General features: G+C 39.2%; 90 protein-coding genes, 1 other RNA gene and 6 pseudogenes (2 of these 97 running past the window's edge). 46 read left to right on the top strand and 51 right to left on the bottom strand.

Annotated elements, in window-relative coordinates:
* Together J678_RS11770 and nfuA are read right to left on the bottom strand one after the other, a co-directional pair.
* Positions 1-1435 carry the 5' portion of a TonB-dependent siderophore receptor gene (locus J678_RS11770; protein ID WP_017393355.1) on the bottom strand. The gene continues 830 nt to the left of window position 1, outside the view, so 1435 of the gene's 2265 nt are visible here — the first part of the coding sequence; the start codon lies at positions 1433-1435; its stop codon lies off the left edge, out of view.
* 169 nt (positions 1436-1604) lie between these two features.
* Complete coding sequence (gene nfuA / locus J678_RS11765; protein WP_002054458.1) at positions 1605-2243, bottom strand: Fe-S biogenesis protein NfuA; 639 nt, start codon at positions 2241-2243, stop codon at positions 1605-1607.
* Positions 2244-2401: 158 nt separating this feature from the next.
* On the opposite strand from nfuA, the gene J678_RS11760 reads away from it, so the two are divergent.
* The 5 genes from J678_RS11760 (at position 2402) to J678_RS11740 (ending at position 8241) form a co-directional block, all read left to right on the top strand.
* Positions 2402-3019, top strand: coding sequence for a rhomboid family intramembrane serine protease (locus J678_RS11760; RefSeq protein WP_004710083.1), 618 nt, complete (start codon positions 2402-2404; stop codon positions 3017-3019).
* Between the two features lie 168 nt (positions 3020-3187).
* The gene (locus J678_RS11755; protein ID WP_017393354.1) at positions 3188-4864 is read left to right on the top strand and encodes an arylsulfatase; all 1677 of its coding nucleotides are present in this window, start codon (positions 3188-3190) and stop codon (positions 4862-4864) included.
* On the top strand, positions 4861-5868 hold the full coding sequence (locus tag J678_RS11750; RefSeq protein ID WP_017393353.1) for a formylglycine-generating enzyme family protein: 1008 nt from the start codon (positions 4861-4863) through the stop codon (positions 5866-5868). Before J678_RS11755 ends, J678_RS11750 begins: the two co-directional genes overlap by 4 nt.
* Before the next feature lie 119 nt (positions 5869-5987).
* Positions 5988-6152 (top strand): hypothetical protein, encoded by a 165-nt coding sequence (locus tag J678_RS23025; protein ID WP_032027319.1) that lies wholly within the window; start codon positions 5988-5990, stop codon positions 6150-6152.
* Positions 6153-6693: 541 nt separating this feature from the next.
* A complete protein-coding gene (locus J678_RS11740; RefSeq protein ID WP_017393351.1) occupies positions 6694-8241 on the top strand; it encodes a hypothetical protein in 1548 nt (515 codons plus the stop codon).
* A gap of 43 nt (positions 8242-8284) precedes the next feature.
* Here J678_RS11740 and J678_RS11735 read toward each other — a convergent pair.
* Together J678_RS11735 and J678_RS11730 are read right to left on the bottom strand one after the other, a co-directional pair.
* Positions 8285-8782: pseudogene (locus tag J678_RS11735) on the bottom strand (D-serine ammonia-lyase); the annotation flags it as partial.
* An 83-nt stretch (positions 8783-8865) separates the two neighbouring features.
* A complete protein-coding gene (locus J678_RS11730) occupies positions 8866-10497 on the bottom strand; it encodes an inorganic phosphate transporter (RefSeq protein WP_031955824.1) in 1632 nt (543 codons plus the stop codon).
* Between the two features lie 463 nt (positions 10498-10960).
* Here J678_RS11730 and metH point away from each other — a divergent pair, with 463 nt between their 5' ends.
* Complete coding sequence (metH, locus tag J678_RS11720; RefSeq protein ID WP_017393348.1) at positions 10961-14647, top strand: methionine synthase; 3687 nt, start codon at positions 10961-10963, stop codon at positions 14645-14647.
* A 52-nt stretch (positions 14648-14699) separates the two neighbouring features.
* Here metH and J678_RS11715 read toward each other — a convergent pair whose 3' ends face one another.
* Positions 14700-15971 carry a hypothetical protein gene (locus tag J678_RS11715; RefSeq protein WP_017393347.1) on the bottom strand — a complete coding sequence of 424 codons (1272 nt, stop codon included), beginning with the start codon at positions 15969-15971 and terminating at the stop codon, positions 14700-14702.
* Positions 15972-16130: 159 nt separating this feature from the next.
* Here J678_RS11715 and J678_RS11710 point away from each other — a divergent pair.
* Positions 16131-16337 (top strand): annotated as a pseudogene (locus J678_RS11710) (LysR substrate-binding domain-containing protein); the annotation flags it as partial.
* 12 nt (positions 16338-16349) lie between these two features.
* Here J678_RS11710 and J678_RS11705 read toward each other — a convergent pair.
* On the bottom strand, positions 16350-16796 hold the full coding sequence (locus J678_RS11705) for a hypothetical protein (RefSeq protein WP_017393346.1): 447 nt from the start codon (positions 16794-16796) through the stop codon (positions 16350-16352).
* Positions 16797-16967: 171 nt separating this feature from the next.
* On the opposite strand from J678_RS11705, the gene J678_RS11700 reads away from it, so the two are divergent.
* Positions 16968-18113 (top strand): aldose epimerase family protein, encoded by a 1146-nt coding sequence (locus J678_RS11700; protein WP_017393345.1) that lies wholly within the window; start codon positions 16968-16970, stop codon positions 18111-18113.
* 67 nt (positions 18114-18180) lie between these two features.
* Here the strand turns inward: J678_RS11700 and J678_RS11695 are convergent, their stop codons facing one another.
* Positions 18181-19401: an MFS transporter gene (locus J678_RS11695; RefSeq protein ID WP_016804076.1), complete on the bottom strand. Its 1221-nt coding sequence runs from the start codon at positions 19399-19401 to the stop codon at positions 18181-18183.
* Between the two features lie 106 nt (positions 19402-19507).
* On the opposite strand from J678_RS11695, the gene J678_RS11690 reads away from it, so the two are divergent.
* The gene (locus J678_RS11690; protein WP_017393344.1) at positions 19508-20296 is read left to right on the top strand and encodes an AraC family transcriptional regulator; all 789 of its coding nucleotides are present in this window, start codon (positions 19508-19510) and stop codon (positions 20294-20296) included.
* Here the strand turns inward: J678_RS11690 and J678_RS11685 are convergent.
* Positions 20263-21585 (bottom strand): glutaminase, encoded by a 1323-nt coding sequence (locus tag J678_RS11685; protein WP_017393343.1) that lies wholly within the window; start codon positions 21583-21585, stop codon positions 20263-20265. The two genes, J678_RS11690 and J678_RS11685, sit on opposite strands and share 34 nt — an antisense overlap.
* Before the next feature lie 178 nt (positions 21586-21763).
* Positions 21764-22246 (bottom strand): peptide deformylase, encoded by a 483-nt coding sequence (gene def, locus J678_RS11680; protein WP_004710118.1) that lies wholly within the window; start codon positions 22244-22246, stop codon positions 21764-21766.
* 234 nt (positions 22247-22480) lie between these two features.
* Here def and J678_RS11675 point away from each other — a divergent pair, with 234 nt between their 5' ends.
* Complete coding sequence (locus J678_RS11675) at positions 22481-23779, top strand: MFS transporter (RefSeq protein WP_017393342.1); 1299 nt, start codon at positions 22481-22483, stop codon at positions 23777-23779.
* 61 nt (positions 23780-23840) lie between these two features.
* Here J678_RS11675 and J678_RS11670 read toward each other — a convergent pair whose 3' ends face one another.
* The 5 genes and pseudogenes from J678_RS11670 to J678_RS11650 form a co-directional block, all read right to left on the bottom strand.
* A complete protein-coding gene (locus tag J678_RS11670; protein ID WP_004710123.1) occupies positions 23841-25037 on the bottom strand; it encodes a hypothetical protein in 1197 nt (398 codons plus the stop codon).
* A gap of 155 nt (positions 25038-25192) precedes the next feature.
* Complete coding sequence (locus J678_RS11665; protein ID WP_017393341.1) at positions 25193-26833, bottom strand: thiamine pyrophosphate-binding protein; 1641 nt, start codon at positions 26831-26833, stop codon at positions 25193-25195.
* A 38-nt stretch (positions 26834-26871) separates the two neighbouring features.
* Positions 26872-28338 carry an aldehyde dehydrogenase gene (locus J678_RS11660; RefSeq protein WP_017393340.1) on the bottom strand — a complete coding sequence of 489 codons (1467 nt, stop codon included), beginning with the start codon at positions 28336-28338 and terminating at the stop codon, positions 26872-26874.
* Between the two features lie 13 nt (positions 28339-28351).
* Positions 28352-29143 carry an aspartate dehydrogenase gene (locus tag J678_RS11655; protein WP_000735778.1) on the bottom strand — a complete coding sequence of 264 codons (792 nt, stop codon included), beginning with the start codon at positions 29141-29143 and terminating at the stop codon, positions 28352-28354.
* Between the two features lie 15 nt (positions 29144-29158).
* Positions 29159-29566, bottom strand: a pseudogene (locus J678_RS11650) (SDR family oxidoreductase); the annotation flags it as partial.
* Between J678_RS11650 and J678_RS0104155 the strand changes: the two are divergent.
* Positions 29560-29757, top strand: a pseudogene (locus tag J678_RS0104155) (IclR family transcriptional regulator domain-containing protein); the annotation flags it as partial. The pseudogenes J678_RS11650 and J678_RS0104155 sit on opposite strands and share 7 nt — an antisense overlap.
* 46 nt (positions 29758-29803) lie before the next feature.
* On the opposite strand, the gene J678_RS11645 reads toward J678_RS0104155, so the two are convergent.
* The 4 genes from J678_RS11645 to pnuC are packed head-to-tail and all read right to left on the bottom strand — an operon-like array spanning position 29804 to position 31851.
* Entirely contained in the window at positions 29804-30103 is a 300-nt protein-coding gene (locus J678_RS11645; RefSeq protein WP_017393337.1) for a hypothetical protein, read from the bottom strand.
* A gap of 22 nt (positions 30104-30125) precedes the next feature.
* Positions 30126-30593: a hypothetical protein gene (locus J678_RS11640; protein WP_017393336.1), complete on the bottom strand. Its 468-nt coding sequence runs from the start codon at positions 30591-30593 to the stop codon at positions 30126-30128.
* 21 nt (positions 30594-30614) lie between these two features.
* Positions 30615-31214 carry a hypothetical protein gene (locus J678_RS11635; protein WP_017393335.1) on the bottom strand — a complete coding sequence of 200 codons (600 nt, stop codon included), beginning with the start codon at positions 31212-31214 and terminating at the stop codon, positions 30615-30617.
* 46 nt (positions 31215-31260) lie between these two features.
* The gene (gene pnuC, locus J678_RS11630; protein WP_017393334.1) at positions 31261-31851 is read right to left on the bottom strand and encodes a nicotinamide riboside transporter PnuC; all 591 of its coding nucleotides are present in this window, start codon (positions 31849-31851) and stop codon (positions 31261-31263) included.
* Between the two features lie 247 nt (positions 31852-32098).
* Between pnuC and J678_RS11625 the strand changes: the two genes are divergently transcribed.
* Complete coding sequence (locus J678_RS11625; RefSeq protein WP_017393333.1) at positions 32099-32887, top strand: crotonase/enoyl-CoA hydratase family protein; 789 nt, start codon at positions 32099-32101, stop codon at positions 32885-32887.
* Positions 32888-32995: 108 nt separating this feature from the next.
* Here the strand turns inward: J678_RS11625 and pgaD are convergent, their stop codons facing one another.
* The 5 genes from pgaD to J678_RS11600 all read right to left on the bottom strand — a co-directional run bounded on the left by pgaD (position 32996) and on the right by J678_RS11600 (position 37961).
* Positions 32996-33415 carry a poly-beta-1,6-N-acetyl-D-glucosamine biosynthesis protein PgaD gene (gene pgaD / locus J678_RS11620; protein ID WP_002054480.1) on the bottom strand — a complete coding sequence of 140 codons (420 nt, stop codon included), beginning with the start codon at positions 33413-33415 and terminating at the stop codon, positions 32996-32998.
* 86 nt (positions 33416-33501) lie between these two features.
* The gene (gene pgaC / locus J678_RS11615; protein ID WP_004888283.1) at positions 33502-34758 is read right to left on the bottom strand and encodes a poly-beta-1,6-N-acetyl-D-glucosamine synthase; all 1257 of its coding nucleotides are present in this window, start codon (positions 34756-34758) and stop codon (positions 33502-33504) included.
* 13 nt (positions 34759-34771) lie between these two features.
* Positions 34772-36766, bottom strand: a complete 1995-nt coding sequence (pgaB, locus tag J678_RS11610; RefSeq protein ID WP_017393332.1) for a poly-beta-1,6-N-acetyl-D-glucosamine N-deacetylase PgaB — start codon at positions 36764-36766, stop codon at positions 34772-34774.
* Between the two features lie 235 nt (positions 36767-37001).
* Positions 37002-37343, bottom strand: a complete 342-nt coding sequence (locus J678_RS11605; protein ID WP_004703189.1) for an FKBP-type peptidyl-prolyl cis-trans isomerase — start codon at positions 37341-37343, stop codon at positions 37002-37004.
* Between the two features lie 87 nt (positions 37344-37430).
* Positions 37431-37961 (bottom strand): YaeQ family protein, encoded by a 531-nt coding sequence (locus tag J678_RS11600; protein WP_017393331.1) that lies wholly within the window; start codon positions 37959-37961, stop codon positions 37431-37433.
* 190 nt (positions 37962-38151) lie between these two features.
* Between J678_RS11600 and dctA the strand changes: the two genes are divergently transcribed.
* Positions 38152-39414, top strand: a complete 1263-nt coding sequence (gene dctA, locus J678_RS11595; protein ID WP_017393330.1) for a C4-dicarboxylate transporter DctA — start codon at positions 38152-38154, stop codon at positions 39412-39414.
* Between the two features lie 42 nt (positions 39415-39456).
* Here the strand turns inward: dctA and J678_RS11590 are convergent, their stop codons facing one another.
* Positions 39457-40455, bottom strand: a complete 999-nt coding sequence (locus J678_RS11590) for a CobW family GTP-binding protein (RefSeq protein ID WP_017393329.1) — start codon at positions 40453-40455, stop codon at positions 39457-39459.
* Between the two features lie 502 nt (positions 40456-40957).
* Between J678_RS11590 and J678_RS11585 the strand changes: the two genes are divergently transcribed.
* Positions 40958-41155, top strand: coding sequence for a hypothetical protein (locus J678_RS11585; RefSeq protein WP_002054416.1), 198 nt, complete (start codon positions 40958-40960; stop codon positions 41153-41155).
* A gap of 131 nt (positions 41156-41286) precedes the next feature.
* On the opposite strand, the gene J678_RS11580 is transcribed toward J678_RS11585, so the two are convergent.
* From J678_RS11580 to J678_RS11565, 4 genes are all read right to left on the bottom strand, one after another.
* On the bottom strand, positions 41287-41802 hold the full coding sequence (locus J678_RS11580) for an acyl-CoA thioesterase (protein WP_002054353.1): 516 nt from the start codon (positions 41800-41802) through the stop codon (positions 41287-41289).
* Positions 41803-42063: 261 nt separating this feature from the next.
* On the bottom strand, positions 42064-42678 hold the full coding sequence (locus J678_RS11575; protein ID WP_002054351.1) for a MarC family protein: 615 nt from the start codon (positions 42676-42678) through the stop codon (positions 42064-42066).
* Positions 42679-42689: 11 nt separating this feature from the next.
* Positions 42690-44756 (bottom strand): choline transporter, encoded by a 2067-nt coding sequence (locus tag J678_RS11570; protein ID WP_002054451.1) that lies wholly within the window; start codon positions 44754-44756, stop codon positions 42690-42692.
* 117 nt (positions 44757-44873) lie between these two features.
* Positions 44874-46496 carry a BCCT family transporter gene (locus J678_RS11565; protein ID WP_031955821.1) on the bottom strand — a complete coding sequence of 541 codons (1623 nt, stop codon included), beginning with the start codon at positions 46494-46496 and terminating at the stop codon, positions 44874-44876.
* Between the two features lie 264 nt (positions 46497-46760).
* On the opposite strand from J678_RS11565, the gene betI reads away from it, so the two are divergent.
* From betI to J678_RS11535, 7 genes are all read left to right on the top strand, one after another.
* Complete coding sequence (betI, locus tag J678_RS11560) at positions 46761-47384, top strand: transcriptional regulator BetI (protein WP_000166965.1); 624 nt, start codon at positions 46761-46763, stop codon at positions 47382-47384.
* Positions 47377-48849 carry a betaine-aldehyde dehydrogenase gene (gene betB / locus J678_RS11555; RefSeq protein WP_017393327.1) on the top strand — a complete coding sequence of 491 codons (1473 nt, stop codon included), beginning with the start codon at positions 47377-47379 and terminating at the stop codon, positions 48847-48849. Before betI ends, betB begins: the two co-directional genes overlap by 8 nt.
* A gap of 95 nt (positions 48850-48944) precedes the next feature.
* Entirely contained in the window at positions 48945-50603 is a 1659-nt protein-coding gene (betA, locus tag J678_RS11550; protein WP_017393326.1) for a choline dehydrogenase, read from the top strand.
* Positions 50604-51113: 510 nt separating this feature from the next.
* On the top strand, positions 51114-52754 hold the full coding sequence (mqo, locus tag J678_RS11545) for a malate dehydrogenase (quinone) (protein WP_017393325.1): 1641 nt from the start codon (positions 51114-51116) through the stop codon (positions 52752-52754).
* A 91-nt stretch (positions 52755-52845) separates the two neighbouring features.
* Positions 52846-53316, top strand: a complete 471-nt coding sequence (locus tag J678_RS0104150) for a hypothetical protein (protein WP_031944640.1) — start codon at positions 52846-52848, stop codon at positions 53314-53316.
* Positions 53317-53532: 216 nt separating this feature from the next.
* Positions 53533-54411, top strand: coding sequence for a homocysteine S-methyltransferase family protein (locus J678_RS11540; protein ID WP_017393323.1), 879 nt, complete (start codon positions 53533-53535; stop codon positions 54409-54411).
* Positions 54412-54416: 5 nt separating this feature from the next.
* On the top strand, positions 54417-55751 hold the full coding sequence (locus tag J678_RS11535; RefSeq protein ID WP_017393322.1) for a basic amino acid/polyamine antiporter: 1335 nt from the start codon (positions 54417-54419) through the stop codon (positions 55749-55751).
* 54 nt (positions 55752-55805) lie between these two features.
* Here J678_RS11535 and J678_RS11530 read toward each other — a convergent pair.
* From J678_RS11530 to J678_RS11520, 3 genes and pseudogenes are all read right to left on the bottom strand, one after another.
* Positions 55806-57721: pseudogene (locus J678_RS11530) on the bottom strand (esterase/lipase family protein).
* Between the two features lie 148 nt (positions 57722-57869).
* Entirely contained in the window at positions 57870-58577 is a 708-nt protein-coding gene (locus J678_RS11525; protein ID WP_017393321.1) for a YoaK family protein, read from the bottom strand.
* A gap of 203 nt (positions 58578-58780) precedes the next feature.
* A complete protein-coding gene (locus tag J678_RS11520) occupies positions 58781-59671 on the bottom strand; it encodes a LysR family transcriptional regulator (RefSeq protein ID WP_017393320.1) in 891 nt (296 codons plus the stop codon).
* A 187-nt stretch (positions 59672-59858) separates the two neighbouring features.
* Between J678_RS11520 and J678_RS11515 the strand changes: the two genes are divergently transcribed.
* The 4 genes from J678_RS11515 (at position 59859) to J678_RS11500 (ending at position 64718) form a co-directional block, all read left to right on the top strand.
* Positions 59859-60803 carry a dihydrodipicolinate synthase family protein gene (locus tag J678_RS11515; RefSeq protein WP_017393319.1) on the top strand — a complete coding sequence of 315 codons (945 nt, stop codon included), beginning with the start codon at positions 59859-59861 and terminating at the stop codon, positions 60801-60803.
* 172 nt (positions 60804-60975) lie between these two features.
* Positions 60976-62361 (top strand): MFS transporter, encoded by a 1386-nt coding sequence (locus J678_RS11510; RefSeq protein ID WP_000182795.1) that lies wholly within the window; start codon positions 60976-60978, stop codon positions 62359-62361.
* Positions 62362-62439: 78 nt separating this feature from the next.
* Positions 62440-63786: an OprD family outer membrane porin gene (locus J678_RS11505; protein ID WP_017393318.1), complete on the top strand. Its 1347-nt coding sequence runs from the start codon at positions 62440-62442 to the stop codon at positions 63784-63786.
* A 647-nt stretch (positions 63787-64433) separates the two neighbouring features.
* Positions 64434-64718, top strand: a complete 285-nt coding sequence (locus tag J678_RS11500; protein ID WP_000675273.1) for a hypothetical protein — start codon at positions 64434-64436, stop codon at positions 64716-64718.
* A 129-nt stretch (positions 64719-64847) separates the two neighbouring features.
* Here the strand turns inward: J678_RS11500 and J678_RS11495 are convergent, their stop codons facing one another.
* Entirely contained in the window at positions 64848-65798 is a 951-nt protein-coding gene (locus tag J678_RS11495) for a hypothetical protein (protein ID WP_017393317.1), read from the bottom strand.
* Positions 65799-66332: 534 nt separating this feature from the next.
* On the opposite strand from J678_RS11495, the gene J678_RS11490 reads away from it, so the two are divergent.
* Genes J678_RS11490 through J678_RS11480 form a run of 4 tightly spaced genes read left to right on the top strand, consistent with a single transcriptional unit; the run spans position 66333 to position 73947 of the window.
* Positions 66333-68873 carry an N-6 DNA methylase gene (locus tag J678_RS11490; RefSeq protein WP_228132396.1) on the top strand — a complete coding sequence of 847 codons (2541 nt, stop codon included), beginning with the start codon at positions 66333-66335 and terminating at the stop codon, positions 68871-68873.
* Complete coding sequence (locus J678_RS0104140) at positions 68870-70138, top strand: restriction endonuclease subunit S (protein ID WP_017393315.1); 1269 nt, start codon at positions 68870-68872, stop codon at positions 70136-70138. Before J678_RS11490 ends, J678_RS0104140 begins: the two co-directional genes overlap by 4 nt.
* A gap of 36 nt (positions 70139-70174) precedes the next feature.
* Positions 70175-73255 (top strand): type I restriction endonuclease subunit R, encoded by a 3081-nt coding sequence (locus J678_RS11485; protein ID WP_017393314.1) that lies wholly within the window; start codon positions 70175-70177, stop codon positions 73253-73255.
* Positions 73252-73947 carry a M48 family metallopeptidase gene (locus J678_RS11480; protein ID WP_004743507.1) on the top strand — a complete coding sequence of 232 codons (696 nt, stop codon included), beginning with the start codon at positions 73252-73254 and terminating at the stop codon, positions 73945-73947. The genes J678_RS11485 and J678_RS11480 overlap by 4 nt, the downstream gene beginning before the upstream one ends.
* A gap of 26 nt (positions 73948-73973) precedes the next feature.
* On the opposite strand, the gene J678_RS11475 is transcribed toward J678_RS11480, so the two are convergent.
* From J678_RS11475 to J678_RS11470, 3 genes and pseudogenes are all read right to left on the bottom strand, one after another.
* The gene (locus tag J678_RS11475) at positions 73974-74981 is read right to left on the bottom strand and encodes an HNH endonuclease domain-containing protein (protein WP_017393313.1); all 1008 of its coding nucleotides are present in this window, start codon (positions 74979-74981) and stop codon (positions 73974-73976) included.
* Positions 74974-75493 (bottom strand): annotated as a pseudogene (locus J678_RS0104135) (class I SAM-dependent methyltransferase). The gene J678_RS11475 and the pseudogene J678_RS0104135 overlap by 8 nt, the downstream one beginning before the upstream one ends.
* A 275-nt stretch (positions 75494-75768) precedes the next feature.
* The gene (locus J678_RS11470) at positions 75769-76491 is read right to left on the bottom strand and encodes a toll/interleukin-1 receptor domain-containing protein (RefSeq protein WP_017393312.1); all 723 of its coding nucleotides are present in this window, start codon (positions 76489-76491) and stop codon (positions 75769-75771) included.
* A 1851-nt stretch (positions 76492-78342) separates the two neighbouring features.
* On the opposite strand from J678_RS11470, the gene J678_RS11465 reads away from it, so the two are divergent.
* The 9 genes from J678_RS11465 (at position 78343) to J678_RS11430 (ending at position 89239) form a co-directional block, all read left to right on the top strand.
* Positions 78343-79347, top strand: coding sequence for a hypothetical protein (locus J678_RS11465; RefSeq protein WP_017393310.1), 1005 nt, complete (start codon positions 78343-78345; stop codon positions 79345-79347).
* Between the two features lie 252 nt (positions 79348-79599).
* Positions 79600-81168 (top strand): type I restriction-modification system subunit M, encoded by a 1569-nt coding sequence (locus tag J678_RS11460; RefSeq protein ID WP_032027315.1) that lies wholly within the window; start codon positions 79600-79602, stop codon positions 81166-81168.
* Positions 81168-82346 (top strand): restriction endonuclease subunit S, encoded by a 1179-nt coding sequence (locus J678_RS11455; protein WP_017393308.1) that lies wholly within the window; start codon positions 81168-81170, stop codon positions 82344-82346. Before J678_RS11460 ends, J678_RS11455 begins: the two co-directional genes overlap by 1 nt.
* Before the next feature lie 8 nt (positions 82347-82354).
* The gene (locus tag J678_RS11450) at positions 82355-83017 is read left to right on the top strand and encodes a hypothetical protein (protein ID WP_017393307.1); all 663 of its coding nucleotides are present in this window, start codon (positions 82355-82357) and stop codon (positions 83015-83017) included.
* A gap of 57 nt (positions 83018-83074) precedes the next feature.
* The gene (locus J678_RS11445; protein ID WP_032027313.1) at positions 83075-85954 is read left to right on the top strand and encodes a type I restriction endonuclease subunit R; all 2880 of its coding nucleotides are present in this window, start codon (positions 83075-83077) and stop codon (positions 85952-85954) included.
* Positions 85955-86034: 80 nt separating this feature from the next.
* Positions 86035-86547: a hypothetical protein gene (locus J678_RS0104130; RefSeq protein ID WP_017393305.1), complete on the top strand. Its 513-nt coding sequence runs from the start codon at positions 86035-86037 to the stop codon at positions 86545-86547.
* An 80-nt stretch (positions 86548-86627) separates the two neighbouring features.
* Positions 86628-87551, top strand: coding sequence for a hypothetical protein (locus J678_RS11440; RefSeq protein ID WP_017393304.1), 924 nt, complete (start codon positions 86628-86630; stop codon positions 87549-87551).
* 127 nt (positions 87552-87678) lie between these two features.
* Complete coding sequence (locus J678_RS11435; protein WP_002047799.1) at positions 87679-87873, top strand: helix-turn-helix transcriptional regulator; 195 nt, start codon at positions 87679-87681, stop codon at positions 87871-87873.
* A 1-nt stretch (position 87874) separates the two neighbouring features.
* A complete protein-coding gene (locus J678_RS11430) occupies positions 87875-89239 on the top strand; it encodes a DUF3987 domain-containing protein (RefSeq protein ID WP_002047760.1) in 1365 nt (454 codons plus the stop codon).
* Positions 89240-89431: 192 nt separating this feature from the next.
* On the opposite strand, the gene J678_RS11425 is transcribed toward J678_RS11430, so the two are convergent.
* From J678_RS11425 to J678_RS11405, 6 genes are all read right to left on the bottom strand, one after another.
* Positions 89432-90784, bottom strand: coding sequence for a tyrosine-type recombinase/integrase (locus J678_RS11425; RefSeq protein ID WP_032027312.1), 1353 nt, complete (start codon positions 90782-90784; stop codon positions 89432-89434).
* Positions 90785-90965: 181 nt separating this feature from the next.
* Positions 90966-91325, bottom strand: a transfer-messenger RNA (tmRNA) gene (ssrA, locus tag J678_RS22810).
* Between the two features lie 166 nt (positions 91326-91491).
* A complete protein-coding gene (ggt, locus tag J678_RS11420) occupies positions 91492-93477 on the bottom strand; it encodes a gamma-glutamyltransferase (RefSeq protein ID WP_017393303.1) in 1986 nt (661 codons plus the stop codon).
* A gap of 304 nt (positions 93478-93781) precedes the next feature.
* Complete coding sequence (locus J678_RS11415) at positions 93782-95305, bottom strand: DHA2 family efflux MFS transporter permease subunit (RefSeq protein WP_000857095.1); 1524 nt, start codon at positions 95303-95305, stop codon at positions 93782-93784.
* Between the two features lie 6 nt (positions 95306-95311).
* On the bottom strand, positions 95312-96463 hold the full coding sequence (locus J678_RS11410) for an EmrA/EmrK family multidrug efflux transporter periplasmic adaptor subunit (RefSeq protein ID WP_000128703.1): 1152 nt from the start codon (positions 96461-96463) through the stop codon (positions 95312-95314).
* A 267-nt stretch (positions 96464-96730) separates the two neighbouring features.
* The gene (locus J678_RS11405) at positions 96731-97228 is read right to left on the bottom strand and encodes a thioesterase family protein (RefSeq protein ID WP_004703260.1); all 498 of its coding nucleotides are present in this window, start codon (positions 97226-97228) and stop codon (positions 96731-96733) included.
* A 142-nt stretch (positions 97229-97370) separates the two neighbouring features.
* Here J678_RS11405 and hemB point away from each other — a divergent pair, with 142 nt between their 5' ends.
* Complete coding sequence (hemB, locus tag J678_RS11400) at positions 97371-98384, top strand: porphobilinogen synthase (RefSeq protein ID WP_004748084.1); 1014 nt, start codon at positions 97371-97373, stop codon at positions 98382-98384.
* A 25-nt stretch (positions 98385-98409) separates the two neighbouring features.
* Complete coding sequence (locus J678_RS11395) at positions 98410-99525, top strand: NAD(P)/FAD-dependent oxidoreductase (RefSeq protein WP_017393302.1); 1116 nt, start codon at positions 98410-98412, stop codon at positions 99523-99525.
* Here the strand turns inward: J678_RS11395 and J678_RS11390 are convergent.
* Both J678_RS11390 and J678_RS11385 read right to left on the bottom strand, forming a co-directional pair.
* Positions 99517-100422 carry a TIGR01777 family oxidoreductase gene (locus J678_RS11390; RefSeq protein ID WP_017393301.1) on the bottom strand — a complete coding sequence of 302 codons (906 nt, stop codon included), beginning with the start codon at positions 100420-100422 and terminating at the stop codon, positions 99517-99519. The genes J678_RS11395 and J678_RS11390 overlap by 9 nt on opposite strands.
* Before the next feature lie 83 nt (positions 100423-100505).
* Complete coding sequence (locus tag J678_RS11385; protein ID WP_017393300.1) at positions 100506-100958, bottom strand: ABZJ_00895 family protein; 453 nt, start codon at positions 100956-100958, stop codon at positions 100506-100508.
* Between the two features lie 378 nt (positions 100959-101336).
* Here J678_RS11385 and J678_RS11380 point away from each other — a divergent pair, with 378 nt between their 5' ends.
* The gene (locus J678_RS11380) at positions 101337-101714 is read left to right on the top strand and encodes a VOC family protein (protein ID WP_001091952.1); all 378 of its coding nucleotides are present in this window, start codon (positions 101337-101339) and stop codon (positions 101712-101714) included.
* Positions 101715-101788: 74 nt separating this feature from the next.
* Here the strand turns inward: J678_RS11380 and J678_RS11375 are convergent, their stop codons facing one another.
* Complete coding sequence (locus tag J678_RS11375; protein WP_017393299.1) at positions 101789-102262, bottom strand: OsmC family protein; 474 nt, start codon at positions 102260-102262, stop codon at positions 101789-101791.
* 164 nt (positions 102263-102426) lie between these two features.
* Between J678_RS11375 and J678_RS11370 the strand changes: the two genes are divergently transcribed.
* Both J678_RS11370 and J678_RS11365 read left to right on the top strand, forming a co-directional pair.
* A complete protein-coding gene (locus J678_RS11370; protein ID WP_031944638.1) occupies positions 102427-103695 on the top strand; it encodes an exonuclease SbcCD subunit D in 1269 nt (422 codons plus the stop codon).
* Between the two features lie 9 nt (positions 103696-103704).
* Complete coding sequence (locus tag J678_RS11365; RefSeq protein WP_017393297.1) at positions 103705-107301, top strand: AAA family ATPase; 3597 nt, start codon at positions 103705-103707, stop codon at positions 107299-107301.
* A gap of 120 nt (positions 107302-107421) precedes the next feature.
* On the opposite strand, the gene J678_RS11360 is transcribed toward J678_RS11365, so the two are convergent.
* Together J678_RS11360 and J678_RS11355 are read right to left on the bottom strand one after the other, a co-directional pair.
* The gene (locus J678_RS11360; RefSeq protein WP_017393296.1) at positions 107422-108264 is read right to left on the bottom strand and encodes an undecaprenyl-diphosphate phosphatase; all 843 of its coding nucleotides are present in this window, start codon (positions 108262-108264) and stop codon (positions 107422-107424) included.
* 107 nt (positions 108265-108371) lie between these two features.
* The gene (locus J678_RS11355) at positions 108372-109064 is read right to left on the bottom strand and encodes a YggS family pyridoxal phosphate-dependent enzyme (protein ID WP_017393295.1); all 693 of its coding nucleotides are present in this window, start codon (positions 109062-109064) and stop codon (positions 108372-108374) included.
* 126 nt (positions 109065-109190) lie between these two features.
* Here J678_RS11355 and J678_RS11350 point away from each other — a divergent pair, with 126 nt between their 5' ends.
* Both J678_RS11350 and J678_RS11345 read left to right on the top strand, forming a co-directional pair.
* A complete protein-coding gene (locus J678_RS11350; protein ID WP_006581387.1) occupies positions 109191-110228 on the top strand; it encodes a type IV pilus twitching motility protein PilT in 1038 nt (345 codons plus the stop codon).
* Positions 110229-110255: 27 nt separating this feature from the next.
* Entirely contained in the window at positions 110256-111374 is a 1119-nt protein-coding gene (locus tag J678_RS11345; protein ID WP_002052019.1) for a PilT/PilU family type 4a pilus ATPase, read from the top strand.
* Between the two features lie 69 nt (positions 111375-111443).
* Here J678_RS11345 and fur read toward each other — a convergent pair whose 3' ends face one another.
* Positions 111444-111881, bottom strand: coding sequence for a ferric iron uptake transcriptional regulator (fur, locus tag J678_RS11340; protein WP_002052029.1), 438 nt, complete (start codon positions 111879-111881; stop codon positions 111444-111446).
* A gap of 111 nt (positions 111882-111992) precedes the next feature.
* Here fur and J678_RS11335 point away from each other — a divergent pair, with 111 nt between their 5' ends.
* A complete protein-coding gene (locus J678_RS11335) occupies positions 111993-112391 on the top strand; it encodes an outer membrane protein assembly factor BamE (protein ID WP_001170994.1) in 399 nt (132 codons plus the stop codon).
* A gap of 55 nt (positions 112392-112446) precedes the next feature.
* Here J678_RS11335 and J678_RS11330 read toward each other — a convergent pair whose 3' ends face one another.
* The 4 genes from J678_RS11330 to J678_RS11315 all read right to left on the bottom strand — a co-directional run.
* Positions 112447-112770: an RnfH family protein gene (locus tag J678_RS11330; protein WP_017393294.1), complete on the bottom strand. Its 324-nt coding sequence runs from the start codon at positions 112768-112770 to the stop codon at positions 112447-112449.
* Entirely contained in the window at positions 112770-113837 is a 1068-nt protein-coding gene (locus tag J678_RS11325; RefSeq protein WP_004710227.1) for a hypothetical protein, read from the bottom strand. Before J678_RS11325 ends, J678_RS11330 begins: the two co-directional genes overlap by 1 nt.
* Positions 113838-113989: 152 nt before the next feature.
* Entirely contained in the window at positions 113990-114445 is a 456-nt protein-coding gene (locus J678_RS11320) for a bacteriohemerythrin (RefSeq protein WP_000782976.1), read from the bottom strand.
* Between the two features lie 252 nt (positions 114446-114697).
* On the bottom strand, positions 114698-115343 hold the 3' portion of the coding sequence (locus tag J678_RS11315) for a class II glutamine amidotransferase (protein WP_009505210.1). It continues 203 nt past the right edge of the window; the window shows 646 of its 849 coding nt (coding positions 204-849); the start codon falls outside the window, past its right edge; its stop codon occupies positions 114698-114700.

Here is a 115343-nt window from a genome sequence, read left to right as displayed (position 1 = left end):
AATCGTTAAGTCTTTGGGTAATATTTAAGCTTGGGCTCCAGTTAGAACCAGATTTACTATGGTCATCAAAACGTAAGCCTAATACAACATCTGTGCTGTCTGTAACTTTCAGGTTATCTTCAATATATGCAGAAGCAATACGTGATTCCATTTTACTACGATCACCTTTCGCCAATTGATCGCCATAACCTGAACCACTGCTGTCTTTACCTTGATTTGTCGAGATATTATCTTTAAATCTGTCTTCAACCCATTCCGTACCTACAGTTAATACTTGGGGTACATAGTATTCGAAAGGAATATTAGCCTCACCGTTAAAGCGAAGAGTTTCTAAACGTGAGGTGGCTTTATCATCAAGGTTATTAATTTTTCCTTCTACACTCCCCGCTAAACCTTCAGGTAGACGTTTGTTATACGTTTTATCATATTGAGCAACGAGTTTACTCTTACCCCAAGACCAATCGCCCTCGTGCGTTACCGCATAGCTATCACGATACATGGTATTGGTTTCTTTACCGATGAGCTGCGAAAGAATCGCATCTGCTTCTGCGTTTGCATTTAACTGAGAGTCGCCAGAATAAATATTACCTTGTTTGCTAGAAGAAACATCGAACAAGACAGTTTGTTGGTCTGTTGCCTGCCAAGCTAAACGGCCTGAAATATCTTTATTTTTAACACCTTCACGGCCAGCTGCTGTACTACCAATAGATTTATTAATATCAACATCGTCAGCTTCCGTTTTATTGTAATTACCATATAAACGATAAGACAAAACGTCTTTAATTAATGGCCCACTTACATTAAAACCAACACGATTTGATGAACCTTCTTTGGAGTCTTCAGGCTGTGAAGTATAGAACTCTACTGAACCATGAGTTTCATTAGTTACTTTTTTAGTAATGATGTTAACTACACCACCAGCAGCACCTGAGCCATAACGAGCTGCTGCTGGTCCACGTAAAACTTCGATCGACTCGATTGCTTCTGCTGGTACCCAGTTTGAGTCGCCTCGTGTATCACGCTCTCCTTTCCAGCCATAACGGACTGAGTTACGAGAGTTAATTGGTTTACCGTCCACTAAAATAAGTGTGTTTTCAGGCCCCATTCCACGAATATCAATTTGTCTATTATTACCACGCTGCCCTGTTGCGCTATTGCCTGTCAGGTTGACACCTGGCATACGACGTACATAGTCAGAAATATCATTACGAACTGGTAGTTTTTCTAAATCTTCTTTGGTAATAACCGATACACCAAGCGATTGCTTCACTTGCTCTTCCGCTGTTACGAAAATTGTTTCCAATTTCACAGGTTCAGCAGGCTTTTCTAATGTTTGTTCAGCTTGTTCTTGCTCATTTTGTGCGGCAAAAGCCATAGACATCATACTTGCCAGTACTGAAACAGAAAGCACTGACTGGATAATACGCTTCGACATAAGTATTCCCAATATATTGATTTATTAAACATCTCTCATTTTCTGTTTCGCATTGTAACAAAGATAAATAAAATTACAAATGATATTGATAATAATTATCATTATTTATATTGAGTAATAAAAAAACCTCATTTCGAGGCTTTTTTATTTCACTTTTCAAATAATTTAATTATTTGAAATAAGCACCTTCTGCTTGCGTATGGTCTGTTTGGTCAACCACACGTTGTAGTTCAGGAATGTGTTCTCTTAACGTTGTTTCTACACCTTGTTTCAAGGTTACATCAATTGCAGAACAACCTTGGCAACCACCACCGAACTTCAATACAGCAGTTAAGCCATGTTCAGGATCATCTTGCACTTCAACTAAGCTACAGTTACCGCCGTGTCCTGCAAGACCTGGATTAATTTCCGCTTGAAGTACATAAGTAATACGCTCTTCAATTGATGCATCTGGCCCTACACGCGGCACTTTAGAGTTTGGTGCACGGAAAGTTAGCTGACCACCGAAACGATCTTTGTTGTAGTCAATAACAGCGTCTAAAAGATATGGAATAGACGGCGCATCAATGTATGCAGGGAAATCAGGATAGTCCTGTTTATAGTCCGTTGGCACCACTTCTTCTGGTGCACTATATGCCATACAGCACTCTGCACGTGGTGTACCAGGATGTTCAACAAAAATTCGAACGCCAATTCCCGGAGTATTTTGCTTCGCCAATAATTCGTGCAAATACTCTTGTGCAGATGGTGTAATCAAAAGGTTCGGAATTTCTTCTGCAACAGCAGTGTTGGTGTTCTCAGTCGACATAACAATATTCCTCAAGCTGATGCCTTTATATTAACCGAAGATGAGGTGGATTTAAAAAAAATCAACTAAATTTGTCGGATTTATACACAACGGGGTTTCAAGTTGTATTTTTAATGGCATTATTGACCTCAGTATCGATCATTTTTTAAATATTTCTTATGTTGCATTTGCCGTTTAACCATACCATTACCCTTATTATTATTACGGTCATTATCTCTTTACTTGCTTTTAGCAATCAAAACGTTATGAACCGCCTAATCTTTTGGCCGCCTGCGATGCAACGTGGACAATTTGATCGCTTCATCACACATGGCTTTATTCACGCAGATGGTACTCATTTACTCTTTAATATGATTACCCTGTTTTTCTTTGGCAGCATCATTGAAAGTTTTTATCGCCAATATTTCTACGACATGGGCTTTGTCTTGTTCTATTTGGGCGGGTTAATTTTTGCGATTTTACCAAGCTATCTACAACATAAAAATGATGCAAACTGGGCAAGTCTTGGAGCTTCAGGGGCAGTATCTGCTGTTCTATTTGCCTATATCCTGTTTCAGCCATGGAAACTGATTTTTGTATTTTTTATTCCAGTACCCGCTATTATTTTTGCAGTTCTTTATGTTGCTTATAGTATTTGGGCAGGTAAACGTGGCAATACGCATATTAATCATAGTGCCCATTTATGGGGTGCAGCTTACGGCGTAATTGTAACAATTTTGATTGAACCGCGAGTGATTCCACATTTCTTAGATCAACTTACCCGCTTACCGTTTTAAACTTAATATTTTTGAAAAGCCCGATATGGGCTTTTCTTTTTTTCTCATTTATTTATCACGATAAATTCTCAGATATTTTTCTGATTTTCTTTGATCAATTCCTTGTTTTGATTGCAAAAACCATCTGATTAAACTCAAGCCAATTCTTTTAATAATTCAGATGATACAATGAAGTACAAAGCTCTTTTATCTAGTCTTTCCATTGCATTATTTAGCTTATCTTTAGCTGGCTGTAACGATAATGATTCACAAGAAACCACAGTAAGTACTCCAAAGCAGCCCAATATTTTATTTATTATGGCCGATGACTTAGGCTATTCAGATTTAGGAGCATTTGGTGGTGAAATACATACGCCTAATATTGATAGTTTGGCGCAAGAAGGTCGACTTTTAACGGATTATCATACTGCACCCACTTGTTCCCCTACTCGCTCGCAACTTATTTCAGGAACTGATCATCACCTAGCAGGCATAGGTGCTATGGCAGAGCTTACACCAGACCATTTAAAAGGCCAGCCAGGTTACGAAGGCTATTTAAATGAACGCTCTTTATCAATTGCGCAGGTGCTCAAAGACAATGGTTATCGGACATATATTAGTGGTAAATGGCATTTGGGGCTAACTCCTGAAACCAATGCTCATGCCAAAGGTTTTGACCATTCATTTACCTTATTACAAGGTTTAGACCATCACTTTAAACAAGCTCCAAGCGCGTTTAAACGAAATTCAACCTATACCGAAGATGGGCAAATTATTCCAATTTCAGCATTACCTGATGACTTTTTCTCGACCAATTATTTTACCGATAAATTGCTGAGCTATTTAGAATCAGGTAAAAATAGCGGTAAGCCATTCTTTGCTTATGCTGCCTATACAGCACCTCACTGGCCTATACAGGCTCCAGCAGAATACCGTGAAAAATATCGTGGCGTTTACGATGTCGGTTATGACGCCATTAGAAAAGCACGTATAGCACGCCAAAAACAGCTTGGAATTATTCCAGCAAATTTTGAAGCAGCAGAACCAATCGCCACTCAAAATGCACCACAAAAATATGGAAAATGGGATGAGTTAACAGCTGAGCAGAAAGCACTTGAAGCCCGTAAAATGGAAATCTACGCAGGTATGGTAGAAAATCTTGATGCAAATGTAGGCCGAATTATCCAATACCTAAAACAAAATAATCTTTATGAAAATACTTTAATTTTCTTTGTTTCTGACAATGGTGCAGAAGGTTTCATTCGTGGTGGATATGGCAGTGAATCTGGTTTTGATAACTCTGTAGCAAACGTAGGCACCCCTACTTCTTATCACTATATTGGACCACGTTGGGCTGAAGTCAGCGCGGCACCTTTTCATTTATGGAAAGATACAGCTGGCGAAGGTGCAACTACAGCTCCTGCTATTGTGAAATTACCAAATCAGAAAAAAGCTGAAGAAACCAATCATAGCTTCGCATCTGTACTCGATGTTTTTCCAACATTATTAGATTATGCCCATATTCCGGTACCTCAAGGACAATATAAAGGCCGAACCATTAATACACCAAGTGGTTACTCTTGGAAGTCTGTACTTGAAAATAAATCACAAACTATCCGTCCAGCTAATTTCAGCTTTGCCGATGAATTACACGGTAGTAAATATGCTAAACAAGGTGAATGGAAAATTGCACTTCAAGGACGCCCTGAATTAGGATCAGGTTCTTGGGAACTCTATAACATTGCTACTGATCGTGGTGAAAATCATAATGTTGCGCAGCTTTACCCTGCAAAAGTACAAGAGTTGCTCTCGGTTTATCAAAAATACACCGAACAAAATGGCGTACAGGAATATAACGCCAAATGAAATTGAAACTGGTTCTAAGCACTACAATCAGCCTGTTATTCATCACAGGCTGTAGTAAGTCTGAACATAGCTCTGACACAAAAACAGTTTTACCAAAGCAAGCCACCTCATCGGCTGCTTTGGGTTCTATCGAACAGTGTAAAAGCTATACAGGGCTTCCTACAAACTGGCTTAAAAATAAAACCGCAGGTATGGTATTCATACCAGATGGACAATTTAATTTTGGTTCTGAAAAAGCTTATCCAGATGAACTTAACTTTGGGAAAAAACAACGGGAAGTTAAAGGTTTCTGGATTGATCAAACTGAAGTCACTGTTGCTCAATTCGCCAGTTTTGTGAAGGCAACTGGTTATATTACCGATGCTGAAAAACAAAAACAGGCTGCTGTTTTTACTCCAGATCCACGTCATCCCCAACAATGGTGGCAACTCAAATCAGGATATACATGGAAAACTCCAAATGGCAAAAATGGAGCTCTCCCTCCCCCTCGCGAACCTGTAAGGTACGTGACGAAAAATGATGCTGAACATTATGCAGTTTGGCTAGGACGTGATTTACCAACAGAATTAGAATGGGAATACGCCGCTAAAGCAAACTCAAAAACTGACACACCTTTACACCAAGCACCTACCGATGAACATCAGCATCCACAAGCAAATTACTGGCAAGGTACATTCCCTTTTGAAAATTTGAATCACGACCATTTTACTGGTGTTGCTCCTGTCGGCTGTTTTAAATCCAACGGCTTTAAGCTATTCGATATGATTGGAAATGTTTGGGAATGGACCTCCTCTCCCTATCAAGGTGCACATGATCAACATATGGGTAATTATTCTGATTTAAGACAAAAAGAAATGAGCAGCACTCAATATGTGATTAAAGGAGGCTCATTTTTGTGTGCTGAAAATTACTGTTCACGTTACCGTAATAGTAGTCGCTACCCACAAGATTTTGATTTAGCCGCTACTCATGTAGGTTTTCGTACAATTTTACGTACGCCTTAATCGCTAAAAAACTAGTTTAGAGTGTTGATATTTCTTAACCAAAAATAGACCGAAAAACAATCTAATAATTTCTATAGTAAATAGTAAAAAGGAGAATGATAAAAAGAGAGAACAATATGATGAAAAAATTTCTAGTTTGTGCAGCAGCAATTTTCACACTATCACTATCGGCTTTTGCAGTTTTTACCCCTGCTGGCAGTGTAGTAGTTGATCCGGATTCGCCTTATCACAATCATCCAGGAGATTTTTGTCCACCAGGTCAGGCCAAGAAAGGTCGTTGTTAAAAGTTTAGATAGACTATAAGCAAATTAATCTGACTGTTTAGAAAGATGATTTACAGCTTATGTATAGGGCTTCACCCAAAATTAGATGGGGCGAAACTAGAAAATTATGGTGTAAAAAAATCACCATATCCCCAAGATTTTTAAAAGACAATCTTACGTTGTCTTCCATCTAGTTTCACCCCAATTCTTTCTTATTCCGTTTGACTTTTCTTATCGTTTAATAAAAAAGTCTAGTTTTTTACTCATCATCGTATCTTTTTTATTGATACATTTTGAACATTTTATCTTCAGCTTAGATCTGATGAATTCGCTCTATACAAAATAATCATTTATGTAACGTAAGTCTATAAAAATGTTCTAGAAATGTGAAAAAAAATGAAGTTAAAATGAGATCAAATTATCATAAAAATTCACTCAAACCACCTTCATCACAAAAATAATTTAATTTTCATTTTGTCAGTTATTGCCACTCGTTTCTTTTAATTGGCATAGATAATGTATACACCTGTATATTAATACTACCGTCCAAGTGAGATATTTTATGTCCAGCCAGAGTCTAGACGAAGGTCTACAATTTCCGATACATGCTTCAACAAAAAAACAAAGTACTTCTCGCACAGGCCAAGAGATTTTGTCAGAAGCTTTATCTATTGTAGATAATAAAACTGCTCAACAGATTTTGACTGAAAAAAACTGGCGGAAAAACTATCCAAGATACTTTAAATCACTTGTTCAACATGGGCTTTCTAATAACAATAACCCGATTACTATCGCCAAACAGGGTTTACATAAGGCTCATCATCTTTTTGACTATTTCCGCGATGGTAAACACTATCTTTTAAAAGATGCTTTGCACATCCCTACCACTAAGCCTTTAAATACAGTTAGATTTAAAGGTGAAAGTGAAGCTGCACCAGAATGGTATGTTCCATATAAAGGCCAAAAACTTAGCGGGCAAAGCTTACTTGATCAAATTCAAAAATGGGAAAATGCAGGTATTATTGAACCAAGCCATGCCAAGGCTTTACGTGAAGCTGCCGCTCATCCAGAATGGTTTGATTTATCTGATCGAACCATGGTTCTGTTTGGTGCGGCTTCAGAAGCTGGCCCTTTACCTTGGTTAGCAAAGTGGAAAGCGAATATTGTTGCAATTGATTTACCGAACCCACGAGTTTGGGGGAAAATTTTAAATACAATTCAGCAAGGAAACGCAACGCTGATTGCACCTACAATTGAATCAGTTGACTCAACAGCAAAAGCTTCTGAATTAAGAGATAAATTAGGTGCCAATTTACTGACTCAACTACCAGAAATTGCACAGTGGTTAGTTCAATTTCCTCAAAAATTAGATTTAGCTGCTATTGCTTATTTAGATGGGGAAAAGCATGTCCGTGTCTCAATGGCCATGGACAGTATTATGCAATATGTGAGTGAACATAAACCTGATACAAGCTTAATGTTTATGTGTACTCCAACCGATGTTTACGCAGTACCTAAAGAAGTTGCAAAGGCAGCTCAAGAGAAATTTAAATCTCGTTCACAACTACAAAAAATGGCTGCAAAAGGTATCTCTACACTATCGCTCAAACGTTTTTTCCAAGCACCTTATCAAGACTTGATTACCAGCGAAAATGGCAAAACTTATGGTATTGCAGACTGCTTGGTAGTTGAACAAGGGCCAAACTACGCATTAGCTAAACGTATTCAACAATGGCGAGCAACACTTGCCCGTCATCAAGGCCAACGCGTGAGTATTAATATTGCTCCATCTACGACAACTCATTCGGTCACAAAAAATCCACTCCTTAAGGCCGCTTTTAACGGTGCGGAACTTTTTGATGTAGAAGCGTTTAGTCCAGAAACCACGAATGCCATTATGGCGGCACTCTGGATCCATGACTTAAGAAATGAATCTTCTGTCGCAAATCCTGAAACTGTGCTTGACCATCCTCTAGAGTTGATGATGGAAGGTGCCAACCATGGCGGTCTATGGCGTGTGGCTTATTTAGCCCGTACAGCCCTTCCTTTTGCTGCAATCTATGGTTTTGCGGCCGAAAAGCTTCCATTTAAGAAATTTTCTAAAAAATAATGAAGTTAAAAGCCCAATTTTAGAATTGGGCTTTTTTATACAATTATTTGTTTTGACTATGCGTTAAATACTTTTGCATTTCGTCAGGTGGAACCATACCTCCACCAGTCGCCCATACCACATGTGTCGCATGCTGTAACTTTACAGCTGACAATTCATGCAAGGCCAAATAATCAGGAGTAGTTTGCACATAATATGGCCCCATCATGCCTGCCGCTGCCGAGGGCTCAACTTGAATATTCTCAGTTTGATTTAAAAGCGCAATCAGCTCATATAAACATTCATCATGAATGGTGTAGTAACCGTCAATTAACTGCTGCATAGCACGGCCGACAAAACCAGAAGCACGGCCAACAGCCAATCCATCTGCAGCAGTAATGTTATCTAAACCAATATCGTTTACTGAAATCTGATCATGCAGCCCTGTATAAACACCTAGTAACATACATGGAGAGTGAGTCGGTTCTGCAAATATACAATGTACATGCTCACCAAAAGCGAGTTTTAGCCCAAAACTCACTCCACCAGGGCCACCACCGAGTTTATTTGAAAAAAGCGATCTTTTTTAATATGACAATAAAAAAGCCACTAATAATAGTGGCTTTTTAGATTTAAACAGACAACTTAAATGAACTTTAAGAACAACCAATATAAACCACCTGACAAACAGATGGTCGCAGGTAAAGTAAATATCCAAGCTGATAAAATTGTCTTAATGGTATTAAAGTTTACACCTGATTTATTTGCAACCATGGTACCCGCAACAGCACTGTTTAAAACATGAGTAGTTGAAACTGGCATACCTAAACCATCTGCTGCTGCAATAGTACTCATTGCAATAAGCTCAGCAGACATACCTTGACCATAAGTCATATGGTTCTTACCAATACGCTCACCTACAGTCACCACAATACGTTTCCAACCAACCATAGTGCCAAGACCAAGCGCTAATGCAACCGCAACTTTCACCCAGTTTGGAATGTACTGTAAGAATGAATCCAAGCTACCGCGATAATCTTTCACAAGCTTTTTCTGTGAATCATCCATTTTTGGTAAAGCATCTGCTTTGTCCAAACGTTTAAACGTGGTTGTGCTTAAATACATATCATTACGAATTTCACTAATCGCAGCTTCAGGAATATCTTTTAAGTCGCTATAGCTAGAAACACGAGCACCTAAATGATCAGTCATACTTGCCAATGCAGGTACAACTTCGGGAGTCTGTTGCTTGGTTTGAATATATTTAGTTAAAACTTCACGCGCTTTTTCATCAGTCAATTCTTGCTGATTATGGTTTAACAAAACAGCAGTTTGAGAAGAAAGCTGGTGGAATGATTGAACCTGTTGTGTATCTAGGTTTTTATTGATTGAATAAGCTAACGGTACTAAACCAACCAAAATGAGCATGATGAGACCCATACCTTTTTGGCCGTCATTTGAACCGTGTGCAAAACTTACACCTGTACAGGTAAAGATTAAAATTGCACGAATGATTGCTGGTGGTGGCTTATTACCTTCAGGTGGCTGGAATAATTCTAATTGGCGTTTGAAAATAGTTTTAACCAACAAGAATAAGATTGCTGCAAAAGCAAAACCAATTAAAGGTGAAAATAATAATGCCTTACCTACTTTAATCACCTGATCCATATCTACACCACTGGTCGTTACGCCAGTCGATGCACTCAATAGATGGTTCATAATACCCACACCCAAGATTGAACCAATCAAGGTGTGAGAGCTAGAAGCTGGGATTCCTAAGAACCAAGTACCAAGGTTCCAAAGAATTGCAGCGATTAACAATGCAAAAACCATTGCAAAGCCAGCACCGCTACCCATGTTCATGATAAGTTCAACAGGAAGCAATGCAATAATGCCATAAGCAACAGCACCACTTGCGACCATTACCCCAAGAAAATTACAAAAACCAGCCCACATGACTGCAACTGGTGCAGGCAATGCATTTGTATAAATGACCGTTGCAACTGCATTAGCAGTATCGTGGAAACCGTTTACAAATTCAAAGCCCAATGCAATGAAAAGTGCAGTAGATAAAAGAATAACCGAATAAAGGCTCAAAGGTGGAACATGCGCTAAATCAGCACTAACCTGAAACCCAATATAAATAAGTGTTGCAACAATAATCGTCAGAAACACCGGCATAAAAAATTTCGGTGTTGGGACGTGTACATTCGTCGATTTTGCTTGCAGGTTTGCCGCAAGTTTTGAATCCGAAACAGGGGGTAGATTAGAATTCATGCAGACGGTAAGAGGATAATAAAATCCTCTGTATTCTTAAATTAAATTATGACAATTATATGACAAAGAGCCGCCTGATGAAGTCAATTTTTTATATTTTGACCTCATTTGATACACCTTTCCCCGATCATTTTTATTTTATTTTTAAAATACAATAACTTAATTCATTATTTATGAACTCCTTTTGTGCTTATTTTTACAGCAAAAAAATAAATAAAATGACCTATATGTCTATTTTTCACACAGAACAACTGTAATATTTCGGCATATTGAGCATGAAATATTTCAATATCATGATCATTTGATGAATATTTCATGAAAATTCTTTCGTTTTTGTCATAAAACGTCCTGTTTTTTATTTTTTTACTTATCGTCTCATGACCTTCATAGGTCATCATTTGTGCTGCTATTCTGTTACAATAGCGCCGCATTTTTAAATTCATATAAAAGATCGGGGTTTTCTATGTCTACGCTTGCCACCCTAAAAGCGCTTCTTGCTAAACGCATTCTGATTATTGATGGTGCTATGGGAACTATGATCCAGCGCCATAAATTAGAAGAAGCCGACTACCGTGGTGAGCGTTTTGCCGATTGGGCACATGACTTAAAAGGGAATAATGACCTTTTAGTTTTGACACAACCTCAAATTATTCAAGGCATTCATGAAGCTTATCTTGATGCTGGTGCGGATATTATTGAAACCAACAGCTTTAATGGCACGCGTGTTTCAATGTCTGACTATCACATGGAAGATCTTGTTCCAGAGATTAACCGTGAAGCAGCACGTTTAGCCAAAGCAGCTTGTGAAAAGTATTCAACTCCAGAAAAACCACGTTTTGTTGCTGGTGTACTTGGGCCTACATCGCGTACTTGTTCAATTTCACCGAATGTAAATGACCCTGCTTTTCGTAACATTACCTTTGATGAGTTAAAAGAAAACTACATTGAAGCGACTCATGCACTGATTGAAGGCGGTGTAGATATCATTTTGATTGAAACCGTATTTGATACATTAAACTGTAAAGCAGCGATTTTTGCAGTCAAAGAAGTCTTTAAACAAATTGGTCGTGAATTACCAATTATGATTTCAGGGACAATTACCGATGCATCAGGTCGTACTTTAACAGGTCAGACTGCGGAAGCTTTCTGGAATTCTGTGCGCCATGGTGATTTGCTTTCAATTGGTTTTAACTGTGCCCTTGGTGCAGATGCCATGCGTCCTCACGTAAAAACTATTTCTGATGTCGCAGATACTTTCGTTTCAGCACACCCCAATGCGGGCTTACCAAACGCATTTGGTGGATATGACGAAACACCTGAGCAAACTGCAGCTTTCTTAAAAGAATTTGCTGAAAGCGGTTTAATTAATATTACTGGTGGTTGCTGTGGTACGACACCAGACCATATTCGCGCTATTGCTAATGCAGTAAAAGACATTGCACCTCGCCAAGTACCTGAAACCGTACCTGCTTGTCGCCTAAGTGGTTTAGAGCCATTTAATATTTATGATGACTCTCTCTTTGTAAACGTTGGTGAACGTACTAACGTTACCGGTTCTAAAAAATTCTTACGCCTCATTCGTGAAGAAAACTTTGCAGAAGCTTTAGAGGTTGCACAGCAACAAGTGGAAGCTGGCGCACAGATTATTGATATTAACATGGATGAAGGGATGCTCGATTCGCAAAATGCGATGGTGCATTTCTTAAACCTTGTAGCATCAGAACCTGATATTTCACGTGTGCCAATCATGATTGACTCATCCAAATGGGAAATCATTGAAGCTGGCTTAAAATGCGTACAAGGTAAACCGGTTGTTAACTCCATTTCCTTAAAAGAAGGTTATGACGAGTTTGTCGAAAAAGCCCGCCTCTGCCGTCAATATGGTGCCGCAATTATTGTGATGGCCTTTGATGAAGCTGGACAGGCTGACACTGCTGAACGTAAACGCGAAATCTGTAAGCGTTCATACGACATTTTAGTGAATGAAGTGGGCTTCCCTGCTGAAGATATTATTTTTGACCCGAACGTGTTCGCAGTGGCAACTGGTATTGAAGAACACAACAATTACGCGGTCGATTTTATCGAGGCGACAGGTTGGATTAAACAGAACTTACCACATGCCATGATTTCTGGTGGTGTATCGAACGTTTCGTTCTCGTTCCGTGGTAATGAACCAGTTCGTGAAGCCATTCACTCGGTGTTCTTATACCATGCTATCAAGCAAGGCATGACCATGGGTATTGTGAACGCTGGGCAAATGGCAATTTATGATGATATTCCAGCCGAGCTAAAAGAAGCTGTTGAAGATGTCATATTAAACCAAAACCAAGGTGAATCTGGTCAAGCTGCGACTGAGAAACTGCTTGAAGTAGCAGAAAAATACCGCGGACAAGGCGGCGCAGCTAAAGAAGCCGAGAACCTTGAATGGCGTAATGAGTCGGTTGAAAAACGTCTTGAATATGCCTTGGTTAAAGGTATTACGACTTATATTGACCAAGATACAGAAGAAGCACGCTTAAAATCTAAACGTCCTTTGGATGTGATTGAAGGGCCACTGATGGACGGTATGAACGTTGTCGGTGACTTGTTTGGTTCAGGCAAAATGTTCTTACCGCAGGTTGTGAAATCTGCCCGTGTAATGAAACAAGCTGTAGCATGGCTCAACCCCTACATTGAAGCTGAAAAGTCTGAAGGACAATCTAAAGGTAAAGTCCTAATGGCGACGGTAAAAGGCGACGTACACGATATTGGTAAGAATATTGTAGGCGTGGTACTTGGCTGTAATGGATATGACATTGTTGACCTTGGTGTAATGGTCCCTTGCGAGAAGATCTTACAAACTGCAATTGATGAAAAATGTGACATCATTGGCTTGTCTGGTCTGATCACTCCATCTTTAGATGAAATGGTATTTGTTGCGAAAGAAATGCAACGCAAAGGCTTTAACATTCCTTTATTGATTGGTGGTGCGACGACGTCTAAAGCCCACACGGCAGTAAAAATTGACCCTCAGTATCAGAATGATGCAGTAATTTATGTTGCCGATGCTTCACGTGCTGTAGGTGTTGCTACAACCTTGCTTTCTAAAGACATGCGAGGTGCATTTATTGAAGAGCACCGTGCTGAATATGCCAAAATTCGTGAACGTTTAGCCAACAAACAACCAAAAGCGGCCAAACTGACTTATAAAGAGTCGGTTGAAAATGGTTTTAAAATTGATGAAAGCTACGTGCCACCAAAACCAAATCTTTTAGGAACACAAGTTTTAAAGAATTATCCGCTTGCAACACTCGTGGATTATTTTGACTGGACACCATTCTTTATTTCTTGGAGCTTGGCAGGTAAATTCCCGAAAATTTTAGAAGATGAAGTGGTCGGCGAAGCTGCAACAGATTTGTACAACCAAGCTCAAGCAATGTTGAAAGATATTATCGACAACAACCGTTTTGATGCTCGTGCCGTATTCGGTATGTTCCCTGCTCAGCGCACTGATGCAGACACAGTGAGCGTATTTGATGAAGCGGGGCAAAATGTTACGCATACTTTTGAGCACTTACGCCAGCAATCTGACAAAGTGACAGGTAAACCAAACTTATCTTTAGCAGATTACATTCGTAATGACCGTGAGCAGCAGGACTACTTAGGCGGATTCACTGTATCGATTTTTGGTGCAGAAGAATTGGCAAATGAATACAAAGCCAAAGGTGATGATTACTCTGCAATTTTAGTTCAGTCACTAGCCGACCGTTTTGCAGAAGCTTTTGCCGAACACTTACATGAACGCATTCGTAAAGAGTTCTGGGGTTATAAAGCTGATGAACAGCTTAGTAATGAAGAACTGATTAAAGAGAAATATGTCGGTATTCGCCCTGCACCAGGTTACCCTGCTTGCCCTGAGCACTCTGAAAAGGCAGTGTTGTTTGACTGGTTAGGCTCTACAGATAAAATTGGTACTAAACTGACTGAACACTTTGCAATGATGCCACCATCTTCGGTGAGTGGTTTCTATTATTCTCATCCACAAAGTGAATACTTTAACGTGGGCAAAATCTCTCAAGACCAACTTGAAGATTATGCAAAACGTAAAGGTTGGACACTAGATGAAGCGAAGCGTTGGTTAGCGCCGAATTTAGATGACTCGATTGTTTAAGTTTAAATAGTAATAAAAAATCCCCTCTAGTGAGGGGATTTTTTTATCATATTTAATCAATAATTCCTGGAATATAAATCATTCCATTGAAAACATCTTCACCTAATTTAACATTATTAAATCTAAAAGTTTTTTTATCATTATCCATAGATAAACCTGAACAAGATTTATAGCGATCTCCACAAACTATTTTTTCATTTTCTTTCGTAGTTTCAATTGAAATATGACCATTGAATTCTTGAATTACTTCCAATGGATAAGCTCCTGTTTGCCCTATTAAACTAATAGAATATTTTTTCTGATCATTGACGACATAAGCGAAACCATAATTTTGGCGCAATATAGGATATATTTCTTTATTAATTAAAATATTAGAAGTATTCCTAGGAATATTATATTCCAAATCTAACACTCTAAATTTATTTCGTTCTTTATCAAATAAATTCAAGTTCTGTATATTAATAGATAGTATCTTTTCATTATCTCCCCACGAGATCGACGAAGCAGGAACTAAGCCATAAAAGGAAAAACCTGGTTCATAATTTGTTAAATTATAATTTCGAACTTTAAGTTGTATATCTTTAGAATATTGATTATTATTACTTTCTTTAAATATTTCAATATTCACAATATCATCATCTTTTTTAAAAACAAGTTCATCTACACTACCAATATTTTTATTATTTCCATCTTTATAAATAATAATATCTGAATTCATATCAGATAATTTATATACTTGATTATCTAATTCGAGGATACCTATCCCACTTTTTCTTGGAAATCTATCTTTATTAAAACCCACCCAGTTAGAGGGTATTTTTAATTCTAAGTTACCTGTAATTTTTGCCGTTAAATCTCTTTTTTCTATCCAATCAACTAAATAATTTTTCCATAATTTATTAAAATTATTTTTAAATCTTATATTTAATTGTCTACTATCATTATCAAAACTATATTCCGTATTATCTGAACAGTCTTCATAATTTATACAAAATAAAACACTCATATCATTATATTTATTTATCCAAGCAAGTGAGGCAAAACGTGCCTTATTACTTTCAGCCAAAAGCTGTAATTCACCATAAATAGGAAGGTCCGTTTTATCGGGCTTGTTAAAATAGAGAGTTACATCTGAGCTATTTCCTTGGGCTATTAAGCTATATTCCTCTTCTTTTACATTCAAGTTAACTTTATCATTAAAATTTTCAGCTTCGATTGTAAGCATATTTTTTTCATACTCATTTTCTTCTCTTTTGGACTCCTCCCCACAACCAATTAAAAAAATAGTACTTAATACACTTATTTTGATTAGTTTATAACTCATAAGATCCTCATATTAATTTTTTGTTTTTTAAATCCCTACAGATATTATCATCAATTACAAATATTAATACCATTAAATTCAATTATTTATTTTAAAAAAAGATAAAATCAACCTTCCAAGTCTCTATCATAATTTTTAGTTTTAAAAAATTCGATATTTGAAGCAGCTATGCATGGACTAGGATTTGTTTTGGAAAGTAATTTACTCACTCAAAATTATTTGGACTCAGGAAAGTTGGTTAGAGTTTTTGCAGATGAACTATCGATTCCTATTTCTGCTCATCATTTGGTATATCCTCGAACGCATCAATTTATTCCTAAAATTGAACTGTTTTTAAACTGGATTCATGATGAGTTAGCAGATTGAGAAAGTGATTTCTTAAATGATCTGAATTTCCTCAACTCTTAAGTGATGCATCATCTCTCGAACAAATACAAAGTAGGTAAAAACATAAACCTGATCTGGAGACACTTGGTTTGTGTAGTAGCTTAAACGCTCAATAAAATCATTAAATCCATGCTCAAGCTCAATACGGCTGATTTGCTTTTTAGCACTAAAAAATAACTCACTGAGTTGTGCCATGGCGGTATCAGCCGTAACGGCTACACCACTTATATTGAGATTTCTAAATGGCTGAGATTCTATGATTTCTTCAATAAAATAAATCATCTTTTCAACCGCAAGCTCATCAACAACGCCATTGCTGATACTTTTTGAATTAATAAAACCTAAGCCCTGTTCAAGTTGAATGTGCTGGTTGTCTAAATCAAATGATAAGCCATTAAGAGCAAGTGAAAATTTTAAAACTGAGACAGAATGAGTCATAAAAATAGCTTACCGCTGAGTTTTACTAATAGGATTAGTGCTAGTTTGTTCAATACTTAACATTAAGTGATCGATTATTATTAACACTATATATAATAAAAACCTCTTTAAAAAGACGAAAAATCAATCTTATATTCATGCAATCTAACTATTAAAAAATAGAGTATAAGCATGAAAAAACTAGCAATTTTAGGTGTTACGATTTACAGCTTTGCACAACTGGCAAATGCAGCAACCTTAAATGTAAAGCCATATGGCACGACTCAAGACGGTCAAAAAGTTGAACTCTATACCATGAGCAATAACAAAGGTGTCTCGGTATCTTTTATCAGTTTCGGTGGTGTAATTACCCAGATTTTGACTCCCGATGCACAAGGCAAACAAAATAATATTGTTTTGGGCTTTGATGACTTAAAAGGCTATGAAGTCACTGATACCAAGGAAGGCATTCATTTTGGTGGTTTGATTGGTCGTTATGCGAACCGGATTGGTAATGCTAAATTTAGCTTAGATGGAAAAACGTATAACCTCGAAAAAAATAATGGCCCGAACTCATTACATAGCGGGAATCCTGGTTTTGATAAACGTGTTTGGCAAGTTAAACCTCTCATCTCTCAAGGTGAAACCGTTAAAGCTTCTCTGAAGTTAACCAGTCCAAATGGTGATCAAGGTTTTCCCGGAAAATTAGATGTAGAAGTAATCTACAGTCTTTCAGATCAAAATGAATTTAAGATTGAATATAAAGCCAAAACTGATCAACCGACAGTTGTTAATCTCACCAACCATAGTTATTTCAATTTATCAGGCGCTGGCAATAATCCTTATGGTGTGCTCGATCATATTGTCCAACTCAATGCAGACCGTATATTAGTAACCGATCAAAACTCTTTACCAACAGGTGAAATTGCTTCAGTTACAGGTACGCCTTTTGACTTTCGGAAGCCTAAAGCAATTGTGAAAGATATTCGAGCGAATAATCAGCAACTCGCCTATGGATATGGCTATGACCAAACTTGGGTAATTAATCAAAAGTCTCAAGGGAAATTAAATCTTGCAGCGATTGTGGTTGACCCAAAATCTAAACGGACCATGCAAGTCTTAACCACTGAACCAAGTGTCCAAATGTATACAGCCAATCATTTACTCGGAAATATTGTTGGTGCAAATGGCGTACTCTACCGACAAGCAGATGCGCTAGCATTAGAAACGCAGCACTTTCCAGACAGCCCAAATCAACCGGCTTTCCCGTCTACACGTTTAAACCCAAATCAAACTTATAACAGTGTCACCGTATTTAAGTTTGGTATTCAAAAATAGTTTTTTAATTGGAACTAACGTTATTTAAAAAAGACTCTCAGTTGAATATGGCTGAGAGTCTTTTCATTTATTTAACTTTTGTGTTTGGTAAAAGTGCTGTTGCAAAACCAAGTAATGGCAACAATGAACATAAACCAAATACCCATTCAATACCGTTAATATCCGCTAAATGCCCTAGCCCCGCTGCGGCAATACCACTTACCCCAAACATCAGACCAAACATTAAACCCGCAATCATACCCACACGGCCCGGAACAGCTTCTTGCGCATACACCACCATCGCTGCAAAAGCCGATGACAACACCAAACCAGCAATAATTGAGAAAACCGTTGTCCAAAACAAGTTTGCATACGGCATCATTAATGCAAACGGTGCCATACCAACAAATGAAACCCAAATCACCGCTTTACGGCCAATCTTATCGCCAATTGGACCACCAGCAAATGTACCTACTGCCACAGCCGCCAAAAAGGCAAATAAGTGTAATTGAGCTGTTTGAATGCTGATATGGAACTTTTGAATTAAGTAAAAGGTAAAGTAGTTACTGATGCTCGCAATGTAGGTAAATTTGGCAAACATCAACAAACTAATTGTGCCCAAGGCGATAATGAGCTTACGGCCATGCAATTTAGTATGTGCTTGGGTAGCACGCGCAACTACCTGACTTTTAGCATGACTCACGGTCCAACGGCTTACGCCAAATAAAACCCAAATTGCTAAAAGTGCAAATATCACCAAACCCGCAACTGCATGCTGCCCAAATGGAACAATTAATAACGCTGCTAATAATGGGCCAATCGCAGTACCTGTGTTTCCGCCCACTTGGAAAGTCGACTGAGCTGTACCGAAGCGCCCGCCCGATGCCATTCGTGCTACCCGTGAAGCTTCTGGATGAAAGGTTGCAGACCCTACCCCAATAAGCGCAGATGCACATAACAACACGGCAAAACTTGGCGAAAAGGCTAACAAGATAATGCCGCAGAATGTGACTACCATTCCGAGTGGGAGAAGATACGGTTTTGGATGTTTATCGGTATAAAGTCCAATCCAAGGCTGTAGCAGCGAGCCTGTAATTTGATATACAAACGAGATCAGGCCAACCTCCGCAAAACTCAGCGAAAAGTTTGCTTTTAGCATTGGATAGATAGCTGGTAACACCGCCTGAATTAAATCATTCAGTAAATGTGCAACCGCCACGGCGCCTACAATTTTAATAATCATTCCTTGAGGCTGATCATTTGCAACGGTATTGGCAATACCATCTTTCAATTGTATTGAAGACGTCATACCTGAAAAACTCCAATATTTTTAAATGAGATGCTTATTGTAAATTGTCGCTTATAAAGTTATCTTCCAATAATCATCGTATAAATGACAATTTCTAGGATAATTTATGTCCGATTCTCTTATTCAGTCCGATTTGTCTGAACTGGTGATTGGGCTATCTTCCGAGCATTCTTACCGAGAAATCACCCCAACCCATATGCATACACGTGCGCAGTTTTTATATGCATCTACTGGAACTATTCAGGTTTTCACACCGAATAATGTGTGGATTGTGCCACCCATGTGTGCGTTATGGATTCCAGCACATGTAGAGCACAGTGTGATTTCACTGAGTCACGTGAAGTTAAATACGGCATTGGTTGAAGTAAATGCAGCCGCTCTAATGGGACAACATTGCTTTATTATTCGGGTGAGTAACCTGTTGCATGAACTTTTAATACGTTTAAATGAAATTGAACGAGAGGAAACTCCAAATACAGCAACCTCCCAAGAGCTTTCCCGTTCTTTACAAATTTTGATTTTTGAAGAAATACATCGGGCCAATTTATTGCCTATCCAGATACCGTGGCCGAAAGACAAAAGACTCTTAAAAATTTGCCAAGAGTTATTACATATACCTGACAGTTCAAAAGATTTAACAGATTGGGCTGATGATATTGGCACGAGTTCTAGAACTTTAATGCGTATGTTCCAGAAAGAAACCGGGCTATCTTATCGGGCATGGATACAACAAATGCATATTGCGCTTGCCTTGAGTAAAATCGCGAATGGTGAATCTATTTCTCAAATTTCAGAGTCACTGGGGTATACAAACCCCAGCGCGTTCAGTGCGATGTTTAAGCGACATCTAGGAAAAACACCTCAGCAATTTAGAAGTGCCGCGATGTCGCTATAAGTCTTTTTTTTTGCAGGTAGGTCATGCTTTTCGAGCAAATCATCGAAATCGTGATAAACATGAAGTTCTCTGTCTTTACCAGTTCTCGCATGATCTAGGCGCTGTTCTGGATCGACTAGAACAAGTGTATGTCCATCATCAATTAAACGATCTAAGCCTTCTAAAAACATACGTTTACCCACATCGTGGATAAGTGAAATCTGGGTTAAATCAATGACGATTGTGCTTTGATCAATTGTCTCGTCTTGTAAAATACGCAATAACATTTCAGCTTCAGTAAACTTCAACACACCACGCAGCACATACACACTCAATGATGCATCTTTTCCAGTGCGATAATGGCTTTGTACAATGGTTTGTGCAGAAGGTGTTCCTTCCATGAGGTGTAACCCCATGTCACGAGATAATCGCTCTAAAATATCGATTCCGCGAACACTATGACCATGCTCATCTAGTCGAGGTGAAAAAGCAGCAATACTAACTTGACCCGGCAGCACACCCAAGATACCGCCTGCTACACCACTTTTAGCAGGAATACCTACAGTTGAAAGCCAGTCACCCGCGGCATCATACATACCACAGCTCATCATGACACTAAGTACTTGTCTAACCACTGATCGATTTAGTAAGCGCTTTCCAGTTTTAGGGTCGACTCCACCATTGGCAAGTACACTGCCCATCCGTACCAAATCTTTAACTGTAACCATAATCGCGCATTGGCGAATGTAACCATTCACAATATCGACTGGGTCAGTTTCTAAAATCCCCACTGTTCGCAACATATAACCGATCGAAAGATTACGGTAGGCTGTTTTGACTTCCGAATCATAAACAGACTCATCAAAACTTAATTCGCGGCCTGCAAGCTCGCTCATAAAACGGCGTAGAATTTCTGCGCTGTGCAAACCATGTTTAACCTGAATCAAGGAATGTACAGTAATTGCGCCAGAGTTAATCATTGGATTTTTTGGTCGGCCATCTTTACCCAATGAAATTTCATTAAAGGCTTCCCCTGACGGCTCCACCCCTACTTTCGCGAGTACTGCATCAATGCCAAGTTGTTGCAAAACGTAGGCATATACAAAAGGTTTAGAAATCGATTGTATGGTGAACTCAACATCATCATCGCCGACCGTATAAATTTCCCCATCTACCGTAGACATTGCTAAAGCTAATCGATTTGGGTTTGCATTTGCCAACTCAGGAATATAATCGGCGAGATGACCGCTGTTATCGACGTCACAGGCTTCTATAACATTTGCCAAATAATCTGGGAGAGGGGTTTTCATGGTCAGTAACCTTAAATGAGGAGATTTACAACATCGCGCAAAATTTCAGCACAACCTGCTGATAATATTAAAATTATATCTTTTGTAATGATTTAAATATCACGCTATAAGTATTGTAATTCCTATAACTTCCCCATTTCAAGCTCATTATAGGTTTTTCAAAACTTTAAAGAGATGGTTAGCTTATTCTTTCTACAAACAAGATCCCATTTAAATGATCAATTTCATGTTGAACAATACGAGCAGGAAAACCATGAAAAACGCTTTCAATCGTCTCACCCTGAAGTGTTAAGTATTTCACCTTAACCATTTCTGCGCGTTCAACTTGTCCACGTTCGTCTGGCACACTTAAGCAGCCTTCTTCACCTAAACACACTTCGTTTGAGAACTCTAAAATTTCAGGATTTACCATAACCACAGCATCCATTTCAGGTGCATCCGGATAGCGTGGATTTGGTCGAGATGCCACAATAATGACGCGTTTAGAGATATACACTTGCGGTGCTGCAATCCCAACCCCATTACGTTCAAGCATTGTTGCATGCATAGCGTCAGCAAGCTGATAAAGCCAATTACTGTTTAGCTCATTTGCCGAAACAGGAGCTGCGATCAATTTCAAAATATCTTCACCGCGCTTCGCAACAGGTAAAACTACGCTCATCCTTTGAATCTCTCATTAAACTGGCTATGACAAGTTTTATTGTGTCGCTGAACAGGCCAAAAGAAAAGTCATTCCGACATCTGTTTTTGTTTCATCTAAAGCATTTTTTGTTTTAAAGCTTTTTTAGCTTACTAAGTAAAATCCACACATCCCTATAGAACAAATTTCCTCCATTTACTTTTATTTCACTTTTCCATTAATATCCTAACTTCAATTACAACAATTAAGTAAAAAATGGATCAGGAATTAACTTTGCAGGACGCGAACTACCTCACTAAAGAAGATAAACGAACCCTCGCCCTTTCTTCACTCGGTGGCGCTTTAGAGTTTTACGATTTTGTGATTTATGTATTTTACGCAAAAATCATTTCCGACCTCTTTTTTCCAAGTACGCTTAGTCCGTTTTGGGCCATGCTCAACACTTACGGCATTTTTGCAGCAGGTTACTTTTTCCGCCCTTTAGGTGGGGTTATCATGGCCCATTTTGGTGACTTGGTCGGGCGTAAGAAGCTCTTTTCACTTTCAATTTTGCTGATGGCACTGCCTACCCTATTTATCGGGATTTTGCCCACCTTTGAAAATATCGGATATTTGGCACCGCTACTTTTATTACTTATGCGTGTGGTGCAAGGGATTGCGATTGGGGGGGAAATTCCAGCTGCATGGACCTTTGTATCGGAACACGTCCCTGAAAGAAAAATCGGACTGGCAAATGGGTTACTCACAGCTGGGCTGTCTTTAGGAATTTTACTAGGTGCACTGATGTCTTTATGGATTTCACTGAATTTTAGTGAAGCACAAATCCATGACTGGGCTTGGCGTATACCTTTTATTACAGGTGGTATTTTTGGTCTAGTTGCACTTTATTTAAGAACGTATTTAAAAGAAACACCTGTATTTAAAGCCATGCAGGCACGTAAAGAAATTTCAAAAGAAATGCCTGTAAAACAAGTCTTAAAAACGCATAAAACAGCCGTTGCGATTGGCATGTTATTTACATGGTTTTTAACGGGCTGTGTGGTGGTAGTGATTTTAGCCATGCCAAATTTGTTGATTGGTTCATTTGGTTTTGATCGTGCACAGACTTTTGAAATGCAAAGTGCAGCCATTATCATGCAAATGGTCGGCTGTATTTTGGCAGGTTATTTTGCTGACCGTTTTGGTTGTGGCAAAGTCATGATGATCGGTGCGCTTGCTGTGGCACTTACAGCGGCAGTTTTTTATCACAGTTTAGGTCATGCCGCACATTCAACCATTTTTGGTTTATATATGTTGCTGGGTCTATGCTCAGGTACTGTCGGCATGGTGTCGAGCAGTATGGTTAAAATGTTCCCCGCGCCAGTTCGCTTCTCTGGCATTTCATTTTCTTATAATTTGTCTTATGCAATTGTTGGTGGTATGACCCTACCTTTAGTACATTGGCTCAGTCAATACAGTGATATTGGTGCGATGTATTATATTTTCACGCTAACAATTTTGGCCTTTATAACTGCCTTTATGTTTTGGAATAAGTTTGAAAAAAACAGGTATTAAAAATTTTCACTTATTAAATAAAAAACCACGCCGATTGCGTGGTTTTTTAATATTGCTTACTTTAGAAAGTAAACCCGATATTAAAGTTAATACGGTATAGCCACTTATCACTGTTAGGTGAAGTGGCAGAGGTATACCCTGTTGAGTTGGTCGAGCCACCAATAATATTGGAGTTTTTACCCCACGTATAATCTGCCCAAACCATAAACGGTGAAGCAATAAACATCATGCCTGTAGTGTTCATTTGCGAATCTGACCAATCATCACGTTTTTTATCGAGATAACTATAGTCATTATAAAACTTAATGGCTTTTAGCTTGCCCATATTGGTCACAGGTAAGGTATAAGCAAGGTTTAAACTGGCAATCGTACCCTCTGAAGCAATGAAATAGGCAGGTGTAAAGCCATTATTACCCATTAAAGTCATGTCATTATTTACACCATCTGGGTTTTTAGCATCATATTGATAGTGAATGACCGAACTTTGTAAATTAAAGCGATTGTAGTTGTTTTCGGTATGCAAACCGACTGCATAATACTTGCCGTCTTTATCAGTCACTTTGTTATGTAACTGTGCAATCGCGCCAGAAACACCAAACTCCTGTTTACCAAAATCGGTTTCTAACTTGCGAACAATGCGGGTATTGATCTGATTACGCTTTTCATTTTGATAGGCTTTTTGAGATGGAAATGCATTTCCTGCCAAATCATCATAAGTTGCACTCTCAGGTGAATAACGCAAGTTGGTCTCTAACATTTGCGGGTAGTAACCGAGTTTTACATCCCAATCTTTGTCGTGATAATTCCAGTTAAGTCCCGGCGCAATGTTATTTCCATACCCTAAAAAGAATGGAATGTGATAGGTCCAGCCATTTTGCGGATAGGGATAAATTGTAAAAGGTTTATAAACCAGACCTGCTTCAATGCTGTTATTGGCATTTAAGTTATAGCCAACGTATGCCTTTTCAATAGATGTTTTCTGCTGATCTTGAAATAGATAGCTGGCGTTGATGTAAGCATCATCAAACTTACCTTTTAAATCGACTCTGAAAATATCAAAATAGAGCTTACCGAAACCGCGGTTTGGGCCTTCCCAATCTTCATAGCGCTGATTTAACCGAACCACCCCACCTAACTTTAATGAGTCGGTGCCGTCATCACTTTTCCATTCAAGCAATGAGTCTTTTGCAAATGCATTGACGCTTACCCCCAGCGTAAGCTGCGCAATGAATGCCATGATCAATGAAGTCTTTTTCATCTCTACATCCTTGATTGAGTTCCAGCATCCTGCTGGAACTTTATTTGTTTTACCTGTAAAACTTCGTTTTTATTGTTTTTTAGACAAAAAAATTTATCTAAAAAAAGGATGGTTTAGCAGCTCCCATCGCATATGTACTAAACCATCCAAACTGGTTAATACAGTTTCTTTTGCGGTGGACCCGCGAAGTTTAATGGTCCAATCGAGTTCATATCGAGCTCAATCACGGTTGGCCCTTCAAAAGCAACAGCTTCTTGAATAACCGTTTTAAACTCTTCTGCACTACCGACTTTCCAGCTTTTCACACCCATTGATTCGCCAAGAAGTTTATAGTCTGGAGTATGCAGTTCATTGAAATACTGACGGCCACCAAAGTAGTTATTTTGAATGCCACGCATTACGCCATAACCACCGTCATTCATAATCATTAAGACCATATTGGTGTTTTCTTGCACCATAGTTGCAATTTCACCAATACCAAGCATTAAGCCGCCATCGCCGACTAAACCAATTACTTTTTTGTCAGGGTTAGCAATCGAAGCACCAATTGCTGTTGCAAGACCTAAACCAATTGCACCAGCGAGTGAGTGGATGTTTTGGTTTGGCGCTTGTACTGGGAATAAACGACTACCCCATGTACTACCCGACATAGTGATGTCACGTACAAAAATACCGTCTTGCGGTAAAGCTGCACGTAAGTGATCACAAATTAAAGCGTATTGGTCGATTTGCTTACGCAGCGCATCAATTGCAGCCTGTTTAGCCGCTACTACAGCAGCATCGTAATCGGCATCAACTTTTGAAGTTCCTTGAAGCTGCTCTAACACACGTGTTAAGACATCTTTGGCATCGCCACAAATGAAGTTACGAATTTTATAATTACGTTGCTGAGCCACTGGGTTGGCATCTACCTGAATAATGTTTTCAGGGAATTCAACCGAATAAGTTTTGGTTTCATTACTACGTAAACGAGAACCCACCACAACCATTAAGTCAGCATCTTTTAATAATTGCTCAACACCTGCCGAATTATGGAAAGCACCTAAACTACGTGGATGATCATCTGGCAACACCCCACGAGCATGAGTCGATGAAACAACCGGAATACCTAAATCTGCAATTGCTTTCACTTCTGCAACGCTATTTAAAGTTCCACCGCCAATCCAGAAAATCGGACGTTTTGCTTTTTTAATTTCGTTTACCAGAAGATCGATTTCAGCTTGCTCTGCCTGTGGCAACTCAAGTGCTTTCACTGGCCCAAGGTTAAGTGGCAAATCAATCTCTGCTGCTTGTACATCAATGGGTAGCTCAACACTTACTGGTCCCATTGGAACAGTGGTTGCGACACGAATAGCCTCACGAATCACGCCAACAGCATTGTCTGGACTGGTAATACGAAACGCCGCTTTGCTCGATGCTCGTAAGAATGTAAGTTGGTCTTTAGTTTCATGAATGAAGCTTGCATCACGGTCGAGATATTCACGCTCAACCTGACCAGTTAAATGCAATACAGGACTACCCGCATTCATTGCTTCAATCAGTGAACCCACCGCATTACCTGCCCCAGCACCCGTACTGGTCAGCGCTACACCTAAGCCTTTAAAACGTGAGTGTGCATCTGCCATGGTGACTGCACCCGCTTCACCACGCGCTGCGACAAAGCGCATTTTTTCACGGCGCCCTACTGCATCGGCAATAGGTAAATTGTGGATGGAAATAACACCATAAATACTATCAACTTGGTGCGCTTCTAATACTCTTGCGATTGCTTCGCCTACATTTACACGTTCAGTCATGTCTGTTCCTCAAAATTTGTTTTCAGTCCTTGAATTTATTAATCGCACCAAGGGTTAGGCTGTTCATTCAACCCCATATAAATACTCTTTTGTTGCATGTACGATAAAATGCCCAAACGGCCTTTTTCGCGCCCAATCCCACTGTCTTTAAAGCCACCAAACGGCGCACTAATCGAGAATTTTTTGTAGGTATTAATCCATACCGTTCCCACGTCTAAAGCACGTGCAATGCGCCAAGCTTTGCGATAGCTTTCAGTCCAAATACCTGCGGCAAGTCCAAAACAACTGTCATTGGCTTGGGCAATTAAATCTTGCTCATTGTCATATTTCATAACGACCAAAACAGGGCCAAAAATTTCTTCCTGACAGGTTTGAGCACTGTTATTTAAGCCCGTGATAATCGTTGGTAAGTAATAACTTCCTTTGGCATAGTCACCAGTGGTAAGTGCCTCACCACCAATCAGAACTTGACCACCTTCGCTTTTGGCAAGCTGTACATAGCGATCAACTGACTGCAAATGCTTGTCATTGACCAGTGGTCCTAAATGCACACCAGCTTGTTCTGGATGACCCACACGTAAGCCTTTAGTAATTTGAACCAAACGCGTTAAAAACTGATCGTAAAGACTGCTATGAATAAATAAGCGAGAACCTGCGATACACGCTTGGCCTGCCGAGCTAAAAATACCGTACGCGACACCTTTAGCTGCCAGTTCGACATCTGCATCCGGTAAAACGATGGTTGGTGACTTACCACCTAACTCAAGCGAAGTGGTAATGAGTTTATCTGCGGCAATGTGTGCCAAATGACGACCCGTGGTTGTTCCACCTGTAAAAGAAATTTTACGAACCAATGGGTGCTGAGCAATTGCATCACCAATCACAGAACCGCGCCCAACTAGCACGCTGAGTAAGCCTTTTGGTAAACCTGCTTCTTCAAAAATTTTGGCAAGCTCTAAAGCAATCAGTGAAGTTGCTTCTGCTGGTTTTAACACCACGGCATTTCCTGCTGCCAAAGCTGGAGCAAGCTTTTGAACTTCACTCGCAATTGGAGAGTTCCAAGGGGTAATGGCTGCCACAACGCCCACTGGTTCATGCACACTCATGGTCATAAAGTCTGGAGCACGCTGAGTGGTGAGCTCATCGTTCAATGTTTCACATGCCGCAGCAACATAACGTGCAGTTGCCGCCGCGCTCATCACCAAGCCACGAGTTTCGGTTAAAGGCTTACCATTATCACGTGTTTGTAATTTCGCTAACTCATCTACACGCGCTTCAATAATGTCTGCAACTTTGTAAAGAATACGTGCGCGCTCATGCGGCAAACTGTTTTTCCAGCTCGGTTCACGCCACGCCTGATCTGCTTTTTCAATTGCTTCATTTACATCTTCAAGCGTTGCTGTTGAAAGCTCAGCGTTTACCGACTGATCTGCCGGAAACAGGCTTTGAATGACTGCACCACGGCCTAATCGCCATTCACCCGCAATATAAATTTCCTTTGCCATGATCAAATCCTTCTTAAATCTGTATTGCTTCTACACTATTGCGACAAGCACGAATCACGCTAAGCGCAGCCAAAGTTGATGTTTTCGGGTTACTTGGCAACGGCACGCCCACCAGTTCAATGGTCATTTGTCCAAAACCACCTTCTGCCACAATGGTGTGTTTGTTTTTGTTGATAGTTGGATCAACAGTTAACTCAACCATGGTTTCATCCATTCCAAGCCCTGCAAGTGCAATGGTTGCTGCAACGTTGGCATTGGCCGGAAATTTCATGGCAGCTTCACGAGCAGTTCCTGTAAAAAAGACCGTAGGTTCTGAAACATGGTCTAAATCGACCAATTGTTCTGCATAACTGCCCTTCCAGCTTTTTGGACTTTTACAACCCTTGTAAGTGACCTTTTGCAAGCCACCTTCTTTAGCCGCCGAAATACCGTCAATACCGGCGATAGCCCCTGCAAGTAAATGCAGATGGGCATCATTTTTTTCGGCAGTTTGCTTAAGCTGCACCAGAAACTCGCTATCAGCCAAAGTACCCACCGAAATCAGACCAATGGTCCAGCCTTTCGCTAAAACTTTTTGAGCATGCTCTTTTACTGCTGCTTGACCTGCCACCTCAATGACATAGTCTGGCGTACCATCACATTGCTCAATATCTGAAATCACTTGAATGTCAGAAGAGACTTGTGACTGCACTTTTTCAATGCTGCGAGATGGCACTACAATCCACTTGAGTTGCAGATCTTGAGGCAAGTGGGCATACACTTCTGCTGCCATTGCGCCAAAACCAATCATCATCAACTTTTTCATGACAGCACCTAATATTTATAAATGTTTGTTAAAACCACCTGAGACATCTATTGCCGAACCTGTGGTGTAAGATGCCAATGGTGATGCCAAGAACACTAAAGCACGTGCAGGCTCTTCCGGGCGGCCTAAGCGCTGCATAGGAATGCCACGATTTTTTGCGATATTTCCGGTCCATTCTTCCCATGACAGATTTAAATCTGAACGGGTTTCATAACGGCGTTTCCACTGCGCAGATTCAACCATACCGAGTAAAATCGAGTTCACACGAACGCCATATTGAGTAAACTCATGCGCCAATGAATGGGTTAAATTCAACAGTGCAGCGCGTGCAGATGAAGTCGCAATCATGTGTGGTTCTGGTTGCAATGCCAGTAACGAGTTCACATTGGTAATTGAGGCATTTGCCGACTGTTTTAAGTCGTCTGAGCTGGGGTCATTACAACCATGATATGGCTGCTTGTGCTGCCCCTATTTTCAAACAATCAAATGGAAAAATGGTGGCTGTCCTTTCGGTAAGTTGCCCAATTACCACCTATGATGAAAAGACCTTTAAAGAAGATATTGCCGCTCTGGTCATCGCAACGGCAGATAAAATTTCAAAATTTATCTATTAAAAAAAGCGACGTTAAGTCGCTTTTTTTTGTGCTTTGATTTCATCAGTTAAAAATTACACTTAAAAGTTTCACCATTCATATCTTGAAAACTCAGTGTTGAATGATTTTCTTTAATATCAAACTTTAAGTATTGCTGTTTAAACTGTACTACTGCATAAAACTCTTCAGCCCCATCATCTAAACCTGTCACAGAGACTTGGGTCCCTTGGGGAAAGTCCTTGAGCCAAGCAACCTTATAGAAATCTGACACTGAATTAAAATCTATATATTTTGCAGGGTCAGCCATAATTTTTTGGGCCACCGCATCAAACTGTTGCTGTTTATATATGACTAAATTCAGGATCATGGCTATTCTTAAAGATTAATCATTAACAGTCATCAATAGAGTACGTATAGTAATGTAGTTTTCCATTACGGAAATGAAAGTGCAAGCCATCATTACTACCTTCCCAAGGAAATATAGAGTAAGTATGATTTTCAGATATAATTATTTGTTTACCAAAAAACTTTTTAAAATCATTCTCGGTAGTTAAATGATTAAATAATCGAGAACCATACTTTAGACCATTTTGCTGGCTTACATATACCTTATCTAAAGATCCCGTAGAGAGTATCACTCCATCTTCATATACCCATTGATCTGGAAAATAACCACCATTGCATTCATCAGCCTCACCTTTAATAACCTGCTTTGGCTTTTTCAAATTATTTAAACGAATATCAAAACTGTTCAATACTTTACCATGCCACAATGGTTTAATATTTACTTGCGCATAAGAGGTAGTTGCTACTAAAAAGCCAATACAAAATAAAAATATATGAGTTAAATTTTTCATAAAAATCCAGAAATTAATGATTTAAAAGTTTTGTGCCTTAGTCTTATTAATGATCAAACCTTTTTGTTTGTCTTTCATAATGATTAAAGGAGATCCAACTTTCTTAGTTTTGGTATTATCCAAATATTTTTTCTTCTGTAAATAAATCAGTTTGTCTTTAATAAAGGTATCTATGGAAGTTTCATCATTCGTATAATAAGAAATATCTTGTGTATAAATATTTGCCCAGTCAGCTACCCAAAAAATAATGAAATTTCCACCACGCTCCTGATAATTGTCTATAGCAAAGGTTTCAGAATCAATTTTATGTATGGTTTGGCCAGCTATTGCAGATATATCCCGACTTTGCGCTTTAAAATAATAGGTTTTATTTTTATCTAAATTGATAGCAAATACATTATAGCCTAGTGCATCAGCTATATCAGGCTTAAAGCAAGAATAGCTTTGTATTTTTATCTGTGCCGTCTGTATAACTAATTTATTATTTTCAGCAGCTTCATCTTTCTGACATGAATCCGGTAATTTACTAAGCTGCTTTAAAGGAACAGCGTTAATCTGAGCATTTGCATAACCAGAACAAAGAAATAAACAAAATAAAAGTTTTTTTAAAGTATGAGTCATCAAATAATTTCCAAACAGGATTATTGTTTTAATATTTTCTCATACATTAAATAGTTTTTTTCAACTCAATATGATTAACCTGCTTTCTTTTAACCTTTTCCCATTGATACCAACCATAAGCTGCCATTAATACAAAGGCTGCATATAAAGCAGAAGTTAAAAACAGATCTTTATAAATAAACATTCCCACATAAATAATGTCGACAAATACCCAAAGTATCCATGTCGCAATATGCTTTCGGCTGGTCCAGTAAGTGGCAAGCAAACTAAATGCCGCAAGCTGTGAGTCGAGCATCGGCACCGCTGCATCGGTAAAGTTTTTAAGTATCAGACCAAAGAGCAAGCCACCTACCGCGGCAATGATCATTTGAAAAATTGCCACCTTAGGAGCTATTGGTTCTATACGAATGTCATGATCTTGCTGCTTTCCTTTGAGCCAATAGTAAAAACCATAAAAATTTACAGCCATAAAAAAGAACTGCAAAATCGTTTCACCATAAAGCTTAAATTCGTAAAACAAATAAGCGTATAAAACAAAGGCGAAGAAATTAAACAGCCAGCACCACATATTACGGATTACCGTTAACCCGACACCAATGAGGCTAATTAAGACCGCGAAAATTTCTAGAGGTGACATAAGAGAAGCTGCTTATTGAGATCAATTTAACAGCGTATTATGAGAAAAATATAAGACTAAGCAAACTGCTAATTTAAATAAATCATGAAAATTGACATTATCTTAGGATCTGTCTTTTCGTATGAAATTGATTTACTTCAATACATAGACAAAAGAAATACTGATCAAGTCACTAACAATTTCTATTTGCTAGTTTTTAAATGATTGTTTAAAAGATAATGAGAGACAAATAAAAGAGCTTGAAAATATGTCAAATCAAGAAGGAAAAGTCAGCCGTGAAACTCGCGGACATATTTTTTTAATTGGCTTAGATCGCGCAGCAAAACGTAATGCCTTTGATAGTCACATGATTAAAGACTTATCCCTAGCGCTCACCGAATATGAAAATAATGACGCCCTGCGCTGTGCGATTGTTTTTGCTCACGGTGACCATTTTACAGCTGGCTTAGATTTGGTTGAGTTACAACCTAAGCTTGCTACAGGTGTTTTTGATTTTAGTGAAAATGAAATTAACCCGTGGGGCACAATAGGTCGAAAGCTGAGTAAACCTTTGATTGTGGCAGTACAGGGTTATTGCTATACCGCTGGCATAGAACTCTTTCTCAATGCAGATATTGCGATTGCAAGTGAAAATACTCAGTTTGCTCAAATGGAGGTTCAACGTGGCATCTTACCTTTTGGCGGAGCAACTGCACGTTTCACTCAAGCCGCGGGTTGGGCCAAAGCCATGCGCTATTTGCTTACAGGTGACTCTTTTGATGCCAAAGCAGCCTTGGATATGAACCTGATTACAGAAGTTTGCCTAGAAGGTACGGAGCTTAACCGTGCCATAGAACTCGCTGAACATATTGCTCAAGCAGCGCCCCTTGCCGTAAAAGCCATTCTTGCCTCTGCACGTGAAGCTATTAATGAAGGTTACGAGGTTGCTTTTCATCAATTGCAAAATCATCTACAACCTTTACTAACTACAGAAGATGTTCAAGAGGGTGTTTTTGCTATGCTACAAAAAAGACCACCAGTGTTTAGAGGCAAATAAAACCGATTCAAACACTACGCTTCGGGGTCTAAAATTTATGACTCACTAAGAGTAAATATGCAAAAAAAGAAAGCCCACATGATGTGGGCTTTCTTTTATTTATTAGATTTATTCAACTCTAATGATTTTACCAAATTCATCATGGTGAACGACCGTAATTTTTTGGCTACGGCCCTGTTCAATTTCTTGTTCTGGCAAATCAAAGTAACGTGCATAATCATCTGTCTGTTTCATGTTAAGTGCACTACCCCCAACACGGCGTTCAGGCAACACATGACTCCAGAGCAGCAAGCCAATTGCACAAGCAATCAGAGCTGTAATGCCATGTTCAATTCCTACACCAAAAGCACTAAACAAACGATGTACTAAATGAGTTTTTTGGAGCTCCGCCAATACCCAAATAAATACAAACGGACGCCATAACAACAACCAACCGCCCCACATCATGGCTGTGCTTGTTGTAGAAACATAGCGTTTGTGCCATGGTAGTTGACGACGTAAATCAATAATCAACGAATTTGTCTTCATTTCTCTTTACCTAACGAAGTGCTGCGGTTTTTCCCCAGACATCAATACAGCACGATCTTTAAAATCTCATGACTCTTGCATTTCATCTAACGAATGCCCCGATCCGGGCTCACCCAACGTGCTCGTTTCTCATCTCCACGTCGTAAGACCTTAGGAAATGCCACAATGGTTGCCGAAATGGTGATTAGCCAAAAGACCAATGGATACCAGATCATCCAGAAATAATTTTTTCCTAGATGCGGTTCATAGCGACTATCCATCCATTTGCTTAAAGCAAACTGAATTAGACAGGTTGCCCCCAATAAAATACCGCTACCATACGGTAAAAATGGGGAACTCACAACGGCTAAAGCAGGGATTGGTAAAATAAAATGTACCAACCACAATAAAGCCATTGCCAGCATTAAATATGACCATACTAAAGTTAAGCAAAGCTCAAACATTAGAGGCCATAAAAAATTCAATTTTGGTTTGGTAAACACATCAATGTTTTTAATTAAAACCTGTGCTCCACCCATTGCCCAACGTAAACGCTGTTTCCATAAACCATTTAAAGTTTCAGGCATCAAAATCCAAACCAAGGCATTCGGTTCAAAACGAATGTCCCAGCCTGCACGCTGCAACTTCCAAGTAATGTCGATGTCTTCAGTCAACATATTTGGTGACCAATAATCGACTTGATGAACAGCGCTTTTACGAAAAGCTGTAATTACACCAGACACTGTAAATAAACGACCAAATGTACGCTGTGCACGTTTAATCATTCCCACAATCGAAGAAAATTCACCGACTTGAATACGGCCTAACAAAGTTGAACGCGTACGTATACGTGGGTTTCCAGTTACAGCTGCAACCGTTGGGTTCTGAAGAAAATGACGAATCATCCATTTTGCTGCATGTGGGTCAAGCAAAGCATCGCCATCGATACCAATTAAAAATTCGGCATCGGTCATCAGGCTGCCCGCCTGTAGTCCCATCGCTTTTCCTTGGTTTTGTGCAAGGTGAACAACACGAAGTTTTTCGTATTGTTCAGCTAAACGATCGAGCACTTCACCCGTATTATCCGAACTGCCATCATTAATCGCAATGACTTCAAAATTTGGATAATCCAGTTTTAAAGCATGGCTAATGGTTTCCTCTGCATTATCACCTTCGTTAAAGCAAGGGATGAGTACAGCAACTTTCGGATAGCTTTCTAATGGAGCGGGTTGATCATAAGGTGGAGCCTTACGTTCCTTCCAATAGAAAATGATCGCACCAATCATCCATAGATATGACATAAACAATGGATAATAAAAAACGAATTTTAGGGCATGCGACCATATTGCAGCAAAGATTGTCATGTTTCAGCCTCGTCTATGGCACAAGACGAGATGACTTTTCAGCAAATGCTTTATGCATCACGTTCACGTCCGGATGATCTTTAATTGGGTCATCTGGATAGTATGCAACATGCATTGCACCTTGTTCATAGAGAGAATGAATCGTCGCAGCCATTTCAGTTGAAGGTACCTTTTCGTTATTACGCCAGTTTGTTGCCTGTAGCTCAAAAACTGTTTTCTTAATGCCATTTGGATATTTTTTCACGCGATCAACCATATCTTTATAGAATTGATCTGGATTTTTCACTTGCTCCATATAAGGCATCGCCATAATAGCAGTAAAATCATAACGGTTTAATGACTCTTCAAGTGACTGAGAGTACCAATTTTCCGCATATGGTTTTAAAGCCACTTGCGCATATAAATTACGTGCTGTTAACAGGAACGGTTCATATTGACGAACCTCATCAACAAGCTGCATCGCAAAATCATCTAAATATCTGGTTTTGTATGCAGTCCACTTTTGCAAATCTTCGTCATTTGCACGAATTTTTGCCAAGTCTGTTGGTAAGCCTTGTTTTGCATAAGCTTTTAAAGCATCTGGGCTTGCATCTTCATAATCAGACAGTGTCACATCGTCATGGAATAAAATTCCATTGAAAGACGATGACTTCGCTAAGTCTTGATATATTTCACGGATAGTTTGACGCGCTTCAGGTGAAAAAGGACTTAAACGAATGTATCCCATATTAAGGTGTCCACTCGTTTTATCCTGTTGGGTTACAACCAAATCTTTTGATACAGGATCAGTTTTTGGTAGTTCCCATGCCAATAATGGCATCCACGCATAAATACGGCTTACAGGAGTACGTGTTTGAATTTGCCATGCAACACGGTTAAATAAATCAGCACGCATAGGAATATGTCGATTTGGGAAGTATACCATATCGGCAGAACCATTCGCATCTGCATCAGAGAAAGCCTGCAAATAAACTGTATTTACGCCCATTGCATTAATACGGTCGAGTAAATTACCTAAATTACGCTCTTGCTGTTGCGGGTCTGGATCATAGATATAGTCGAGATCCACATGCATGATTTTTTGCGGACGGTTATTATCCGTTAAATTTAACTCACGGTTTTTAATCTCTTGAGCTAAATAATTCGTGCTCATTCCACCCTCTACCAAAATACGACTCATATTTTGTAGAGACTGTTTAGCGTGATCTGCTCCATCATCAAGTGTGATGGTAATTGGCATACCAAGCTTTTTAGCAATTTGAACAGTTTGCATATTATAGCGACCATATGGCCACACCATAATACGTGGTGAACGTATACCATGTTCTTTAAGTAACTGATTATTCTTTTTTAAATCGTTATAAATTCGGGCCTGATATTGGCTGTCGTTTTCATACGTTTTAGTTTTTACGTCATAAAAACGAGTCGTTGCCGCAGGTTCAGAGTTTCCTTGTGGGTTACCAGTAATACCACGGTGTAAATGATAGCTGTGGCTTGCAATTTCAACAAAACCGCTATCTTGCATTTCTTTAAGTTCAGGCCAGCTTAAGATTTTATCACGTGAAATTTCTTCGCCAGAAAAATCAACTTTCTGACTTGCTTTAGGCTCTAACCATGAACCAACAACAGCAAGTACTACCGGGATTTTTTTAGCTTTAATGACTGGATAGGCATTTTGATAAAAAGACTGATAACCATCGTCTACAGTTAATAAAACTGGCTTGGTCGGCAGTGCAGTTTTCCCCTGATGAGCACGAATCAACTGGTCTACAGTAATAAAATGGAAACCGTTTTTTTGCAGCCAATCAATATGCTCACTAAATTGTTTCGTGGTTACTGCATATTGAGGAATTAAGGCATTTTTAGTATCGGTAATTTCATGATAGCCAATAACAGTAAGTTCTGAAGCATCTATTTTAGGAGGCTTAGCTAATGTCATACCTGACAAGCCTGCTAAAGCCAAGCCAAGCGTTAGATTCAACAAAGGAGATGCAAAACGGGTAATCATGAAATAGCGTCTCAATAGCAATATAGATTATTTATGTGAAATTTAAACTTAAGAACTAAACCTTATGTCAATTTAGCTCTTAGGTTCAGACTGTCCCAAAGAACAGTTTTTCAGTTCACCTTTATAATCAAATAAACTGAAAATAATCTTAAATATTCAAAAAGCTAAAATATAAATAGTGAATGTATTTATATTTAAAGCTTATATATAAAATCAAACCCTAAAGAATTTGATATCACTCATCACGAGTTTTTACGTCAAATAATTCGATTTCAAAAATCAAATTTGAATTTGCCGGAATAACCTTACCCATTTTGCGTTCGCCATAAGCTAAATGCGCAGGAACAATAAGTTTACGTTTTCCGCCCACTTTCATTCCCATGATGCCTTGGTCCCAACCTTTAATCACACGGCCTGTACCAATGACACATTCGAAATAATTTCCGCGGTCAATTGAAGAGTCGAATTTAGTACCGTCTTCTAACCAACCTGTATAGTGCGTGGTAATTAAAGCACCTTTAACCGCTTCTTTACCTTCGCCTACTTTTAAATCGATAATTTCTAATTCAGTGATCATAACATTTCCGTTTCATTTAAATTCATAGCTCAGACTCAATCTTTAGTCTAGCAAGTGAAGTTGTAAAATTTGTTTCGCTTTCCAGTTTTACTGTAATTGTGTCCACACCACATTTGCTTGGCCCTTTTCACCAAGCAAAGTCCACTCTGTGTCCATAACATTTAACTGTAACTGCATAGTGCGTTCACAAAGCTGTTCTAACTCTGCTGTACTTTCAGGCGCAATTTGCCATACCTGAACATTACTCAAAGTTTTAATTTTACTGTTTTTCTTCCACCAGTCTTCAACTTGTGAACCATAAGCAACAATTGCCACAGTTTTACAACGGGCACTGGCTTTTTTCACTTTATCTTCAGAAGGTAAACCGACTTCAATCCAGGTTTCTAACTGTCCTGTTAAGTCTTTTTGCCAAAGTGCAGGCTCATCAGTTTCAAAAAGGTCTTTGGTAAATTCAAGGCTATCACTGGCAAAACGTGCAAATGCCATAACACGAACCATTAATCGTTCTAAAGTTTCTGAAGGATGTAAGGCAAGCGTCAATTGATAATCGCCATAAATATGGTCATCCATATTGGCAATGTTCAGATCCGCTTTATAAATTGTTGCTTTAAGCGCCATAGTTGATATGTCCAAAAATTTGGCGCTAAGAATACTCGATTTTAGTTAAAAAATTATAGAAAAAACGCAGTAACTCAAAACTTCTTTCACTCTAAATTTGCATCTTATTCCAAAACATCTAAGCACTTTCAAAGTTGGCGGGCTTTTTGCTTGAGAGGGTTGTATTCCTCTCTTTTTGATTTGATGACTTATGTGGCAAAAACTTAAACGTAGTTTATTCCTACAAGTTCTCTGCGCTCTCTTCCTCGGTATTGCAGTAGGTCTTGGTTTTCATGATTTCTCCCTAGCTTTAAAACCTCTTGGTGATGGTTTTATTTCGCTCATTAAAATGTTGATTGCTCCAATTGTGTTTTGTGTGGTGGTACTGGGAATCTATGGTGCAAACGACATAAAAAAAATGGGCAAAGTCGGTGCAAAAACGATTCTTTATTTTGAAGTAGTCACCAGTATTGCTTTAATTTTGGGAATTATTGTTGCTTATGTCTTTAAACCGGGCGTCGGTATGAATATCGATATTCATCATTTAGATGCTAAAGATTTAAGTACCTATACTGACCGTGCTCATGACATGCATACAGGTTCGGACTTTTTACTTAATATTATTCCAAAAACATTTACGGCTGCTTTTGCCAACGGCGATATTTTACAGATTTTACTCATCGCGATTTTATTTGGTGTCTCGCTACTTTTAATTCCTAAACATTTAGCCGAGCTGGTACGTCAGGCACTTGAAGCTTTCTCTGAAGTCTTCTTTAAAATTATGGGACTGATTATCCGTTTAGCTCCAATTGGTGTATTCGGTTCAGTCGCATATACCACTGCAAAATTCGGATCAGACTCACTTCTACAACTCGGTTATTTAGTTTTACTCTTTTATGCAACCTGCATTCTATTTGTTGTGATTGTTCTAGGTTCAATTCTAAAACTTACAGGCCTCAACATTTTTAAGTTTGTGGGCTACTTTAAAGATGAGCTCGCGATTGTTTTAGGTACTGCCTCTTCCGACTCGGTTCTTCCTCAAGTCATGAAAAAGCTTAAAAACTTAGGAATTAAAGATTCAACAGTCGGTCTGGTTATTCCTACCGGTTATTCTTTTAATTTAGACGGCTTTTCAATTTATTTAACATTAGGGGTGATTTTTATTGCACAGGCCTGCAATATCGATCTCTCTATACATGACTTGTTGGCTATTTTACTGGTTTCGCTCATTACCTCTAAAGGCGCGCACGGTATTCCGGGGTCTGCCTTAGTGATTCTTGCGGCGACACTTTCCGTCATTCCAAGCTTACCTGCAATTGGTTTAGTGCTTTTATTGTCTGTAGATTGGTTTATCGGGATTATTCGTGCCTGCACCAATTTAATTGGTAACTGTGTTGCGACCGTAGTCATTGCACATTGGGAAAAAGACATTGACCATGCTCAAGCTAAAGCTGTACTCAACATCAAAAAATAGATGAATATTTTTGAGAACATTGAGCTATCTTTTCAATGTTCTCTATTCATCAATTCTGCAACCTAATAATTCAGTTTCAAATGCCAGCCAGTCATGTTCATGCTGGCTAATGATTTCAATACGGTTATCAATCCCCTCTTCACCAGACTTATAGTTAAACTGCTCAGGGTTAAAGTTAAAGGTCTTCCATCCCTGATCTGTATTAAAAATTCCCTTAATACGTAGCCAGTCTTGCTGTGCACACAACACATCAAGCAGAGCATAGAACTCAAATTTCCAACGTTTAGGTAATTTCCAACCCGCGACCATATAACCCTGCGCCGACTCAACATAATGATAAGGCAGTTGGTGAATTTCTTTTGCAACTTCGGCTTCGGTCATTTGCTTTTGCAGCTTGAGTAAAGGTTGTATAGAGCGTTCAGTTAAACGAGCAGCGACATCAATTTCTACTAGTTCAAGTTGACCATGCTCGGTCTTTAGCCATTGCTGCTGATAAGGCTGGTATTCTTCTTTAAGCTCAACCAGTGCCTGTTCATCTTCAAAAGTCATGGTGTCAGCATGAGAGACCACTACAATTTGTGCAGCCTTTAACTGATCTTCATACAGATTTTGTTTAACCCAATTGGTGTCATGCAAACGGCTACCATCGACAACTGTAACCAATGCACGCATAGCCAAGCTGTTTTGCCAATGCGGTTCGGTTAACTGATCAAATAATTGCGAAGGGTGCCCAAGCCCAGTAGGTTCAATAAAAAGTCGGTCTGGCTTTTGTTCACTTAACAAGCGAGCCAAAGCAATATGCATTGGGAGTTGACTACTACAGCATAAACAGCCGCCCAATAATTCCTTTACTGCATAGCCCTGATCTTGTGGTAAGAGCTGTTGATCTACTCCAATTTGCCCAAACTCATTCATTAAAACCGCCCACACTTCATTTTTGGGTTTCTGACTTAACAAATGCTGCAATAACGTCGTTTTCCCTGCCCCTAAAAACCCTGAAATAATATGGGTAGGAACAGTTTTTTGGGCAAAAATTTTCACAGGTGGCTCAAATCAACAAGGTTTAAAAACTAAAAAAGGTATATCACTGTTTAACTACTATGAAAATGTTTTTTCATTTTGAAGCTATAGTTTTCAATTATCCGGCTAAAACAACCTTTATGTGACATAAATCTCATCAATTATTTAAATTAACTTTAGATAAAAAAGAATTAAACGGAATATTCTATTTATAGGCATTCATAATTCATGCCAGAGTGTTTTGTTTACGTAAACAATTTGGCTTTTTTTTACTCAACAAGAAATATTCTTTCACATTTTTAGCGTTCAACTAGCGCTTTAATTTTACAGTAGACGCACATAAATGGCCCGTATATTTCATATTGTTAAGATAGGCGTAATAGATTGTTAAGTTAATTGATGTAATCCAAAGCTCGGCTTAGCATGTGTCCTAGCTTAGTCATTCAGCCATACATGTTTTATCTCCGTTAGGTTGAACGATTAGGTTTGATTTATTTTTTAATGAATTTAAGGATGCCATAAAATGAAATTAGCTAAAACTTTACTCGCTACTACCCTAGCTTTAACTGCTGCTTCAACTTTTGCTGCTTCTAAACATGATAAAGTTCATGCTCCAGCAGAAGATAAAGTTGTAGTTTCAACTCAAGAACAAGCAAACACTGCAAATGCTGCATCTGAAGCGGTAGGTTCTGCTTCTGAAGCTGCTCCTGCTGCTCAATAATCTTCTCTGTACTCTCCTCCAAGCTCAGAGATAATTTTGCTGAAACGAAATAGGAAGTTGAATTTCAGTGAATAAAAAAAAGATCGAACCATGCTGCGGTTCGATCTTTTTTATTTTAGTCGTTTTTCTTTTTAAGAAGTTTTCTTATACATACTACAAGAAGGATTATGATTTTCTTGTAGGCGTAATACCTTGCGGTGTTCTGCCGCTTCAAATCGACAGCGTTTCCACTCTGTATCGAGTTTTAATTGAGGCACTTCACGAGGTTTACCATTCTCATCAACCGAAACCATCGTGAAATAACAGCTATTGGTGTGGCGCACGGTACGCTTTTGAATATTCTGTGCTTCTACACGAATACCCACTTCCATTGAAGTACGACCCACATGGTTGACACTCGCTAAAAATGTAACCAGTTCGCCCACATAAATCGGTTCTTTAAAATTCACTTTATCTACAGACAACGTTACGACGTAGCTGCCTGAATAACGACTTGCACAAGCATAGGCCACTTGGTCTAGCAGCTTTAGAATTGTTCCACCATGAACATTACCTGAAAAATTTGCCATGTCCGGTGTCATTAAAACTGACATGGTTAATTCTGACTGATCATCAGTTACGGTTGTCATTTCATCTAATGTAGGCATGACTCAACTCTGTCTCAAACAAGCTCAGAAAACATTATGGTTGATAATTCACAAAAAAAACATGCTTAAATCCACAACATAGCATCGTATTTTTTAATATTGTTAATTCTTTTTTTGAACGAATATTTTTTAAACTATTATTTTTAATTATTTTTTAGTTTTTCTTAAATAAAAATTTGAGAAGCAGCCAAAAGTAATCAAAAGATGCTATGCCATTTTGTTCCATTTTAAATGACATAGCATCGTTTTATATGAGCCTGACTATACTTTATGGATCAGTCCGGTAATACCATTAATAATCATATCAACAGCAATCGTACCGATTAATAAAGCAGATAAACGCCCGACTATATCAAAATAGCGATCGATGTATTTTGCATGTTTGTAGCGTAAATGATCATGTGAAAATTTCATCAAAATCAAAATACTGCATGTTAAAAACATGGTAAATCCGATCACAAGTGCCGCAGCACCAATCGACATTTCAATACCTGTCACCACAGCCGCACTAATGGTACCCGGCCCAATCATAAAAGGCATCGCGATGGTTCCAGCTAAATGCTCAGGAGCACCGCGCATTTCACCAATGGTGTCGGCCCCCTGAAACACGTAGCGATAGCCAATCACCAAAAAGATAAGGCCACCAAAAATCTGGAAAGCCTCAAAGCGTACATTCAGGTATTTACTAAAGATTGCTTCACCGCCCCATGCAAATAACATAAAGACGATATAAGCAATCAAGCTCCCCTGAATTAAGGCTTTGTTAAATACCTTGGTTTCTGAATGGCGGATCAGGCCAATCATATAAATGCTCATTAAAAAAGGATTGAGCAAAGAGAAAAATAAAGCAAAAGAATGCAGATATGGTGAAACCATGCATATTCCCCTTAAGCTTGCGGATCTGGGAATAATGGACGGTTCCCAGGGCTAATACGATTAATATGCAAGAACGTCATATGTCGTTCATACTTATCTAAAATGTCATTAATAACCTGTTCTTTACTGTAACCCACAAGGTCGTTGTCTTGAGAACCTTCATAAAGATAAGTTTCGAGACGGTAATAGAACTGTTTGCCTCGTTTTACACGCTGACTAAAGTTAGGCGCGCTATAACGGACTGGCCAAATCTGATACACGAAGTTTTGCTCTTCTTCCAAATGAATGGTGATATCGAGGTGATATAGCGCCTCTTCATCTTCAAGTGGGGTTTGCTGCACATCTACGTTCATACCTTGCTTAATGAGTTCGTCAGCTACGGCCTGAACAGCAGGTTTGCAAACGGTATCGAGCATACGTCTGGTTTCAGAGGTTCCTGGATGATGCATAACCCGAGTCAAACGTTGTTTCCAATTGAGGATATCGACATTACCCACCACAGGTGCTGCGTTCATACTTCGGCTTGCATGCCTGTAGTCTTCAAGTCTGAGCGATTTATAAAGCCCCGCCATCACAAGGAACATCACGAAACTAAACGGCAGTCCCATAATGATGGTTGCATTTTGCAAAGCGGTAATCCCGTTGGTCATCAGCATAGCGAGCGTTAATAAGCCAATGGCAATTGCCCAAAACACGCTTAACCAACGCGGCGCATCATTATCAATATGGGTAAGCTTGGTCGTGAAGTTACCTAAAACAAGTGCCCCCGAATCGGCAGAAGTCACATAGAATAAAAGGCCTGTTACTGTTGCGACTGAAGCAATGAAAGTAAAGCCCGGATACTGCGCTAACAGGTCATAAAAACCATGTGCCGGATTGGATAATACCGTTGCAGCTAAAGTCTGGTTGCCTTCAAAAATCACGCTGTGCAATGCGCTATTACCAAAAATGGATAACCACGTTAAGGTAAATAACAGAGGAATAATTAAAGTCCCGCACACGAACTCACGAATGGTACGGCCTCTAGAAATGCGGGCCAAAAACAGCCCTACAAATGGCGACCAAGCAATCCACCATGCCCAGAAGAACAAAGTCCAACTGCTCATCCAATCTTTAGGTTGCTCAAAAGCAAAACTTTGAAGGGCTAAGGTTGGGAAGCGAGTTAAATAATCACCAATATTTTGTACCAGCGCATTGAGTAAAAACTCGGTATTGCCCAAGAACAAAATAAACAGTAAAAGACCAATCGATACATAAATATTGATTTCAGATAAAATCCGAAGGCCTTTATTCACCCCGGATGTCACTGAAATAATACTAATACCGACCGCAATGGCAATCAGTGCAAACTGCATCCAGATATTCTCTGGCAGTCCTAATAAAACATGTAAACCATAATTCAGCTGTACCACGCCAATCCCACAGGTGGTCGCAATACCAAAAATTGTCCCGATGACGGCGGCAGTATCTACACTATGGCCAATTGCCCCATTAATTCTGTTCCCAAAAATTGGGTAAAGTGCAGAACGAATGGTAAGCGGTAAGTTATAGCGATAACTGAAATAACCAAGTGCCATACCAATCAAGGCATACATACACCATCCGGTCAAACCATAGTGAAACAGCGTCCACACCATACTTTGGCGTGCCGCTTCATAGGTCTGGCCTACACCAACAGGTGGCTGCATATAATGAGATAATGGCTCGGCCACCGAGAAGAACATTAAATCAATACCAATACCTGCCGAAAACAGCATGGCAGACCAACTCAGTAAACTAAACTCAGGCTTTGAGTGTTTAGGGCCAAGTTTAATCTCACCATACCGTGAGCAGGCAATGAAAATGACAAACACCATATACAGCGTAGCAGCCAGTAAATAGTACCAGCCAAAGGTTGACGTTACCCACGCAAGAACGGTGTTAATGGTTCGATTTGCGAAATCGTTAAATAAAAAAGTAACGAGAGAAAAGATTAAAATGATTAGAGCTGAAATATAAAAAACCACACGGTTAAGCGGGTCTTTTTTAGATTTAGATAATGTTAAATCATCAACTGCTCTTGGATTATCTGTTGCCATACAATCCTCAAGGAATAGAAGAAAAATAAAATATTCAATTTAGTCTTTTCACTATTTAACAATAATGAAAAGACTGTTTTGAACGCAAAAAATATAAATAAATGTGATGAACCAAGGTTATAAAACCTCGGTCACTTTGTTCTGGTCACAATTCGATGGAATAGAAATGTCTTTTGAAATAGCTAACTGCTTTTTCGCAACATTCGGGTCAAAATCATCTTGCTTCAGGGCTTTGGCTAGGCCAAACATATAAAGCAAAATAATCACAGAAAATGGTAAACCACATAACACCACTGCACTTTGCATGGAGTTAAAACTACCTGCTAATAATAAGCCGATACTTACAATGGTAATGACCACAGACCAAAAGATGCGTAACCAGATCGGTGAATCACTATCACTGGTGCCCCCTTTCGAGGACAAATTGGCGATCATTAGTGTACCAGACCCAACCGGTATCAAAAATAAAACGAAACAAATTACAACAACAATCCCGGCAATATACGGATTAAACGGGAGATATTCGAGTAATTTGAATAATGACAACGCAGGGTCACTTAAAACCATATCACCTAAAACTTTCTGTTTCTGGTTAAGAATAAAATGAATTGCAGTATTTCCAAAAATCGAGATCCAAGCCAAGGTAAAACCTAGTGGAATGAGGCATACACCCAAAACCACTTCTCGAATAGTTCGGCCTTTAGAAATTCGGGCAATAAACATTCCTACAAAAGGTGCCCAAGCAATCCACCATGCCCAATAAAACACAGTCCATGAACCCAACCAGCCACTGGCTTTTTGATTGTATAAATACATATCAAAACTTTTACCCATAAAATTATTAAGGTAATCGCCCGTATTTTGTACAAGACCATTTAACAAATGGTTAGTCGGTCCGGTTAAAAATACAAATAAAAGTAAAGCATAGAGCAAACGTAAATTAATACGCGATAACCATGCTAAGCCTTTTTCAATCCCGATCACTGTAGTGACTGTCGCCACAAACATCATGATTAAAACTGCAGTGATTAAAGTTGCAGAGCTATGCGGTATTTCAGGAATTAAATAACAAATACCTGAAACTAACACCAAAGCACCAATACCTAAGTTGGTCACCAATGAAATGACAGTTGCTAAAATACCAAAGCCATCAACAAAATCGCCAACTAGACCATGTACTCGCTCTCCAAAAATTGGATAGAGCGCCGAGCGTAGTGCGAGGGGTAAATCTTGTCTAAAGGCAAAATAACCTAATGTCACACCTAGCAAGGCATAAAGTACCCAGCCATGAATCCCCCAGTGCAAAAAGCTATAGGTCATAGCATTACGGGCGGCCTGAACAGTACCTGCCTCACCTTCTGGTGGTCTTAGAAAATGGTCAACAGGTTCAGCAACACCATAATAAAGTAGCGCGATACCAATACCTGCTGAAAACAACATAGAGGTCCAAGCCAAATAGCCAAACTCAGGTTTGTCGTGGTCTTTTCCTAAAGGAATTTGCCCTACTTTTGAGAAGGCAAGCCAAGCCACAAAGCCTAAACACAGCACAATGACCAACATGTAATACCACCCAAAAAAGTGGTTTACCTGCTCTTGCACATAGGTCAGCCAAAACTGACTTTTTTCTGGAAACAGTACAAATAATAGGCCAAAAATGCCGATACTGACTGCCGAACTCCAAAATACAAAACGATTTAACCGAATATGGTCTGAAGAATATCCATCACTTTTCAACACCATCTTATTGCTCCTTGCAATCGGTGTATTTTTTCCAAAATAACGTGATAAGTACCGGACTTATGCGCATCATCCTATCCGTAAGAACTTCTGATTCTACCTCTTCTTCCCCGAAGTCAGATTCAAAAATTCATTGATTTTTACACATCATACTTGTTATTGATTGAACGTTCAATCAATAACAAGTATGATAAAAAAGTGCTATGATGCTCTGCAAGTTAACATGCTGAATTTAAAGCACCCCTAAAAGTGCTGATGTGGAAAATCATGACAAAACGCAGAGTAAAACCAGAGCATGTGCGCCGTGAAGAGATTATGAACGCTGCACTCGACGTAATTTATGAAGTGGGGTTATCCAATACCACCATTGCACAAATTGCAAAAAAAGCCGAGTTGTCGACCGGTATTGTCAGCCATTACTTTGGCGACAAACAAGGGTTAATAAATACCTGTATGCAAGAAATGCTCAATGTGTTGCGTCGGAAAACCGAACAGTACAGAGCAGAAGCAGATTCGCATCCGGAAAGCCAGATTAAGGCAATTATTGACTCTAACTTTGACATTAGTCAGGTAAATGAAAAAGCAATGCGGGTCTGGTTAGACTTTTGGTCTGCAAGTATGCATGTACCGGACCTGAGCCGTTTGCAAAAGATTAATGATCAACGCCTGTATTCCAACTTGAAGTTTTATTTTCTCAAGTTAATGGATGAACAACAGGCCAGTGTTGCCGCAAGAGGTCTGGCAGCATTGATTGATGGATTATGGCTACGTGGCAGTTTAAGCCGTCACAACGAATTTGACAGCGAACTGGCCCGTTCCATTGCTTACGATTATGTAAAAACGCAATTGCAATTTGCGAACAAGCCTTTGCAGGAGAGACAAAATGAGTGATGTACAAGTTTATCAACTGTATATCCATGGACGCTACGTTGAAGCAACCAGTGGTAAAACATTTAATAGTATTAACCCTGCCAACGGCGAAATTATCGCGACTCTTCAACAGGCATCTGAACAAGATATTGAAGCTGCTGTAAAAAGTGCCCAACAAGGACAAAAAATCTGGGCAGCCATGACCGCTATGGAGCGTTCACGTATTTTACGTCGCGCTGTCGATATTCTCCGTGAACGTAATGATGAGCTTGCCCGTCTTGAAACACTCGACACCGGTAAAGCCTACAGCGAAACATCTACAGTCGATATTGTGACTGGCGCAGATGTACTCGAATACTACGCAGGACTTGCAACAGCTATTCAAGGCGAACAAGTTCCGCTTCGCGAATCAAGTTTCTTTTATACACGCCGTGAACCTTTAGGCGTGGTTGCAGGTATTGGTGCCTGGAACTATCCAATTCAAATTGCTTTATGGAAATCTGCCCCTGCCCTTGCTGCGGGTAATGCCATGATTTTCAAACCAAGTGAAACCACTCCACTCACTGTATTTAAACTTGCAGAAATCTATACAGAAGCTGGCTTACCAGACGGCGTATTTAACGTGGTGCAAGGTGCTGGTCGTGAAATTGGTCAATGGCTCACTGAACATCCTGTGATTGAAAAAATCTCATTTACTGGTGGTGTGGAAACTGGCAAAAAAGTCATGGCAAGTGCTGCTGGCTCTACGCTAAAAGAAGTGACCATGGAACTCGGTGGTAAATCTCCACTGATTATTTGTGAAGATGCCGACCTGAACCGTGCAGCAGATATTGCAGTCATGGCGAACTTCTTTAGCTCAGGTCAGGTATGTACCAACGGTACTCGTGTATTTGTTCCAAAATCACTTCTAGCCGACTTTGAAAAAGCGGTTGTAGAGCGTGTAAAACGTATTCGCATTGGCGACCCAATGGCTGAAGATACGAACTTCGGTCCACTCACTAGCTTCCCTCACATGGAAAAAGTGTTGTCTTTCATTGAGTCAGGCAAACAACAAGGCGCTAAAGTATTAATTGGTGGTGGTCGTGCGACAGAAGGCAAACTTGCCAACGGCGCTTATGTACTACCGACAGTATTTAGCGACTGCACCGACCAAATGGCGATTGTTCAAGAAGAAATTTTTGGACCTGTCATGAGCATCTTAAGCTATGAAACCGAAGAAGAAGTAATCCGTCGTGCTAACGACACCACCTTTGGTCTAGCTGCCGGTGTGGTCACTCAAGATATTAGCCGCGCTCATCGCATTATTCACCAAATTGAAGCTGGTATTTGCTGGATTAACACTTGGGGTGAATCACCTGCCGAAATGCCAGTCGGTGGCTACAAGCAATCTGGTGTGGGCCGCGAAAATGGCTTAACCACGCTTGGGCACTATACCCGTATCAAATCTATTCAAGTTGAACTTGGCGATTATCAAAGCATTTTTTAATGCCGCAATCGCTCTAAAACCTTCAACCTAAAACACATATGCCGAGCAGTCTTTATAGATTGCTCAGGCAAACTGCTAGTAAAAAAAGGATAGTTATGAATATTAAAGAATATGATTACATTATTATTGGCGCAGGATCTGCCGGAAATGTACTTGCTGCGCGTCTGACTGAAGACAAAGATACCACCGTTTTACTCTTAGAAGCGGGTGGCCCAGATTATCGCTTGGATTTTCGTACACAAATGCCGGCAGCTTTGGCCTACCCTCTTCAAGGCCGTCGCTATAACTGGGCTTATTTAACTGATCCTGAACCACACATGAACAACCGTCGTATGGAGTGTGGTCGTGGTAAAGGTTTAGGTGGCTCATCTTTAATTAATGGTATGTGCTATATCCGCGGTAACGCAATGGATTTAGAACAATGGGCAACTCATAAAGGCCTTGAAAACTGGTCTTATGCCGACTGTTTGCCTTACTACAAAAAAGCCGAAACTCGTGACATTGGTGAAAATGACTACCATGGTGGCAATGGCCCTGTGTCGGTTGCTACGCCTAAAAATGGCAACAATGTCTTGTTCCATGCCATGGTTGAAGCTGGTGTACAGGCGGGGTACCCACGTACTGACGACTTAAATGGTTACCAGCAAGAAGGCTTTGGTCCAATGGACCGTACAGTTACCCCAAAAGGCCGTCGTTCAAGTACCGCACGTGGTTATTTGGATATGGCAAAAGGTCGTCCAAACCTGACTATTTTAACTCATGCGACGACCAACAAAATCTTGTTTAATCAAAAGCAAGCGATTGGTGTTGAATACATTATTGGTGCTGATCAAAACAACTTGCAACGCGCCTTGGTTAAACGCGAAGTATTACTTTGTGCAGGCGCAATTGCGTCACCGCAAATTTTACAGCGTTCAGGTGTAGGTCAAAGCACCTTCTTAAAATCAATGGATATTGATGTGGTTCATGATTTGCCGGGCGTGGGTGAAAACTTGCAAGATCACTTGGAAATGTACTTACAGTATAAATGTAAGCAACCCGTTTCTTTATACCCTGCCTTGAAATGGTATAACCAACCTGCCATTGGTGCCGAGTGGTTATTTAACGGTACAGGTATTGGCGCAAGTAACCAGTTTGAAGCGGGTGGATTTATCCGTAGTTCGGATGAGTTTAAGTGGCCAAACATTCAGTACCATTTCTTACCAGTAGCTATTAACTACAACGGTAGTAATGCAGTAAAAGAACACGGCTTCCAAGCCCACGTGGGTTCAATGCGTTCGCCTTCACGCGGTCGTATCAAACTTAAATCGAAAGATCCGTTTGCGCACCCAAGTATCTTGTTTAACTACATGTCGACTGAACAAGACTGGCGTGAGTTCCGTGATGCAATTCGTATTACACGTGAAATCATGCAGCAACCTGCGCTTGACCCATATCGTGGTGATGAAATTAGCCCGGGCAAACATTTGCAAACCGATGCAGAGCTTGATGACTTTGTCCGTAACCATGCAGAAACGGCTTATCACCCGTCTTGTAGCTGTAAGATGGGCGAAGACGAAATGGCTGTTGTAGATGGTCAAGGCCGTGTACACGGTATGAATGGTTTACGTGTGGTCGATGCCTCAATTATGCCGCTCATTATTACCGGTAACTTAAATGCAACCACTATTATGATTGCCGAGAAAATTGCAGACCAAATTCGTGGGCGTGAAGCGTTGCCACGTTCAACTGCACCGTTCTATGTCGCGTCATAAAACCGTTAAGGGCATATTTCTTATACAGAGATATGCCCTTAATTTAATAGGTACTGCACAAGCATTAATAAGAACTATGTATGACAAAAAATAAGCGGCTATAAGCTAAACATTTACATAAATATCGCATGAAATAAAAATTAATCTATTTTTATAGGCAAATTATCCTCAAATGATTCAAGTTTAACCAAAATTATTTTAATCATTAATTTTCAAATATTTACACCAAAATAAAAGCTAAAAATAATCTTATAAAAGCTTAATTTGATCAAATATAAATCATATTTATGATTTTGATGAACCCCATTTATTATAAAAATTGTCTTGTCAATGCAAAATTAGTCTAAAATATAGAGTGTTTGCGATAATCCCAAGTAATTTTTCTTTTTTTAAAGTTCTCTGTTTTGGAGAATTTTACTTTCGCATTTATATCCATTTTGTCTGGATACGCTGTCTAGGTTTCCTCACACCTTAAGTGACTCAAATAACTTATTTTAAGGTCCCCCTTACATGAAAAAGTTTTTGAAATACCTTCTGGTATTAATCATTCTTATTTTAATTGCAGGAATTGTTTTCTTGTTTAGACCAATTGCGTCAAAACAAGTACAAACTGCAAAAGATGAGCCAGTTGTTGATGCTGTTCTTGTTGGCGGCGGCATCATGAGTGCCACTCTTGGTACTTATTTCACTGAGCTTGAACCGAATTGGCAAATTCGTATGTATGAACGTCTTGACCAAGTTGCTCAAGAAAGTTCAAACGGCTTTAACAATGCCGGAACAGGCCACTCTGGCTTTATGGAAATGAACTATACCGAAGAAAAAAACGGTAAGATGGAAATTGTCAAAGCTGAAAAAGTTGCTTCTCAATTTGAAGTCGCTAAACAGTTCTGGTCATATCAGGTAAAACAAGGCGTTTTAGCTGAACCAAAATCATTCATTAACCCTGTTCCACACATTGCTTTCGTTTGGGGCGATAACGTTCAGTTCTTAGAAAAACGTTATGCTGCCATGATTCAAAGCCCGTTGTTCAAAGGTATGAAATTTACTGAAGACCCAGCTGTGATTAAGCAATGGGCACCTTTGGTGATGAACGATCGTGATCCAACTCAAAAAGTTGCAGCGACTCGTATGGAAGTTGGTTCAGACGTAAACTACGGTTCAATCACGAATCAGTTAGTGAAACACTTAAACCAAAACCCAAATTTCAAATTACAGACTTCAACTGAAGTGACTGGCATCAGCCAAAATGATGACAAAACTTGGACTGTGTCTTTTAAAGATTTGAAAACTGGTAAAACAGATCACGTTAAAACACGTTTTGTATTTATCGGTGCAGGTGGTGCAGCGGTTAAATTATTGCAACTTACTGGTTTACCAGAAGCGAAACAATATGCTGGCTTCCCTGTTGGTGGTGAGTTCTTAATTACTGATAACCCAGCAATTACGTCTCAACATACAGCGAAAGTATATGGCCGTGCTGAACTTGGTGCGCCTCCAATGTCTGTACCACATATTGATACACGTTATATCGACGGTAAAAAATATGTATTGTTTGGCCCATTTGCAACCTATTCAAACAAGTTCCTGAAAAATGGTTCTCAGCTTGATTTGCTTGCATCTACTAACAAAAACAACGTTTTACCAATGACCACTGTTGGCTTAGAAAACCTTGATCTTGTTAAATACTTGGTGAGCCAAGTGATGATGTCAGACCAAGACCGTCTAAATGAACTTCGTAAATACTACCCAGATGCGAAAGCTGAAGATTGGCGTTTAAGCCAAGGTGGTCAACGTGTTCAGATCATCAAGAAAGAACCGGGTAAACCTGCAACACTTCAATTCGGTACAGAAATCTTTGCTTCTAAAGATGGCGCTGTAACTGCGTTGTTAGGTGCGTCTCCGGGTGCTTCGACTTCTCCATACATCATGCTTAACTTGCTTGAAAAAGCTTTCCCTCAGCAAACTGAAGGTAAGTGGAACCAGAAGCTTCATGAAATCGTGGTTTCTTATAAGCAAGACTTGAGCAAAGACCCTGTGTTACTCGACAAAGTTCGTCAGTACACAAGTTCTACGCTTGGCTTGAACTATACATCTCCGTTCAAAGCTGCAAACGATGAAACTGCTGCTGCCCCTGCTGCAAAAGCAAACTAAGTTTGACGATGTATAAGTAAAATATCAAAAGGATGAATTTCGATTCGTCCTTTTGTTTTTTAAGACCCCAGTTGAGATATTTAGACTAGCTATGACGCCTTTAAACTCATCACCTCGCCTCTTGTCATTTTGCTTTAAGCTCGTACTTGTTTTGCTACTGGCTTATCTTTTGTTAAGCGGATTTTATATGTGGATGATTGGCGGTACAGCTATTTATGTTAGCTCAGCCGTGTTACTTGCCATAACAGCTTATGCATTTAAGCTCGGTAAATATCAAAAACTATGTGCTGTTTTAAATGTGCTCATGAGCGCACTCGCTTTATATTTCAGCACCGCTCATCTATTTTTCTCCCCTATTCAGTTCTTTATATTTTTACCTGCCTTATTTTTTGTTATGTTGGCTTTTACTCGCCTAAGTAAAGTTCGCAGTTTATCTAAGGTGCTCATATTCATTAGTTTATTGGTGTGGTCAGGTATACATTTTTCACAGCTTAAACAACTTCAAGCCTATTATAAAACACAGCATACAGGTGAAAGCTGGCAACAATATGGTGCTTTGTAAGATCATTTTTTATTCTATACTTTCAAATGAATACGTGTTCTTTTTCACATGAAGTTCATCAGTAAAACTGAACATCATCTACAGAATTCCTTTTAAGAAAAAATATTCATAACAATCTAATTTATTTAGAAATATATCGAGCATATTCGCGATTGAACACGGCTCGTCTACACGCTAGATTAACTGAATTATTTTTCTCCCGTTATGTTGTAATTTATGAAAATTTTAGATGGCGGTTTAGGCCGTGAATTGGCCCGTCGTGGCGCTCCATTTCGTCAACCAGAGTGGTCTGCGCTTGCACTTATTGAAGCACCTGAAACAGTAAAAGAAGTTCATCTCGATTTTATTAACGCTGGTGCAGAAGTCATTACCACCAATAACTACGCGGTTGTACCATTTCACATTGGTCAAGAACGCTTTGAAACTGACGGCGTGCGTTTAATTAAAGTTGCCATCGAACAAGCAAAAAATGCAGTTAAAGAAAGCGGCAAAAATGTCAAAATTGCAGGCTGCTTACCGCCGTTATTTGGTTCTTACCGCGCCGACTTGTTCCAGCCAGAACAAGCTAAAAACCTAGCTGAGCCAATTATTAATACATTGGCACCAGAAGTTGACTTCTGGTTAGCTGAAACTCAATCTTGCTTAAAAGAAGTTAAAACAGTACACGCGTTATTGCCACAAGATGGTAAGGACTATTGGGTGTCATTTACGCTGCAAGATGAAATTAAACAAGAACAAGCGTTACTTCGTTCAGGCGAAAACATGCAGCAAGTGGCTGATTTCATCAAGCAATCAAATGCCAAAGCAGTATTGTTTAACTGCTGCCAACCAGAAGTGATCTTGCAAGCGATTAATGAGATTAAAGGACTCATTCCAGAGTCTGTACAAATTGGCGCCTATGCCAACGCTTTCCCACCGCAAGATGAAAGCGCTACAGCCAACGATGGTCTGGATGAAATTCGTAAAGACTTAGATGCTCCAGCTTATCTTGGTTTTGCTAAACAGTGGCAGCAAGCAGGTGCAAGTCTGGTTGGCGGTTGCTGTGGTATTGGACCAGAACATATTGCTGAACTTTCTCAATTTTTTAAAGAATAAATACCATGTCTGCTGCCAAAATCGGATTGTTGTCTCTTACAGCGCTGGTATTTAGCTCTATGGTGGGGTCTGGTGTATTTAGCCTTCCCCAAAATATGGCTCAAGTTGCCAACGGCTCTGCCCTTCTTGTTGCATGGCTCATTACCGGAGTCGGCATTATTTTCTTAGCCCTGTCATTGTTGCATTTAACCCGTCAACGACCAGATCTAGACGGCGGTATTTATAACTATGCACGGGAAGGTTTTGGAGACCTGATTGGTTTTTGCTCGGCGTGGGGTTATTGGTTGTGTACCACCATTGGTATTGTCGGCTATGTGGTGATTGCCTTTTCAGGCGTCGGCATGTTTACCGATAGCAAAGACCATATTATTTTTGGTGAAGGTAATACGCTCTACTCTCTGATTGGGTCAAGCATTTTTGTATGGCTGGTGCACTGGTTAGTGAGTCGAGGCATTAAAGAAGCTGCGATTGTGAATTTACTAGCAACCATTGCCAAAATCATTCCAATGGTGGTTTTTATCTTCTTTACCTTTATTGCCTTTAAGTTTGATTTGTTCAAACTCAACTTAAATGACTTCTCTTTAAAAGTTCCGCTTTGGCAGCAAGTGAAAGACCTAATGCTCATTACCCTTTGGGTATTTACCGGTATTGAAGGTGCTGTGGTTTTATCATCGCGTGCTAAAAAACGTCATGACATTGGTAAAGCGACCATTTTAGGTGTTTTACTGGCGTTAAGTTTTTACGTCATGGTCACCGTATTGGCTTATGGTGTGGCAAGTCGTGAGGCGCTTGCTGGCATGCACAACCCATCAATGGCAACCATTTTGCAGCAGCTCATCGGTTTACCGGGCACGATTGTTATTACCATCGGGCTTATTATTTCAGTTTCCTCATCTTATTTAAGCTGGACTTTATTCGCCACTGAAATTCCATATTTAGCTGCAAAAAATGGTGCATTCCCGAAATTATTTTTAAAGAATAATCAAAATAATGTACCCATTTCATCACTTTGGCTAACCACGATTGTCGTACAAGGTGCATTGATTGCGGTGTATTTTTTCAATAAAAATTATACCCAGCTTTTATTAATTTCATCGGTGATGATTTTGCTACCTTATTTTCTGGTGTCGGCTTTTTATCTTAAAGAATCCATTCGCAATAAACGCACGCCACATATTGCGATTGCAAGTGTCGCTTCAATCTATGCACTTTGGTTGCTCTATGCAGCAGGCTTAGACTTACTGTTGTTGTCTGGTGTGTTGTATTTGGTTGGCTTGGTTATTTTTTCAATCAGCTACTTTGAGCATAAAAAATCACTCAAACAAAATCAGCTTAATTAATCACTTCAACCACTGTTGAGCTATTTCAGCAGTGGTTTTCTAAAAACAAAATTTCTATTTTGAAGGCTGCGACTGCTTTAAATGCAATCGTAAAATACGGCGTAATTCTAAAATCGCCTCTGGTGAGGTTTGAATCGAATGCCCACCTTTAATGATCAGTTCTGATTGCTCTCCACCTAAATGTGAACTTTGATAAGGCACAATCCCATCACTCATTTTTGACTTATCTGCCGTGCCATTTATGTTGCCCATAATCGAGTGATAGACCACATTGGACGATGGCTGAATGGCTTGAGTGAGCTTCATAAAGTTAGATGAACGACTTAAATTACTCGCTCCATTTTCAATTAAACCTTTTCTGAGTTTTGTATTTTTCTCATCTCTCATTTCAACTGCAATAAAAAAGTCAGCAGGCAAACGAATAATACGGCGGGCAATTTGGGTAAACCATCGGTCAGCGTAGTCAGTACCATGATGCGGCGCTGAAACAAAAACTACCCGCTTAAAATAAGGCAAAGCTTTGAATTGAAAGCGCTCTAGCACCACCGGATTTTCTTTTAAACGGTTTAACTGGGCTTCATTCATTTTTTGCATGGCTTGCTCAGAAATATCAGCATCGCTCACCAATAAACGACTAATCACTCCGCCCATACTATGCCCCACTAGCACAGCATCATGTGCAGCATAGCTGTCTTTAGCAACGTTTTGAAAAGCCTGATTCAGCAATGAATAAATCTGAAAACGGCTTTCAAAAATCGGCATATTGGTTGAATAAAACACCTGCCAAACTTGATAGTTTTTCCTTAATTCAGCATCGCCCATAATATCATTGGTTAGACTCACCCATGCTTCTGGGCTACTTGCCAAACCATGAACGAACACAATGATTTTTTTATTCGGGTTAAAGGGTTCCAACATATATAAATGTGGCATGATCAAATTGGCTTCTTTATTAATTAAAGACCAATAACCTGCTGCACCTAAATTATATTTTGACAGCCAAAGCCCATAAGGTGCCGAATAGTTTGCCGTGAGTGGATAGTCCACACCTTCAACTTTTACACGGTCCTGTCGGTATGGGTCGAACATGGAAATTTCCAAATCTGCCCCAGCAATGACTTGATCGGCTGTGGCTTTTTGTTTTGGGTAAGCAATGGCAGTCACTGGAAAGAAGCGTGGTAAATGTATGTTTGGATTACTCTGGTGAGCGTAAAAAGCATCGGGGTCTAAAATGAAACCATGATTTACATCATGCTCCTTACGCCCCACGATAAACTCGGCACCTAAACCATCCTTACGGTTGACGGTATTAAACCCTGAAAAGTTCATGTTATAGCTAGAGCGAAAGGTATCGACTTCAATGTTTTGTACATCTACTGCATGATCAAAATTGACGTGATACTCATGCCCATCTGCTTTGAGTAGCGGTGGAAAATGAAGTGTATTTAAATGATTAAAATACGTGGTCATAAGCTTCGACAAGGCGACGTTATAAAAAATACGCACCTGATTTTGCCGATGGTCAAACACCCGATCGAACGGCGACTCTTCAGAGTCAAACAAATAGACATAGCTATAACGCAAGCTTTTATCAAACAGTGCTAACTCTTGCTCGACACAGCTATTATTTTTACTGCCCACATTACACTGACTGCTACGACCAACACATCTAAAGCTTTTGCCAAGTAAATTTCACTGAGCGCAGCATAACGCTCTTCTCTGCTGCTATTTTCAGACAGTCCCTGAATTTTCTTTAAACAATCATCAAAATTTTGCAGACAAGACGTTTCACTTTCTTTGACCAAATACAGCAAGTTTTGGGTTTGATGGCTTAACGTATTGTCAGTCAAAATGCTTTCATTTTTACTTTTTAAAGCGCTGCTTAAGTTACTTTCTTTTAAATGAATGACCTGACAACCGCTGAGCAGTCCCATTATTGCAAGCACTAAATAATGGCCAGACTTTGTCATTGTGCATTCCTTTATCGAATGTATTTCCCATCTGGTCATTATGCCTGTAAAGCTGTGAACGAACAATTTCAGCTCAACTTCAATGGTGCTTTATTAAAAAAATAAAAGCCCGAATTTTTTTAAATTCAGGCTCTTTCAACAGCTCTGTTTAAGCTTGTTTAAACTTCTGCTGTGAAGCCAAATAAGAAAAATAAAGGATAGGTAAAATAAACGGCGCTACACTCCAAAAGTCAAAATAGACATAAAGCACCGCCCCCATAAAAGCACCAATCACAAAGCCAATGACAATACTGGCACTTTTAAGCAGAATTGCCCGATTGGCCTCATTATTATTTTTAAGTAAGTTGGCAATATCAATACCAAGCTGGGTGGTGTTGCCTGTCATCATGGTACTTGGGCTAATATTTTTAATGAGGGTTTTACTTGAAGTATTACGAATAGCTAAGGCAATTAAACCGAGGCCACCCGTGATAGCAACGGTAATCGCATCGGCATTTTTAAATGGCTCAAAGTAAAGCCCAGCAACCATAAAGGCACATAGGAAAATAGCTTCAAACAAAAATAAATAAGACAGTGTTTTGTGTTTGGCCTGACTACGGTCAATTAACAGTTTGGTGATCACCACCGTCAAAATAAACAATGGAATAGCAGCAAGTTTAATCCAGACACCTGTGCCGCCCTTCACCAAGGCTGCTCCTGCCAGCACCAAGTTACCCGTTACATGCGCGGTAAAAAAACCAAATAACGCAATAAAACCAATGGTATCAATTGCTCCACCCATCATAGTCAGTAAAACAGGATCTCGACATAGCGCCCATGTACTTTGTGTCTCTTGTTGAATTGAGTTCTCTGGCATAAACAGCATCCTGTTATTTTAAAGTCATTAAATTCACTACAAAGATGTTTTAAATATTTAAAAACAAATCAAAGCTAAAGCATTTATAAAAACAAAAAAACATGTAAAAACATAGACTGTTTAATGTCGCAACACTGTCTTCAAAATAGCAACAATTATGATGCGTACCATGCAACAGTGCCAGTCATAAAGTTACAAGTTTTTTAAAGCAAATCGGCCAAATTCCTAATTTCTTCCATCACTGCCTTACACGCAGGCGTTAAATAGCCATGTTTAGAAATAGACAAAGAAATATAACGCTTTAGGGCAGGGTTAATAATTTTTGCGGCTTGAATTGAGGTGTATTGGCTGGCTTTTTTTAAAGCTTGCGGCCCCAGCATGGTATACATGCGAGATTCGGACACCAAATGGGTTTGTAAACTAATCGAGTCGGCTTCAAACACAATATTCAGCTCTACCCCATTTTCATAAGCCATGTGGTCTAAAAAATTGCGCCAGTTACTTGGCCTGCAAAAGGTGACCAGCGGTAACTGATTGATTGCTTTAAAGTCGACTTCACTGGCCTGAGTGAGTGTATCTCCTTCGCAGCCGACCAAATAGGTATCGGCTTGGGTAAGGTAAATATCGCCTTGTTTAGGTGTCGGGTTAAACCGATAAAGAATAGCTAAATCGACGCTGCCATCTTCCAGCCATTTTTCTAAATGCACCCCTTGCCCCTCACGCACCGACAGTTTAATTAGGGGATATTTCTCTTGAAGCACTTTATACAAAGTCGACAACAACGGATGCGCTGTAGACGGCAAACTCGCAATACGAACTGTGCCAATTGGGGTATCAGTCGAGTGCAAAATTTCATTATTGAGTTGGTCGGTTACGTTCAGCCATGAACGAATTTTAGGAAGTAAATGCTGGCCTAAATCGGTCAGCTCAACACCGCGGCCAGTTCGGTTAAACAAACGTCCGCCACATTGCGCTTCAAGCTCGTTCATTTGCCGACTGATTTGCGGTTGGTTGGTGTTATGCAGCATCGCGACTTTGCTTAAGCTGCCCAGTTCCACCGCGTCTAAAAATATTTTCCATAATTCATAATTCATCGATTCTTCCTAAATCGTAAATAGGCAATATTTTGAGCCATACATTTTCAGTATAACTGAAATTCAAGAATTGGTAATTCCTACATAGCTCACCTATTTCTATACTCCAATCATGTTCTCTACAACACGATTTAAGTCAGATTAAGAACCAGAGAATATTTAATTACACTGTATAGGAAGTACGATTATGAGTTTAGATTTACGTGGATTAACCCCAGCACCTGTGACTCCTTTTACCCGTGACGGACAAGTAGACCATGATGCAATTCAACGTTTAGGTTCATGGTTAGGTAGTATTGATGGTGTGAAAGGCTTGGTTGTTCTTGGGCATGCAGGTGAAGGAACATTCTTGTCGCAAAAAGAACAAATGCAGGTCATCGAAAGCTTTGTTAAATCGGTAGATGATAAAATTCCGGTAATCGCAGGGATTACACTCGAAGGTACTTCGGTTGCAGCAGAAGAAGCAAAACGTGCAGTCAGCGCAGGTGCTTCGGCAGGTTTGATTTACCCTTCACATGGCTGGTTGCGTTTTGGCTATCAAAAAGGCGCACCACAAGACCGCTATAAAGCGATTTATGAAGAAAGTGGTTTGCCATCTATTTTATTCCAATATCCAGATGCAACGAAGGCCACTTACGACCTAGACACTTTACTCGATATTTCTGCACGGCCAGGTGTATTTGCCATGAAAAATGGTGTGCGTAACATGCGCCGCTGGGATGTCGAAATTCCAATTATTCGCCGTGAACGTCCAGACTTACAGGTGTTGACGTGCCACGATGAATATTTGCTTCACACCATGTTTGATGTAGACGGCGCTTTGGTTGGCTATGGCAACATTGCCCCTGAATTGTTAATTGAAATGATTAAAGCAGGTAAAGCCAAAGATTATGCTAAAGCTCGTGCTATTCACGACCAATTATTACCAGTAACTTGCAATGTCTATCACCGTGGTTCACACATGGAAGGTACGGTCGCGCTGAAACATGCACTGGTTGCTCGCGGAATTTTGAACCATGCCACTGTGCGTTCACCTCTGCTTCCACTGGCAGATGGTGCTGAGCAAGAAATTCATGATGCAATGCGTCAAGCCGGAATTGGCAAGGTCGATTTAACCCAAGCCGTTGCTTAAATTCCATTCGGGCTAGCATATACGCTAGCCTTTTTTTCCTGTACGCTGCCTGAGGCCAAACATCGGGCATGTCTCTTAAAAACAATAATAAAAAGCATGCAAACTGTGGTGAACAGGTAGTGCGAAATAGAACAACAAAACTACGAGGAATGTAGTGATAAGGAGATATGAGATGACAAATCTAGCGGATGTAGAACAAATTAGTCATCATCAAAAAAATGCGGAAATTATTGCAAGGCTCGAACGGCTACCCGTCACCGGACGATTGCAATTTATGCGAATTACCATCGGTATCGCGACCTTTTTTGACGCTTATACTGTTCTTGCGATTGCCTTTGCTTTACCCCAACTCATTACCGAATGGCACCTGACCCCTGCCTATGTCGGCGCGATCATTGCCGCGGGCTATGTTGGGCAACTGGTCGGTGCGATCTTTTTTGGTTCTCTTGCCGAAAAAGTCGGACGTTTAAAAGTGCTGTCTTTTACCATTTTACTGTTTGTGGCAATGGACATTTCTTGTCTGTTTGCGTGGAGCGGAATGTCGCTGTTAATTTTCCGTTTCTTACAAGGCGTTGGTACAGGTGGTGAAGTGCCTGTTGCGAGTGCCTATATTAATGAGTTTATTGGTGCAGAAAAGCGCGGTAAGTTTTTCTTGCTCTATGAAGTTTTGTTCCCGCTCGGTCTTATGTTTGCAGGCATGGCAGCCTTTTTCCTGATGCCTATTTACGGCTGGAAAGTCATGTTTATTGTAGGCTTAGTTCCATCTTTACTGGTGATTCCTTTACGGTTTTTCTTGCCTGAGTCACCACGCTGGTTGGCTTCAAAAGGCCGCTTTAAAGAAGCCGATCAAGTCGTCAAAAGCTTTGAAGACGGTGCCATTAAAAGCGGTAAAACTTTGGCTGAACCTGTGGTTAAAGAAATTAACCCGCAAGGCATGGCAAAAACCGACTGGCGCGAGCTGTTCCGTGGTATTTACCGTAAACGTACCTTTACCCTATGGGGCATGTGGTTTTGCGTGTATATGGTGAATAATGCCATGGTGACTTGGCTGCCATCTCTTTACAAACAACACTTTGGCCTGTCACTGCAAACCAGTTTAGGTTATGGCTGGATTACTTCGGGCGTGGGTGTGATTGCCTCTATTATCTGTGCGTTAATGATTGATAAAGTCGGCCGCCGTCCTTGGTACAGTGCAGCGTTTTTCTTGGCAATTATTCCACTCATGAGTCTCTCGGTTTTAGGTGCAAAATCGGCCATGCAAGTTGTAATTTTAGCAACGCTGAGCTATGCCATTTTGCAAACTATTTCATTCTCTTTATACCTTTACGCTGCAGAACTTTACCCAACTCGCCTACGTGCGATGGGCATTGGTTTTAGTACCGCTTGGTTACGTGCTGGCTCTGCGATTGGACCTGTTATGGTCGGCCTCGTGGTTGGTGGTTACGGCATTCAATATGTGTTTAGTGTGCTGGCCGTTGTGGCACTCATTGGTGGCCTAGTGACCTTCTTGTTTGCCATTGAAACCAAAGGCCAAGTGCTCGAAAAACTCTCTCCTTAATTCATCCATTTCATAAAAAGCTTGCCTAACCCCAGCGTTAGGCAAAGGGCTTATTCATGCTTAAAAAAGGAATTTAAAATGAATAAATATTTGCTATGGGGCTGTATTGGTTTAGGCAGTGTGAGCAATGCGTATGCAGAGCTTCCTCAACAATTTGGTAAGTTAGAATTAAAACTTAACACTCGTTACTGGCACGATGAAGGCACTGCCCACCCCACGCTTGCCAACCCTTCGCCTTCGTCGAGTGAATATGAGCAAAGTGCGTTAGGGCTTGAGTTAAATTATCAGTCACCGTACATGTGGGACTGGCTCGGTGTAGATGGCTCACTCTATGCAGTCACCAAGTTATTTGACTCTGGCAAGCCTAGCGCTCAGCTTTTAGAAGTCGAAAATAACGGCAAGCTTGACCAAAACTTTGCGACTTTAGGGCAGCTCTACATCAAAGCAAAACTGGGTGATCAAGGTGAAATTAAATTAGGTCGCCAGTTGCACGATTCGCTGTTACTTAAAAGCACCAATAACCGCGCAGTGCCCGACACTTTTTCGGGTGCGAGTGGGCAGTTTCAATTGAATGATCAGCTACAGACCTATATGGCCTACTATGACCGCTGGAAACCGCGCAGCATGGACTCTTTTGAAAAACTGGTGACTGAAAATGACGAGCGAATTGATTATGTCGGTTTGCTTGGTGCCAAGTATCAATACAAAAACTGGAGCGTGAATGCCGAATATTTAAATAGCAAAGATTATTTAAAAAAGTATGGGGCGATTGCTCAATATAAACTGCCCCTGCATGGCTTGGTGTGGACATTTAACACAGGTGCTTTTTTCTCGCGTGATGATGGCAAGCTGTATAAATGCGGTGCCGAAACCGAGCTGGACTGTATCAAAGGTCAAGACATTAACAACCGTGGCAATGGTTATTTTGTCGATGTAAATGTGGCCAAGAATAATATTGAAGGTGGCATTGCTGTTTCAAAGTTTGATGGTTTTTGGATAGAAGATAACTTTGCGGTGCACTCCGACCGCAACTCGGTTTTGACGCAAGATCACGGCACAAACCCGTTCCCGACCTCTGCAACCATTGGCCCTGACTTTAGCAATAATGATGAAACCTCCGTTGCCCTTCGCCTGAAATATAACTGGAAAGACTATGTGAAAGGCTTAAAAACCGAAGCGAAGTATATTTATGGTTTTGGCGCTCACCAAAGTAACATCAGCAGTGATATTGAGGGTAAAGAGCGTTACTTTGACTTTACGGTGAGTTATGCCTTGCCGTGGGTGAAAAACTTAGATGTACGTTATTCATTTTTGCATTATGAGTCAAAGTTTGAAAATGCAAACCTAGGTGAAAAAATAAATGGTATGACCCGTAAAGATTGGGACCAACACCGTGTATTTATTAATTACCGTTATACATTTTAAGAGCAGGCTAAACGTTTAGTTTAGCTTTATTATTTTTATTAATTTATAGCTTTAAAGATATTAACTTTTGAGTTTAATTAAAATATAAATTTATATTTAAAATTTTTATAATATTTTATTTAAATTGAATTGACCTATTAAAAACTTATGATTATTATGGTCCCGCTGGCCTACATTGCCAGTCGGTTTTGACAGACCGAGTATACAGCGTATCAGGTTCATACTTCCTGAGTATGACACTTGTGCGCAACCTGCACCTCCCCCTTACCGTTGCGGTAGGACGGGAGGGGGACGCGCTCGCGCGTGCTGGTCTGTATACCCAGTCTGTCAACCCCTTCTCGTTCTACCACCCTAATCAATTGACGGTGATTTTCGGTGGTAGGACTCCATAAATTCTAAGGAGTTGACCATGCCACTATATAAACTTATCCCCTCTCCCTTATAAACTTTTTATTTATTTAAAATTTGGGTTTTCTATTATCTAAAGTTTTAAATCTATAAATTATTTTTATTTTAAAATTTAAGTCATTTTATTTTATTGCTTTTATAGGCGGGTTAACTATTGCCTTTAAAAATGATTTTAAAACTTAAAATATAGCGGTTTATTTTTTCTCATTGAGATATCCCCAAATCATCACGAGAATAATATGAAATTTTATAAAACTATTTTGGTTTTAGGCCTTGTTGTTGGCGATTACAGCGTTTCGGGTTGTGATCTTCGCACGCAGCAGGAGTTTGAAAAAATTTGCCTGTCTGGTGGGCATACCCAAGCCAGTTGCGACTGTATTTACCAACGGCTCGAACAAGTGTATTCACCACAGCTCATGCAACGCCTAGAACATGTCAGTTTGCAAAGTCCTGCTCTCCCACAGGACTTTGCCCCTACTTTTTTTAGTGTGATGCGGCGGTGCGATAAAAATGACATGGGCTAAGCATTTGGCTTAGCTCCTTTATCTCTGTGTCGCAATGGTGGGTTACTTTAAATCAGCGCAAAAAATTAAAGTTCTGTTGTGGCACGGGGGCCTTGAGGAAAGCGAACTAATCATGACAAAGATATAGGCTTATTTATCAGCTTTCTGAGTTCGTTCTACAGTAATATAGTCGTTAGGTATTACTAACTGCTTTTCAATATCTTTCACTTTATAAGAAATTAAAGTACTTTTACCAATGCCTTGAAATAACACTTTAACATCTTTAAAAATAAAGGTTTTATATTGACTCAGTTCTTTAGTAGTCGTTTTTGGCAATTCAATTAAATCTGCATAAGGTTCTTTGATGTATAAAGTCGCTTTTTCTACTCTCACACCAGTTTTTTGCATGGCATAATTTAGAAACGTATTACCAACCTCTTCAATAAAAAACATGGGGACAAGTGGTATCAAGATCAAAATAATAGCGACTTGTAAGCTATCATTAATATGCGTTTCTAATCTCTTGAATTTCTTTATTGCAAATGTTTTAAGATGGTCACTTGCATCTGCGTCATCAATAATATCTTGTAAATTCTCAAACTTTATACGAAATTCTTTAATCTTCTGTCGGTTGATATAAAAAGGATAATAAGTAAAGGCAATAAAAAATACGGTAATACCTATGTAAAGATTGATTTTCCAATGCAGTAAAAACAAACTATGAATAACATATAACAGATAAAGGTATGCAGCCAATGTGGTAATGCTAATCTTTGGAAATGGCAGTTTTTGTCCAATTCTGATATGGGGTGGTAAATACTTATCAACCACACTAAAGATGATATATGTCACTGGAACTAAAGAAATACCAAAGAAAAACAAAATCGTGCTTAGCCCCGCATAAATAATAGAACACGCTACAAAAATCAGTAGAAAAATGAGCGTATCACCGAAGCTAATTTCCGACGGGATATAGCTAATCGTCACTAAATATGCGACTAAGCATAGTACACCTATAGCAATAATGGCTTTAGTCGTTGTGAGTGCTGTTTCATGCCACTGCCCCAAATTACTTAAAAATCTCGTTATTAAGTTGTTCATTTGATCTAACCAAGTCTTATAAATTTTTTAAGAATCGATGATTACCCTTTTCTTAAACCGCTCCCCAGCAGAGTAATCATCTTTTGAAATTTTCCCCAAATTTCAGAGTATGTCCTCCACATACTATTCAGTAATTTCCAAAAATTTAGGTATAAAATACCAAGATTACTTGCCACAATATTCTGTAGACGAGATATATCTCTAGTAAATCATCTCAGTGCGACATATGTTGGCGTACTTTTCAAAAAAAAACTTATTTTTCTATGACTCGCTCTATTTAAAAAAATCTTTTCATTCCTTTTTTGATAATATTCAGTTCAACTTCCATTTCAACTTTTATATTGCAGTTACTATGGCTATTAAAAATCAGAACTCTATTCTTCACTTTGGGAAAGCTGTGACAACCTTCGTGGAGGCATGGATTAAAGCCAATATAAAGACTACATTTTAGTTTTACTTTTTATTAAATATGTTAGTGATAAAAAAGAACAATTAGATTTTATCGAGATTCCAGAATCAGCAACTTTCAGTGCCATGATTGAGCTTAAAGGTAATGCTGAAATTGGTGACCTCATTAACAAGCAAATCGTGGCCCCACTTGCCGAAGCTTGTGCACTAAATGTTAAGGCAATGCCTGACTTTAATGACTCGACCAAACTTGGGGATGGTCAAGAAAAAGTAGACCGCTTAACTGACCTTATTGCAATTTTCCAACGTCCAGAATTGGATTTCTCCAATCATCTTGCCAATAGTGATGATTTACTTGGTGATGCGTTTGAGTATCTCATGGGGCACTTCGCCTCTGAAAGTGGTAAGAGTAAAGGTCAATTCTATACACCAACAGAAGTTAGCCGTATTGTTGCCTCAATTGTTGGCATTGATGAGTTTGAAGCACGTGGCGATACTACTGTTTACGATCCAACCTGTGGTTCAGGTTCCCTCCTTCTTCGTGTCGCTGCTAAATCTAACCGTGATGATATTTCGTTATACGGTCAAGAAAAAGATGCTTCGACAAGCATATTGGCACAAATGAACATGTTCTTACATGGTTCACCCACAGCAGAAATCCGCCAAGGGAATACACTTGCAACGCCTAAATTTCTTGTCGATGGGGAACTCCAACGTTTTGACTTCATTGTGGCTAACCCGCCATTTTCAGATAAAAAATGGTCGATGGGCTTAGATATTTCTACGGCAGATGCCGATATCTATGGTCGCTTTGAAGATTTTGGTATTCCTCCATCAAAACAAGGGGACTACGCTTACCTGCTCCACATCATTAAATCACTAAAATCGACAGGAAAAGCTGCCTGTATTCTCCCTCACGGTGTTTTATTCCGCGGTAATGCGGAAGCCGATATTCGCCAAAAACTAGTAGATTATGGTTTTATTAAAGCCATTATTGGTTTACCTGCCAACTTGTTCTACGGTACGGGTATCCCTGCTTGTATTATCGTGATTGATCGTGAACATGCCGCAGCCCGTAAAGGCATTTTAATGGTTGACGCGAGCCAAGGCTTTATTAAAGATGGTGCAAAAAACCGTTTACGTGAGCGTGATTTGCATAAAATCATTGATGCCTTTAAACATCCTGAACAGCATGACGAGCGTTATGCGCGTATGGTCGGTTTAGATGAAATCATTAAAAATGGCTATAACCTGAATTTGCCACGTTATATCGACAATAGCGAAGCTGAAGATATCCAAGATATTGAAGCGCATTTACAAGGCGGTATTCCAAATGCAGATATTGAAGATTTAGCAGACTATTGGAAGGTTTGTCCTCAGCTTAAAAACAAGCTGTTTAGCCCACTACGTGAGGGTTATGCTGCGCTTAACTGTGCAACTCATGAAGTCAAAAGCTTTATTAACCAGGATGCTGAATTCGTTGCATTTAAAGAAAAAATGCAAGCGCATTTCCAAGTCTGGGCAGATCAAGCGGAAGTCAAACTTAAATCACTCAAAGCCAATGAATTTGAACCTAAAGAATTAATTACCGAACTGTCAGAATCTTTACTTGCTCACTATAAGGGTCAAGATCTTGTCGATCATTACAGTATCTATCAAATCTTAATGGATTACTGGGAAGGCATTATGCAGGATGATGCTTATATCATTGCTGCCGATGATTGGAAGGTGAATGCTGAGCGTATTATTGAAACGGTAAAAGGTCAGAAAAAAGATAAAGGTTGGAAAGCCGATTTAGTGCCCAAAGAAGTGGTGATTAATCGTTACTTTGCTGATCGTCGTGATGAATTGGCACGTGAGCAAGCCAAGTTAGATGAACTCACACAAGAACTGACTGAACATGAAGAAAATCATTCAGGTGATGATGATATTCTTGAGCAAGGCATTAAAGAAAAAGACGTGAAAGAACTTTGGCAATCTGAAGTTTTAGATGCCGCTCCAAAGGCATATGCGGCTGATTTTTCAATTTATAGTGCTGCTCAGCAACAACTGGATAATGCGCAAGGTATTTTGGACTGTTTAGAAAAAGAAAATACGATTATTGCCCTAATGCTAAAAGCCAAAAATACCACAGCCAAAAAGATGGCTGCTTTTGCTGAAAAACAGTCGAGTGAAGAAAAGTCAATTATTGAGCGTTATGCCCTTGCCTTTACGCAGTTGAAAAATGCACAAAAGCTCATGAAAAATAAATATGAGATTTTTGAAGCTGGGATTTCTGAGTTAATCAAAAATAATCAAGGTCAAAATTCACTAGATAACTTTGATAATTTGGCAGTGCTTTATCGTTGGATGGATTTAACCAACAATATTAAAGCTCAAAAGACTTTGGTCAAAGATTTAGAAACCAAACTGGATACTGATACTTTTAATTACTATTTCAATTTAACCGAGTCAGAAATTAAGGAATTGGTGACTGATGATAAATGGCTAGCCGATTTAGCCAAGCAAATTAATGCTGATGTTGAGCGTGTGGCACAGCGTTTAACTGTACGTGTACGTGAGTTGGCGGAGCGTTATGAGTTTACTTTAGGGCAACTGACGCAAAGTGTTGAAGCGTTAGAAAAGCAAGTTAAAGCTCATTTAGTTGCAATGGGGTTTGAAGTATGAAATCTCAAACTTATCCAAAAAATTGGGATATTGAACCCTTAAAAAACTCTATCAACTTAATCAATGGTAGAGCGTATGCTCTGCATGAATGGGAATCTAGTGGAATTCCCGTTATACGATTGCAAAACCTAACAGGCTCTAGTGAGAACTATTACTATTCCAACTTAAATTTACCTGAAAAAAATTATTGTTATAGTGGTGATTTACTATATATGTGGTCTGCTACTTTTGGACCTTATATTTGGAGTGGAGAAAAAGCTATCTTCCACTACCATATTTGGAAACTTGGTATTTCATCTCGTAATGATAAAGATTACATTTATCATCTACTTAACAATATTTCGGAAAACTTGAAGAAAACTGCTAGTAATGGCGGAACTATGCTTCATATTACTAAGGGATTCATGGATGAACTCTTGCTGCCCTTACCACCATTTGACGAACAACAAAAAATCGCTCAAGCCTTAACTGATGCAGACAACTATATTTCTGCATTAGAAAAGCTCATCGAAAAGAAAAAAATGATCAAAGAAGGCCTTATGGCAAATCTTTTAACAGGTAAACAGCGTTTAAAAGAATTTGCTTTTAATGAAGATGGTACGGCAAAAGGCTATAAAGACTCTGAGTTAGGAAAAATTCCTGAGGATTGGGATTTAAAATATTTTACAGATGTTTTTAGTTTCCTCTCTACGGCATCATTTTCTCGAGATCAACTAACTACAGAAGAGAATACTTCCGCATGTATTCATTATGGTGATATTCACACTAAATTAGACTATTTTATTGATACTAATAGTTTTATCTCAGGATACGTTTCAGCTAGCCAAGTAATGAATTATGTTGCAATTCAACAAGGTGATTTAATTATTGCAGACGCTTCCGAAGACTTAGAAGGAATAGGAAAAAGTGTAGAAGTATTAAATCAACCAAATATTAAAGTTGTTAGCGGACTACATACTTTCTTAGCTAGAGATAGTAAAGAAAATTTTGCACTAGGTTTCCGTAGCTTTATTAGTTCTAATCCCTTAATTCTTAAACAATATAAACGTTTAGCATCAGGTCTTAAAGTCTATAGCTTATCAAAGAGTACTTTTAAAAATATTCTTCTACCTATCCCACCTAAAGGTGAGCAGGAGTCTATCTCTAAAATTTTATTTAATCATATTCAGGAGATTACAATTTTAAATAAAAAATTAGAGAAAGCGAAAGCCATCAAAATTGGCATGATGCAAAAACTACTCACTGGCGAAATTCGTTTGGCCTAGAGCATTTATAAAAATTTAGGGGGAGTAATACACAACATGACTTTAGAAACAATCAATATGGACTATACCGTAAACAATGAAGCACATACTCAACAACAAGTCATTGCTGTATTACAACCCCTTGGCTTTACCTATTTAGGTAACTGGCAATACCGTGAAAACAATAGCAATATTGAACCTGAGTATTTAACTGAATTCTTAAAATCACAAGGTCATTCAGATCATGAAATCAGCAAGGTTTATGACGAGTTAAATAAAGTCCTATCGAATAAATATGATGGCTTATATGAGGTCAATAAAGCCTTCTATGGCAATTTGCGTATGGGCATCGGCGTTAAAATGAGTGCGGAAGAAAATGAGAAAACCATTTTTCTCATCGACTGGAAAAACCGAGCCAATAACCGCTTTTATGTGGCTGAAGAAGTCACGCTTAAAGGCGTTGAAGCAGAACGTCGTCCTGACCTCGTATTATACATTAATGGTATTGCCATTGGTGTGATAGAGTTAAAACGTGGCAGTGTGTCACTCGGTGAAGGTATTGCTCAACTGGTCTCCAATCAACAAGCTGAGTTTAACCCTTGGTTCTTTAATACCACACAACTTTTAATTGCAGGGAACACTTCACAAGGCTTGCAATACGGGACGACCCTCACCCCATCTAAATTTTATTTAAATTGGAAAGAAGACACAGACGTCGAAGAAGATAATATTCTGTTTAAATATTTACGTCGCTTATGTAACAAAGACCGCCTATTAGAAATCATCTACGACTGCATTATTTTCGATGCTGGCGTCAAAAAACTGCCTCGCTCACATCAGTTTTTTGGTCTTAAAGCGGCACAACAATACGTCAATAAAAAACAAGGTGGGATTATTTGGCATACTCAAGGTGCAGGTAAAAGTATCTTGATGGTGATGCTTGCTAAATGGATTTTACAAAATAAGCCCCATGCCCGTGTTGTCGTCATTACTGACCGCGACGAACTCGATAAACAAATTGAAAAAGTATTTACGCAATCAGGTCGCAAAGTCACGCGTGCAAGCAGTGGCGCAAACTTAATGAGTGCGTTACAAAATCCTGAGGAACGTTTACTCTGTACCCTCATCCATAAGTTCGGACAACGTGATGTTGAAGATATCGATGCCTTCATTGCTGATCTTGCCAAACAAAAATCTAAAGTATTTGGTGAGGTGATCGTCTTTATTGATGAATGTCACCGTACCCAAAGTGGTGATTTACACCGCTATATGAAAGCTATCATTCCACAAGCCGTGATGATTGGTTTTACAGGAACACCGCTTCTGAAAAAAGATGCGAAAAACAGTTTAGAAGTATTTGGTGGTTATATTCACACTTACTTATTTAAAGAAGCGGTAGAAGATGGTGTTATTCTAGACTTGGCATACGAAGCACGTGATGTCGATCAATACATCTCAGATCAAGATGCCATTGATGATTGGTTTAAAGAAACCGTGCGCAACCGTAATTTAAACGAATGGCAACAAGTCGAGCTGAAAAAAGAATGGGGTACACGCCAGAAACTGAATAGTTCTGAGCAACGCATGCGTAAAATCATGCTCGATATCAATAATGACTTTATGAGAAGAATTCCGAGACTTAAAGAACGTGGTACCGCTATCTTAGTCGCATCAAGCATTTATGAAGCATGTAAGTACTACAATTTAATTCAAGATAGTAACTCCCCGATTCTACGAAAGCGTTGTGCGCTAATTACCTCTTATGAACCTAGTCCTGCTAAAGTCAGTAAATCTATTGTTGATAGCCATACCGAAACGGAAGACCAATACATTTATGCAACTTATGAAAAAATTTTGCAAAATGTAAAATCTGAACCACAAAAAACCAAAGCAGAAACCTATACCGATAACGCAAAGAAAAAATTTGTCGATCATCCAACAGAAATGAAATTGCTGATTGTTGTCGATAAGCTTTTGACAGGTTTTGATGCACCCTCTTGTTCAGTCTTGTACTTAGATAAATCGATGCAAGATCATGGACTTTTCCAAGCCATTTGTCGTACTAACCGCTTAGATACTGCCGACAAAGAATACGGTTTAATTATTGACTATAAAAACCTATTTCAGAAAATGGCAAAAGCCATTGCCGTTTATAACTCTGAATTAGACACTTCAGCATCTGAAGAAGCACAAATTGAGATTAAAAATCGTAAAATTATGGCGAAAGAGCATTTAGACAATGCGATGGAGCAACTCAATTTACTGATGCAAATGGTGCAACCCAATAACTGTGAAGAAGATCGCTTAAAGTTCTTCTGTGGCAATTCAGAAAACCCTGATGATCTTAAAGCCACATATCAAAGACGTATTACCTTGTATAAGTCTGTTGCAACCTTCTTCCGTGCCTTTGCCAATGCCAAAGATGAATTGGCAGAAATTGGTTATACTGCTGAAGAAATTAAAGAGATTAAAGCCAGAGAAGCCTTTTATTTAGATTTAAGAGAAAAGGTTCGTTTACGTGCAGGTGAATATCTCGACCTCAAAACCTTTGAAGCAGATATGCGTTATCTGATTGATAATTATATCGATGCTAAGAATTCGATAAAAGGCAGCTCATTTGAAGATAAGACCCTGATTCAATTGATTGTGGAAACAGGTATTGCAGAAACAATCACCAAAAAGTTAAATAATATGAAGGATCGAAACTCAGTCGCAGAAACGATTGAAAATAACATCCGTAGTACCTTAATTAAAGACCATCTCGCTGACCCTGCTTTCCATGCCAAAATGTCAGGATTGTTAGAAGAAGTGATTAAAATCCGTAAGGACAGTGCAGACCGTTATGCGGAATACTTAAAGAAAATTGAACAACTCGCCAAGCAAGTACATTCAGGTACAGTAGTTAAAACCAGTGCTAGAATCGATACCACGGGTAAAAAGGCTCTCTTCAATTTATTTAATCATGAAGAACAAGCTCTCGAACTACATGAATTTGTGCTAAACAATAAACCTGCAGGTTGGCAAACACATCCACTTAAAACCTCAAAATTACGGAATATGATTAAGAAACAAATCCAAGATGAAAATTTATTAGATAAACTCATGGATATCTTCACAGGACACGACGAGTTTAGATGATTATCCGCATTGGTGATATTACGATTGACCTAACACTTAAAGATATTGAAAACATTCATTTAAGTGTTTATCCACCTGAAGGTGCTGTCAAAATGACGGCTCCTTCATATGTGTCTGAAGAATCGTTAAAACTCTATGCAATCTCTAAACTTTCTTGGATTAAAAAAGAACAAAAAAAGTTTAAGGAACAATCCCGAGAAAGCAAACGTCTATATGTCGAAAGAGAAAGTATTTATATTTGGGGGCAACGTTACCTGCTTAGCGTCGCAAGAGCCGAACGCCCATCTATCAAATATGACTCATTTAATATGGTCTTTCTCTGCCCAGAAGATTACACCTTAGAGCAACGTCAAAAATACGTAAATCGGTGGTATCGAAAGGAATTACGTAAATTTGCTGAACCTCTGATTTTACAGTGGGCTGAAAAGCTTCAGGTTCAACCGAACAAATTGCTTGTAAGTACCATGAAAACCAAATGGGGTAGCTGCAATCCCAAAGACAAAAATATTCGTTTAAATACAGAGCTTGCTAAAAAGCCCAAAGCGAGCGTTGAATATATTATTGTTCATGAACTTATACATTTGCTTGAAGCAAATCATGGTGACCGATTTATTAGTCTTTTAGATGAACATATGCCCGATTGGCAACACCGCAAGCAAATGCTTGGCGAGATGCCTTTACATTTTGGTTAAAGGATCATTTAGCTTTGATCGATCATCTAACCATGCCAAATGACATAATTACTTTCTCTACCCTGTGCATAAGCCCACTCCGCCACCTTATGCGAGCGCTCTTTATCTGTTAGGAAACCCAACACTGCTATTCGTTCTACAATGATCAAGTCTTGCTCTTCATTACGATCATACCACTTATACAAAAACTCATCTGATGCAAGCAAATTACTTTTCTTAGAATTACAATTTGAATCTGACAACACAAAATTATGTCCTGTATCCGACGGGTACATTGACCAAGGGATAAAATGGTCGACTTCATAATTGCCTTTTCGCATCGGCTTATTGCAGTAGAAACATTTGCAGTCTTGCAACTCAACCAAGACATTTGCCACAGCATTTAACTGGTTTCGGCTCGGCTCAAACATGAATTGTTCGAGATTAGGTAGCTGATTCAAAACTGGTGCATTACTGTTGTTTTTACGGATATAGTCAATCCAACGTTTTTGACAAAGCTCTTCAATAATCTCACTGAATTGTCTTAAGCAGAACATGACTTGAGGCAAAAGGATCAATTGCTTTCCACACCGATCGAGCTGATATAAGAACTCAAAATTTTGACCATTGATATTTTGCAAGTAACGAACAGGCATTTCTTTTACTGTTCTTGCTACATCCTTAACTAGCTTCAACCATACGAATGAATCTCGTCGTAAAAGTCCAAGAGATGAGTAGCTCTGCCGAAGTTCAATGATTAGATTCACAATAGCGGCTTGCTTGCCATTGTTCTGATTCAAAATCAGTATTCCTTCATCATTAAAGGTATATGGGACAGCCTGCTTCCAATACAGTTCAATAAACTTTTCTGCAATCTCGGCATATTCAAGTGATAGGCCCTCACCTGAGTCTTCACCCTTTTCAATAGCCAATCGGCTGAGACTAATCAGTAATGCAAACTTATACGTACTACTAAAACTACCCGACTGCAAAATCAGCTGAATATTTTTGAGAAATTTTAGCTGTTCTGGTGCTGTAGGAATAAAATCAGGCATATTTTTTCCAAAGTAGATTGAGCCATTTTTCTTGACGTTCAGGTCGCTGATCTGCCGTAATCCAATGCTGGATCTGTTGAACAACATCAAAATGCTCAAGTAATGCCTTTGCCTGAGTTCCATTTAAATCTGTGAACTTCCGACCATCCTTTTCTCGATCACTGTCGCCATATTTAAATGACATATACAGCACGCCATTTAGTTTCAAGGCATTTATCAAATTTCCTACGACCTCAGCTAAACCACTACGTTCACAATGCAATAAAGATGCACATGCCCAGACTCCATCATAAACTCCATACTCACAGACCTCACAAAAGCTCTGTAACTTAATTTAAGCGCCTGTAAGAGAGGTTGCTCTTTTTACCAGTTCTTCTGAATAGTCGATTGCATCAATGTGATAGCCTTTATGTTTTAAAAGCCAATGTGTCACGACCAGATCCACACTCCACATCAAGGATACGAGCAGATTCTGGTAATTCAGCTAAAAATGGTTGGTATAAGCTCTCCATATCAAGGTTCAACGTTGCATCAATAAAGTCATCTGCAAAATTATTATAGCAATCAATTGTTTATAATAATAATAAAAATAAATAATTCAATCACGTAGCTTAGTATTCAATAAAAAACTTATTAATAAAAAAACCCCGAAACTTACGTTCCAGGGCTTTTTACGAATTTTGGTGGGATGGCGTCAATTAAACCAAATACATAAGCAGTTGATATAATTTAAAATAAATTTTATTCAACCAAACACCATACAAAACACCATACAAAAGCATTTTATTTAAATCGCAACTAACTCAGCTATTTTTTCCGCAACTATCTCCAACGTATCTTCAGATGTATCAAGACCACTTCTTGAAGCTAACATTGGACTGACATCTCTAAGTGCCTCGTACGTTGTATTATGTACAATTGGAATCAAACGGTTACCAGCTAGAAGAGTTGAAAGCTCTTTATCTGCTACACCTTCTTTAGGTAAGCGCGACAACAAAGCTGGTGTTACCAAAACGAGTCCAACTTTAGAATTAGCCAAACCTTTATCAATTGCTCTCATCATTGGAACACCCAAACCAAGGTCTTTTTCACTAAACCAAACTTTTACACCAGCAGCCTCTAGAAAATCGTGTAGTTGTTTAGCAGATTCCTTACGATCATCCCATGCATGGCATAAAAACACATCACGAAGGTCAGGCTGCTCAGAAGCTTTTTTCTCGATTACCTCTCTGACAGGTGTTAGGGATGCTACTTCATTTGTCGTATATACAAGAGAGGAGCCTGTTTTAGCCCAGCGAGGTTTTGAAACACTTTTTGAACTCCCACTGCCCCCAGCTCTACTAGAATCACTATAGGTCCTACTAGACCCATTATAAGAACTACCAGAACTATATGATGATGAGTAAGAATAACTACGAGAACGAGAACCATATCTGTTACGACATGCTGGGCAAGCCGCAGCAGCTGCAGCAGAACTATGGCCTCGAACAGGAGCTGTACATCTAGACATTTATTTTCCTTTTTTATGATTTATTCACATTTAGGTTTTAATTAAGCGATTAGCCTATTTTACAACATACTACTAACAAACTAAAAATAATTTTATGAATAACTTAACAAGCTGATATAGCTTCTTCGATTAAAATATCATTACCACAAAGAACAGCGAATTTAAATTATTAGCTTCTTTCAAAGACAAGGCTCGTCCCTAAGGGATCGAGCCTAATGCATTTGTTAACACTCTTTGTTGAGCAGATGATTACGCCTGTACTGGCGGTTCAATTTTTTCATGCCGACTTAGGCCATATTCCATTTCATATTTCTACTGCTAGGCAATAGTTTTATGCTTGTCTAATCTGGAAGAACAAGCCACGATTTTTTCATGCTGGTGTAGCATTATCCTGATTTAAGTCTCAGGCAAACCCGTATAAATATATTTTCATCAGTGACCAAACTTCAGAATACTTACACTGTACCAATCTCGGCCTAGTCAGAGAGACCAATCCCCGACTGAGAAACACGACCAGTGTTCCATTAACCTTTCTTTTCTACATATTGTCCAACATGCTCACGCATGTGCCGACTCAAGTTTTCGCAATGAGCATCCCGACTGAAAAAAATCGAAATGTTTTAGGATTCGCTTTAAGCTAGCTATCTCATTTAATACAAATCTTACTATGAAGATTGGTATCACAATTTCCGCAAGTAAATACTTGCTTTATATGCGCTACTCACCATCGCTCCCACACTGAAAAAAATACAGCAGACTTTTAACCAATTTAAGCCTTTTTATTCAGTGCTTCCCAAGTTATTTCAAAGTGTCTTAATGTGCAGACCGTTTATCCTCTCGCCTGTATACATGCTTCCTGTTTCCCCCGACCGTAGTTCCTTAAAAAATATCGGGATATGATGTATACATAACTTTGTAAAGGGTAAAACTCTTACACTCCAATCAGCATCTATCGATTAATGCCGTTACACGTTTAAGCTATCCAACGACCCATTCAGCTTGCGCAAAATGGTGCCAGCTTTTCCAGCGTTAGCCTCAAAGCCCTAGTACCTTACGGCACTCTCAGCAGCCATCGTGATTGGAAATGAGCATACTTTTCCAAGTAAAAAACTTGTTCGATCAAGCATACACATTCAGCTATTAACGGAGACTATCGCACATCCTATGCTGCTCCTGACTGTATCACTTTGAACAGGGTTTCAATGTTCCACTATTTTCATAATTTCACACCTAACTTGGCTATTACTAACCAAATGACCATTTCACGATAAATCGCTTATAGGCTCCCGTTTCCTTGTCGCCCAACCACTTTTTATTTGCTTGGAACTCTTAAAAAGTGAATGAACGGATAGAAAAAGGATATTGCAATCCTCTAGCCCCCGTTGCAACGTACCGAGCGAGGTTTCCCCAGCAGTCCGCTACATCGGCAGTATGAAGATGGTTAGTCTTATACTCAGGGCAATATGTATCAAAGTTTTTGAATGGTGGTCAGCCATTCAAACAACTTCAAAAAAGAAAGTTGGAATGGATGGTCAATCCACAATTCGATTGATATGCAGTCATATTATCAGAGTCAATTTATTATATCAATAATATTGATATAATATTTAAACAAGTATAAGATTTGCTGATTAAGTTTCGTAATGCTCATTAGGAACTACTTTATTGTCACCTTACAACGTGAGGTGACAGTGCTAGCGCAATTTGATCAATGCTGATTGCTGACGCGCTCAGCAAAATGGGAAATGTAGAGAAAATTATTGTTGATGAACAATTCAAAAATGGATGAAGAAATTTGGATTGAAGCGGATTGTTGATTGACATGAAAAGTGCATAGTTGGATGACATAAAATGATTGATTACAGCCCCCACACAAAATACACCGCACAAAAAATTCAAGATAAGGTCACAAGAGGATCATATTTTTATTGCAAATTTATAGTACAAACTGAGTTAGGTAAAATTGATATTGAAAAGATTATTCATAAATTAACTGAACGCTATTCCTTAAATTTAACCAGTCGGCAAAGAACATATCGACTAAAACAAGGATTACCTGTCGCTGATCTCATAGTTCAAGACATTCTTTATAAAGATGAGTGGTTATTTATCTTGTTGATCAAAACCCCTAATAGCCATCGTCACAGCAAAGAAACCATAGGCAAAGTGACTTCAACAACTAGTTCAGCATATACATCAAAAGATAAAATTGCTGAACTTGAACCTGTTATCTGGGACAAAATTACAGTCGGGCAAGAATTAACTTTTATCCGTCATTACTATAAAGACAATGAACAGTTTAATTTCATATTGAATAAACCCTATTTAAGCTTGGATTTTGGAAAATATGAGGCTGAATTAGTACGGTTAAGCCATAAAAAATATGCTGAACATCAAACTAAGTTTTACCGTAAAAATAATAAAAATTTCTCATGGACGTGGCGATTTAAGAAAACTGAAGTAGAGAAACAAAAAAAAGAATTAACCCAAATTCTCAATCGAGTGATTTCACAGAAAGATCAGACCAAAGCGCTCAATGATCTTCTTGCATGGCAGAATTATTTTAAAGTTTATGCAGTATTCAGAGGCAATCGACAGCAGGCGGGACGTTTATATACCTTCGGGAAACTATTCTTTTTCAGTCGGAAAAGACAACGATGGGATCAAGCACAAATGCCTGTGATGGACTTAACAATCATCGCGCGTTATGAAACCTATGCGGATTCTTATACTGAGTATTGTATGCGTAGATATTTTTATGAATCCTTTGAAGCAGAGCTTCCACGTGAAATTTCAAAAACTGAAGATTGGACATTAATTAATGCGTATATTGATGCTGAATATGACCAACTTTAACAAACCGCCTTGTTATTTATTTTGCTTATAAATATTTTTCTAAACATCTGTAATTTTGATATGTGCCTTAATTTAAATTATGATACTTGAACCTGTTAATCTTTTAAAATCCAAATAAAACCTTATATATCAATATTATTGATATGCATTTAGTGCGACAAATCTTGTCTTTCTATTTCCAATTTTGCTGAAAAAATTTTAATTTTCGGTACACTAGTCATGTTTTATTCTTTTCACCGGACTTCTATAACAATGACCCACGTACAACTGCAACAATTACAAAAACAACTTTGGAATATTGCCAATACTTTGCGTGGCACCATGGGCGCCGATGAATTCCGTGATTACATTCTGGGTTTTATTTTCTTTAAATATTTATCAGAAAAATCGGTGAACTTTGCCAATGAATTGCTCGATGGTGAGGAGGTCAGCTTTTTAGAATTAGATGAAAATAATGCTGAGCATGTACCGTATATCGAAGAAATCAAAAAGAATGCCATTGCCGAAGTCGGTTATGCGCTCACACCAAAACAGCTATTCCATACCTTAGCCGAGCGTGGTCGTCAGGGCGAATTCATTTTGGATGATTTAACTGCGACCTTAAAATCGATTGAACAAAGCACGTTAGGCACCGACTCTGCCGATGACTTTGCCAACCTGTTTGAAGATTTAGATCTAAACTCGACCAAGCTCGGCAATAATGCCAGTGACCGTAATGCACTGGTGGCGAAAGTCCTGAGTCATTTAGATGACATTGATTTTGATATTAGTAATACCGAAGCCGATGTACTGGGCGATGCTTACGAGTACCTGATTGGTGAGTTTGCATCAGGTGCGGGCAAGAAAGCTGGTGAGTTCTATACACCGCAAACGGTATCGACTTTACTGGCGAAGATTGTCACCCAAGGCAAAGAGCGTTTACGTTCAGTGTATGACCCGACTTGTGGTTCAGGTTCGTTATTGCTACGGGTAAAACGTGAAGTAAAAGATGTCGATATGATTTACGGTCAGGAAATGAACCGCACCACTTACAACTTGGCACGCATGAACATGATTTTGCATGACGTGCATTTTGCCAAGTTCGACATCAAGCAGGAAAATACTTTAACCCGTCCGCAGCATTTAGATAAAAAGTTTGATGCGGTGGTGGCGAATCCGCCATTTTCTGCAAAATGGTCTGCCGATCCGTTATTTTTACAAGATGAACGCTTTGCCGCGTATGGCAAACTGGCGCCAAGTTCTAAAGCCGATATGGCTTTTGTGCAGCACATGCTGTATCAACTGGATGACAATGGCACCATGGCGGTGGTGTTACCGCATGGCGTATTGTTCCGTGGTTCGAGTGAGGGCGTGATTCGTCAGTATTTGATTGAACAGATGAACGTGGTGGATGCCATTATTGGTTTCCCCGCCAATATTTTCTATGGCACTTCAATTCCGACCTGTATTTTGGTGCTGAAGAAAAACCGTGAGCATAAAGACAATATTTTGTTTATTGATGCCAGCAATGAGTTTGAGAAGCAGAAGAATCAAAACAAGTTATTGCCTGAGCATTTGGATAATATTATTGGGGCATTTGAAAACCGTCAGAATATTGATAAATACGCGCATGTCGCGACTTTGCAGGAAGTGAAGGACAACGACTTTAACCTGAACATTCCACGTTATGTAGATACCTTTGAAGCAGAAGCCGAGATTGATTTAGATGCGATTGCAAAACAGCTTCAAGCTTTGGAACAAGACAGTCAAAAGACCGATGCCATCATTGCAGATTTTTGCAAAGAGCTAGGTATTGTTTCACCGTTTGCGGAGGTGAAGTAATGGCTGCACCGAAGTTAAGATTTAAAAATGCTGAAGGGGCTGAGTTCACTTCGTGGGTTACTTCTTTTATTGGTGATGAATGCAAAATCACTACTGGAAACAAAGATACCCAGAATAAAATTGATGGTGGAAAATATCCTTTCTTTGTTCGCTCTCAAACTGTTGAGCGAATTAATACTTATAGTAAAGACTGTGAAGCTATTCTAACCTCTGGTGATGGTGTAGGTGTTGGAAAAAACTATCATTACATCAATGGAAAGTTTGATTTTCATCAAAGAGTCTATTGTTTATATGATTTCTCGAATCAACTGCTTGGTAAATATTTATATATTTATTTCTCAAATTATTTTTTTGATCGAGTAAAGCGGCTTTCAGCAAAAAATTCTGTTGACTCAGTTCGTATGGATATGATTTCAAAAATGGAAATCAAATTGCCGAGCTTAGTCGAACAAACCAAAATCGCTTCTTTTCTTTCCGCAGTCGATGAAAAGATTAGCCAACTCACGCAAAAACATGAGCTACTCAGCCAATATAAACAAGGCATGATGCAGAAGTTGTTTAGCCAGCAGATTCGTTTTAAGGCGGATGATGGGAGTGATTTTGGGGAGTGGGAGGAGAAAAAACTATCTGAAATTTCTATCAAAATTAAAGATGGAACACATTTTTCACCTAAAACTTTCGAGGTGGGTGAATATAAATATTTGACCTCAAAAAATGTAAAAGACGGTTATTTAGATTTTTCAAATTTAGAGTATGTGACCAAAGAAGAGCATTTGAAAATTTATTCATCTTGTGATGTTAAATATGGTGATGTTCTTTTAACTAAGGATGGAACGATTGGTCAATGTTGTGTAAATACATTACATGAAGAGTTCAGTTTACTTTCAAGTGTTGCTTTCTTGAGGTTAAAGCCAGAATATAATAATTATTTTTTATATCATTTACTTGTATCTGATCTAGGTCAAAAAGAAATTTCAAGTGCAATTGCTGGACAAGCACTTAAGCGTATCACTTTAACAAAAATTAATGATTTTAGTTTTTGTTTTCCATGTTTAGCAGAACAAACCAAAATCGCTAACTTCTTATCAAGCATCGACCAAAAAATTGAGGTTATGTCGCAGCAAATTGAACAAGCGAAACAGTGGAAAAAAGGTTTGTTGCAGCAGATGTTTGTGTAGGTTTTATTATGAAAAAATCTAGAGAACTTATATCATTACATTTATCTGAACATAAATGGTTACAAGATCTTGACCGATTGCTAAAGCAGATTGATCAACAATCTAATCAGTGTGGAGATACGTTGATTGAATGTACTAAATCATTTATTGAGGCAATAGCGAAAAATATAATTTATAAATTATCTGAAAATATTACTCATAAAGAGATAAATAAATACAAACTCAATCAGCTGTTTGGTAAGGCGAGAGATTTGCTCTTAGAACATTCTATTATTGAAAATATTATGCCGAAAACTGATCTGTTAAACTTTTTTTCGGCTCTCAATCAATGGATAAATTTTATAGGTGAGATGAGAAATAATGTTGGTGAAATATCTCATGGAAAAATCCTCCCTAAAAGTTACTCGATTAGTCTTGAACTAGCGCAGATCATTTCACAAACAACAGATCGACTATCTTATATATTACTTCTTCTACTAATTCAAATTGATCTCTCTTATACACAAAGTTACGTTTACGAGGATTATCCTGTATTTAATGATTTTCTTGATGATCAGTATGCATTACCTAATAGCTTGAGTTATAGCAGAGCCTTATTCGAACAAGATTATGATGCTTATTCAGAAGAATTAGATAATTATCTTGATGCGCAAGGTATCGAAGTTGCTTAAATTTTTATTATAGATAATCAAGATTGACGTGAATAATTTAAAAGATTAGAGGGTGAAATGACAGTACAAAGTGAATATCAACTTGAAAATGAACTGATTAGCCAGCTACAACAATTAGGTTATGCCTCAGTCACGCTCAAGGACGAAAGCCAACTACTGTCTAACCTGAAAACCCAGATTGAACGTGCCAATGGACTAGCGCCCCTGTCAGAAACGGAATGGAAACAGGTCATCAGTTTTTTAAACACGGGCACGGTATTTGAACGGGCCAAGAATCTGCGTGATCTGTTTCCAGTCAAATTTGATGATGGAACCAGTAAACACCTTTTTTTCCTGTCTGATGATCCTAGCAAAAATATTTATCAGGTCACCAATCAAATCACAATCGATCACCGCGACTATAATGGCCGTCCCAGCCGTTTTGATGTGACCTTACTGGTCAATGGTTTGCCTTTGGTACAGATCGAGCTGAAAAAACGCGGCATGGAAATTGCCGAAGCTTTTAATCAAACCCAACGCTATATTCGTGAAGCCTATTGGGCAGGGCAAGGGCTGTTTGGCTTTATCCAGTTGTTTGTGATTAGTAACGGTGCCAATACCCGTTATTACTCCAACGGCACCACAGGCATCGAGTTTGCCTTTCCATGGGCCGATGTCAGCAACAAACACATCAATGAAATTGTCGACTTTGCCGACGCTTTTTTCAATCAGCAGCATCTGACCCAAATGCTGACTCAGTACATGGTGCTGCTAGAAACCACCAAAAGCCTGATGGTGCTGCGTCCCTATCAGATTTATGCAGTACAGAAAATTGTGGAGCATGTGCAAAACTCCGATCAGAACGGCTATATCTGGCACACTACAGGTTCAGGCAAAACCTTGACCTCATTTAAAGCCAGTCAGATCATCATGCAAATGCCTGATGTGGAAAAAGTACTGTTTGTGGTCGATCGTAACGACCTCGATACGCAAACCTCACGCGAATTTAATGCTTTTAAAGCCGACAGCGTCGACAGCACCGATAACACATCGACCTTGGTAAAACAGCTCGATCAACGTCATGACAAACTGATTGTGACCACCATACAAAAGCTCAATCGGGCCATCAGCACCGAACGTTATTTAGAATCGATTGATTATCTTAAAAATAAAAAAGTGGTCTTTATTTTTGATGAATGTCATCGCAGTCAATTTGGTGAGACCCATCAGAACATCAAAAAATTCTTCAGCAATGCACAAATGTTTGGTTTTACCGGTACGCCTATTTTTGAAAAGAATAGCCAAAGCAAAGCAGGTTTAAAACTGACAACAGATTACCTGTTTAATGAATGTTTGCATAAATACGTGATTGTCGATGCTATCCGCGACCGTAACGTATTGCAGTTCCAAATTGATTATCGGGGCAAATACACCGCCAAAGGCATGGCGACCAATGAAAGTTATGAGGAAGATGTGGAAGGCATCGATACCAAAGAACTGTATGACAACCCGCAACGCCTTGAAATGATTGCCCGTTACATTGTCAATATTCACGATACCAAAACCCGTAATCGTGAATTTACCGCAATGTTCTGTGTCAGTTCGGTCGAAACACTGACCCAATATTACGACCTCTTTGAAAAGGTGCAGGCTGAAAAGCAAATTGAAGATGAAGCACAAGGTCGGATATTTAAGCCTTTGACCATTGCAACCATCTTTTCCTATGCGGCAAATGAGGCTGTACCGACTGATGATTTAACTGGCTTGATTCACGAAGAAGCCGCAGATATTCCAAGTCAGGTCAACTCATCCAGTCGGGATAAGCTGGATCGTTACATTGCCAATTACAACCGACAGTTTAAAACCAACTACAATTCTGGTGATCAATTTTATGCGTACTACCGCGACATTGCACAGCGCGTAAAAAACAGACAGATTGATATTCTAATCGTGGTCAATATGTTCCTCACGGGCTTTGACTCTAAGCCGCTAAATACCTTGTATGTCGATAAAAATCTAAAATATCATGGCTTGATTCAAGCATTCTCTCGTACCAACCGTGTCTATAACGATAAAAAACCATTTGGCAATATCATCTGTTTCCGTAACCTGAAACGTGCAACGGATGAAGCGCTGGCACTATTTTCCAATAAAGAAACGACCAAGATCGTCTTTGTTCCAAGCTATGCGGAAATCGAACAGGATTATCAAGCAGCGGTGAGCAAACTGTTTGCCTTAACGCCCAATTACCAATCAGTCGACGATCTTGTTACTGAAGAACAGCAACTGGAATTTATTAAAGCTTTCCGTGAAGTGATGCGCTACAACGCGCAATTACAAACTTTTATTGAGTACGATCAAGACCAAACACAACTGGATAAACAGCACTTTGCGAATTTCGCCTCTAAGTATGCTGACCTATGCCGTGCTGTTAGAAAGACCACCCAGAAAGAAAAAGTATCGGTGCTGGATGATGTCGATTTTCAACTGGATTTACTGCACAGTGACCGCATTAATGTTGGCTATATTATCAATCTACTACAGCTCGTAATCGATACAGACTCAGAGGACAAGCGTAAGAAGTACCAAGCGCAAATTTACGATTTAATCAGTAGCGATATTAGTTTGCATGATAAGCAAGACCTGATTCAAAAATTCATTGAAGAAAACATGCCTAAAATGATCAATGGACAGAGCGTTCAAACGGCTTTTGCTGCATTTTGGGATGCTGAAAAAGAACAGGCCTATCAGCATCTTTGTAAAGAAGAAAACCTGAAACCAGAAGCGTTGAAGCAGGTTCTGGAGCATTATGAGTTCACCAAACGCCTACCACGTAAAGAAGAGTTGAAGGACTTACCAAACTATAAGGTTAAGCTGTTTGAGCGGGAGAACGTGTTTAGCAATTTGCTGGTCAAGACACGCCAGTTGATTGAGAAGTTTTATACTGGTTTTAATTAAATAATACACTTCAAAATGTGACTTTATTTCCAGAGAGTAAGCAGTGAAATTAGACTATATAGCAGGAACCGTGATCACTCATGATTAAAAATATGGATTCTTTCAAGCTGTCCTATGTGTATTTCTTTCCAGTGGCCTTTTTCCCATTTTTGAATATCTATCAATTTAGAAATGATCCAGATATTAAATCTTGGTTATTTAGAAATTTACTTGTCAGTTTTATAGTTATTTTGATCCCACTTTTTCTTACTTTAAGCATGATGATTACCAAGGTTTTATACAGAGATCAGGATAAAAATACAGAATATCGTTCAATAGGTTTGGGTTTGCTATGTTGTACATTTCTGACAGGAAGTAACTATTACCAATTTCAAAAATTTACAGTAGGAACAGACCTATCCATTGACTATTACCGAATGGCTATAATGATGAGTTTTCTAATCGCTTGTTTTATATCAAGTCTATATTTCATATTGAAATATAAAAAATACTCACAAAAACAATCAGTTAATTTCAATGTAAAAACAATAAGATTTATGGCGAGTACTGCCATTCCATTCTTTATCTCAGTAACTACTTTTTTTGTTGTTTAAATCATCAAAATTTTCAATATTTTAATTTTTATAGTTAATTTTAAATCCACCTTGAAGCAATATTAATTAAGAGGCTTAATATGAATAGTGAAGAAATTTCAAAATTATTTAAATTAGATCAAGTCGATTTTGAACAATGTAAAAGTGCTGAAGAGTATGAGTTAGAATTATCAAACCAAGTGGATGATTTTTTCTTTAAGAATTATTTTAAAAATGAAGAAATATTATTTGCTGCTTTCGATTTTTACTATTCTATAAAACTACTAGAAAATAATGATAATTTAATAACACTTAAAAACTTATTAAATAACAATAAATTATTAAGATATTTTCGAAATAAAAAATTAGGAATCTTTGGTCTTATAATTATAATAACAGCATTTAATAAATCCACAGACTATGATATTTACAATATTGAAAATGAGGAAAATTATAAAAATAATAAAACCCAGAAAATATATGATAATTACATTAAATTCACCAATGAAACAGAGGATTTTTTTGATTTTAAATCATGGTTTAAAGATGAAATTGAATTAATGACAGCAAATTTATATTTATCGTTAAGAGCAATGATTGTTCAAAATGAAAAACAAAGAAAAATTTGTGAAAATTTAATTTTAAACAATTTAGACCTAAAAAACTTATCGGATTTTGATTATATTTTTAATGCTTATATTGATAATATCAAACAATCAAATATAAATAATAAAGAATTAGTTGATAGAGAAAGAGATTTAAAAATTAATAAATTCATTAGAAATTTATATAACATGTTTAAATCTCTTAAAAATCACATTCTTTCCAGTGCTATTATTTGTGAAATAGTTTCAATCATATATGATCGTCAAAAAGATCAACGTAAAATAATGGATTTAATAGATAAAGGAAATCCTCATTTTACAATTACAGAATATGAGAAAAAATATATACGTGATCAAGATCATAATATTATTGCGATGGAAATCGTTAGGTACGGACTCAACAATGACTCCTCCACCTAGTCAAAATCATATATAACAATCTATGTCAAGACCATCTAATCCTGTTTTTTTTGTAGGTTTAAGAGCATTACTCTTTTTTTGATTATTTATAAAAATGCATGTATCTACTTTTTACATGAGAATTGAAATGCTAAAGACAAAAAAAGAAGTCTGCGAATTATTGAGTCTTACACGTGATGGTCTGACAAAGTTACAACAGAAAGATCCATCATTTCCTCGACCTATAAAATTTTCAAAAGAACGTCAAGCTCATGCATATTTTGATATTAAAGAGCTACAGGAGTGGCTTGAGTTAAAAAAATCTGAAAGAGAGGAATATTAAAATGAGTAATATTCTTTTATCTGAATTATCTAAAGATCAATTGATTGAAAAAATTGAAGAATATCCAATTTATGCGTTTCCAAAAATAGTTGCTAATGCGATTCAAAAATCTGCTTATTATCATCATGTTCCTGTTGCAGTCGCGGCTCAAACATATTTAGCTCAAATGTCATTTATCGCACAAAGATTTATTAATGCGCCAAGTGATAAAAAAGAAAATGGACAGCCAGCTAGTCTAGCTGTATTGACAGTTTTTGCGTCAGGCGAAGGAAAAGATGTATGCAAAGATGATGCTGCAAAAATTGCAATCGAAGTCGATAATACGAATATGCAAAGTTATAATGAAGAAATAACAGCATGGAAAATAGCGCATCAAAAAAATAAAGGTGAACGTCCGATTAGTCCTCAATCTATTTTTGTAAGAGCAACCACGCAAGGTGTATTAAAGCATATGAGTATTAGTCCTTCTACAAGTTTTATTTGGAGCACCGGCGAAGGAGGTTATTTATTTGGCGGCTATTCTCTGCAAAGTGATACAAAATCAGATGCTTTAAGCACATTAACAGATTTAGTTGACCGAGGAACAGTAACTACAAACTTAGGAGGTGATGATAGTACTCTTGTTATGAATAAACGTTTTTGTCTAGATATAGCAGTACAAGACGTTGTGGCACGACCATCTCTTGAAAATGAAATGTGCAAAGAACAAGGTTTTTTTGCAAGATTTTTATTTGCTGCGCCTGAATCATTGCCTTTTAAGCAAATCACAAAAGATAATCGTAAATTAAAGTCTTATGATGATAATGATATAAATATGTATTGGAGCTTATGTCGAGAACTGCTTGACCCAATAAATTTAGCTATTGATACAGCTGAAAGACAAGTTATTATGAAAAATGACGAAGCTGACGATATTCATATTGAATATGAAAATTATATTAATTTTGAATCTCAAAAAGATGGTTTATATTATTCTATTCAAGCAAATGCAAAACGAACAAAACAATATGTTTTAAGAGTTGCGGCTATTCTTTCTTTTTTTGAATCTAAAAATATAATTGATGCCAAAATCATGAGAAATGCTATTGATATATGTAAGTATTCTCTAAATCAATGGCTAATATATTATAATAAGGGTGAAAAAACAGATAGTGAAATACTATTTTCGTGGATTAAAGAGCAATATAAACGTGGAAATAAAGTAATTTTAAAATCTAGCATTAATCAAAATGTTAGGAAAGTAAAAACTGCTCAATTAAGAGATGCAGCCCTAAAATACTTAATCGAAGCTGACTATATCAATATAGAAGAAATCGGAAAAAGAGAATATATCTCATTGACTAATAAAGCTCTTGAGAACATCTAAATTGCCTAAAACAACTAAAATATATACATGGTAAGGCTTTGAACGTAGATTGTAATATCTAATGAAGTCTAAATTGTCTAATGCTCAATTTGAGCTTAGACAATTTAGATCATCTTAGACCATAAAATTCAGAATGTAAAACTAGAGTAGGTATAGCGCCAATAAGATTTTAGACAAATAGATCATGTCGCTCTAAGATGCTAAATCATTTTCATCTTTCAACATATCAAGAATAAATAATTTTAATTGAGATACCTTAACTTTGTCAGAAGTCAAAGTATTTAAATTATCGATAACATCAAATTGCTCAGTATCAAAATTAAAATGCTGATCATTTATTAATGCATCCAAATAATCTGCCCAAATTTGCATCATTTTAGATCTTTGTTTCAAATAAAGAGCTTTATTATAAACGCCTTCAACTCCACCAACAGCATGAGCTAAGGCAGTCTCAACATATTCTTTTCTAAAGCCTTTTTCTCTCAAAGTAGTGCTTAAAATATGCCGAAACCCATGCGGAGTCTGGCGTCCTTGGTAACCTAATGACTTTAAGGCTTTATTAAATGTATTATTGGAAATGGGTTGTTTCTTGGTACTTCTGCTAGGAAACAAGAATAAAGAATCACTAGTGATTCTTTTTAGCTCGTTAAGAAGTGATAAGGCTTGTAGTGGTAAAGGGATAATATGCTCTTTCCTTTTTTTCATTCTATGTGCAGGAATAGACCATAGATTTTCCTGAAAATCAAATTCCTCCCATACAGCTTGCCTCATTTCTGATGGGCGGGTACCTAACATAATACTCAATTCTAATCCAATAGCCGTCATTCTATTTGGATATGCTCGTATTTTTTTCAATAATTCTGGCAGCTCTTTTTCTGAAACATGTGGCATATTTTGCTTTTCATGTTTGTCCAAAAATTTTGTAATACCAGTGACTGGATTGTAATCTATACGACCTGTAACTTCTGCAAAATCATAAATCTCTCTGCATAATGTACATAGCCTTTTACCCATTTCAACAATAGGTTTTTTTGTTTTAGGGTGTAATTTTTTTTGAATCGCTTGAAATAACTCTAACCATGCCTTTTTTGTTATTTTTCTATAATCCAGTTTTCCCATGACTGGATAAATATGGTTTTTTAATGCGCCTTCATTTCTAACTCTCGTCGCCTCTGTCCATGTTTTAGTTAAACAAAACTCTATAGCTAATTGCTCAAATGTGAATGAGTTGCTTAATAAATCGGCTTGCTTTTTTTTTTCTCTATCAATTTTTGGATCTATCCCCTCTGAAATTAATTTTCTCATTTCTTCTGCATTTTTTCTTGCAAGTTTTCCGCCGACTGACGGATATCCTCCTAAACCCAACCATGTCCACTTACCATCACTTGGTCTTTTGTATCTTAATTCCCAGCGTTTGTTTCCTTTACTATGAACAGTGAAATATAGATTATTGCTATCTTTAACACGGTACTCTTTTTCTTCAGGCTCTAAACTTGCAAGAGTAGTATCAGATAAAGGATATTTTTTTATATCGACTCTTTTCATAGTTAAAACCTTGTATGGTGATTTTATTACAACTCACAATATACATGGCACCATACAAACAATACAAGACTATACATATTCGTCGCTATTTATGTATATGCATAAAAAAAGCCTTAAACACTGATGTTTAAGGCTTTTTTAGTCATATTTAGTTATGTAACTTCATATGAATTTAAGAATTTGGTGGAGATGGCGGGAGTTGAACCCGCGTCCGCCAGCACTACGCTCGAGAATACTACATGCTTAGATATCGTCTATTGTTTTAACACCAAGTGACCCGACGAACAGGGTACAAGGTGCGATCCTCTAAGTTTGGTATAAAGCCCCGAGGCTTGACTCTATACGGACTTGTGTGCGTGCGCTTCAGTCGGGTTCCCAGACCACAAGTATTCTAGGAAGCGGACAAGCGGCCCTTAGGCAGCTAGAGCGTAAGTTTCGTCGTTTGCGACTATTTAAATGCAAATTTTATTTACGAGAGAAAATGCGCTCTCGGCATGCATCTATGAGTTTCATCACCGGCGTCGAAGCCAATAACATCCCCATGAATGTCTGCACATCATAGCATAACTAAAATAAAATGCTGTGCATTTTATCAACAGTCTGCCACTGATGAACATATTTACTTAATGGAGAGCCTTTTGTTTTTTTCAAGGCCCTTTATAAAAAAAGCTGCCAAAAATGACAGCTTTTTTTTTTTAAAGTTTGGCCTATAAAGCACCATTGCCTAACACGATCCCTTCACGGCGTGGGTCTACCCCACCTGCGTATTTACTTTGATTATTTATATTTACTTTCATAATCGTTGAAATACCACTGGTTTGCGCAGTGTTAGAAATGCCATGCCCTTTTGCTTTTAAGCCTTCAATTAGGTCAACTAAGGAAAGCTGTACATTCGAGCTATCTACATTGGTGTTTTTGCTATTGGTTGCGCCAAAGTTAACAAGCGAAGTGGCCTGCTGTGCGTTTAAGTTCCAGTCCAATGCACCTACCAAAGTTTTAACCACATATTGAATGATGGTACCGCCACCTGGTGAACCTGTTGCCATATAAAATTCATCTGGCGTGGTGCCCTTAAATACTAAAGTTGGTGCCATAGTACTACGTGGGCGTTTGCCGCCTTCTACACGGTTGGCAACCAGCGCCCCAGTGCTGTCATAAGGGTTTGCGCTAAAGTCAGTTAACTGGTTTGACAGCAAGAAACCATCCACCATGTGGAATGAACCCATGCTCGATTCAACAGTCGATGTCATTGAAACCACATTGCCATAGGCATCTACTATCGTGAACTGAGTTGTACCGTGTTCAACAGTGGTGTCGACACCCGAAGCTGGGTTGAAATTACCTGCTGGAGCAACGCCCATACTTTGGTTCGGGTTAATCAATGCTGCACGTTGCTTTAAGTAATTTTTATCAATAAAACTTGGAATACCCTGTGCCGGCAAACGAATAAAGTCGGTATCTGCGACATATTTGTCACGGTCGGCATAGGCCAAACGCTCTGCTTCAGATACTAAATGCACGCCCATCACATCGGGCACACCACCTTCATTTTCAGGTTTTTTAGGTGGATAAAGCGACATATCAAAGTTTTCTAAAATACCTAGCGTTTGCGCAACTGCAATCCCTCCCGAAGATGGAGGTGGCATGGTACATACATAGTAACGGTCACGGTAAGTTGTACAAATCGGGTCGCGTTTTTTAACCTGATAGTTCGATAAATCCTGCAAGGTCATCAAACTTGGAGTAATTGGGGTTCTTGCTGGGTCGTCACCCACGGTTTGCCCTGCTTTTGCCACAATCGCTTGCGCAATTGGACCAGTGTGTAGTGCGTTTGCCCCTTGTGAAGCGAGTGCTTCAAGTGTTCTAGCATAGGCTTTATTGGTCATGGTCTCGCCGACTTTACGTGGTGATCCATCTGGGTAGAAATAGGTCGCCATTGCATTTGCATCGAGCGCTAAATTGTTTGCATTGCTTGCAATTGCATCTGCCAAACGTCCCGGAATGCGAAAACCGTTGTCAGCCAAACCAATCGCTTCACCAAAAAGCTGGTTCCACTTAAGTTTGCCATGTTCTTTTTGCGCTTGTTCAAGTAAACGCATCACACCCGGCACACCAATCGAGCGACCACTACGGCGGGCACTTGGTACAGGTGCTGGTGAATTGGGGTCATATATATTTTGGCGAATTAAATAAAATTCGTTGGCTGCGGCTGGTGCAGTTTCACGGCCATCATAGGCAGTGACTTGTTTGGTTTTGGCATCGTAATACATCATAAAACCACTACCGGCAATGGTACTCGACTGTGGCTCGACCAAACCAAGTACGGCTTGTACCGCAACGGCTGCATCGACTGCGCTACCACCTGCTTTTAACACATCACAACCTGCTTTTACCGCAAGTGGCGTGTTTGCCACCACCATATATTTATCTGCGTATTTAACCGTGTTACCGAGTCTATAACCCGATGCACCCTCTGGTGCCGCTGGATCACCATTTTGGTTTGAACCGACCACCACGCTTGAACCGTCTTGGGCCAGTTTGCTACAACTGGTCGGGTCATTATCTACAATTAAATTGGGCGGGGTTGTATTTGAATCATCCTTGGGCTGATCTGACGAGGAGTCATCTCCACATCCTTGTAATAAACCGACTGCTAATAAACTACTGAACAAAAATGAATATCTTTTATTCACGTGATAACTCCAATATATACGCCTGCCTATCCATGCAATTGCCATGCAAGCTTCTTTGTTTTCAGGTCTTCAGTTTTTTTAATCTTTGATAAAAATAAAGTTTTAATAATATTAAATGATTAAGGGTGTTTATTTTGTGCTCTGTGTGATGTCTCCTTGTTTGTTATCACACTCTTTTATAACTGATTTGCCCAATTCTGGCATGCTTTATTTCTTTAAATACAGGCAAAATTTCCTATTTATAAACTCGCTCATTTTGTAGTAGGCCTAAAAAAAGCACCTCCGAAGAGATGCTTTTTGATGTTTAGTGAGAAGGCATACCGCTAACCTGTTTGGGTTTTGGACACAGCCAAATCACCAGCCCTGCAAAGACAAACACAATCGCAAATAGCAAAAACACATGGTTTGCCGACATGGTAATAGCTTCTTTATCGACTAGATTTGAAATAATTCCAAGCGTCGAGTCAGCCGTAAAACCATTTTGCAAAAGTGTGTTTTGTACTTCAGTCGTATGTAGGTTTGACACCATTTCACTACGGGCAACTTTGGCGTGATCGTCCCACACGGTCACCGCAATTGAAGCGCCAATCGCCCCTGCCATGGTTCTCAAGAAGTTCATGAGGCCCGCAGCAGATGCAATTTCTTGCTGGAGTACCGAACCAAGTGCAATGTTAGACAGTGGGATAAAGAAGAACGGTACTGCAAAACCTTGCAGGATTTGTGGCCAAGCCAGTGCCATAAAGTCGGCATCTGTGGTCCAGAATGCCCGCATTAAGGTCACAATACCCAGCAAAATTAAACCAAAGCTCGCCAGCGCACGCGGGTCATGTTTGGTCGAAAGTTTTGCCACAATTGGTGACATGGTCAAACTACCAAAGCCCATGGTTGCAGTTAAATAGCCGGCCCACGTCGCGGTATAGGAAAGGTTCATTTGCAGCCACTGCGGTATCAATACAATACTACCAAAGAATGCGCCAAAGCCGAGCGACAAAGCCAGTACCGATATGGCAAAGCCCCTATGCCTAAAGACTTTGACATCCACCACGGGGTGCTTATCGGTGAGTTCCCATATCAGGAACACCACAAAACCAATGGCGGCAGTTAAAGCTAAAACCACAATGCTGGTGCTGTTAAACCAGTCGCGTTCATGCCCCAAGTCGAGCATAAGCTGTAACGCACCAATCCACAGAATTAACAGCCCTAAACCAACAGTGTCGATTCTTAAAGAAATGGTTTCTGTTTCGGCTACTCTTAACAAGCGCATAGCTGCTAATACACAGACAATACCAACCGGTAAGTTAATAAAGAAAATCCAGTGCCAAGACAGGTTATCACTAATCAGACCACCCAAAATTGGTCCTAAAATTGGCCCGACGACTGTGGTCATTGCCCATAGGCCCATTGCCTGCGCATGCTTTTCCTGAGGGAAAATACGCATAAGCAAGGTTTGGCTGAGTGGCATAAGTGGACCACCACAAAGGCCCTGCCCAATACGGAAAAACACCAACATTTCTAACGATGTTGCCAAACCGCATAGGAAAGAAAAGACCGTAAAGCCAATTAAACCAAAGATAAAAACCCGTACCGTTCCAAAGCGGCCTGCCAGCCAACCCGTTAAAGGTACACAAATCGCTTCTGCAACTGCATATGAAGTAACGACCCATGTTCCTTGTGTGCTTGAAACAGCAAGGTTACCGGTAATATGCGGTACAGAGACGTTGGCAATGGTCGTATCAAGTACGACCATAAAGTTCGACAAGGCAATAACAAACGCTGCCAGTAGTAAACGGCCACCGCTTAACTCGGCAAAAGGTGTTTGCGTTTTCATAAGCGTTTACTTCGCAGATAAGTCGACTTTTGCTTCCATCGACAAGCCAACACGTAATGGGTGTTCAGCAAGTTCTTTCGGGTCAAGTGCAATACGAACCGGTAAGCGTTGAACCACTTTAATCCAGTTACCTGTTGCGTTTTGAGCCGGAATTAAGGCAAAGGCAGAGCCTGTACCACCAGAGAAGCCCACCACTTTGCCGTGGTATTCAACATCATCACCATATAAATCTGATGTTAATGTGACTGGCTGACCTGGGCGGACTTTTTTCAACTGACTTTCTTTGAAGTTAGCATCTACATATAAATCATTGAGCGGCACAATCATCATCATGCTTGTACCCGGTGCAACGCGTTGACCCACTTGAATATTACGGCGTGTAATCACACCATCAACTGGTGCACGAATCACGGTACGTTCCAAGTCAAGCTGAGCTTGTTCTACATGCGCTTGTGCAACTTGTACATCCGGAGTCGAGGTTTCGCTTACACCCTGAATTAACGCTTCGTTTGCAGCTAAGGTGCTTTCGGCTGCCTTACGACTAGAAGTCGCTTGTGCAAGGCCGGCTTTAGCAAGCTCTAGCCCTGCTTTAGCAGTTTCAACCGCACTTTGTGCTTTGGTGAGTTCTTCTTTAGACACAGCGCCAGATGCCGCAAGCTGTGCACGGCGGTTCAGTTCTAAAGCAGCTTTGTCATAGTCGGCTTGTGCTTGAGCAACCTGTGCTTTAGCACTGTTAATTTCGTCAGCACGAACCACCACTTGAGAGTTTAAAGAACTACTGTTTGCCGCAGTTTGTTTATATTGGCGTTTTGCTTTGGCAAGCTCTGCCTCGGCTTGTGCCAACGCGATTTTGGCATCACGGTCATCAATACGAACCAGCACATCACCGCGGTGTACTGTTTGAGTATCTTTTACCAAAACCTGAGCGACCTGTCCGCTAACCATTGAGGTAATTTGCGCGGTTTCTGCACCGACATAAGCATTATCCGTACTCACCGAGTGATTTAAAAATAATGCCCAGATTGCATATAAAATAGCGGCGATCAATAAAATCAGCGCAAAGAAACCAAGAAATTTTTTGCGCTTGTTTTGCATGTTGTCATCCGAGGCAGATGTTGTTGGCACTGTTTCTTGTACATTGCTTTGTGCATCAGTCATGGTATGTTCCTAAAGATGAGTTGGCTTTGCCATCAATCTCGCACTACACCTTGTTATAGAGTTTTTATTTTTCTATAAACAAGACATACCGCATTGTCAAAGGAGACAATTTTAACGCTAAAACCTCATGATATGAGAATAAAAAAATATAACTCATGCGTTCGTTCTAATTAAATTAATGTTTATCTCAAGATTTTTATGAAAATTCCAGCTTTTCAAGCACTAAAAAAAGCGCACATGGCGCTTTTAAATCGTTCAATTCATCGCCTAATAGGCATATGAAGCGATACCCGCAGCGATGGCTTTATCTTCATCATTGACCATCGTCATACGCATAGTGCAGCCCTTACGACCTAAACGTAACACTTCCGCGCGTGCAATAAAATACTTACCGCGTCCCGGCGCTAAATAATCTACACGCATATCTACAGTTGCCAATCGCGATACTTGCTTAATGGTTTCGGTTAAAGTTTCTGGGGTCGAACGGCGATAGAGATGTTCCATTGCTACAATTCCACCAATACTGTCGAGCAAAGTTGCAGCAACGCCGCCATGCAAAATCTGAAATGCAAGATTGCCAATCAGGTTGGGTTGCATCTCGATATAGCCTTCAATGTGCCCGTCCACCACACGCATAATCATTCCACTATGCTTAAAAAAAGGAGAGCTATTAAACGCCTTACATAACTGGTTGAGAACCACAGTTAGGTCAGTTTTTGCACCTAAATGGATGTTCCCAGTCCAATTTTTCTTTTCATCACTCATACATTGCCTAAATTTAAAAGCATGATAAACACCCATAATTTTGTACAAATCCAGCATTATGGGGCTACAATACAGCAGTCGGTTGACAGTAATGGAATATCCGCCAACCTATCCTAGTGTAATACCGAACATCGAGATTGTTATGACTTATACGTTCAATCGTCCTGCATTTCCAGCCACTCGCATGCGCCGTATCCGTAAAAATGACCAGTTGCGTGCGATGGTCAGCGAAACACAGCTCACTACCAATCACTTGATTTATCCAGTATTTGTATTACCAGGACAAAATCAGACCCAAGATATTCCAAGTATGCCAAACATTCAGCGTTTGTCGGCAGATTTGTTACTGAAAAAAGCTGAAAGACTTCTGGAATTGGGCGTATCAAAACTGGCTCTTTTTCCAGTTACCCCGCAAGAAGATAAAAGCCTCACCGCAGAAGCTGCATGGCGTGAAGATGGTTTAGTACAAACCACTTGTCGTCTGCTTAAAAAAGAATTACCAGAAATGGTGTTAATCACTGATGGTGCACTCGACCCATACACGACTCATGGTCAAGACGGCATTATTGATGAAACTGGCTATGTGCTCAATGACGAGACTGTAGAATGCTTGATTAAACAAGCCTTAAGTCACGCAGAAGCAGGTGCCGAAGTGATTGCACCAAGTGACATGATGGATGGCCGCATTGGCGCGATTCGTCAGGCTTTAGAAGCCAATGGTCACATCTATACCAACATCATGGCCTACTCTGCTAAATATGCGTCTAGCTTCTATGGTCCGTTCCGTGATGCTGTTGGCTCTGCATCCAACCTCAAGGGTGGTAATAAATATAACTACCAGATGGACTTTGCCAACCGTGCCGAAGCTTTACATGAAATCGCACTTGATATTCAAGAAGGCGCCGACATGGTGATTGTAAAACCGGGCATGCCTTATCTGGATGTGGTACGTGAAGTGAAAGATACCTTTGGTGTTCCTACATTCATTTACCAAGTGAGTGGTGAATATGCAATGTTAGCTGGCGCGATTCAAAATGGCTGGTTATCAGATTCAGTCATTTTAGAATCACTCATGTGCTGCCGCCGCGCTGGTGCAGACGGAATCTGGACTTACTTTGCAGAAACCGCTGCTGAAAAACTCAAGGAAATGAACTAAGTTCGCAGAGAAAGGATAACACTGCATGCATATTGCAATCATTGGCGCGGGCATAAGTGGATTAATGTCTGCGCTGGAGTTGGTTGAACAAGGCTGTAATGTCAGCATTTTTGATCAACAACAAGCGGGACAAGCAGCCTCTTGGGCTGGCGGAGGCATTCTCTCTCCGATGTACCCATGGCGTTATGTGCATGCAGTGAACCAACTTGCCCAATTTGGTAAAGCCTCTTATCAAGCATGGAACCAAAAGCTCTACCCTATTACAGGGATTGATTTTGAAATTCATGACACAGGCATGCTGATTTTTGATGAAGAAGATTTTGACGTCGGACTTTCCTACGCCGAGCAGCATCAAGAACCGATGCAACGCTGTGAATATTTACAGCGCGATGCCCTAGAACAAGTTAATCCACATATTTCCGATCAGTTTCAAGAAGCAATTTATTTCCCCGAACTGTCTAATATTCGTAATCCACGCGTATTACAGTCCCTGATTAGCTATTTAAAGCAACATCCAAATGTTGAGTTTTTTGAACACACTCCTGTTAAAAAACTGATTCAAAATGGCGATGTGATACAAGCGCTCCAAACCGAAGATGGTCGCAAACATACAGCAGACCATTTTGTAATAACTTCGGGCGCTTGGAGCCATTACTGGAACTCACAATTACAACTCGAAATTCCAGTCGAACCTGTTCAAGGTCAAATGCTGTTATTTAAAACCCCTGCTCACTGGCTACCGACCATGTGTATGAATCGAGTCATGTATTTGATTCCACGTATGGACGGTCATATCGTATGCGGGTCAAGCATGGCACATCGCGGCTTTGACACGTCTACCGACGAAACGACTCAGCACAATATTTTAGAAGCTTGTTTAGAAATGGTGCCTGAACTGGCCGATTTCCCGATTGTACATCGCTGGGCAGGCCTCAGACCAAGTTCACCAAATGGCGTTCCCTATATTGGCAAAATGCCTGAAATGGATAACCTGTGGGCAAACTTTGGTCATTTTAGAAATGGCTTATGCATGGGCGCAGGCTCTGCACAATTGCTCCGTCAGCTTATGCTGAGTCAACCGACATTAGTGAATGCCAAAGCATATTCCCCTGAGCGTTTGCAAAATAAAATCTTAGCCTGACGCCAATATATTCTCTAAAGCCATTTTTAACTGAGGATAAGTAAACTCAAATCCTTCAGCTTGTAAGGCAGCAGGTTTAACGTATTGACCATTTAAAATCAATTGCGACTGTTCTGCTAACAAACAGCGAAAAACCGTGCTTGGTGCTGACAACATTGGTTTCTTATTAAGTACCGCAGCAGCTTGCTCAACAAATACCTTTTGAGTCACGTTTTCTGGTGCCACGACATTATGAATTTGAGCAGATTGAGGATGCTTAAATATAAACTCGATTGCACTTAACACGTCTTCAATGTGTACCCAAACAACAGGTTGACGGCCATGACCAATTTGACCCACTAAATTGAGTCGAATAGGAAATAACATTTTAGGCAAAATGCCACCGCCCTGCCCAAACACTACACCTAAGCGAATAATTTTAGTGTTTTGCTGAGCGTCTGCTAACGCTGCTCGTTCCCATTCTTGGCAAAGTCGAGACATAAAAATAGGCTGTGGTGCACCTTGTTCGGTGCACACCTCTACCCACTTTTCTTGAACATCAATCCCGTAATAACCAATCGCTGAACCAGAGACAATCACTTCTGGAAAAATTTGAGATTGCTTGAGCCATGCATACAATTTTCGAGTCGTATTTACACGGCTTTCGATGAGTTGTTTTTTACGTGACTCGGTCCAGTGTTTCTCACCAATATTAGCACCTGCCAAATTCACCACATAGTCAATTTTATGGGTCGTAATATCTTCAAACTTTTGTACCCACTGTAAGGCAGGATGGTCAGATTCCTTTCCAGCCTGCCGTGTAACAGCAATCACATTATAATTTTTTTGTAATAGGAACTTAATTAAGTGCGTTCCGATAAAACCACTAGCACCCGTGATTAATACATTCTTATTCATATTTCCTCCTAAGCTGAGGACAACTGTTTTATTTCATTATATAAAACTCATTTATATTTAATCGTAGCTGTTTTTGTAGTGATCTATTGTACATTCAACATTTTGTCAGCCATGCGCTGTGCCTGTTTGCCATAAAACCAGTAGGTAATTAAATAAAGCGGAATAGCCAGCATTAAAATCATAATGACCATAATACTTAAGAACTGAGGCTGCTTGAGGTAAAGCATAAAGTTTTGCAAAATTTCAGGGTCTTGTCTTGAAAATAAAAACAAACCAAATAAAACACCGCATAAGTTATAGCTCCAAAATATAAGGGTAAATCCTAAAGTAAATTTCTTTTTTTCTTGTACAGTCGGAGCACGGTGTTCTTTCTTTAAAAATCTAAATAAGACAAAAATCATTGCGCCTAAATAGGGAACGGCTGTTAAAATACCACCTACACTCGCTGGCAATAGTGCTGCAACAACACCTACAATTAAGGTGAGCACAATGCATAAACCAAAAAACCAGAGAAAGTAAGAACGTAATTTGGTCATATTTTTGCCTAATTTATGGGTTCAAAAAATAATTATAAATTTTTTTCGATTTTTTTTCATTTTTCTGTCAACCAATCCGAATCTCTTAACGTTATATAGAGTAACAAGGTCGCAGCAACCGAATACTTCCTTTGCACGGCATCCGCAAAATTGTTTCGGTGACCTTTCATTACGACTCTTTCTTCCTTCAGATTAGGTTTTGTTAGCAGCCAAACCCTTGATGAAGTCTTTGACCGACGATTCTCTCATCACTCGAATCGTCGGTTTTTATTTTCTAGTATTTTCATTTATTTTACGCTCACCATACACAATCGTTATTTCATAGCCATGAAAGGCATGCCTATACTTTTTACACCATAAAAATACGATTTAAATAATATGAACACTATTGCCTATTTCGAAATCCAGTCTTCAAACCCTGCCCGCGATGCGCAGTTTTATCAAGCTGTGTTTGGTTGGCAATTTAAACTCGATGAAAGCTTACCGATTGAATATTACCGCATAGAGACACCTTCAATTATGGGTGGTCTATTAAAACGCCCTGCTCAAACACCGCCAATGGAATATGGCACCAATGCATTTACTTGTTCGGTTCAGGTGGAAAATTTCGATGAGGTAGCTGCAAAAATTTTAGCGCAAGGCGGTATTGTCGCAATGGATAAATTTGCTATTCCGGGCCGCGCTTGGCATGGCTATTTTGTCGATTTAGACCACAACGTTTTTGGTATTTTCCAAGTCGATGAAAATGCAGCTTAAAGATTTTATTTAACAACTCTAATTTATTTTTAATGTATAGCCACCGCTTTTTATCGGTGGCTATTTTATTTTATTTATTCAACAAAGCTAAAGCTGGCTTCACATGTAATTGGAAAATTTACCGAGTTGGCAATCATACATTCGCGATGTGCTTCTTCATGCAGTTTTGCTGCAAGCTCTGGGTCAGCACCTTTTTCTAACACAACCTCAGGCCTTAAAATAATTTGGGTAAAGTGACCACGTTTGACCGGATCTGTATCTTCCATAAACCCAAGTGCATGGTCAACATAACTCACAACGTGAATATGATTGACTGCACAAAGGTGTAAATACCAAAGCTTATGACAAGCTGAAGCTGACGCGACCAATAAATCTTCCGGGTTCCATCTGGTCACATCGCCTAAATAGGCAGGGTCTGATGAACCTTGAATAGTCGTCTTTTGAGGATGCTGAATACTAAAGTCTCGTTTATAAGAACGATAAGATGAAGTGCCTGTACCCGTATTGCCTTCCCACTGTATTTTTACTTCGTATTTATGAATAGCCATTTTGTTCTCAAAGTTCATGGTTTGACCTGATAGTAACAAAGCAAAGCTTAAAGTGAACAATTTAATTCAGGTCTTACTGGGGGCTTAAATAACGAGCACTTTAAAATGTCTTGATAAAATCTCCTGCCAATTTATGCTAACGTATCTGTGTTTATTTTGGCTTGATGTCTGTTTCTATGTCCGTACATTTTCTACATACTTCTGACTGGCATTTGGGGCAGTTTTTTTATAATCACTCACGACATTACGAACACCAACAATTTTTAAGCTGGTTGCTCACTCAAATTCAAGAAAAACAACCTCATGCCCTGCTTATTGCTGGCGATATTTTTGATGTCATTAACCCGGGTTCTCAGGCACAAAAACAACTCTACCAATTTTTAGCAGATGCACATCGTATTGCACCGCACATGCAAACACTCATGATTGCGGGTAACCATGACTCAGGCTACCGTATTGAACAAGTCGAACCGCTTTTAGAAAAATACAATGCAAAAACCGTGGGCGTAGTTCGCTGGAATGAAGATAAAACCCTAGATCTCGACCGACTACTTTTACCTATTTATAATCAAAATCAAGAAATTGTGGCGTGGTGCCTTGCCCTGCCTTTTTTACGCTCGGCTGAAATTACGGGCTTTAACGAACATACCACCAATAGCAAAAATGCAATTGCCTATTTGCACCAGCAACTGATTGCCGAAGCCAAACGTCGTAAGACACCGGACCAAGCGCTTATTTTGATGTCACATGCCCATATGCAAGGTGGCGAGACATCCGACTCTGAACGCCCAATTATTATTGGTAATGAAGAGGCGCTTTCAACGACATTATTTGAAGATGCGGTCGACTATGTCGCTTTAGGGCACTTACATAAACCACAAAAAGTAGGCCAGCCGCACATTCGTTATAGTGGTTCACCCATTCCACTTTCTTTTAGTGAAATTAACTATAAACACCAAGTAGTTGAGGTCAAAATTGACCCTTCTCAAGAGACAGATAGCCGTTTGCAATTTGAAGCTATCGAAATTCCGCGCTGCATACAATTGCACCGCATTCGTGGTGAGCTAAACGAAGTACTGCAACAACTCAAAGCCTTACCACACGGCGTGATTGAAAATATTGACCACCGTGAATATGTCGATATTGAATATTATAGTTTAACGCCGCCTCAGCCGAATTTACGTCAGCAGTTTGAAGCAGCCCTGCCACCTGACCGCTATCGTTTAGTGCGTATTTCACGTCAATATGTAAACAAAGACACGACTAATTCAAATACTACCCAGCACATTGCTCTTGAACCGCCAACACCAGAAAAGCTCTTTCAAAATATTTGGGAAAAACAAGGTTACAGCGCCGATGATGCGGTCTTAAAAGATTTTCTGAGCCTAGTACAAGAAGCACAAAAACATCTTGAAAATGATGCAAGCCATTAAGGATATGTCATGAAAATTTTATCCATTCGAATAAAAAATCTGGCATCGCTTGCTGATGAACATTTTATTGATTTTGAAAGCGCACCTCTGGCCCATGCAGGTCTTATTGCAATTGTGGGGAAAACTGGCGCAGGTAAATCGACCATTTTAGACGCGATGTGCCTAGCCTTATTTAATCGGGTTCCACGTCTAAAAGACAGCGATGGTAAGTTAAAAGATGTCGATGGTTCCGAGTTACTGACCAATTCGCCTTTAACCGTCTTACGCCGTGGTACAGGGCATGGTTTTGCTGAGCTTTGCTTTATTGCACAAGATCAAAAACGCTATTTGGCTCGTTGGGAAATTAAACGTGCACGTGAAAACCCAAATGGCAAATTACAAAGCGTGCAACGTCACTTAAAATGCCTAACCGATGGTGTGGTACTTGCCGACAAAGCCAAAGCGGTTGATGAAAAAGTTAAGCAAATTACCCAGCTTTCTTTTGAACAGTTTACGCGTGCCGTATTACTTGCTCAGTCAGAAGTCACTGCATTTTTAAAAGCTCGAGACAGCGAACGCGGTGAATTACTTGAGTACCTAACCAACTCCAGCATTTTTGCTAAAATTGGTGAACTGGCTTTTCGTAAAACAGCAGATATTGCAAAACAGCGTAAACAGCTGGAAGAGTTTTTAGGTCACATTGAAATTTTGTCTGATGAAGAGATTGCTGCATTTACCGAGCAATACCAGCAAGCTGAACAAAACTATCAACAGTTAGAACAACAAAAACATGTCTTAGACAAACAGCAACAATGGTTTGAACGCAAAGCAAAACTTGAACAAGAAGTTCAAGCGAAACAGCAACAGTTTCAAACTCAGCAAAATCACCATCAACAACTGGCTAGTGAACGTGAGCAATTAAAACGTCTCGAAGTTTTCTCTGAAATACGCCCACAAGTTTTTCAGCAAGCTCAAAATTTACAAACACTACAACAACTTGAGCCGCAAATTCAGCAAGCTCAAACTAAGTTTAATGACCTGCTACAAATTTTTGAAACGGGACAAAAACAATATCAACTTGCAGAACAACAGCTCAAACAAACCCTCGATTTTGAGCAACAGCATCAACATGCTTTAAATCAAGTTCGACAGTCCATTCAAGAACGTGCTTTTATTGCCGATGAATATAAAAAGTGCAAAGAAAAAAGACAGGTACTTGAGCAAAAGCTAAGCCCAATGCAACAACAGCAAAACGCTGTACAACAGCAGATTGCACAGCTTGAGCAGAACAAAATTCATTTACAACAGCAGCTGATCCAGACTCAGCAATATGCTGTATTAGATAAGGGTCTTTCAGCACATCTACATCAGCTTGGGCAATTTATTCAAAATTACCAAACGATTGAACAACAGCTTGGCAACCCTACCCTTACTCGCCAAAAGCTATCGGAAGCTAAAAGCGAACTCGAACAACTCGTAACTTCACTAGGCACCCTTGAACAGATTGAGTTAAAGCTTGAACAACAGCGTAAAGACAAAGATCAAAAACTTGCTCAAATTACTCAGTTAGATCTGATTCAACAGAAAATAAAAATTTATCATGAGATATATTCTGAGCTTCAGCAATTCACCGAAAAACATACTCAAGCCTCCGCGCAAGAGCAGCAACTTAAAACCGTTTGCCAGTTAGCTGAACAAGACTACCAAACAGCAAAAACTGAACGTGAAAAACTACAACACATCCTACAACAGCAGCGTTTACTACACACCGAAAATATTGAGCAGTTACGGGCCAATCTTAAAGAAGGTGAAGCGTGTTTAGTCTGTGGAAGTACCCATCACCCCTACCGTGTTGATGACAGTGCGGTCTCCAAAGCCTTGTTCGATTTGCAGCAACAGCAAGAGCAACAAGCTATTGCACTCGAGCAAACTAAGTTTAATGCATGGCAAACCCAGCAACATGTACTTACTCAGTGCCGTGCCGAGCTTGAACAAGTTCAGAAATACCTAGCTCAACTGCAAGTAAAACAAACGCACTTACAGCAAGAACTTGAGCAAGGGTTTAACCTCAATCAATTACACATTGAGCTTAATCAAGCACCTGAACAAATCTTACAAACACTTAATGAGCTGAGACAAGCGACACAAACTGCCATAAGTTCATTTGATTCAGAAAATGTGCGTTTAACCCAAGCCATTAAACAACACAATCAGCTTGTTCAAACGATTCAGCGTAATGAAAGCTTGCTCAATACGGCACAGCAATGGCAACAACAAGTTCAACATATTGTCGAGTGTTTGTCGGAAACCGAACAGCAGGCATGGCAGCAAGCAAGTAGCCAAACAGCTAAGCAGACTTGGGCTATTTTGGATGCACGTGCTAAGCAACTTGAACAACAAGAACAGTTTTCACAGCGTTTTGAACAACAGCAGCAAGAACTTAAAATGTTGACTGCTAGTCTTGAACAAATGGTCAAGCAAATTGATGAGATCGATCAAAACCTCCAAGAGATTACGCTTAAAGGTCAACAAAATAATGAAAAAGCAGTATCGCTCATTCAGCAAATGACGGGCCGCACAGACATTAAACCGCATGAATGGTTAATTGAGCATGATGCTAAACGTCAGCACCAACAAACAGCGTATCATGAGGCTAAACAGCGTTTCGAACAAACCAGACAACACTTTGAACAGCAAAAACAGGTGCTCGATCAACTTAAACATCAGTATCAACACACTGCACATCATCAACAGCAAATTGATGAGCAAATTCAAAACTGGTTAAAAGCCCATACTGATTTTCAGGCATCTGATCTTACGGCGCTCATACAGATTAATTCTGCACAAGAGCAAGACATTCGTAACCGTCTTAATCATGCCGAACGTTTATTAAGTGAAGCCTCTTCTGCCCTTAAAACGATGCAAGAGCAATTAAGCGAGCACTTACAAACTCAGCCAGATATTGAATATGAAAAACTCGTTATACTCATTCAAGACAATATTGCAAAGCTCAAAGCACAGCTTGAAGTACGTGACGGGCTAAAGCTGAAACTTGAATTACATCAGCAAAACCTTGCCAAACAGCAAAAATACGCTGAGCAAATTCAAAATATTCAGCAAGAAGAACACCGCTGGAGTAAAATTTCAGGCTTGATCGGTGATGCCAAAGGTAAAGAGTTCCGCGACTACGCTCAGCAATATCACCTAGATATTTTAGTTGAACATGCCAACCAACAACTGGCGATGCTTTCTCAGCGTTATACGCTAAAACGCCTAGATCAGTCCTTAAGCCTTGCCATTATTGATCATGACATGGATGGAGAAACCCGCTCAGTTGCTTCTTTATCTGGTGGAGAGTCATTCTTAACTGCACTGGCCTTGTCTTTAGCAATTGCCAATATGGCATCGGGTTCAATGAAAATTGAATCACTATTTATTGATGAAGGCTTTGGTACTTTAGATGCCTCATCTTTGCACATGGTCATGAATGCTTTGGACCAATTGCAAAATCAGGGACGTCAGGTCATTCTCATCTCACACATTCAAGAAATGCATGAGCGTATTCCTGTACAAATTCAGGTGAAACCACTTGGCGCTGGCGCGAGCACCATTGAAGTGGTAGGTTAATTTAATCTGGGTACTTATCTTAAATTTGATTGAATCTTATATAAAAGAGGGGCGTATGAATTACGCCCCTCTTTTATTGTATGGTCTTGTACTAATTTTTTATTTTTTAAACATCAAAAATTAATTCACGCAGAGTACGACAATTGCGAAACCAATACAGTACAGACCGAATAAATGCCAGCGTCCATGTTCTAACCATGAAGACAACCATTTTAATGCTAAAAGCCCAGCACCAAAGCTAAAGCACATCCCTAATAAGCTTGGAACTATCGAATGGAATACTTGTCCATGAGCTACGGTTTGTAAGCCTTGAGCGTGAACTAAACGATATAATTCTTTTAGAATTACTGCTGGCGTTAATACCACAGCCAATGCAAAACTGAACTCTTCAGCTTTTTGGCGAGATACACCTAAAAATAATCCTGTAGAAATTGTAGCGCCAGAACGTGAAAAGCCACGGAAAGGTAAACATAACGCCTGTACTGCCCCAATAATAGAAGCACTACGCAAACTGATTTCACCTGATTGTCCGCGATCTAAACGCGAAGATAAAATAATCAGGACACCTGCCGAAATCAGTGCAGCCGCCATTAATTTTGAGTTACTAAACAAATGCTCAATTTCGAAACTGCTCGCGCCGCCGAAGAATACATGTTTAATAATAGATTGGAGCGCTAAACCGAGTACACCAGTAATTAGGGTTGCTAAAATAATATAGAAGGCTTGTTTTTTAAAACTTTCCCAAGAAGAAAGATAAGTCTTTTTCCAAGATTTCCAAAAGTAAACGATCACGGCAAACATCGTACCTGTGTGCAACATCACAAGTAAGAAGGTCATGTCAGGTGCAGATGGATCATACCCCATTAACTTTTCAGCTAAAATAACGTGTGCGGAACTAGAAACCGGCAATAATTCAGCAAAGCCCTGAATAATTGCCAGAATGAAAACATGCAACAAATCCATACATTACACACTCAAATATTAAAATATCTGGTTTATAAATGAGGAAAATTAAATTTAAATTAACCGATTACAGTTTCGCCACAAAATATTTAACTAAACCTTAAAAGTTATTTTTTTACAACAGGATCACGTTTTCCAAACAAAGCAGTTCCCACACGAACCATAGTTGAACCTGCAGCAATTGCAGCATCCAAATCGCCTGACATCCCCATACTTAACGTGTCCCAGTCTTGCGCGTGGGCATGTTGCTCTTTCACCTCATCAAATAGTTTTTTAGCATCTGCAAAAGCGGCAGTATTGTCTGGTGCCGGAATTACCATTAAGCCACGCAGCTTGATTTTCGGCAGTTGACTTATTTGAGCAACCAATTCAGCAACTTCTTCTGGTGCACAGCCATCTTTAGTGTCTTGCCCATCAATATTGACTTGCAAACAAATATTAAGTGCAGCTTGATCATCACCACGTTGGTTAGATAAGCGCTCTGCAATAATTAAACGATCTACTCCATGTACCCAGTCAAACTTTTCAGCCAAATGCTTGGTTTTGTTACGTTGAACATGCCCAATAAAATGCCATTCAATATCTAAGTCATGCAGAGCTTCTATTTTATCCAAAGCTTCTTGTAAATAATTTTCGCCGAATGCTCTTTGTCCCGCTGCATACATTTCACGCAATTTTTCACTCGGATGTGTTTTAGACACGGCTAAAAGTTGCACAGTTTCAGGCGCACGCTGAGCATGTTCACAAGCAGTTCTGATTTGCTGTAATACGTGCTGCCGCGCATCTTGCAGGTAATTCATTGACAAGGTTCTCATTTTCAAAAAACTTTTTTGCTTTTCACCTAAAGCGAGGTGTTGGTAAGCCTCGGTGAAAGCCGTATATTATTCTACAAAATAATGACATATTTTGATTTACTTGGGGAAATTATGGATATTACAGAGCTACTCGCCTTCTCTGTGAAAAATGGCGCATCCGATTTGCACTTATCAGCTGGTATGCCACCAATGATTCGGGTCGATGGTGAAGTTCGTCGTATTAACTTGCCAGCCTTAGAACATAAAGATGTCCACCGCCTCGTTTATGACATCATGAATGATAAACAGCGCCGTGACTATGAAGAAAAACTCGAAACTGACTTTTCTTTTGAAGTACCGAATGTTGCGCGTTTCCGTGTGAATGCATTTAACCAAAACCGTGGTGCTGGTGCAGTATTTCGTACCATTCCATCTAAAGTCCTCACCATGGAAGATCTAGGTCTAGGGCAAATCTTTAAAGATATTTGCGACTATCCTCGTGGCATTGTGCTGGTGACAGGACCAACAGGTTCGGGTAAATCAACTACGCTTGCAGCGATGCTCGATTATATTAATGAAAACCGCTATGACCATATTTTAACGGTGGAAGACCCAATCGAATTTGTACACCAATCTAAGAAATGTCTGATTAACCAACGTGAAGTGCATCGTGATACACATGGCTTTAATGAAGCCCTTCGCTCAGCACTACGTGAAGACCCAGATATTATTTTAGTCGGTGAGATGCGTGACCTTGAAACGATTCGATTAGCACTTACTGCTGCCGAAACAGGTCACTTGGTATTTGGTACGCTTCACACCACATCGGCTGCAAAAACCATTGACCGTGTGATTGACGTATTCCCTGCCGAAGAAAAAGACATGGTTCGTGCCATGCTGTCTGAATCTCTACAAGCCGTTATTTCTCAGACCCTGCTTAAAAAGAATGGTGGTGGTCGTGTTGCGGCACATGAAATTATGATTGGTATTCCGGCTATTCGTAACTTAATTCGTGAAAACAAAGTCGCACAAATGTATTCAGCTATTCAGACTGGTGCTAACCATGGCATGACAACCCTCGACCAAAGCCTAAAAGGTTTGGTTTCACGTGGTGTAATTAGTCCACAAACAGCCCGTACAGCGGCGAAACAGCCTGAATCATTCCTATAAAAACAATAAAATAGCGAGAATACAATTATGGATTTTAATGACTTGCTCAACCTGATGGTTGAAAAAAAATCATCGGATCTTTTTATTACAGATGGTGTTGCACCATCGATGAAGATTAACGGGCAAATTGTTCCAATTTCAAAAAATAGCCTTTCAGGTGAAGTAATTGGTCAACTCTTACATTCCATCATGAGTGAAAAACAACGTAAAGAATTTGCAGAGACTCGTGAATGTAACTTTGCCATCATGAACCGCGATAAAACGGCGCGTTTTCGTGTCAGTGCTTTTCAGCAACGTGACATGCCAGGTATGGTACTACGTCGAATTGAAACGAAAATTCCTTCAATTGATGACTTACAGTTGCCGACTGTGCTTAAAGATTTATCGATGACCAAACGCGGCATTATTATTTTCGTAGGTGCAACAGGTACAGGTAAATCGACTTCATTGGCTTCAATGATCAGCCATCGTAACCATAACTCTAAAGGCCATATTATTACCATTGAGGACCCGATTGAGTTTATTCACGAACATGCAGGCTGCATCATTACTCAACGTGAAGTCGGTATTGATACGGACTCTTTCGAAATTGCTTTAAAAAATACATTACGACAAGCACCTGATGTGATCTTAATTGGTGAGATTCGTTCTCGTGAAGTCATGGACTACGCAATTGGCTTTGCTGAAACAGGTCACCTTGTATTAGCTACAATGCACGCCAACAACGCCAACCAAGCACTCGACCGTATTATTCACTTTTTTGAAAGTGACCGTCATAGCCAGCTCTACATGGACTTGTCTCTTAACTTAAAAGCCATGATTGCACAGCAGCTTATTCCAACACCAGATGGTAATTCACGCCGTGCAGCGATTGAGATCTTAATTAACTCACCATTAATTTCAGACTATATCCGTAAAGGTGAAATTCATGAAATTAAGGACTTGATGAAACGCTCACGTGAGCTTGGTATGCAGACCTTTGACCAAGCTTTATTCGACTTATACAAAGCCGGCCAAATTACTTATAAAGATGCGCTTAAACATGCCGACTCACCAAACGATTTACGTTTAACGATTAAACTTGCAAATGAAGGTCCTGATCAAATAACAGACGAAAAACAGCATTTAACTTTTGATCGTCAGTAATTTCTTCATAAAAAAAGGAAGGTTAAACGTAACCTTCCTTTTTTATTTGTTTTCTTTGTGTGAAAACGATTATTTCTTGCGCAATGCATCCTGACATTCAGGTTCATTACAGTAACCATAGAGATTTAATGAGTGACCCGTTAAGGTAAACCCATGTTGTTCTGCTACAGAATGCTGTTCTTTCTCGATAACATCATTAGTAAATTCAATAACTTTGTTGCAGTTTTGGCAAACCAAGTGATCGTGGTGATCTTCTTGCATAATTTCGAAAACAGAATGATTATTTTCAAAATGATGACGTTGAATAATACCCGCAGCTTCAAATTGTGTTAACACACGGTAAACTGTCGCAAGTCCGACATCTTCCCCTTGCTCTAACAAAGTCTTGTAAATATCTTCAGCGCTAAGATGATGTTGTTTTGAATTTTCTAATAATTCCAAAATCTTAATTCGTGGAAGGGTAACTTTAAGTCCAGCTTTGCGCAAATCTTGATTGGAAATAGGCATGAAAAAAGGTCTCTCAACAAATCTCAAGTTGGAATAGGCAATAGAATTTATATGAAGTATGATCTATCCTTTGATCAAATGCATCATAATTTATTGGGATAGTGTAGCAAAATGCAAAAACTCGTGCTGACGTTATTCGTCACTTCACTCCTAGCTGGTTGTTCAATCTTTGGTGTATATAAGGTTGATATTCCTCAAGGGACTCCATTGACTAAAGCTCAAGCCTCTCAAGTACAGGTCGGCATGAATTTCCAGCAAGTGCGCTTTTTGCTTGGTAGCCCAACAGTGACTGATCCCCTCAATCCACAACGTTGGGACTATATCTACAACTATATCCCGGGAACATATGCTAAAAAAGCGAAAATCCCCGCAGCACATGGTCAGCATTTAAAAATTTACTTTGATGGAACTGGAACCGTAACTAAAATTGAAGGTTTAGAGACTATTCCAGAATCGCAACCAGGTTTACCTGCTTCTAAAGAAGCAATTTTAACTGCCCCACCACTATAATCGTTTTTTCTAATAAAAAGAAACCCCTCAAGTGAAAAAACTTGAGGGGTTTTGCTTATTGAGCTGATTGCTTAAAGCGATTGCCTTTAATGTATCTGCCTACAGGGTTCTTCGCGGCACGTTTTCTACGAATATCTTTTGGATTAATCGTTAAAGGTCTATAAACCTCAACTCGATCACCTGCATGTATTACAGCATCAGCTTCTACTTTTACTCCAAAAACGCCGAGCTGAAGTGGTTCAGGCAAATCAACTTGACTTGATAAACCACTGACTTGAACTGCCTGTGAAGCAGTCATTCCCTCTTCAAATGGAACAGAGATTAGAAACTGTTGCTCTGGCGCTGCAAACGCAACCCAAACTTGTTGAATGCGTTCCATTAGATACTTTGCCCAATTACAGCAATCATTGCCACAATAATTGAAAGCGGCAATACGATACGTACAGCAATACGCCATAGGTTATAAAAAAGCTCATTGCTGAAATTCATCGATTTACGTAAGTGACTAATTTTCATAATCCAACCTGCAAAAATTGCATAGATCAAACTAATGAGTAAGCCCCAAAGCATAAGAATCAACGTAAATAAGTTATGAAGTTCAGGCACAGCCCAAACTGCAATCGCAACAATAAGAATCACCCATTGTAAAACAGGCATAAGCTGACGCTGAGCAAGTTGTTCTCTTGCTAACTGCACAAATAATGCTGATGTCATCACGCCAGTAAATATCCACGTAAGGACTGGTAATTGAGCTTGAAGCGAGAAGAAACCAAAAGCAATTACAGCAATGAGCTGAGCCAACCAAATTGGAAGAACAGTTTTAGTTGCACCTTCTTGAGTCTGAACAGTGCCAACACTATTTTGCCAGTAAAGTCCTAAACCTAACCCGCTCGCTACAAGTGCAAGTACGGTTGCATTACCCCACTCTTTAAACTCTACATTGGTCCAATGCCAAGGCTGTAACGTGGTACCCATCATATTTGCCAACACAATAGAAGCGATTACCCCTATGGTCATTAACAAAACAAGAATTTGACGAGGAATAAATGATAAGACCAAGGCAGCAACTGCAAGGCCCGCAAAAATGATTTGACCGGAAACGCCTGGGGCAAACTGCGCAACTAATATATTGCTTGCAGTGCTCAGTACATTACCCGCTAAGAAAGGAATAAAAACAACAGCAAGCCAGCCAACCACGCGCCATTTAGGTGAACTATCTGCTTCACGAGTTAAACTCGATAACGCATTTAAAGCGGTTGTTTTAGATCGTTTTGCTAAAGCAATTTCCAAATAACAAACTGGTAATGCCAATAACAACATTGTGCCAAACCACAATAACCAGAAATCGAGCTGACGATCAATCTGGATGCCCATGGTTGGTGCCAAAGTGGCCATGATGACAAAAGATAAGCAAAACGCCATAAGAGGCGATAACCAACGTGACATAGGTATGTCCTGCATTATGCATTCCTTGAAAAAGTCTTTAGATATTTTGCCCGTCTCATGCATGAAAATCAAAGTCTGCACAATAAAAAAAGCAAACCACCGAAACGATAGTTTGCCGCGCTAACTGTATATTAGAGTTTTTCGAGTTAAATTTATGAGAAAAAACGGGCGAACCAGTTCTTTCCTTTCTTCTTTTCTTTTTCTCTAATAATCCCCATCATATTTTCTTTTACTGCCCCTACATAATCAGCATCATCATGTTGAATATGATTAATTAACCATTTAGCCAAAATTTCTTGTAATTCAGCTTCTATAGTATGCCCCATTTCAAAACGCTCACGATATAACTCTATTTTTTTAATAAACAAGTCATGTACGCGTTTATGAGGTACTCTATATTTATAATCAGCTTCTTCTTGCAAACTTTCTTCAAAGGTAAAATGTGACTGTGTATAATCGATAATATTGTCTAAAACATCTTTAATACGACGTCTATCTTCATCATCTTTTACATCATCAATCTCATTAATATAATCAAGTATTCGTTTATGTTGCTCATCAATAACATCAATACCCGTATTATATTCTGAAGCCCATTTCATTTTCATACACCACCCCCAATGATGTTCAATGACTGTTGCATAAAACGCATCTTATCTTTAAAGGGTATAAATAAAAACAAACCTATTTTGTCGGCTTTATATAAATAAAAATAAATAATTAATTAAGTTTTTGATTTATAAAATATTTAATAATATTAACCAACTAAAACAATAAAGTATTTTTTAAACAAAATACTTTATTATTAATTAAGTGAAATATATATTAGTCAAGCAATTACATTTATTTTTACTGAAGATTTAATACTGATCTGCACGAGTAATACGTTTAAGTTCAGGATTTTTTTCTTCACGTATTAATCTTTCAACATGTGTTATTGCTTTTTTTATAGGCTGGCCATGTTGAAATAAAATCATTTCACCAGGTTGATATGCTGTCCAAGTTTCATTATGTGTTAAAGGCTCAGTAGTTATTACTGCAACTCGATCTTCAGGAGTCGTTACTTGACTAAAATCGACTTCGACATCTAAATCGATTAAATGCGCATTATTAAATGGATATTCACGAACGAGCCAATGCAATTTAGTAATTGCATAACTAAATAAAGCTTTGCCATTAGATAAACAGAAATTAAATGTGCCATATTCTGCAATTTGTGGAGAAATTTTCTCTAGCACTTCAAATATCTGTTCAAGACTTGGTTCTTCATAGCCAAATACTTCTACAAGCTGGTCTAATAAATAACAAAATGCTCTTTCACTATCAGTATTTCCTACTGGTGTAAAACGCCCACTCAAGGGTGGATTAAAATCATGTAAATCGCCATTATGGGCAAAAATCCAGTGACGTCCCCATAGCTCACGAATAAAAGGATGTGAGTTCTCAAGTGTAATTTTGCCTTGGGTTGCCTTACGAATATGCGCGATTACGTTACGTGATTTGATA

Source organism: Acinetobacter sp. 1424608 (assembly GCF_000588255.1).
In the GTDB taxonomy this organism is placed as follows: Bacteria; Pseudomonadota; Gammaproteobacteria; order Pseudomonadales; family Moraxellaceae; genus Acinetobacter; species Acinetobacter nosocomialis.
This window is presented reverse-complemented; position numbering and strand designations above follow the sequence as displayed.

Coding starts and splice junctions, on each gene's coding strand:
- nfuA (WP_002054458.1), bottom strand. CDS start 2,243: ATGTCGACTGAGAACACCAACACTGCTGTTGCAGAAGAAATTCCGAAC.
- J678_RS11760 (WP_004710083.1), top strand. CDS start 2,402: ATGTTGCATTTGCCGTTTAACCATACCATTACCCTTATTATTATTACG.
- J678_RS11755 (WP_017393354.1), top strand. CDS start 3,188: ATGAAGTACAAAGCTCTTTTATCTAGTCTTTCCATTGCATTATTTAGC.
- J678_RS11750 (WP_017393353.1), top strand. CDS start 4,861: ATGAAATTGAAACTGGTTCTAAGCACTACAATCAGCCTGTTATTCATC.
- J678_RS23025 (WP_032027319.1), top strand. CDS start 5,988: ATGAAAAAATTTCTAGTTTGTGCAGCAGCAATTTTCACACTATCACTA.
- J678_RS11740 (WP_017393351.1), top strand. CDS start 6,694: ATGTCCAGCCAGAGTCTAGACGAAGGTCTACAATTTCCGATACATGCT.
- J678_RS11730 (WP_031955824.1), bottom strand. CDS start 10,497: ATGAATTCTAATCTACCCCCTGTTTCGGATTCAAAACTTGCGGCAAAC.
- metH (WP_017393348.1), top strand. CDS start 10,961: ATGTCTACGCTTGCCACCCTAAAAGCGCTTCTTGCTAAACGCATTCTG.
- J678_RS11715 (WP_017393347.1), bottom strand. CDS start 15,971: ATGAGTTATAAACTAATCAAAATAAGTGTATTAAGTACTATTTTTTTA.
- J678_RS11705 (WP_017393346.1), bottom strand. CDS start 16,796: ATGACTCATTCTGTCTCAGTTTTAAAATTTTCACTTGCTCTTAATGGC.
- J678_RS11700 (WP_017393345.1), top strand. CDS start 16,968: ATGAAAAAACTAGCAATTTTAGGTGTTACGATTTACAGCTTTGCACAA.
- J678_RS11695 (WP_016804076.1), bottom strand. CDS start 19,401: ATGACGTCTTCAATACAATTGAAAGATGGTATTGCCAATACCGTTGCA.
- J678_RS11690 (WP_017393344.1), top strand. CDS start 19,508: ATGTCCGATTCTCTTATTCAGTCCGATTTGTCTGAACTGGTGATTGGG.
- J678_RS11685 (WP_017393343.1), bottom strand. CDS start 21,585: ATGAAAACCCCTCTCCCAGATTATTTGGCAAATGTTATAGAAGCCTGT.
- def (WP_004710118.1), bottom strand. CDS start 22,246: ATGAGCGTAGTTTTACCTGTTGCGAAGCGCGGTGAAGATATTTTGAAA.
- J678_RS11675 (WP_017393342.1), top strand. CDS start 22,481: ATGGATCAGGAATTAACTTTGCAGGACGCGAACTACCTCACTAAAGAA.
- J678_RS11670 (WP_004710123.1), bottom strand. CDS start 25,037: ATGAAAAAGACTTCATTGATCATGGCATTCATTGCGCAGCTTACGCTG.
- J678_RS11665 (WP_017393341.1), bottom strand. CDS start 26,833: ATGACTGAACGTGTAAATGTAGGCGAAGCAATCGCAAGAGTATTAGAA.
- J678_RS11660 (WP_017393340.1), bottom strand. CDS start 28,338: ATGGCAAAGGAAATTTATATTGCGGGTGAATGGCGATTAGGCCGTGGT.
- J678_RS11655 (WP_000735778.1), bottom strand. CDS start 29,143: ATGAAAAAGTTGATGATGATTGGTTTTGGCGCAATGGCAGCAGAAGTG.
- J678_RS11645 (WP_017393337.1), bottom strand. CDS start 30,103: ATGATCCTGAATTTAGTCATATATAAACAGCAACAGTTTGATGCGGTG.
- J678_RS11640 (WP_017393336.1), bottom strand. CDS start 30,593: ATGAAAAATTTAACTCATATATTTTTATTTTGTATTGGCTTTTTAGTA.
- J678_RS11635 (WP_017393335.1), bottom strand. CDS start 31,214: ATGACTCATACTTTAAAAAAACTTTTATTTTGTTTATTTCTTTGTTCT.
- pnuC (WP_017393334.1), bottom strand. CDS start 31,851: ATGTCACCTCTAGAAATTTTCGCGGTCTTAATTAGCCTCATTGGTGTC.
- J678_RS11625 (WP_017393333.1), top strand. CDS start 32,099: ATGTCAAATCAAGAAGGAAAAGTCAGCCGTGAAACTCGCGGACATATT.
- pgaD (WP_002054480.1), bottom strand. CDS start 33,415: ATGAAGACAAATTCGTTGATTATTGATTTACGTCGTCAACTACCATGG.
- pgaC (WP_004888283.1), bottom strand. CDS start 34,758: ATGACAATCTTTGCTGCAATATGGTCGCATGCCCTAAAATTCGTTTTT.
- pgaB (WP_017393332.1), bottom strand. CDS start 36,766: ATGATTACCCGTTTTGCATCTCCTTTGTTGAATCTAACGCTTGGCTTG.
- J678_RS11605 (WP_004703189.1), bottom strand. CDS start 37,343: ATGATCACTGAATTAGAAATTATCGATTTAAAAGTAGGCGAAGGTAAA.
- J678_RS11600 (WP_017393331.1), bottom strand. CDS start 37,961: ATGGCGCTTAAAGCAACAATTTATAAAGCGGATCTGAACATTGCCAAT.
- dctA (WP_017393330.1), top strand. CDS start 38,152: ATGTGGCAAAAACTTAAACGTAGTTTATTCCTACAAGTTCTCTGCGCT.
- J678_RS11585 (WP_002054416.1), top strand. CDS start 40,958: ATGAAATTAGCTAAAACTTTACTCGCTACTACCCTAGCTTTAACTGCT.
- J678_RS11580 (WP_002054353.1), bottom strand. CDS start 41,802: ATGCCTACATTAGATGAAATGACAACCGTAACTGATGATCAGTCAGAA.
- J678_RS11575 (WP_002054351.1), bottom strand. CDS start 42,678: ATGGTTTCACCATATCTGCATTCTTTTGCTTTATTTTTCTCTTTGCTC.
- J678_RS11570 (WP_002054451.1), bottom strand. CDS start 44,756: ATGGCAACAGATAATCCAAGAGCAGTTGATGATTTAACATTATCTAAA.
- J678_RS11565 (WP_031955821.1), bottom strand. CDS start 46,496: ATGGTGTTGAAAAGTGATGGATATTCTTCAGACCATATTCGGTTAAAT.
- betI (WP_000166965.1), top strand. CDS start 46,761: ATGACAAAACGCAGAGTAAAACCAGAGCATGTGCGCCGTGAAGAGATT.
- betB (WP_017393327.1), top strand. CDS start 47,377: ATGAGTGATGTACAAGTTTATCAACTGTATATCCATGGACGCTACGTT.
- betA (WP_017393326.1), top strand. CDS start 48,945: ATGAATATTAAAGAATATGATTACATTATTATTGGCGCAGGATCTGCC.
- mqo (WP_017393325.1), top strand. CDS start 51,114: ATGAAAAAGTTTTTGAAATACCTTCTGGTATTAATCATTCTTATTTTA.
- J678_RS0104150 (WP_031944640.1), top strand. CDS start 52,846: ATGACGCCTTTAAACTCATCACCTCGCCTCTTGTCATTTTGCTTTAAG.
- J678_RS11540 (WP_017393323.1), top strand. CDS start 53,533: ATGAAAATTTTAGATGGCGGTTTAGGCCGTGAATTGGCCCGTCGTGGC.
- J678_RS11535 (WP_017393322.1), top strand. CDS start 54,417: ATGTCTGCTGCCAAAATCGGATTGTTGTCTCTTACAGCGCTGGTATTT.
- J678_RS11525 (WP_017393321.1), bottom strand. CDS start 58,577: ATGCCAGAGAACTCAATTCAACAAGAGACACAAAGTACATGGGCGCTA.
- J678_RS11520 (WP_017393320.1), bottom strand. CDS start 59,671: ATGAATTATGAATTATGGAAAATATTTTTAGACGCGGTGGAACTGGGC.
- J678_RS11515 (WP_017393319.1), top strand. CDS start 59,859: ATGAGTTTAGATTTACGTGGATTAACCCCAGCACCTGTGACTCCTTTT.
- J678_RS11510 (WP_000182795.1), top strand. CDS start 60,976: ATGACAAATCTAGCGGATGTAGAACAAATTAGTCATCATCAAAAAAAT.
- J678_RS11505 (WP_017393318.1), top strand. CDS start 62,440: ATGAATAAATATTTGCTATGGGGCTGTATTGGTTTAGGCAGTGTGAGC.
- J678_RS11500 (WP_000675273.1), top strand. CDS start 64,434: ATGAAATTTTATAAAACTATTTTGGTTTTAGGCCTTGTTGTTGGCGAT.
- J678_RS11495 (WP_017393317.1), bottom strand. CDS start 65,798: ATGAACAACTTAATAACGAGATTTTTAAGTAATTTGGGGCAGTGGCAT.
- J678_RS11490 (WP_228132396.1), top strand. CDS start 66,333: ATGATTGAGCTTAAAGGTAATGCTGAAATTGGTGACCTCATTAACAAG.
- J678_RS0104140 (WP_017393315.1), top strand. CDS start 68,870: ATGAAATCTCAAACTTATCCAAAAAATTGGGATATTGAACCCTTAAAA.
- J678_RS11485 (WP_017393314.1), top strand. CDS start 70,175: ATGACTTTAGAAACAATCAATATGGACTATACCGTAAACAATGAAGCA.
- J678_RS11480 (WP_004743507.1), top strand. CDS start 73,252: ATGATTATCCGCATTGGTGATATTACGATTGACCTAACACTTAAAGAT.
- J678_RS11475 (WP_017393313.1), bottom strand. CDS start 74,981: ATGCCTGATTTTATTCCTACAGCACCAGAACAGCTAAAATTTCTCAAA.
- J678_RS11470 (WP_017393312.1), bottom strand. CDS start 76,491: ATGTCTAGATGTACAGCTCCTGTTCGAGGCCATAGTTCTGCTGCAGCT.
- J678_RS11465 (WP_017393310.1), top strand. CDS start 78,343: ATGATTGATTACAGCCCCCACACAAAATACACCGCACAAAAAATTCAA.
- J678_RS11460 (WP_032027315.1), top strand. CDS start 79,600: ATGACCCACGTACAACTGCAACAATTACAAAAACAACTTTGGAATATT.
- J678_RS11455 (WP_017393308.1), top strand. CDS start 81,168: ATGGCTGCACCGAAGTTAAGATTTAAAAATGCTGAAGGGGCTGAGTTC.
- J678_RS11450 (WP_017393307.1), top strand. CDS start 82,355: ATGAAAAAATCTAGAGAACTTATATCATTACATTTATCTGAACATAAA.
- J678_RS11445 (WP_032027313.1), top strand. CDS start 83,075: ATGACAGTACAAAGTGAATATCAACTTGAAAATGAACTGATTAGCCAG.
- J678_RS0104130 (WP_017393305.1), top strand. CDS start 86,035: ATGATTAAAAATATGGATTCTTTCAAGCTGTCCTATGTGTATTTCTTT.
- J678_RS11440 (WP_017393304.1), top strand. CDS start 86,628: ATGAATAGTGAAGAAATTTCAAAATTATTTAAATTAGATCAAGTCGAT.
- J678_RS11435 (WP_002047799.1), top strand. CDS start 87,679: ATGCTAAAGACAAAAAAAGAAGTCTGCGAATTATTGAGTCTTACACGT.
- J678_RS11430 (WP_002047760.1), top strand. CDS start 87,875: ATGAGTAATATTCTTTTATCTGAATTATCTAAAGATCAATTGATTGAA.
- J678_RS11425 (WP_032027312.1), bottom strand. CDS start 90,784: ATGAAAAGAGTCGATATAAAAAAATATCCTTTATCTGATACTACTCTT.
- J678_RS11415 (WP_000857095.1), bottom strand. CDS start 95,305: ATGAAAACGCAAACACCTTTTGCCGAGTTAAGCGGTGGCCGTTTACTA.
- J678_RS11410 (WP_000128703.1), bottom strand. CDS start 96,463: ATGACTGATGCACAAAGCAATGTACAAGAAACAGTGCCAACAACATCT.
- J678_RS11405 (WP_004703260.1), bottom strand. CDS start 97,228: ATGAGTGATGAAAAGAAAAATTGGACTGGGAACATCCATTTAGGTGCA.
- hemB (WP_004748084.1), top strand. CDS start 97,371: ATGACTTATACGTTCAATCGTCCTGCATTTCCAGCCACTCGCATGCGC.
- J678_RS11395 (WP_017393302.1), top strand. CDS start 98,410: ATGCATATTGCAATCATTGGCGCGGGCATAAGTGGATTAATGTCTGCG.
- J678_RS11390 (WP_017393301.1), bottom strand. CDS start 100,422: ATGAATAAGAATGTATTAATCACGGGTGCTAGTGGTTTTATCGGAACG.
- J678_RS11385 (WP_017393300.1), bottom strand. CDS start 100,958: ATGACCAAATTACGTTCTTACTTTCTCTGGTTTTTTGGTTTATGCATT.
- J678_RS11380 (WP_001091952.1), top strand. CDS start 101,337: ATGAACACTATTGCCTATTTCGAAATCCAGTCTTCAAACCCTGCCCGC.
- J678_RS11375 (WP_017393299.1), bottom strand. CDS start 102,262: ATGGCTATTCATAAATACGAAGTAAAAATACAGTGGGAAGGCAATACG.
- J678_RS11370 (WP_031944638.1), top strand. CDS start 102,427: ATGTCTGTTTCTATGTCCGTACATTTTCTACATACTTCTGACTGGCAT.
- J678_RS11365 (WP_017393297.1), top strand. CDS start 103,705: ATGAAAATTTTATCCATTCGAATAAAAAATCTGGCATCGCTTGCTGAT.
- J678_RS11360 (WP_017393296.1), bottom strand. CDS start 108,264: ATGGATTTGTTGCATGTTTTCATTCTGGCAATTATTCAGGGCTTTGCT.
- J678_RS11355 (WP_017393295.1), bottom strand. CDS start 109,064: ATGAATTACCTGCAAGATGCGCGGCAGCACGTATTACAGCAAATCAGA.
- J678_RS11350 (WP_006581387.1), top strand. CDS start 109,191: ATGGATATTACAGAGCTACTCGCCTTCTCTGTGAAAAATGGCGCATCC.
- J678_RS11345 (WP_002052019.1), top strand. CDS start 110,256: ATGGATTTTAATGACTTGCTCAACCTGATGGTTGAAAAAAAATCATCG.
- fur (WP_002052029.1), bottom strand. CDS start 111,881: ATGCCTATTTCCAATCAAGATTTGCGCAAAGCTGGACTTAAAGTTACC.
- J678_RS11335 (WP_001170994.1), top strand. CDS start 111,993: ATGCAAAAACTCGTGCTGACGTTATTCGTCACTTCACTCCTAGCTGGT.
- J678_RS11330 (WP_017393294.1), bottom strand. CDS start 112,770: ATGGAACGCATTCAACAAGTTTGGGTTGCGTTTGCAGCGCCAGAGCAA.
- J678_RS11325 (WP_004710227.1), bottom strand. CDS start 113,837: ATGTCACGTTGGTTATCGCCTCTTATGGCGTTTTGCTTATCTTTTGTC.
- J678_RS11320 (WP_000782976.1), bottom strand. CDS start 114,445: ATGAAAATGAAATGGGCTTCAGAATATAATACGGGTATTGATGTTATT.